Origin of the sequence: Desulfobotulus alkaliphilus (assembly GCF_007830435.1) — a bacterium.
Classification (GTDB): domain Bacteria; phylum Desulfobacterota; class Desulfobacteria; order Desulfobacterales; family ASO4-4; genus Desulfobotulus; species Desulfobotulus alkaliphilus.
Genome location: NZ_VLLC01000004.1, coordinates 1 through 115343 on the forward strand (window position 1 = coordinate 1; position 115343 = coordinate 115343).

General features: G+C 51.8%; 98 protein-coding genes, 1 tRNA gene and 2 pseudogenes (1 of these 101 running past the window's edge). 53 read left to right on the forward strand and 48 right to left on the reverse strand.

The features are described 5' to 3' along the window. Nucleotides 1-381: 381 nt before the first annotated feature. The 6 genes from purF to LZ24_RS03650 all read right to left on the reverse strand — a co-directional run bounded on the left by purF (nt 382) and on the right by LZ24_RS03650 (nt 11927). Entirely contained in the window at nt 382-1788 is a 1407-nt protein-coding gene (purF, locus tag LZ24_RS03625; RefSeq protein ID WP_144682447.1) for an amidophosphoribosyltransferase, read from the reverse strand. 116 nt (nt 1789-1904) lie between these two features. Further along, nucleotides 1905-5132: a carbamoyl-phosphate synthase large subunit gene (carB, locus tag LZ24_RS03630; RefSeq protein ID WP_144682449.1), complete on the reverse strand. Its 3228-nt coding sequence runs from the start codon at nt 5130-5132 to the stop codon at nt 1905-1907. Nucleotides 5133-5162: 30 nt separating this feature from the next. Then, nucleotides 5163-6341, reverse strand: coding sequence for a glutamine-hydrolyzing carbamoyl-phosphate synthase small subunit (gene carA / locus LZ24_RS03635; protein WP_144682451.1), 1179 nt, complete (start codon nt 6339-6341; stop codon nt 5163-5165). 517 nt (nt 6342-6858) lie between these two features. Next, entirely contained in the window at nt 6859-9189 is a 2331-nt protein-coding gene (locus LZ24_RS03640) for an FAD-dependent oxidoreductase (RefSeq protein WP_144682453.1), read from the reverse strand. 9 nt (nt 9190-9198) lie between these two features. Continuing rightward, nucleotides 9199-10833 carry a glutamate synthase-related protein gene (locus LZ24_RS03645; protein WP_144682455.1) on the reverse strand — a complete coding sequence of 545 codons (1635 nt, stop codon included), beginning with the start codon at nt 10831-10833 and terminating at the stop codon, nt 9199-9201. Then, a complete protein-coding gene (locus LZ24_RS03650; RefSeq protein ID WP_144682457.1) occupies nt 10797-11927 on the reverse strand; it encodes a class II glutamine amidotransferase domain-containing protein in 1131 nt (376 codons plus the stop codon). The genes LZ24_RS03645 and LZ24_RS03650 overlap by 37 nt, the downstream gene beginning before the upstream one ends. A 373-nt stretch (nt 11928-12300) precedes the next feature. Here LZ24_RS03650 and LZ24_RS03655 point away from each other — a divergent pair, with 373 nt between their 5' ends. The 5 genes from LZ24_RS03655 (at nt 12301) to LZ24_RS03675 (ending at nt 18494) form a co-directional block, all read left to right on the forward strand. Further along, nucleotides 12301-12648 carry a hypothetical protein gene (locus LZ24_RS03655; RefSeq protein ID WP_144682459.1) on the forward strand — a complete coding sequence of 116 codons (348 nt, stop codon included), beginning with the start codon at nt 12301-12303 and terminating at the stop codon, nt 12646-12648. Between the two features lie 62 nt (nt 12649-12710). Beyond that, nucleotides 12711-14948, forward strand: coding sequence for a LemA family protein (locus LZ24_RS03660; protein WP_144682461.1), 2238 nt, complete (start codon nt 12711-12713; stop codon nt 14946-14948). Nucleotides 14949-14957: 9 nt separating this feature from the next. Then, the gene (purT, locus tag LZ24_RS03665) at nt 14958-16118 is read left to right on the forward strand and encodes a formate-dependent phosphoribosylglycinamide formyltransferase (RefSeq protein ID WP_144682463.1); all 1161 of its coding nucleotides are present in this window, start codon (nt 14958-14960) and stop codon (nt 16116-16118) included. Nucleotides 16119-16176: 58 nt separating this feature from the next. Beyond that, nucleotides 16177-17628: a monomeric [FeFe] hydrogenase gene (locus LZ24_RS03670; protein WP_144682465.1), complete on the forward strand. Its 1452-nt coding sequence runs from the start codon at nt 16177-16179 to the stop codon at nt 17626-17628. Nucleotides 17629-17642: 14 nt separating this feature from the next. Further along, nucleotides 17643-18494: a pirin family protein gene (locus LZ24_RS03675; protein ID WP_144682467.1), complete on the forward strand. Its 852-nt coding sequence runs from the start codon at nt 17643-17645 to the stop codon at nt 18492-18494. Nucleotides 18495-18561: 67 nt separating this feature from the next. On the opposite strand, the gene LZ24_RS03680 is transcribed toward LZ24_RS03675, so the two are convergent. Together LZ24_RS03680 and LZ24_RS03685 are read right to left on the reverse strand one after the other, a co-directional pair. Beyond that, nucleotides 18562-19641: a trypsin-like peptidase domain-containing protein gene (locus LZ24_RS03680; RefSeq protein ID WP_144682469.1), complete on the reverse strand. Its 1080-nt coding sequence runs from the start codon at nt 19639-19641 to the stop codon at nt 18562-18564. 168 nt (nt 19642-19809) lie between these two features. After that, nucleotides 19810-20763, reverse strand: coding sequence for a universal stress protein (locus LZ24_RS03685; protein ID WP_144682471.1), 954 nt, complete (start codon nt 20761-20763; stop codon nt 19810-19812). 544 nt (nt 20764-21307) lie between these two features. Between LZ24_RS03685 and LZ24_RS03690 the strand changes: the two genes are divergently transcribed. Further along, nucleotides 21308-22594, forward strand: coding sequence for an EAL domain-containing protein (locus tag LZ24_RS03690; protein WP_186442909.1), 1287 nt, complete (start codon nt 21308-21310; stop codon nt 22592-22594). A 110-nt stretch (nt 22595-22704) separates the two neighbouring features. On the opposite strand, the gene LZ24_RS03695 is transcribed toward LZ24_RS03690, so the two are convergent. Then, nucleotides 22705-24504: an acyl-CoA dehydrogenase gene (locus tag LZ24_RS03695; protein WP_144682476.1), complete on the reverse strand. Its 1800-nt coding sequence runs from the start codon at nt 24502-24504 to the stop codon at nt 22705-22707. A gap of 489 nt (nt 24505-24993) precedes the next feature. On the opposite strand from LZ24_RS03695, the gene LZ24_RS03700 reads away from it, so the two are divergent. From LZ24_RS03700 to carB (LZ24_RS03715), 4 genes are all read left to right on the forward strand, one after another. After that, a complete protein-coding gene (locus tag LZ24_RS03700) occupies nt 24994-25602 on the forward strand; it encodes a VOC family protein (RefSeq protein ID WP_222427518.1) in 609 nt (202 codons plus the stop codon). 32 nt (nt 25603-25634) lie between these two features. Further along, the gene (locus tag LZ24_RS03705) at nt 25635-27122 is read left to right on the forward strand and encodes a sigma-54-dependent transcriptional regulator (protein WP_144682478.1); all 1488 of its coding nucleotides are present in this window, start codon (nt 25635-25637) and stop codon (nt 27120-27122) included. Nucleotides 27123-27800: 678 nt separating this feature from the next. Beyond that, the gene (locus tag LZ24_RS03710; protein WP_144682480.1) at nt 27801-29507 is read left to right on the forward strand and encodes an acyl-CoA dehydrogenase family protein; all 1707 of its coding nucleotides are present in this window, start codon (nt 27801-27803) and stop codon (nt 29505-29507) included. Nucleotides 29508-29702: 195 nt separating this feature from the next. Further along, nucleotides 29703-32903 carry a carbamoyl-phosphate synthase large subunit gene (gene carB, locus LZ24_RS03715; protein WP_144682483.1) on the forward strand — a complete coding sequence of 1067 codons (3201 nt, stop codon included), beginning with the start codon at nt 29703-29705 and terminating at the stop codon, nt 32901-32903. Between the two features lie 108 nt (nt 32904-33011). On the opposite strand, the gene ahbB is transcribed toward carB (LZ24_RS03715), so the two are convergent. Together ahbB and LZ24_RS03725 are read right to left on the reverse strand one after the other, a co-directional pair. Then, on the reverse strand, nt 33012-33485 hold the full coding sequence (ahbB, locus tag LZ24_RS03720; protein WP_144682485.1) for a siroheme decarboxylase subunit beta: 474 nt from the start codon (nt 33483-33485) through the stop codon (nt 33012-33014). A gap of 28 nt (nt 33486-33513) precedes the next feature. After that, entirely contained in the window at nt 33514-34356 is an 843-nt protein-coding gene (locus LZ24_RS03725; RefSeq protein ID WP_144682487.1) for a class I SAM-dependent methyltransferase, read from the reverse strand. A gap of 249 nt (nt 34357-34605) precedes the next feature. Here LZ24_RS03725 and LZ24_RS03730 point away from each other — a divergent pair, with 249 nt between their 5' ends. After that, nucleotides 34606-36378, forward strand: a complete 1773-nt coding sequence (locus LZ24_RS03730; RefSeq protein ID WP_144682489.1) for a PHA/PHB synthase family protein — start codon at nt 34606-34608, stop codon at nt 36376-36378. 668 nt (nt 36379-37046) lie between these two features. On the opposite strand, the gene LZ24_RS03735 is transcribed toward LZ24_RS03730, so the two are convergent. The 6 genes and pseudogenes from LZ24_RS03735 to LZ24_RS18025 all read right to left on the reverse strand — a co-directional run. After that, nucleotides 37047-37823 (reverse strand): N-acyl homoserine lactonase family protein, encoded by a 777-nt coding sequence (locus LZ24_RS03735; protein WP_144682491.1) that lies wholly within the window; start codon nt 37821-37823, stop codon nt 37047-37049. 55 nt (nt 37824-37878) lie between these two features. Then, the gene (locus LZ24_RS03740; protein WP_222427519.1) at nt 37879-39192 is read right to left on the reverse strand and encodes an acetyl-CoA hydrolase/transferase family protein; all 1314 of its coding nucleotides are present in this window, start codon (nt 39190-39192) and stop codon (nt 37879-37881) included. Nucleotides 39193-39238: 46 nt separating this feature from the next. Beyond that, nucleotides 39239-39520, reverse strand: coding sequence for a hypothetical protein (locus LZ24_RS03745; protein WP_144682495.1), 282 nt, complete (start codon nt 39518-39520; stop codon nt 39239-39241). A 7-nt stretch (nt 39521-39527) separates the two neighbouring features. After that, nucleotides 39528-40970: a 4-hydroxyphenylacetate 3-hydroxylase family protein gene (locus LZ24_RS03750; protein WP_144682497.1), complete on the reverse strand. Its 1443-nt coding sequence runs from the start codon at nt 40968-40970 to the stop codon at nt 39528-39530. A 458-nt stretch (nt 40971-41428) separates the two neighbouring features. After that, nucleotides 41429-43432: a sigma 54-interacting transcriptional regulator gene (locus LZ24_RS03755; RefSeq protein ID WP_144682499.1), complete on the reverse strand. Its 2004-nt coding sequence runs from the start codon at nt 43430-43432 to the stop codon at nt 41429-41431. A gap of 44 nt (nt 43433-43476) precedes the next feature. Beyond that, nucleotides 43477-43644: pseudogene (locus LZ24_RS18025) on the reverse strand (IS630 family transposase); the annotation flags it as partial. 260 nt (nt 43645-43904) lie between these two features. On the opposite strand from LZ24_RS18025, the gene LZ24_RS17120 reads away from it, so the two are divergent. Continuing rightward, nucleotides 43905-44057, forward strand: coding sequence for a hypothetical protein (locus tag LZ24_RS17120; RefSeq protein ID WP_186442910.1), 153 nt, complete (start codon nt 43905-43907; stop codon nt 44055-44057). Between the two features lie 475 nt (nt 44058-44532). Here the strand turns inward: LZ24_RS17120 and mtnA are convergent, their stop codons facing one another. Together mtnA and LZ24_RS03770 are read right to left on the reverse strand one after the other, a co-directional pair. Next, a complete protein-coding gene (gene mtnA, locus LZ24_RS03765) occupies nt 44533-45639 on the reverse strand; it encodes an S-methyl-5-thioribose-1-phosphate isomerase (protein WP_144682504.1) in 1107 nt (368 codons plus the stop codon). Beyond that, nucleotides 45640-46416 (reverse strand): glycerophosphodiester phosphodiesterase, encoded by a 777-nt coding sequence (locus LZ24_RS03770; RefSeq protein ID WP_144682506.1) that lies wholly within the window; start codon nt 46414-46416, stop codon nt 45640-45642. Nucleotides 46417-46654: 238 nt separating this feature from the next. Here LZ24_RS03770 and LZ24_RS03775 point away from each other — a divergent pair, with 238 nt between their 5' ends. After that, entirely contained in the window at nt 46655-46933 is a 279-nt protein-coding gene (locus LZ24_RS03775; RefSeq protein ID WP_144682508.1) for a type II toxin-antitoxin system RelE/ParE family toxin, read from the forward strand. A 3-nt stretch (nt 46934-46936) separates the two neighbouring features. Further along, nucleotides 46937-47197: a helix-turn-helix transcriptional regulator gene (locus LZ24_RS03780; RefSeq protein ID WP_144682510.1), complete on the forward strand. Its 261-nt coding sequence runs from the start codon at nt 46937-46939 to the stop codon at nt 47195-47197. Between the two features lie 139 nt (nt 47198-47336). Here the strand turns inward: LZ24_RS03780 and LZ24_RS03785 are convergent, their stop codons facing one another. Continuing rightward, the gene (locus LZ24_RS03785) at nt 47337-47651 is read right to left on the reverse strand and encodes a methyl-accepting chemotaxis domain-containing protein (protein ID WP_144682512.1); all 315 of its coding nucleotides are present in this window, start codon (nt 47649-47651) and stop codon (nt 47337-47339) included. Continuing rightward, nucleotides 47648-47812: a hypothetical protein gene (locus LZ24_RS17125; RefSeq protein WP_186442911.1), complete on the reverse strand. Its 165-nt coding sequence runs from the start codon at nt 47810-47812 to the stop codon at nt 47648-47650. Before LZ24_RS17125 ends, LZ24_RS03785 begins: the two co-directional genes overlap by 4 nt. Before the next feature lie 173 nt (nt 47813-47985). Here LZ24_RS17125 and LZ24_RS03790 point away from each other — a divergent pair, with 173 nt between their 5' ends. Then, a complete protein-coding gene (locus LZ24_RS03790) occupies nt 47986-49428 on the forward strand; it encodes an aminotransferase-like domain-containing protein (protein WP_144682514.1) in 1443 nt (480 codons plus the stop codon). Nucleotides 49429-49523: 95 nt separating this feature from the next. After that, entirely contained in the window at nt 49524-50468 is a 945-nt protein-coding gene (locus tag LZ24_RS03795) for a DMT family transporter (RefSeq protein ID WP_144682516.1), read from the forward strand. Between the two features lie 320 nt (nt 50469-50788). Here LZ24_RS03795 and LZ24_RS03800 read toward each other — a convergent pair whose 3' ends face one another. From LZ24_RS03800 to LZ24_RS03815, 4 genes are all read right to left on the reverse strand, one after another. Then, a complete protein-coding gene (locus LZ24_RS03800) occupies nt 50789-50977 on the reverse strand; it encodes a hypothetical protein (RefSeq protein WP_144682518.1) in 189 nt (62 codons plus the stop codon). 207 nt (nt 50978-51184) lie between these two features. Then, entirely contained in the window at nt 51185-52138 is a 954-nt protein-coding gene (locus LZ24_RS03805) for an AraC family transcriptional regulator (protein ID WP_186442912.1), read from the reverse strand. A 195-nt stretch (nt 52139-52333) separates the two neighbouring features. Continuing rightward, nucleotides 52334-53098, reverse strand: coding sequence for a DUF3169 family protein (locus tag LZ24_RS03810; RefSeq protein WP_144682522.1), 765 nt, complete (start codon nt 53096-53098; stop codon nt 52334-52336). After that, complete coding sequence (locus tag LZ24_RS03815; RefSeq protein ID WP_144682524.1) at nt 53085-53303, reverse strand: helix-turn-helix transcriptional regulator; 219 nt, start codon at nt 53301-53303, stop codon at nt 53085-53087. The genes LZ24_RS03810 and LZ24_RS03815 overlap by 14 nt, the downstream gene beginning before the upstream one ends. 460 nt (nt 53304-53763) lie before the next feature. On the opposite strand from LZ24_RS03815, the pseudogene LZ24_RS18030 reads away from it, so the two are divergent. The 3 genes and pseudogenes from LZ24_RS18030 to LZ24_RS03825 all read left to right on the forward strand — a co-directional run. Continuing rightward, nucleotides 53764-53850: pseudogene (locus LZ24_RS18030) on the forward strand (zinc-ribbon domain-containing protein); the annotation flags it as partial. A 408-nt stretch (nt 53851-54258) separates the two neighbouring features. Further along, nucleotides 54259-54765, forward strand: a complete 507-nt coding sequence (locus tag LZ24_RS17790) for a HAMP domain-containing protein (RefSeq protein ID WP_246118509.1) — start codon at nt 54259-54261, stop codon at nt 54763-54765. Between the two features lie 29 nt (nt 54766-54794). Beyond that, nucleotides 54795-55613, forward strand: a complete 819-nt coding sequence (locus LZ24_RS03825) for a phosphate/phosphite/phosphonate ABC transporter substrate-binding protein (RefSeq protein WP_144682526.1) — start codon at nt 54795-54797, stop codon at nt 55611-55613. 27 nt (nt 55614-55640) lie between these two features. On the opposite strand, the gene polA is transcribed toward LZ24_RS03825, so the two are convergent. Beyond that, nucleotides 55641-58328 carry a DNA polymerase I gene (gene polA / locus LZ24_RS03830; RefSeq protein ID WP_144682528.1) on the reverse strand — a complete coding sequence of 896 codons (2688 nt, stop codon included), beginning with the start codon at nt 58326-58328 and terminating at the stop codon, nt 55641-55643. Between the two features lie 111 nt (nt 58329-58439). Between polA and LZ24_RS03835 the strand changes: the two genes are divergently transcribed. Together LZ24_RS03835 and LZ24_RS03840 are read left to right on the forward strand one after the other, a co-directional pair. After that, on the forward strand, nt 58440-58865 hold the full coding sequence (locus tag LZ24_RS03835; protein ID WP_144682530.1) for a CoA-binding protein: 426 nt from the start codon (nt 58440-58442) through the stop codon (nt 58863-58865). A gap of 46 nt (nt 58866-58911) precedes the next feature. After that, a complete protein-coding gene (locus LZ24_RS03840; RefSeq protein WP_281282268.1) occupies nt 58912-59082 on the forward strand; it encodes a hypothetical protein in 171 nt (56 codons plus the stop codon). Between the two features lie 433 nt (nt 59083-59515). Here the strand turns inward: LZ24_RS03840 and LZ24_RS03845 are convergent, their stop codons facing one another. Further along, nucleotides 59516-60151 carry an HAD family hydrolase gene (locus LZ24_RS03845; RefSeq protein ID WP_144682534.1) on the reverse strand — a complete coding sequence of 212 codons (636 nt, stop codon included), beginning with the start codon at nt 60149-60151 and terminating at the stop codon, nt 59516-59518. Between the two features lie 183 nt (nt 60152-60334). After that, a complete protein-coding gene (locus LZ24_RS17915; RefSeq protein WP_268815280.1) occupies nt 60335-61024 on the reverse strand; it encodes an OS_HP2 family (seleno)protein in 690 nt (229 codons plus the stop codon). Nucleotides 61025-61778: 754 nt separating this feature from the next. Between LZ24_RS17915 and LZ24_RS03860 the strand changes: the two genes are divergently transcribed. Together LZ24_RS03860 and LZ24_RS03865 are read left to right on the forward strand one after the other, a co-directional pair. After that, nucleotides 61779-62291, forward strand: a complete 513-nt coding sequence (locus LZ24_RS03860) for a universal stress protein (RefSeq protein WP_144682540.1) — start codon at nt 61779-61781, stop codon at nt 62289-62291. A gap of 76 nt (nt 62292-62367) precedes the next feature. Further along, nucleotides 62368-62967 (forward strand): YfaZ family outer membrane protein, encoded by a 600-nt coding sequence (locus LZ24_RS03865; protein WP_144682542.1) that lies wholly within the window; start codon nt 62368-62370, stop codon nt 62965-62967. A gap of 64 nt (nt 62968-63031) precedes the next feature. On the opposite strand, the gene LZ24_RS03870 is transcribed toward LZ24_RS03865, so the two are convergent. Together LZ24_RS03870 and LZ24_RS17130 are read right to left on the reverse strand one after the other, a co-directional pair. Further along, entirely contained in the window at nt 63032-64375 is a 1344-nt protein-coding gene (locus LZ24_RS03870; RefSeq protein WP_144682544.1) for a radical SAM protein, read from the reverse strand. Next, the gene (locus LZ24_RS17130; protein WP_186442913.1) at nt 64335-64562 is read right to left on the reverse strand and encodes a hypothetical protein; all 228 of its coding nucleotides are present in this window, start codon (nt 64560-64562) and stop codon (nt 64335-64337) included. Before LZ24_RS17130 ends, LZ24_RS03870 begins: the two co-directional genes overlap by 41 nt. Here LZ24_RS17130 and LZ24_RS03875 point away from each other — a divergent pair. After that, a complete protein-coding gene (locus LZ24_RS03875) occupies nt 64561-65127 on the forward strand; it encodes an anthranilate synthase component II (protein ID WP_144682546.1) in 567 nt (188 codons plus the stop codon). The two genes, LZ24_RS17130 and LZ24_RS03875, sit on opposite strands and share 2 nt — an antisense overlap. 2 nt (nt 65128-65129) lie before the next feature. Next, nucleotides 65130-67445: an aminodeoxychorismate synthase component I gene (pabB, locus tag LZ24_RS03880; RefSeq protein ID WP_144682548.1), complete on the forward strand. Its 2316-nt coding sequence runs from the start codon at nt 65130-65132 to the stop codon at nt 67443-67445. 155 nt (nt 67446-67600) lie between these two features. Here pabB and LZ24_RS03885 read toward each other — a convergent pair whose 3' ends face one another. Then, nucleotides 67601-68572 carry a pentapeptide repeat-containing protein gene (locus LZ24_RS03885; RefSeq protein ID WP_144682550.1) on the reverse strand — a complete coding sequence of 324 codons (972 nt, stop codon included), beginning with the start codon at nt 68570-68572 and terminating at the stop codon, nt 67601-67603. Between LZ24_RS03885 and LZ24_RS17135 the strand changes: the two genes are divergently transcribed. After that, entirely contained in the window at nt 68559-68732 is a 174-nt protein-coding gene (locus tag LZ24_RS17135; RefSeq protein ID WP_186442914.1) for a hypothetical protein, read from the forward strand. The two genes, LZ24_RS03885 and LZ24_RS17135, sit on opposite strands and share 14 nt — an antisense overlap. A 237-nt stretch (nt 68733-68969) precedes the next feature. Continuing rightward, nucleotides 68970-69302 carry a ribosome assembly RNA-binding protein YhbY gene (yhbY, locus tag LZ24_RS03890; protein ID WP_144682552.1) on the forward strand — a complete coding sequence of 111 codons (333 nt, stop codon included), beginning with the start codon at nt 68970-68972 and terminating at the stop codon, nt 69300-69302. 259 nt (nt 69303-69561) lie between these two features. On the opposite strand, the gene LZ24_RS03895 is transcribed toward yhbY, so the two are convergent. From LZ24_RS03895 to LZ24_RS03935, 9 genes are all read right to left on the reverse strand, one after another. Further along, entirely contained in the window at nt 69562-70143 is a 582-nt protein-coding gene (locus LZ24_RS03895; RefSeq protein WP_144682554.1) for a CBS domain-containing protein, read from the reverse strand. 197 nt (nt 70144-70340) lie between these two features. Further along, a complete protein-coding gene (locus LZ24_RS03900) occupies nt 70341-70748 on the reverse strand; it encodes a hypothetical protein (protein WP_144682556.1) in 408 nt (135 codons plus the stop codon). Nucleotides 70749-70955: 207 nt separating this feature from the next. Beyond that, nucleotides 70956-71465 (reverse strand): MogA/MoaB family molybdenum cofactor biosynthesis protein, encoded by a 510-nt coding sequence (locus LZ24_RS03905; protein WP_246118510.1) that lies wholly within the window; start codon nt 71463-71465, stop codon nt 70956-70958. Next, nucleotides 71462-71992 carry a bifunctional pyr operon transcriptional regulator/uracil phosphoribosyltransferase PyrR gene (gene pyrR, locus LZ24_RS03910; protein ID WP_144682558.1) on the reverse strand — a complete coding sequence of 177 codons (531 nt, stop codon included), beginning with the start codon at nt 71990-71992 and terminating at the stop codon, nt 71462-71464. Before pyrR ends, LZ24_RS03905 begins: the two co-directional genes overlap by 4 nt. 196 nt (nt 71993-72188) lie before the next feature. Continuing rightward, nucleotides 72189-73499, reverse strand: a complete 1311-nt coding sequence (locus LZ24_RS03915) for an amidohydrolase family protein (RefSeq protein ID WP_144682560.1) — start codon at nt 73497-73499, stop codon at nt 72189-72191. Further along, nucleotides 73499-74317 carry a purine-nucleoside phosphorylase gene (locus tag LZ24_RS03920; protein WP_222427520.1) on the reverse strand — a complete coding sequence of 273 codons (819 nt, stop codon included), beginning with the start codon at nt 74315-74317 and terminating at the stop codon, nt 73499-73501. Before LZ24_RS03920 ends, LZ24_RS03915 begins: the two co-directional genes overlap by 1 nt. After that, nucleotides 74301-75179 (reverse strand): diaminopimelate epimerase, encoded by an 879-nt coding sequence (gene dapF / locus LZ24_RS03925; RefSeq protein WP_144682561.1) that lies wholly within the window; start codon nt 75177-75179, stop codon nt 74301-74303. The genes LZ24_RS03920 and dapF overlap by 17 nt, the downstream gene beginning before the upstream one ends. 13 nt (nt 75180-75192) lie before the next feature. Next, nucleotides 75193-76272, reverse strand: coding sequence for a KamA family radical SAM protein (locus LZ24_RS03930; RefSeq protein ID WP_144682563.1), 1080 nt, complete (start codon nt 76270-76272; stop codon nt 75193-75195). A gap of 548 nt (nt 76273-76820) precedes the next feature. Further along, nucleotides 76821-77270, reverse strand: a complete 450-nt coding sequence (locus LZ24_RS03935; protein ID WP_144682565.1) for an Hsp20/alpha crystallin family protein — start codon at nt 77268-77270, stop codon at nt 76821-76823. An 18-nt stretch (nt 77271-77288) separates the two neighbouring features. Here LZ24_RS03935 and LZ24_RS17140 point away from each other — a divergent pair, with 18 nt between their 5' ends. The 5 genes from LZ24_RS17140 to LZ24_RS03955 all read left to right on the forward strand — a co-directional run bounded on the left by LZ24_RS17140 (nt 77289) and on the right by LZ24_RS03955 (nt 82431). Next, nucleotides 77289-77648: a hypothetical protein gene (locus LZ24_RS17140; RefSeq protein WP_222427521.1), complete on the forward strand. Its 360-nt coding sequence runs from the start codon at nt 77289-77291 to the stop codon at nt 77646-77648. Then, nucleotides 77645-78187, forward strand: a complete 543-nt coding sequence (locus LZ24_RS03940) for an isochorismatase family protein (RefSeq protein ID WP_144682567.1) — start codon at nt 77645-77647, stop codon at nt 78185-78187. The genes LZ24_RS17140 and LZ24_RS03940 overlap by 4 nt, the downstream gene beginning before the upstream one ends. 121 nt (nt 78188-78308) lie before the next feature. Continuing rightward, nucleotides 78309-80063, forward strand: coding sequence for a DEAD/DEAH box helicase (locus LZ24_RS03945; RefSeq protein WP_246118511.1), 1755 nt, complete (start codon nt 78309-78311; stop codon nt 80061-80063). A 171-nt stretch (nt 80064-80234) separates the two neighbouring features. Next, the gene (locus LZ24_RS03950; protein ID WP_144682569.1) at nt 80235-81575 is read left to right on the forward strand and encodes an FAD-dependent oxidoreductase; all 1341 of its coding nucleotides are present in this window, start codon (nt 80235-80237) and stop codon (nt 81573-81575) included. A gap of 490 nt (nt 81576-82065) precedes the next feature. After that, nucleotides 82066-82431: a beta barrel domain-containing protein gene (locus LZ24_RS03955; protein ID WP_144682571.1), complete on the forward strand. Its 366-nt coding sequence runs from the start codon at nt 82066-82068 to the stop codon at nt 82429-82431. A 17-nt stretch (nt 82432-82448) separates the two neighbouring features. Here the strand turns inward: LZ24_RS03955 and LZ24_RS03960 are convergent, their stop codons facing one another. Continuing rightward, nucleotides 82449-83054, reverse strand: coding sequence for a 1-acyl-sn-glycerol-3-phosphate acyltransferase (locus LZ24_RS03960; RefSeq protein ID WP_144682573.1), 606 nt, complete (start codon nt 83052-83054; stop codon nt 82449-82451). Between the two features lie 370 nt (nt 83055-83424). On the opposite strand from LZ24_RS03960, the gene LZ24_RS03965 reads away from it, so the two are divergent. Next, nucleotides 83425-85056, forward strand: coding sequence for an ABC-F family ATP-binding cassette domain-containing protein (locus LZ24_RS03965; RefSeq protein ID WP_144682575.1), 1632 nt, complete (start codon nt 83425-83427; stop codon nt 85054-85056). Nucleotides 85057-85071: 15 nt separating this feature from the next. Here LZ24_RS03965 and LZ24_RS03970 read toward each other — a convergent pair whose 3' ends face one another. Next, nucleotides 85072-85665: a nucleoside deaminase gene (locus tag LZ24_RS03970; RefSeq protein WP_144682577.1), complete on the reverse strand. Its 594-nt coding sequence runs from the start codon at nt 85663-85665 to the stop codon at nt 85072-85074. A 255-nt stretch (nt 85666-85920) separates the two neighbouring features. Further along, nucleotides 85921-87474 carry a sigma 54-interacting transcriptional regulator gene (locus LZ24_RS03975; RefSeq protein WP_222427522.1) on the reverse strand — a complete coding sequence of 518 codons (1554 nt, stop codon included), beginning with the start codon at nt 87472-87474 and terminating at the stop codon, nt 85921-85923. Nucleotides 87475-87704: 230 nt separating this feature from the next. On the opposite strand from LZ24_RS03975, the gene LZ24_RS03980 reads away from it, so the two are divergent. The 4 genes from LZ24_RS03980 to LZ24_RS03995 all read left to right on the forward strand — a co-directional run bounded on the left by LZ24_RS03980 (nt 87705) and on the right by LZ24_RS03995 (nt 93701). Beyond that, the gene (locus LZ24_RS03980) at nt 87705-88004 is read left to right on the forward strand and encodes a hypothetical protein (protein WP_144682579.1); all 300 of its coding nucleotides are present in this window, start codon (nt 87705-87707) and stop codon (nt 88002-88004) included. A 107-nt stretch (nt 88005-88111) separates the two neighbouring features. Next, nucleotides 88112-89284, forward strand: a complete 1173-nt coding sequence (locus LZ24_RS03985) for an efflux RND transporter periplasmic adaptor subunit (protein ID WP_144682581.1) — start codon at nt 88112-88114, stop codon at nt 89282-89284. After that, entirely contained in the window at nt 89284-92406 is a 3123-nt protein-coding gene (locus LZ24_RS03990; RefSeq protein ID WP_144682583.1) for an efflux RND transporter permease subunit, read from the forward strand. The genes LZ24_RS03985 and LZ24_RS03990 overlap by 1 nt, the downstream gene beginning before the upstream one ends. Nucleotides 92407-92432: 26 nt before the next feature. Next, complete coding sequence (locus LZ24_RS03995; RefSeq protein WP_186442916.1) at nt 92433-93701, forward strand: TolC family protein; 1269 nt, start codon at nt 92433-92435, stop codon at nt 93699-93701. A gap of 507 nt (nt 93702-94208) precedes the next feature. Here LZ24_RS03995 and LZ24_RS04000 read toward each other — a convergent pair. After that, nucleotides 94209-95858, reverse strand: a complete 1650-nt coding sequence (locus LZ24_RS04000; protein WP_144682587.1) for a hypothetical protein — start codon at nt 95856-95858, stop codon at nt 94209-94211. Between the two features lie 823 nt (nt 95859-96681). On the opposite strand from LZ24_RS04000, the gene LZ24_RS04005 reads away from it, so the two are divergent. The 16 genes from LZ24_RS04005 (at nt 96682) to LZ24_RS04080 (ending at nt 110299) form a co-directional block, all read left to right on the forward strand. Beyond that, nucleotides 96682-97551, forward strand: coding sequence for a glycosyltransferase family 2 protein (locus LZ24_RS04005; protein WP_144682589.1), 870 nt, complete (start codon nt 96682-96684; stop codon nt 97549-97551). Continuing rightward, nucleotides 97491-98441: a GTP cyclohydrolase, FolE2/MptA family gene (locus LZ24_RS04010; RefSeq protein ID WP_144682590.1), complete on the forward strand. Its 951-nt coding sequence runs from the start codon at nt 97491-97493 to the stop codon at nt 98439-98441. Before LZ24_RS04005 ends, LZ24_RS04010 begins: the two co-directional genes overlap by 61 nt. Nucleotides 98442-98808: 367 nt before the next feature. Beyond that, nucleotides 98809-99744, forward strand: coding sequence for a metal ABC transporter solute-binding protein, Zn/Mn family (locus LZ24_RS04015; protein WP_144682592.1), 936 nt, complete (start codon nt 98809-98811; stop codon nt 99742-99744). Nucleotides 99745-99757: 13 nt separating this feature from the next. Then, nucleotides 99758-100240, forward strand: a complete 483-nt coding sequence (locus tag LZ24_RS04020; protein WP_144682594.1) for a hypothetical protein — start codon at nt 99758-99760, stop codon at nt 100238-100240. Then, nucleotides 100233-100994, forward strand: coding sequence for a metal ABC transporter ATP-binding protein (locus LZ24_RS04025; protein ID WP_144682596.1), 762 nt, complete (start codon nt 100233-100235; stop codon nt 100992-100994). Before LZ24_RS04020 ends, LZ24_RS04025 begins: the two co-directional genes overlap by 8 nt. A 19-nt stretch (nt 100995-101013) precedes the next feature. After that, complete coding sequence (locus tag LZ24_RS04030; protein ID WP_186442917.1) at nt 101014-101634, forward strand: Crp/Fnr family transcriptional regulator; 621 nt, start codon at nt 101014-101016, stop codon at nt 101632-101634. Nucleotides 101635-101694: 60 nt separating this feature from the next. Further along, the gene (locus tag LZ24_RS04035) at nt 101695-103230 is read left to right on the forward strand and encodes a metal ABC transporter permease (RefSeq protein ID WP_144682600.1); all 1536 of its coding nucleotides are present in this window, start codon (nt 101695-101697) and stop codon (nt 103228-103230) included. A 514-nt stretch (nt 103231-103744) separates the two neighbouring features. Continuing rightward, a complete protein-coding gene (locus LZ24_RS04040) occupies nt 103745-105100 on the forward strand; it encodes a 4Fe-4S dicluster domain-containing protein (protein ID WP_144682602.1) in 1356 nt (451 codons plus the stop codon). 2 nt (nt 105101-105102) lie between these two features. After that, nucleotides 105103-106275, forward strand: a complete 1173-nt coding sequence (locus tag LZ24_RS04045; RefSeq protein ID WP_144682604.1) for an NADH:ubiquinone reductase (Na(+)-transporting) subunit B — start codon at nt 105103-105105, stop codon at nt 106273-106275. Next, on the forward strand, nt 106268-106972 hold the full coding sequence (locus LZ24_RS04050; protein WP_144682606.1) for an FMN-binding protein: 705 nt from the start codon (nt 106268-106270) through the stop codon (nt 106970-106972). Before LZ24_RS04045 ends, LZ24_RS04050 begins: the two co-directional genes overlap by 8 nt. Next, on the forward strand, nt 106969-107601 hold the full coding sequence (locus LZ24_RS04055) for an NADH:ubiquinone reductase (Na(+)-transporting) subunit D (RefSeq protein WP_144682608.1): 633 nt from the start codon (nt 106969-106971) through the stop codon (nt 107599-107601). The genes LZ24_RS04050 and LZ24_RS04055 overlap by 4 nt, the downstream gene beginning before the upstream one ends. 6 nt (nt 107602-107607) lie before the next feature. Further along, nucleotides 107608-107877 carry a DUF2442 domain-containing protein gene (locus tag LZ24_RS04060; RefSeq protein ID WP_144682610.1) on the forward strand — a complete coding sequence of 90 codons (270 nt, stop codon included), beginning with the start codon at nt 107608-107610 and terminating at the stop codon, nt 107875-107877. Then, nucleotides 107877-108191, forward strand: a complete 315-nt coding sequence (locus LZ24_RS04065; RefSeq protein WP_246118512.1) for a nucleotidyltransferase family protein — start codon at nt 107877-107879, stop codon at nt 108189-108191. Before LZ24_RS04060 ends, LZ24_RS04065 begins: the two co-directional genes overlap by 1 nt. Before the next feature lie 50 nt (nt 108192-108241). Further along, entirely contained in the window at nt 108242-108853 is a 612-nt protein-coding gene (gene nqrE, locus LZ24_RS04070) for an NADH:ubiquinone reductase (Na(+)-transporting) subunit E (RefSeq protein WP_246118513.1), read from the forward strand. Nucleotides 108854-108871: 18 nt separating this feature from the next. Further along, nucleotides 108872-110086, forward strand: a complete 1215-nt coding sequence (gene nqrF / locus LZ24_RS04075) for an NADH:ubiquinone reductase (Na(+)-transporting) subunit F (protein WP_144682612.1) — start codon at nt 108872-108874, stop codon at nt 110084-110086. 136 nt (nt 110087-110222) lie between these two features. Continuing rightward, nucleotides 110223-110299 (forward strand) — tRNA-Met (locus LZ24_RS04080). Nucleotides 110300-110361: 62 nt separating this feature from the next. Here LZ24_RS04080 and LZ24_RS04085 read toward each other — a convergent pair. The 4 genes from LZ24_RS04085 to LZ24_RS04100 form a co-directional block, all read right to left on the reverse strand. Further along, entirely contained in the window at nt 110362-112293 is a 1932-nt protein-coding gene (locus LZ24_RS04085) for an Lcl domain-containing protein (RefSeq protein WP_144682614.1), read from the reverse strand. Nucleotides 112294-112507: 214 nt separating this feature from the next. Next, the gene (locus LZ24_RS04090; RefSeq protein WP_144682616.1) at nt 112508-113059 is read right to left on the reverse strand and encodes an Lcl C-terminal domain-containing protein; all 552 of its coding nucleotides are present in this window, start codon (nt 113057-113059) and stop codon (nt 112508-112510) included. Between the two features lie 288 nt (nt 113060-113347). Next, nucleotides 113348-114114, reverse strand: a protein-coding gene (locus tag LZ24_RS04095; RefSeq protein WP_246118514.1) for an IS5 family transposase whose coding sequence is annotated in 2 segments (ribosomal slippage) — nt 113348-113773 and nt 113776-114114 — 765 coding nt in all. Because the reading frame shifts where the segments join, the coding sequence is not laid out codon by codon here. Between the two features lie 178 nt (nt 114115-114292). Next, nucleotides 114293-115343 carry the 3' end of an Lcl domain-containing protein gene (locus LZ24_RS04100; protein WP_186442918.1) on the reverse strand. It continues 1313 nt past the right edge of the window, so the window shows 1051 of its 2364 coding nt (coding positions 1314-2364); its start codon lies beyond the right edge, outside the window — the gene reads right to left on this strand; its stop codon occupies nt 114293-114295.

Below are 115343 nucleotides of genomic sequence, written 5' to 3' on the forward strand. Positions count from 1 at the left end.
AGGTTTGATTCGCCTGTGTCGTGAACCTATTTTGGGGCTGGTTATAAAAACCATATGGTCTGATAAAAACATCTGGACACGATACAGAACTGAAGATTTTCTGGTCCGCCTTCAGGCGGAGGGGGCTGCTGGTTCTGTACAGCAGAACACGGCAAGCCTGGATCCCGATGGGTGACTGGTGCGGATCATTATTCCGCCATCCCAATAAAATTGAAATTTCAGATGCGAATTCAGACAGACCATCTGCACCATTCTGAGTTAACCATAATCAAGCAAAAAAAGAGGTGACGCTTGAACAGGAGAGGTGTTTTTTTACTTGACAGTTCCTTTAAATGGGTGACCCCTTTTTGTGGTGCTGTTGTGCCATTTTTTGATATTCTCCTACCCCTCCAGACACCCCTTGGTCAGGCTCGCATCAAAACTCACAGGATATTTCCCGTCAAAACAGGCCATACAAAAACCATCCCCCTTCTTCTCAATGCCCGTGGCCTTTACCAGCCCCTCAATGGAAAGATAGTGCAGGGAATCCAGACCCAGATAATCCCTTAATTCTTCAACACTTTTACTGGCTGCGATCAATTCTCCCTTGCTGGAAAAGTCGATGCCATAGACGCAGGGAAAACGGTGGGGCGGGCAGCTGATGCGCATGTGAACCTTCCTCACCCCCAGCTCCCGCAAGGCCTTTACGCGGGTTTTGGCCGTGGTGCCCCGGATGATGGAATCTTCAATAATAATGATGTCCTTTCCCCTTAGCACTTCTTTGACGGGATTAAGCTTCACCCGCACCCCGAAATCCCGCATTTCCTGGGTGGGCTGGATAAAGGTGCGGCCCACGTAGTGGTTGCGGATCATGCCCATTTCAAAGGGAATGCCCGAGGCTTCGGCGTAGCCGATGGCCGCATACATGCCGGAATCGGGAAAGGGCATGACAAGATCGGCCTTGACCGGTGCCTCAAGGGCCAAAGCCCTGCCGTGGGCCTTGCGGGTTTCATAGACATTCTTTTCAAAGATGGTGGAGTCCGGCCGGGCAAAATAAATGTATTCGAAAATGCAGAAATGCCTTTTGGGTGCGGGATGGGGGTTAAAGGAGCGGATACCGTCCTCATGGATGATGACAATCTCGCCGGGGTTAAGCTCCCGGATGAACTCCGCCTGCACAAGATCCAGCGCACAGGTTTCCGAGGCCAGCACATAGCGGCCGTTGAGTTTTCCGAGACATAAGGGCCTGAAGCCGTTGGGGTCTTTCATGCCGATGAGCTCCCCGTGGCTGGTGGCGGCCACAAAGGCGTAGGCTCCTTCCAGCCCCAAGGCCGTGCGGCACAGGGCCTCTTCCAGGGTGGCATTTTTCAGGTTCTTGATGAAAAGATGGATGGCGATTTCTGAATCCATGGTGGTCTGGAAGATGGAGCCCTCATCCTCCAGTTCCCGTTTGAGAATATGGGCATTGACGAGGTTGCCGTTGTGGGCAAGGGCATAGTGTCTGCCCTTGTGCTGGACCACAAAGGGCTGGGCATTGAGGATGTTGGAGCCACCGGTGGTGGAATAGCGTACATGGCCGATGCCTGTGCCACCGCCGAGTTTCACCATATCCTGCTTTTGAAAGATGTCCGGAACCAGCCCCATGCCCTTGTGGCAGAGGATGGTTTTATCCCGGCTGACGGCAATGCCGCCGCTTTCCTGGCCCCTGTGCTGCAGGGCGTAGAGTCCGAAATAACAGAGCTGGGCGGCATCCGGATGCTGATGAACACCGAAGATTCCGCAGGCTTCTCTGGGGCGCTGGCTGGTCATGTTTTTTTTCCTTAGTGGTATCGTGCCTTATTTTTGTTTGAATTTTTCTGAAATGATACCCTCACCCCGGCCCTCTGGCTTCGAGAGCCTCAGCCACCCCCAGAGGGAGAGGGGCATCAGGAATGGTATTCCTGCAGACAGCGAACATCCGGCGCACCCTGCTGCAGAACGGATACGGCGTGGCGGATGGACCTTGCCCCTGCCATGGTGGTGGTATAGGGTACACGGTACTGCAGGGCTGCCCTCCGGATGCGGTAGCCATCCTCCTGAATACGGGTGTCGTTGCTGGCCGTGTTCACAATGAGCTGGATTTCTCCGTTTTTGATGGCATCCACCACATGGGGTCTGCCGATGGAAACCTTTTTGATCATGCGGTTTTCAACGCCATTTTCCTTAAACCAGGTGGATGTGCCTCTGGTTGCGGCAATGGAAAAGCCTAAGGCTTCAAATTCTTTGGCAATACGCAGGGCGGCTGCCTTGTCCGTATCCTTCACACTGATGAAAACACAGCCGGACAGGGGGATTTTCTGGCCCACACCATGCATGGCCTTGGCAAAGGCCATGCCCAGATCCATATCCATGCCCATGACTTCGCCGGTGGATTTCATTTCAGGGCCCAGCAGGGTGTCCGATTCCGGGAAACGGTCAAAGGGCAGGGCCACTTCCTTTACGGAATAGTGGCGGGGCACCACCTCTTCTGCCAGCCCCATACCGGATAGCTTTTCCCCCATCATCACCCGTGTGGCCAGTTTTGCCAGAGGCACCCCCGTGGCCTTGCTCACAAAGGGAATGGTGCGGGACGCTCTGGGGTTTACCTCCAGCACGAAGAGCTCTTCGCCCTGTATGGCGTACTGCACATTCATAAGCCCCACCACCTTCAGCTCCTTTGCCATGGCTTTGGTGGCGGCACTCACCTCTTCCAGCATTTTTTCTCCGATGCTGTAGGGCGGCAGCACACAGGCGGAATCTCCGGAGTGAACACCCGCTTCCTCGATATGCTCCATGATGCCACCGATGATGGTGGTTTCTCCGTCGCTGATGGCATCAACATCCAGCTCCACGGCATCGGAAACAAATTTGTCTATCAGCACAGGATGGCCCGGCGAGGCCTCCATGGCAAGGCGGGTAAAGGAAAACAGGGAATCATCGTCATATACGATCTTCATGGCTCTGCCCCCCAGCACATAGGAAGGCCGTACCACCACGGGATACCCGATTTTGTGTGCCACTTTCAGGGCTCCTTCCACGGAGCTGGCCGTGCCGTTGGCGGGCTGCCGCAGGCCCAGCTTGTGCAGCATGGCCTGAAAAAGTTCCCTGTCTTCGGCCATGTCTATGCTTTCGGGCTGGGTTCCCAGAATGGGAACACCTTCGGCATGAAGGGCTTCGGAGAGGTTGAGGGGGGTCTGTCCGCCAAACTGTACGATGACTCCGTCGGGCTTTTCCTTCTCAATAATATGCAGCACATCTTCTCTGGTCAGAGGTTCAAAGTAGAGTTTATCCGAGGTATCATAATCCGTGGAAACGGTTTCCGGGTTGGAGTTAACCATAATGGATTCAACACCCATCTCCCGCAGGGCAAAGGCCGCGTGGACACAGCAGTAGTCAAATTCAATGCCCTGACCGATGCGGTTGGGTCCGCCGCCCAGAATCATCACCTTTTTTTTATCCGATACCCTGGCCTCGCATTCTTCTTCCCAGGTGGAATAGTAATAGGGTGTGGCTGCCCGGAACTCCGCAGCACAGGTATCCACCAGCTTGAATACCGGAGCAAGGCCGAGTTCCCTGCGTTTTTCCCATATCTTTTTTTCCGTACTTCCCGTAAGCCATGCGATCTGTACATCGGAAAAACCCATCTGCCTGGCCTGCAGAAGAAGGTCTTTGTCCATTTTTTCTCCGGCCCTTCGGATGGTATCCTCAAAGGAAACAAGCACACGGATCTGGTGGAGAAACCATGGGTCGATGGCGGTCAGCTCATGGATGGCCTCCACGCTCATTTTCTGGCGGAAAGCCTCCCTGATATAGAAAAGACGGCGGGAGTTGGGAGTGGAAAGCTTGTGGTAGATTTCCGCCTGACTGGGCTTTTTCCCTTCCAGATCTTCCATGTCCCTTCCGTCGGCACCAAGGCCGAAGCGGCCCGTTTCAAGGCTGCGCAGGGCCTTTTGCAGGGCTTCTTTGAAGGTGCGGCCTATGGCCATGGTTTCCCCAACGCTTTTCATGGCCGTTGTGAGCACATCCGGGCTTTCCGGGAATTTTTCAAAGGTCCAGCGGGGAATCTTCACCACACAGTAATCAAGGCTTGGCTCAAAGGCGGCCAGTGTTTCACCGGTGATGTCGTTTTTCAGCTCATCCAGGGTGAAACCCACGGCCAGCTTGGCGGCGATTTTGGCAATGGGATAGCCCGTGGCCTTGGAAGCCAGGGCCGAGCTGCGGGAAACCCTTGGGTTCATCTCCACGATGATCATGTCCCCGTTTTCCGGATTCACGGCAAACTGGACGTTGGAGCCGCCCGTATCCACGCCGATTTCCCGGATGATGGCAATGGCTGCATCCCGCATCACCTGATATTCCCGGTCGGAAAGGGTCTGGGCCGGGGCAACGGTGATGGAATCTCCCGTATGAATTCCCATGGGATCAATATTTTCTATGGAACAGATGATGACCACATTGTCGGCCCTGTCCCGCACCACTTCCAGCTCGTATTCCTTCCATCCGAGAACGGATTCCTCCAGCATGACCTGGGTGATGTGGCTGGCATCCAGCCCTGCCCTTGCCATGCGCTCCAGTTCTTCCATGTGGTAGGCCACACCGCCGCCCGTACCACCAAGGGTGAAGCTGGGACGCACGATGATGGGAAAACCGATTTCTTCTCCGATGCTCCGGACCTCATCCATGTTGTGGGCAAAACCGCTCTTTGGAATGCGCAGGCCAATTTTGTTCATGGCATCCCGGAAGCGTTCCCTGTCTTCGGCCTTTTCAATGGCATCAAGGGATGCGCCAATCATTTCTACATTATATTTTTCCAGAACGCCCATGCGGGCAAGGCTTACGGCGGTATTGAGTCCGGTCTGGCCACCGAGGGTGGGGAGGATGGCATCCGGCCTTTCCTTTTCAATGATGCGGGCCACGGATTCCGGCGTGACGGGTTCAATGTAGGTGCGGTCTGCGGTTTCCGGGTCCGTCATGATGGTGGCGGGGTTGGAATTGACCAGCACCACTTCATAACCCTCTTCCCGCAGGGCCTTGCAGGCCTGGGTTCCGGAGTAGTCAAATTCGCAGGCCTGACTGATGATGATGGGGCCTGCGCCGATAATCATGATTTTATGGATATCCGTCCGTCTGGGCATGGAAGTGTCTTCTCCGCAAGACAAAAGGGGTCAGACCCCTTTTGTGGGTATAAAAGGGGTCTGACCCCTTTTTTCTTTGTTCTCCGCCACCATTTCAGAAAAATCATTAAAAAGATAATGGGCGTCATGGGGGCCGGGCGAGGCTTCCGGATGGTACTGCACCGTGAATATGGGAAGGGTGTTGTGCCGGAAGCCTTCCAAAGTACCGTCATTGAGATTGACGTGGGTGACGGTGACAAGGGAAGGGTCCAGTGTGCTCAGGTCCACGGCAAAACCATGGTTCTGGCTGGTGATTTCCACACGCTTTGTGGCTTCGTTGCGCACGGCCTGATTGCCGCCCCTGTGCCCGAATTTAAGTTTGAAGGTTTTGCCCCCCATGGCAAGGCCCAGAAGCTGGTTGCCAAGGCAGATACCAAAGATGGGTTTAAAGCCGGTCAGCTCGGCAATGGTTTTTACGGCATAACTTACGGGTTCGGGGTCTCCGGGGCCGTTGGAAAGGAAAATGCCATCGGGATTGAGGGCCTTGACGGTGGCGGCGGATGTGGTGGCGGGCAGAACCAGCACCTCAAAGCCTGCTTTTTCCAGAGACCGGAGAATATTGTATTTTATCCCGAAGTCAAAGGCTGCCACCGTATGATTTCTGTTCTTTTTCCATATTTTTTCATTGAGTTCTGATGAAAGTTCCAGAGGAATGCGTCGTCCGTCCCGCCAGAAGTAGGGTATTTCCGTGGAGACTTCCCTTGCCAGATCCCTTCCCGCCATGGATGGCAGGGCCTTTGCCCTTTCCACAAGGACAGTCGTATCCGCTTCCAGGGTTGAAATGATGGCGCGCATGGCCCCTTTTTCCCGCAGATGCCGGGTGAGGGCACGGGTGTCTAAACCCTCAATGCCCATGACATCCTGGGATTTCAGGTAGGCGGCAAGGGAAGATGTGGCCCTGTGGTTGCTGTAAAAATCCTGATACTCCTTTACAATGAAGGCCGCCACCTGAATGCGGTCGGATTCCACGTCTTCCGGGTTTACCCCGTAGTTTCCAATCATAGGGCAGGTCATGGTGACCATCTGCCCCCTGTAGGATGGATCGGTGAGAACTTCCTGATAACCGGTCATGCTGGTGTTGAACACCACTTCGCCGCCTGCTTCTCCTGCCCCGGTAAAGCTTGTGCAGGGAAAAATGCGGCCGTCTTCCAGGGCCAGAATTGCTTTCATTGAACCCCCTTGCATGGAAAGGGCGCAGTGATTCCCGAAGGAAAAATACGCCATTTTTCACAGAATAAAAATACGGGCAGAGTGATTGGTGTCATAATGAAAAACCTTATCTGCTTAGCACTGTTTTTTTGAGTTCTGGTGTGTTTATGAGCCTTTTTGCCCTCACCCCGGCACTCAGGCCAACAGGCTTCAGCACATTGGACAAATCCAGTTTTTGGCCTGTGTGTCGGGCAAGGCCCCGGCCTCTCTCCCTCTGGGCTGGGGTTTACCCACAATTTTTATCAAGCCTGTTGAGTTGCAAAAATATAGTTTTGAGGGTGTTCAAATGTTCTTTAAAGTCCTTAACGACAATACCCACGATCGGCCTCAACACCATAAAGGAGTAGGTGCACCTCCGAATGAATTGTGCAGCCCCTGTTTTGTAGGGGCAGGCCCCTGTGCCTGCCCTTGGGTGAGGGTTCCATAAAGAACCTTTTTATCCAGAAATGAAAAAAATCTCACTTTCCACTCAAAAATTCTATCCTATGGGTACGGCCGGATGCAGATCCCAGACACCGCAGGGGCAGGCTCCGGCGCAGAATCCGCAGGCAATGCAGAGTTTTGCATCCACTTCATAGGAGAAGCTGTTTTTCCCAAGGTCTTTTCTGGAAATGGCTGCTCCGGGACATACCGCAACACAGATACCGCAGTCCCGGCAGTTGCCGCAGGAGGCACACTGGGAACCGCAGCCGCCCAGATCTTCCTTGGGAGGAATGCGGGGATCAAAATATTCCAGATGTACCCTTTCCAGCTTGAGTATTTCCCTTGTATCCATTTCCGGAAGCCTGCCTTCGGCCATGTCGCAGATGGCCTGTGCCGTTCTGCGTCCCGCACCGATGGCATCGGTGATCAGGCCCTGTCCCACCATGTCGCCGATGGCAAAGATTTTAGCATCCGTGGTCTGTCCGTATTCATTGACCCGGATACGGCCCTTTTCCACCACCACCGTTTCCGGCAGAAAATCCAGAACGGCCATGTCGCCTATGGCGGCAACGATGGTGTCCGCCGGAATCAGCTCATCGTTTTCAAGGAGCACGCCATCTTTCGTGAGGGCTTTGGTGAAGCAGGGCCAGCGGAAGACGGCACCGGCCTTTTCGGCCTCCTCCCTTTCCACGCCAAAGGCGGCGGGTTTTTGGATGTCGATGAGGGTGATGTTCTCTGCGCCCAGACGCTTTGCTTCCGTTGCCACATCGCATCCCACATTGCCCGCGCCGATAATCACCACATTTTTTCCGGGTTTTAGGGCATTGGCCTTGGCCTGTTCCAGAAAATCAAGGGAAGTGATCTGCCGCTCCCCGCCTTCCACGGCAAGGCGTCTGGGGCTGGATGCGCCGGTGGCGATAATGATGTGGTCATGGTCAGTTTTCAGTCGTTCCACATCCTTACGGGTAAGGGACTGCTTGAGGTGGATGTGGGGGATGATTTCCGCAACCCTTTCCAGTTCCTTTGTCAGCACTTCCTGCGGAATACGGGATTCGGGGATCACAGAGCGCATTTTTCCGCCCAGCACCTCGCTCCGGTCCAGAATCACCACATCATGTCCCTGGGAACGGAGCTGCCATGCCACGGAAATACCCGCAGGTCCGCCACCCACAACGGCCACCTTCCTGCCCTTTATGGCAGGGAAGACAGGGGTGAGGGCAGCAAGGGAAGCCTTGCCCAGAGGTTTGATATCCACAGGGGCCATGAAGGCGCTGCTTCGGGTGCAGGCTCCCATGCAGGGGTTGGGGCAGAGGTAGCCGCAGACCGTTGCGGGGAAGGGCGTGTAGCTTAAGGCCATATCCACGGCTTCATCCATGCGGCCTTCCCGTATCAGCTGCCAGCGCTGCTGCACGGGAATGCCCGTGGGGCAGGTGCCTTCACAGGGGGCTTTGTATTTCCGGTTTTCCCATACGGGCACAAAGCGCCGCAGTTCTCCTCTGGTAATCAGGGGGATGGGGCTCATGTCCAGATCCGTCAGATCACCGATGAGTCCGCCCTTTCCCAGCTCTCCTTCCCACATGTTTTTACGGAAATCCGCCATGGAACGGCGCTCCGTCTCCCGTTTTTCCATGGGAGAACGGGCGGTGAGGCATTGCCAGTCTTCCCGTACACAGAGGATGTCGTAGAGTTCGGGCTTTTGAATTTTAAGAAGAAAGTCCGAAAGCCCCTTTTTCAGCCAGATCCAGTCTTCCTCTTCAATGGGAACCATGCGGGCATCGGCCTGACTGAACCCGTCCATGGGCCCCCGGAAAAAGACCTGACCGCCCACCATGCCCACCATAGGGCGATGGCCCAGAACATTGGCAGGGTTCTGGGGCTGCCATCCGCAGATAACAGCTTTTCCGCCTGCCATGAATTCTCCGAAAAAATCACCGGCGGACCCCAGAACCCAGAGTTCGGGGGGTTCAAAGCGGGGGTTGCGCTTGGTCATGGTCATGCTGCGGGAGCCCACGGAACCGGCAACCCAGACCTTGCCCTGGGCCATGCCGTTGCAGGTACCGTTGCCTGCATTGCCATGGATGAGGATGGTAGCTCCGGCATTGAGCCAGCCCGTGTCTTCGGAGGCGGAACCCATGACTTCGATTTCTGTGTTGGGATAGCCGAAACTGCCAAGGCGCTGGCCCGGTGTTCCTTCAATACGGATCTTTACGGGTTCCCCTGCCTGCCAGAGCCTTCCGCCGATGCCATGCTGGCCTGCAGCCCGGATTTCCAGATGGCGGACGCCCCCATTGACGGCCTCCTGAATATGTTCTTCCAGAAGGCGGGATTCCAGACGGATGCCCTCACTGTCCCTGCCTTCTATGATAAGCGGCTTTGTGTTCTGCATGCTTTCCTCCTACACCACATACCGGATGCCAAGGCGTTCAGCGGCATGGTAATCGTTGATTCCCAGAGCATCGGACATGCCGATGGGCAGGGAGGTGGAACGGCCCAGGGGGGCAAGGATTTTTCTCAGCTCCATGTCAAAGGCCAGATAGAGGTCCACCACCCGTTCCGCCACCTTTTCCGCATCCAGCCTGCGGTAGATTCTCGGATCCTGGGAGGCGATGCCCTTGGGACAAAGCCCGATGTTGCAGATGTTGCAGCGGTCCTGCTCGGAGCCGAGGCAGCCCGCTGCGGCCTGCATGATGTATTTGCCCGTCTGCACTCCGGAAGCACCCATCATGATGAGGGCGGCCGCATTGGCTGCAAGGTTGCCGTTTTTACCCACACCGCCCCCTGCAAAAAGGGGAATTTCATTCTGCTTGCCCACCTTCACAAGGTTTAAGTAGCAGTCCCGCAGGTTGGAAGCGATGGGATGGCCCATGTGGTTCATGGACACATTGTAGGCGGCCCCCGTGCCTCCGTCTTCCCCGTCAATGGCAAGTCCTGCGGCGTAGGGGTTGCGGGTAAGGTTGTTGAGCACCGCAAGGCTTGTGGATGTGGCGGATATCTTGGGATAGACCGGAACCCGGAACCCCCAGGCCATGCTCATGCTCTGGATCATCTTGGCCACGGATTCCTCGATGGAATACTGGGTCTGATGGGTGGGGGGGCTGGGCAGGCTGACCCTTTCCGGCACACCCCGGATGGCGGCGATGAGCCTGTTCACCTTGTGCCACATGAGCAGTCCCCCGTCTCCGGGCTTGGCTCCCTGACCGTATTTGATCTCTATGGCGCAGGGATCTTCCTTCATTTCGGGAATGGCGTGGATGATCTCATCCCAGCCAAAGTAGCCGGAGGCGATCTGGAGAATCACATACTTGAGAAAACGGGAGCGCAGAAGCCTTGGCGGGCATCCCCCTTCTCCCGTACAGATCCGTACGGGCATGCCCATTTCCTCATTGAGGTAGGCAACACCCATCTGAAGGCCTTCCCACATGGTTGGCGAAAGGGCACCGAAGCTCATGCCGCCGATAACCAGAGGGTAGATTTCCCGCACAGGCGGCATCCAGCCGTGTTCCCGCTGGTGCTTCAGGGCATCTCTGGGTTCCAGCACCCGGCCCAGCAGGGTATTGACATCAAAGGTGTGGCGACCGGCATCGAGGGCCGGGTCCGTGAGCATGGAAATACGGATGAATTTAATCTGATCCAGAAGCCCTGAGGGATCGTTCCGCCGCCCTCCCCGGCTTCTGGGCTGGCCTCCCTGATTGATGTGATAGCGCAGCTTGTCACTGCCATCATTCCGGACAGGGGAAATGGCATCATTGGGACAGACCATGGAACACATGGCACATCCCACGCAGGCATAGGCCGGACTGGTTCTCTGGCGGATGCCATAGCGGATGCTCTGGGATGAGGAGGGTTTTTCCGCAAGGCCAAGACCTGCTGTGATCTCCCGTTTGCGGAAAACACCCAGTTCTATGGCATTCACCGGGCATACGGCGGTGCAGCTGCCGCAGAGGGTGCATTTGTCCTGATCCCAGCGGATCTGCCATGGCAGATCGCTGATGCTTAAGCTTGACGGGATAATCTGTCCGTTTGCCGACATACTTTAACCTCCTTGCGATCCGGGCCCACCATGGCCATATCGAGGTGCATGGGTTGAAAATCCTTGCTTTTATCCCTGTCCGGGATCACCGTATCCAGTCCGCAGACTTCCGATGAAAAGGCCCATACGCCGGGCTTGCCACCCACAATGCCGGGCCGGAGTTTTTTGCTGTCCTGAGCCATAAAAAGGGTGCCGTCGGGAAGATTGCCGATGATGCAGTTGGGTCCGTCAATGATCAGTCTTCTGCAGCTCTGCTTGAGTATCCTGAGGACGGATGCGTCTGCATGGGAGTTCAGTGCCTCATCCGGAAGGGGGGTGATAATGTGCTTGTAGGCATCCAGGGGGAGGTCGAGAAAGGTGCTGATATAGTGAAGAATATGCACAAAGACCTCGGAGTCGGACTGAAATCCGATGTAGCCGTCAAAGCCCCGGGATTCCAGAAATTCCTTTACGGGAATAAAGGCGGTGTTTTCCCCGTTGGTCATGGTGGCAAAGCCTTCCAGAAAAAAGGGATGGCAGGCATAGAGATTGATGGCATAATTGGTGTTCTGACGACCCTGAGCCATGATGATGCGGGCGGTGATACCATGGCGGTCAAGATCCATGTAGCGACCCACCGTAAGGGGATCTCCAATTTCCTTGATCATGATGACATCCGGCCAGAAGGAAAAGACAATCATATCTCCTTCGGCTTCACCCATTTCACGGAGCTGCAGCCTGACCTTGAGGAGACGGCGGTGTTTTTCCTCTTCTGCCAGATTTTCCCAGGTTCTGGGATAATCGTAGGCCCGGATCAGGTAGATGTCCCTTGGCGGCGTTCCCGCAGGGGGGGTTTCAGGAAGCTGTATGCCCATGCGGTATTTGGTCATGAAGCCGATATCCATCATCAGGGTATCAAGCTTTTTTAAACCCGCATCCGTGAAGATCCCTGAAAGTATGGGCGCTCCCTTGATGGCGGCAAAGGGACCACCCAGATCCCTCATAAACAGCCCCACACCGGAACCGTCATGGCCTTCCCGCATGGCATCCAGCGCTTCCAGTGCCTTCATGGGGGAAAGGGGGGTATCGCTGGTTACTGCAAATAAACGGCACATATATCTGTCTCCTTTAAAAAAGGGCTTTAAAACGCTTTTTTCCAAGGAACTTTCCATGGGCCTTTTTTTCAGGCGGAAGAGTTCCTCTGCAACAAGGGGCTTTCTGCATAAAATATGCCATGTTTTGTTTGTGTCTGGAGATTGTTTTTTGTTTTTTAAATAAAAAGGATATGTTAAATTAATTTATTATTCAATGGCTGTCTTTTATTTTGAATTCACTGGTGTCTGTTTTTTTGCAAAAAAAGATATTTTTGTGGTTTTTGATACAGAATTGTAATTTTTTTGCACCCCATGCCCTGTATCTTCCAGAAGGTGAATATTTTCAGATTTTCTTCCTTTTACCGATAAGAGAATAAAAAGGGAGGAAATCATTATGGAAATTATCATTGGAAAAACTGCCGAAAGCAGCTCTGCCGGTCACCGGGGGCATCCCCGGCTTCAGCAGGGAGATGTACCCGTAAAGGTTCTCAAGGTGCGTCCTGCAAGATCCAGAAGAAGTACCCTGCTGCAGGGGAAGGATCGCAGGGACGAAAATGTGAATACAGATCCCATGAGGGGAAAGGTGCTGGTTCTTATGGTTCCCGACGGCAGCCGCCTGCCCCCTGATCTGGAAACGGGAGAATATCAGCTCAGACTCAGGATTGTTTCTGACAAAACGGTAGAAACACCAAAGGCCACTACAGGGAATAAAGAGGATAGCGGTCTGAACATCAGGGCTTAGGGGGAGAAGGAAGCAAGGCTTTAAATCAACAACAATCTTTTTTGAGGAAGGCGCTTTCCCCTATGAAAAAAAACACAGGTACGCCATCGTTGCTCTCGGTTTTTTTTAAATCCATGGCAAAGATTTTTGTTGCAGTCATCTGTTTTGCTGCGGCTTTTTTTCTTTTCCACTGGGGTTTCGGTGAAATGCGGGAGGCAAGGCAGATTGACCGTTTTCCAATAACACCCGCAGAAGCCCTGATAAAGGGCCCCTATGCCATTCAGGGCATTGTTTTTGCAGAGAATACTCTGGTAAAAGCGCCCTATTCCGGCAGTGAGGTGGTTTATGTCCGGTATCGCCTTGAGGAAGAGTACAAGGACAGTGATGATAAAACCAGAGTCCGGGTACTTGACAGCGGAGAGCGGGGGACGGATTTTTCCCTTGGGGATGAAACCGGAAAGGTGAAGACAGACTGGAGAAACCGTCCCGTTGACATGACCTTTTCCCTTGCCATGAGTACAAGGAGAAAGGAGGGAAATCTCACCTACATGGAATGGACCATCCGGGAAGGACAGGTCCTGACCCTCCTTGGGGAATACGCAGGGGATAAAGGGCGCTTTCATTTTTCCATGGAATCCTCCGGCATTCCACCCATTTTAACGGACAGCTCCCTGCAGGCCGAAGGGGGGCAGAATCTTTTGCTGGCATCCATTCTCACCTCCCTTGCCTCGGGGCTTGTGGCCCTTGCCATTGCCCTTTTGCTTTCTGCTTTGCATGTACACCGCTTCTGGGTTTTTGTTTTCTTTATGTCCCTTGGCGTTGTGTCCATCCTTACGGGTATGGGGATGGGCCAGCTTAAAACGGACTGGAGCGAAGCCGCTTCCCTTTATCAGACGCGTTACAAAAATGTAGAACAGATGCCTTCCCCACCCGCCCGGACAGATCTTTATGCCATGCGTCTTCTCATGGAGAAAAACAGCATGCAGTGGCCGGACCGGGGGCTTTTCCTTGCCATGGCAGACACCATGTTTCCCATGCCAGAGGGTCTTCTTCCCCAAGAGAAAAAAAGGGCCGAAGCCCTTGTGGAGGCCTCGGCCAGCAGCTATCTCCATTCCTTCTGGCTGGTTTCAGGTTTAACGCTTCTGGGTTTTGTTCTGGGCGGGATCTTTTTTTTCACAGGATTTAAATCCATACGCAGAAAGCGTCTGATTGAGCATATTCCTACGGCAAGAACCAAAGGTCTCAGCTACGGCCTTGCGGAACTTAAAGGTCTGATCCGGACGGATGAAGAACTACCCTGCATACAGAGTCATCTGAAAAAGCGGGAATGTGTGGCCTGGAGCTACAGCATTGAAGAAAAAAGAAGGGACAGCAAAAATAAAAGCAGATGGGAAACCGTTGCCAGCGGCAGCGACCGCACGGATTTCTGGCTGGAGGATGATGAAGGACGGGTAAAAATACAGTCAAAGGACGCAGAACTCGAATTCCCGGAAAAAAATACATGGCATGAGGGGAACCGCCGTTATAGTGAAAGCTGGATGCCTGCGGAGACTCCTGTCTATTGTATCGGTTTTGCCGGACTGGATGAAACATGCAGTGACCGCCTTGCCCTGCAGAAGGGGGACAGCAGCAATTTCTTTTTCATCACCCACAGAAAGGAGGAAGCCCTTCTCCTTTCCATGTCTTCACGGAGCTTTCTCATTTCATCCTTAGGCCTTGGCTCTCTTCTCTTTGCATGCACGGTACTGTGGGCAGGTCTGGGCTGGCTGACACCGGGAGCGCTTTTTAAAATCTCCCTCTCGGTTCCCTTAACGCTTCTTGTGTACACCATTATCCTGCATTACAATGACCTCGTTTTTTTGAAAAACCGGGTCAAAAAAACCTGGAGCGACATCGACACCATTCTGCAGAAGCGCTTTGACCTCTGGCCCCAGCTCCAGAGCATTGTTCAGGCAGCATTGCAGCATGAAAGGGAGCTTCTAACGGCAGTTTCCTCCCTGCGGACCCGGCCTGCACCTGCAGAAGGAGATCCGGACAGTGCGGACCGCATCATCAGAGAAGAACAGGCCGTTACCCGGCAGTTCCTTGCCCGTGTGGAAGCATACCCTGAGCTGAAAACCCAGGCGCTGGTGCAGCAGTTCAGTGAGGAAATCCGGAAAACGGAGGACTACCTTGCCCTGCTGCGTCAGGGCTACTCGGACAGTGTGGAAATCTACAATACCCGTATCCAGTCTTTTCCGGACCTTTTTCTGGCAAAGGCTTCAGGTTTTAAACCGGAAAAACCTTTTCAGGCAATCTCCGGTCAATCTGAAAAAATATGAAGGAATCCTATGTTATTCACAAGCCCTTTAAAAAGTAGCAGCATCAGAATCATGCTCCTTGGCAGCGGTGAGCTTGGCAAGGAAGTGGTCATGGAGGCAGCACGCCTTGGCATTGAAACCATTGCCGTGGACAGCTATCCCAATGCTCCGGCCCATCTGGTGGCCAATGTCACCCATGTGGTGAATATGAAGGACAGGGATGCCCTTCTGGAAGTGATCCGCCGGGAGAAGCCTTCCTTTATTCTTCCGGAGATTGAAGCCTTGAGCATTGAAGCCCTTGAGGATGCCGAAAAAGAAGGATTTCATGTCATTCCCAATGCCGAAGCCGTGAAAAAAACCATGAACCGGAAAAATATCCGGGAGTTTGCGGCAAAGGAACTGGGGCTTCTTACCAGTGCCTACCGCTTTGTGAAAAGCTTTGGGGAGCTGCAGGCAGCCGCCGGAGAAATCGGTATCCCCTGCGTGGTCAAACCCGTCATGAGTTCTTCCGGCCACGGGCAGAGTATTATCCGGTCCGAGGCGGAACTGGTCCGGGCATTGGAGCATGCCAAAGAAGCCAGGGGGGATGCCAGTGAGCTGATTGTGGAAGAATTCATTCCCTTTGATTATGAAATCACCCTTCTTACGGCACGTACGGAAAAGGAAACGGTTTTCTGTGAACCCATTGGGCACCATCAGGAAGACGGGGACTATGTGCTCAGCTGGCAGCCCATGGATATGCCGGAAAATGTCCTTGAAAAAGCCCGGATGATGGCCAGAACCATCACAGACGGACTGGGAGGCCGGGGTATTTTTGGTGTGGAATGCTTCATTAAAGGCGAGGATGTTTATTTCAGTGAAGTGAGCCCCCGTCCCCATGATACGGGTATGGTCACCCTGATTACCCAAAGCCAGAGCGAGTTCTCCCTGCACGTAAGGGCCGTTTTAGGTCTGCCCCTTGATTTTGTTTTTTACGGTCCGGGGGCAAGTGCGGCGTTCAAAAGCAGCAGCGAGGCTTCTGTGCCTGTGCTGGACGTACCGGATGGGGCTTTTGACAAAAATGCCTTTATCCGTATCTTCGGTAAACCCGTCAGCCATGTGGGCCGGCGCATGGCCGTGGCTCTGGTTTTTGATGAGGTGGAAAAGGCTAAAGCAAAAGCACAGGAAATAGCCGCTTCCATAAAAGGATAGAAATAAGGTTCCCGGGAAATGGTATATAACCGGAAACAGAACCGGAGGAAATCAGACAGTGCTCAACATCAATAACAGGGCCACAGAAATCAAGCGTGAAATTCTGATCCATATCGCCCGGTATCAGCTTGAGGGGGTACTGGAAAAAAAGCTGTATGCGCTTCCCAGAAAAATGCTTCCCCTCCATGGTACTCCCTTTCGCTGCTGCGTTCACCATGACAGGGAAATACTCAGCCAGCGGATCATTGCCCGGCTGGGGCACAGCATCGAAGACTTTGATGAGGCAAAGCAGCTTTCCGATTATGCGGAGGAAGCCCTGAAAAGGGAAAAACCCACGGAACCCATGCTCACGGTCATTGATGAGGCCTGCAATGCCTGTATCCGCGCCTGCTATATGGTTACCAGTGCCTGCCAGGGCTGCATTGCCCGACCCTGTATGACCAACTGCCCCAAAAAATGCATTCATATCCGAAACGGCCGTGCCCAGATTGATGATACCCAGTGCGTTAACTGCGGTATCTGCCAGAAAAACTGTCCCTTCCATGCCATCATCAAAATTCCCGTTCCCTGTGAGGAAGCCTGCCCGGTCAATGCCATTGCCAAGGATGAAGATGGCAAGGAAATCATTGATTACAATAAGTGTATTTTCTGTGGTGCCTGCATACGGAGCTGCCCCTTTGGTGCCATGGTGGACAAGGGGCAGCTTGTGGATGTGCTCCGGCATATCATGGAAGGAAAAAAAGTGGTGGCCCTCTATGCGCCTGCCATTGCCGCCCAGTTCCGTGCGGCTCCGGGACAGCTGGATGCGGCCTTTATCCGGGCCGGATTTCATCAGGCCTTTGAGGTTGCCCTTGGTGCGGATATCACGGCAGCAAAGGAAGCCCTTGAGTTTGAAGAAAGAATGGAGCGGGGAGATACCCTGATGACCACTTCCTGCTGTCCGGCCTATGTACGCGCCATTGAAATCTATGTGCCGGAACTCCTGCCCTTCATCTCGGAAACCCGGTCGCCCATGCATTATTCAGCTAAACAGGTGAAAGAGGCGTATCCGGACTGTATCAGTGTCTTTGTCGGTCCCTGCCTTGCCAAGCGCAAGGAGGGTTTTGATGATGCCCATGTGGATTATGTGCTTTCCGCCGAGGAAATCGGAGCCCTGTTTGTTGCAAGGGAAATAGACGTTGCCGCATGTGAGCCCCTTCTTTCCAAAAATCAGCCCACCAGCAGTGCGAGATATTTTGCCCGTTCCGGCGGGGTTGCCCAGGCCGTTCAAAGCAGGCTTGCCCATCCGGAAAAACTGAAAGTCAGGGTGATCAACGGGCTGGATAAGAACGGTATGAAAGCCCTTAAATCCTATGGCAGGATTGCTTCGGAGAACAGGGAAACCGATGCCAGCCTTGTGGAGGTAATGGCATGTGCCGGGGGATGCATCAATGGCCCTCTGGTACTGACCAATCCCAAAACCGCAGGCAGCCAGCTCCAGAAATATGCGGAGAGCAGCTCCCAAACCTGAGAAAGGAAAGATGCATGGAAACATATCGCAGGATCAGGGAAGTGGTAAAAGGAGAAGAAACCCGTGACGGTGCAGGTGTAAGGCTGGTGAGGCTTTTCAACTGCCGCACGGCGGAATCCTTTGATCCCTTTCTCATGATGGATGCCTTTGATAACAGCAGACCGGAAGATTATATTAAGGGATTTCCATGGCATCCGCACCGGGGCATAGAAACCATCACCTACCTCATTGAGGGCAAGGTGGAGCATGGCGACAGCCTTGGGAATAAAGGCCAGATTCTGGATGGAGACTGCCAGTGGATGACCGCAGGCAGCGGTATCATTCATCAGGAAATGCCCCAGCCGCCGGGCAGGATGCTGGGTGTACAGATCTGGCTGAATCTGCCAGCAGACAAAAAAATGGCTGCCCCGGCCTATGGCGATATCCGTTCCGATGCCATTCCCTTCATCCGGGAGGAGGGATGTGACATCCGTCTGATAGCGGGTTCTTACCGGGGTGTTCAGGGTGCTTTTGAGGGCCGTTATATCAAGCCCCTTTTCATGGATGTCAGCCTTGCCCCCGATACGGCCTGGGAACTTCCGACAGAGGCCGGTCATACCCTCTATACCTACATTTTTTACGGTGAGGGCCGCTTTGATGATGAGCATCCGGCCATGGGCGAAAAAAATGCCCTGCTGTTTGGCCCCGGCAGCAGAATCCGTGTGGAGGCCGGGGATGCACCTTTGCGTTTCATCCTCCTTTCCGCGCCTCCGCTGAACGAAGATGTCGCCTGTGGCGGTCCCATTGTGATGAATACCAGGGAGGAAGTAACACAGGCATACAAAGAGCTGGATGAAGGCACCTTTATCAGGCATCCGAAGCCGTGATGCCTTCCTGCACGGCAAAGGGCTTTGGACAGGATTCCTCCATGTAAAGGCATGGGGGATTTTTGTTTTAGAAGCTGCCTGCCATGTCCGACAGGGCCACGCCGATATCAAGGGCAAAGCCCAGTCCTTCAAATTTGTGGGTGAGTTCCTTGAAGGTATTGATTCCCACGACCTCACCGTTTTGGGTGATAAGGGGGCCGCCGGAATTACCGGGATATATTTTGGCATTGGTTTTGACCCAGACCCCTTCCATGCCGGAGAGAATACCGTTCACAACGGAGTGGTTGAGTCCTGCGGGATTGCCAATGGCATAGAGGGGGGCACCCCTGGAAAGGCGCTTCGGGCTGGTTGTTTCCATTTTAGGTGTGCGTGAATATCCGCTCAGATGAAGAAGGGCCAGATCGTGCTGCTGGCTGATTCTTATAATGGTGGCCTGTAAGGAGGAGCCATCCGCAAGCCCGATGCGGACCTGCCTCTGGGATCCGGCCAGATTATACTGCCACTCAAAATCCCTCCGGTGCTTGTCCAGTTCTTCCCTTGCCTGCCGGTATTCCTGCCTTATACCCCTGAGGTAGTTTTCCCGTTCCCGCATATTCTGCCGTGCTTCCAGAAGATCTTTTCTGGCCCTGTCCTGCTGGCTGGAGTGCATTCCGGCAATCCTCGCTTCGTAATCCATGGCCCTTTTCCGGGCATCCTCAAGGCGCTGTTCTTCCTGTCGTATCTGCTCTCCATAGCTGCGGAGTCTTTGTTCTGTTTCCCTGTAATGCTGCCGCTGCCTCTGCGCTTCGGCTTTGTCCTGCTGCAGTACATGGCGGTTGGTGAGGATATGGCCCCTTTCACTGATAAAAAATCCCGTACCAATGCCAAGGGTGGATTCCACGCGGACCGTTGCCATGGCCGCTCTCTCCACAGGCGTTTTTGGGTTCATTTTTTTTTCAAGGATTTCCACAAGGTCACTGCCTCTGGGGTGGGAGCTCCCCTGACCAGGGATTTCCCTGTATCCTGTTTCCGGGATTCTCTGGGGGTTGTCCGTAAAATGTATCACCCCCCTCTCGTCGGTGTACTGATAAATTTCTGAAGCTGATGTCATTGTTGAATAAAGGAGGAAAGCAAGGACAAAAAACAACATGAGCTTGAAATTATTCATTTTGTATCCTTGAGATCATGGGGTGGACAGGTGTCTGCTGCCTGAGGCAGGCAGGATCTGCACTGTGATTAGAGCATGCCCCGGGGGCTGAGTCCATAAAAAAAGTCTGACAGCAGGCGGGCATCCCGCAGGTGGGAACAGACTGAAAAGAAAATGCCCTGTCTCAGATCAGTTTACAATCCATATGGCCTGATCTCTTGCCATTTCCACAAGCTTTTCCCCCACCCTTCCCATCAGAAAATCCTGTATTCTTGAAATCCCCCTGCGCCCGACAAAGATGGTTCCCCAGCCTTCTTTCTCTGCGGTATCCAGAAGTCCGAGGGAACGGTTCATATAGCCCGTGACAATCCGGCTTTCCATGTTTGCTTTTTTCACGGAATGCTCTTTCAGGATCAGAAGAGCCTTTTCCATGGCGGGTTCTATTCGCATTCTCCGGTTTTTATCCTGATTATCCAGAGGATATCCGACGGTTACATCCGGCTTGCGGGATTCTCCGTTCTGGAATTCTCCATTAAAGAGATTAAAAGAACGGGCAATGTGTAGAATATGAAACTGCTTGTCTGTATTTGCAAAAAGGGCAGCAGAAAGCCTAAGGCAGTTTCTGGAATCCCGTGAATCATCAAACCCTATGAGGATATGGTTTGTTTCCGCACTTTCCCCCACGATCACAAGGGGAATATGAAGAATGCGGGATACCAGCTTCCGGGCAACATTGCCGATGGGCAGGCGGGCAAGGTTGGAGCACCCCTTGCGCCCGGCGAAAACAGCGGCATATCCATCCATGCTTTCGGAAATAATATCCCGCGTAATACCGGTATTTCTCCTTAACATTTTGATCCTGATATTTTTTGGGGGAAATCCCGCCTCCACGAATATGCTGCGAGCCGCCTCAAGAACACTGGCAAAGCATTTCTTTTGTCTTTCAGCCCACTGTGCCATTTCTTCTTTGTGGATACGATTTTCAGGATCCGGGTAGATATCCCAGAAGGATTCCGGCATGTCCAGCTCCACAAGAAAAAGGACAATTTCTGAACGGTCTCTGGGCAGCATGGCTGCGGCATAATGGGCGACAGCCATGGATGCCGTGGAGCCATCAAGGGCGATCAGATATTTGCGTTCCATAATTTCTCCTTCTCCGTCACAGAGGATCTCTGTTTTTTAATCTTTCCCTTTTTTGTCTTTGCAGGCTGCGTGCCGTAAAGGAGCTCACGGTATTGTTTGCGTAATAAAGATTTGAAAAGGCTGTTTTTTAGGAGGATTTAAAAAATTGGCATGCTTATCCGTCTGACTGAGGAAGGCGCAGACAGGGGCGTTTGGGGCTTGCCCTGTTAAAGATTTTGCCATCTTGTAAAAAGGCGGGAGCAGGATGCCTTTCACAGATTTTCAGAACCCATGAGGTGAGAACCCAGAAAAGCTGCTGCGCTTTATACCTTCCCCTCCCTCCCCTGATGTTGAGCCCCCCTCATCCATAGGAAGCGAAGCTTAAAAAATACAAAAATGCTGTTGTATGGGCCGAAATACAAACATTTTTGTACAAAAAAGAAAGGAGCAGGTTTTTTTAATCAGGGCGAACTGCTTTTATATTAGCATTTTATGCCTTTGTGTCTCCTCTGGCATGATTTGTGTTTTCCCTTTAAAGAAGAATGATATTGAAAGGAGGCACTGCTTGTTTCAGGAAGACAAAGGGCCCGAATCCATGGCCATGACAAACAAAGAATCTGCATGTTCATTTAATAAGGTGGCCTCCCTCATGCATGACTGCGGGGACTGCTGGGAAGGGTACTGGGCAGGCCACGGGCTGGGATCGGTTTTTCAGCCGGTGTACAGCCTTGCCCATAAGAGGATTGTGGGATTTGAAGCCCTGATACGGCCAGTGAGAAACGGCCTTCCCGTAGCCCCACCGGATTTTTTCAAGGGATTTTCCACGGAAAAACGCATGCTGGCAGACCGCCTCTGTCGTGCCCTCCATGTGGCTAATTTTCAGAGGTTTGGCAATAAAGACAGCTGGCTTTTTCTCAATGTGGCCACCGATGTGGCCGTTCATGCAAGGCAATATGGCCCATTTTTTTCTGAGCTTCTGGATTATTACGGACTTTCTCCGGAATCCGTAGTGATTGAGGTGGTGGAGCAGGCCAGTGAAGATCCGGAGCGTATGGACAGGGGTATATCCTTTTTCAGGGATCTGGGCTGCCTCATTGCCATGGATGATTTTGGCGCAGGAAGCTCCAACTTTGAGCGGATCTGGCGCATTTCTCCCCACATTGTGAAGCTGGACCGAACCATCATTGCCCGCGCAGGCCGTGAAGCCCGTACCCGGCGCATGCTTCCCGGTATCATTTCCCTTCTGCACCAGACAGGCGCTCTGGTTCTTGTGGAAGGTATTGAAAGGGAAGAAGAAGCCCGTATTGCCATGGAATCGGATGCCGACATGGTGCAGGGTTATTATTTCGGCAGGCCGGAAAAGAATCCGCCTTCCGTTTTTCCGGATTTTGACGGCCTGATGGAGCGATGCAAGACAGGTCTGGGGGAAAAGGAGCAGCTGTGGCGCAGACAAAACAAGCCGGTTCTCGATCTTTTCTCCCTTGCCCTTGAGAAGCTTTGTTCCGGACTGAAACCGGAGGAAGCCCTCAAAAATATGCTGAAGAATCCGAGAATTCTGCGCTGCTACCTGCTGACGCCCACAGGGCTGCAGGTGGGTGCCACCCTTACGGGTACAGCTTCAGAAAGGAGATCCTGCACCTGCTTTGCCCCTTTACAGGAGGGACGCAGCGGAGACTGGTTCCGCAGGCCCTATTTCAAACGGGCCCTCCGTACTCCCGGCCGGGTCCGGGTCACCCAGCCCTACCGCTCCATTACCGGAGACGGGATGTGCCAGACCCTTTCCTGTTACGTGACTTCAGGATCAGAAAGCTGGATTGTCTGCTGTGATCTCTGTTTTAACGAGGCATGCTGAAAAAACTTTACCGGAAAAATCATTAAAAAAAAGGAGCAGGAGGCCCAAGGCCTCCGTCTCCTTTTTTGCAAATCAAATTAAGGGTTTTTTACAACAAACCCTGCAGAGCATCAGCCCCCGAAACCCGCATCTTCCATATCAATGGCTGCGCCATCCATGACCCGGATGGAGGCAAGTCTGCCTGCGGTGACGGGAAGCTGGGTATTGATGAAGAAACGGGCCGTGGTGATCTGTCCTTTGTAAAAGGCATCGTCCTTTTTCTTCAGGCCAATTTTGGGCTCCGCCACAAGGGCCCGCCACAGAAGCATCCATGCCATGGTCAGATCCCCCGTGGCTTCCAGGAAGGGATGGGTAAAGGCAAAGGCATTGAGTACCTTGTCGCTGGCTGCGGCCTTGCCCAGTACCATGGCCGTTTCCGTATAGCTTCCCAGCAGTTTTTCCAGATTTTCCGCCAGAGGCCGGAGGGATTCAATGTTCCGCGCCTTTTCTATGGTGCTGCGGATTTCCTCCAGATACGCCATGAAGGCGGCCCCTTTTTTCATGCCCATCTTGCGGCCCACAAGGTCCATGGACTGGATGCCGTTGGTGCCTTCGTAGATCTGGAAAACACGGGCATCACGCAGCAGCTGGGCCACGGGATACTCCTCCACATAGCCGTAGCCGCCATATACCTGAACCGCATGGGAGCAGACCTCAAAGGCCTTGTCCGTGATATAGGCCTTGATGATGGGGGTCAGCACCTCTTCTATGTTTTTCAGTCTTTCCTTTTCTTCCGGGCTGTCGGAAAGCTGGCAGCGGTTCTGGATCATGCCATTGTAGTAAATAAGGCTGCGCATACCGTCCACAAAGCTTTTCATGATCATGAGCTGGCGACGTACATCCGGGTGGCGGATAATGGCCGCAGGCCCTGCATCGGCAGGATCGGTCATGTGCTTGGTCTGAATGCGCTGGCGGGCGTAGTCCAGGGCATACATGTAGGCGGTGGTGGCGTTGGCAAAACCCTGAAGGCCTGTCATCTGACGGGCTTCGTTCATCATGTGGAACATGGCGGCCATGCCCTTGTTCTCTTCTCCGATGAGGGTGCCGATGCACCCATCCTTGCCTCCCAGGGTCAGAGAGCAGGTGGCATTGCCGTGCAGTCCCATCTTATGTTCTATGCCCGTGCAGACCACATCATTGAATTCTCCGAGGGAGCCATCTGCCTTGATGCGGTATTTGGGCACCATAAAAAGGGAGATGCCACGGGTGCCTTCGGGAGCGCCTTCGATACGGGCCAGCGTGGGATGGATGATATTTTCCACCATATCCTGCTCACCGCCGGAGATGAAGATCTTGGAACCGGACAGGGAGTAGGTGCCGTCGGGATTGCGTCTGGCCACGGTGCTGAGGGCTCCCACGTCGGAACCTGCGTCCGGCTCGGTGAGGAGCATGGTGCCGGACCATTTACCCGCATACATGTTTTTCAGTACCTGATTTTTCTGCTCCTCCGTACCGAAATTTTCAATGAGCCGGGCCGCTCCGTGGGTGGCCATGTGGAAAAGCATGAAGGAGTTGCAGGCACCGTGGAAATACTCACTGGCCGCAAGGCATACGGGCTTGGGCATTCCCTGCCCTCCCCACTCCGGCGTATCCCCCATGGCCAGCCACTGACCGTCCAGATAGTTTTTGTACACCTTGTGGTAGGCTTCGGGTACCCGTACCGTTCCTGCATCAAACACGCAGCCTTCGTCACTGATTTTCTGCAGGGGAAGAATTTCTTTGATGGCAAGATTTCTGGCTTCATTCACAATAAGATCGATGGTTTTACGGTTGAATTCCGTAAAGGCACTGTTTTTGGCAAGTTCTGCCACTTCAAGCTGTTCATGAAGCACAAAATCCACATCCCGGCGGTCGGCAATCAATTGGGCCATCCTGAAATCTCCTTTTTCATTGGCATTAAAGTCAGTGATTAAAAATCAGACGGGTCAAAAATCAGATTGATTTGAAATCCGGCTGACCTTAAGCTGCTGTCTGTTTTTCTTGTGCCTGTGGCAGGAAAAAATCCTCAGGCTATAATTCAACCCTCAAAACATTTTTTTTGTCATAGTTCAATAATCGCTATTTAAAAAAATGAATAAAGATTCAAAAAAATCGTAAGCCTCATTGATTTTTAAAGATATTTACGCATTCCAAATTGGAACAATAACCGCTTTTCAGAAATGCAGACAGGGTTTATGCTGGTTACCCAACCAAAAACAAGGCTGGGGCTGTTCAGGTGGCTGCCGGGCCCATGAAGTGCGCTTTCACAGGGGCAGGCTTGAAGGCCTGTGCACCTGTCTTGCAGGTTTGGTATTTGGAAATCTGTGCCGAACAGTTACCTGTAATGAAGGTTTGTATGGCTGAAAATCAGTGGTAATCAGATGGATTCTTGTATCGATTCGGAGAAAAAGATGATGCGTCAGCCCCTTACATTCACCGGTATTCACCATCTGGCCCTTGCCACCCGGGATCTGGGAGCCACTATCCGTTTCTGGCGGGATCTGGTGGGGCTGCCCCTTTTTCTGGGGTTTGGCAGAAAAGGATACCGCCAGTATTTTTTTTCCATTTCAGAAAGCTGTGCACTGGCTTTTTTCGAGTGGCCGGAAGTGGAAGCCCTTAGCGAAAAGGACCACGGTGTTCCCGTTAAAGGCCCCTTCGGATTTGACCATGTATCCATTGGCATGGAAAATGACGGGGATCTTGCCCGTATAAAGGCAAGGCTGGAGGCCGCAGGCGTATGGGTTTCCGAGTCTGTGGACCACGGATTCATCCATTCCGTCTACACCTTTGATCCCAACAATATTGCCGTGGAATTTTCTTCTCCTGCAGGCAGCAGGGATCTGCGGTCCAGCCCCGTACTGGCGGAAAAAGATCCTTTGCCGGAAGTTGCCGAAGGCCCTTTTCCCCAAACGCAGCTCTTTCCTGATCCGGAAGAGATTCCTGAGCTGATCCTCTATCCCGGTGAAGGCAGGGATGTTGTGCCCCGTTAAGCTGCCATGATCCTTCAATCCAAGGAGTCTTTATGCCCCCCAGAAAACGCCTCAGTGAGTCCGAGCGCAATTTTTTTGAGCTGGTTTTCAAGGCCGGGATGACCAACCCCTTCAGCGATGACAGAAGCCAGCTGGATGCCGCCATTGCAGGCGTTTTTCCGGAAACGGACAGGCAGGAGCGGATACGGCGCATGGTGGAAGAGGTCTCACGAAAAATAAGCCTGCTGGAAAGGGAGGGACGGGCCAGTCTGGATGCCTATGAAGGAAGGGATAAGGTTCTTCTGCGTACCACCTTTCTTTTTGAACTTTTCTACGCATTCCGGAGAAAGTTTGATGCCCTGATTGAGACACAGATGGAAGCAGGCAATGCACCGGTACGTGTGCCTTTCACAAAAGAGGCCCTTGCCCTGCTCCAGAGGAGGGGACTGAAAACCCGGCATACCTTTGAGCTGGCCTTTCAGCTCAGAAGGGCTTACCACTTCATCGACCGCAGTCTTTCCGGAAGATCGCCTTCCATGAAAAAGTTCCGGGAAAGTCTCTGGAACAATGTCTTTACCAGAAATCTGGATCTTTACGAGCGCTACCTTGTGAACCGGATGGAAGATTTTTCTACCCTTATTCTGGGGGAAACGGGTACGGGAAAGGGAAGTGCCGCTGCGGCCATCGGCAGGTCCGGCTATATTCCCTTTGATCCTGAAAAAGAACGTTTTGTGGAAAGTTTTACCCTTGCCTTTGTTCCCTTAAACCTTTCCCAGTTTCCCGAAAGTCTCATGGAGTCAGAGCTTTTTGGTCATAAAAAGGGCGCATTCACGGGGGCTGTGGAGGATTTTAAGGGGGTTTTTGCCAGATGTTCACCCCACGGGGCAATCTTTCTTGATGAGATCGGTGAGGTTTCCACCCCCGTTCAGATCAAGCTGCTCAATGTTCTGCAGGAAAGAATCTTTTATCCTGTGGGCAGCCATGAGGCCATGCGCTTCCATGGCCGGGTCATTGCTGCCACCAACAAAAGTCTTCAGGAGTTACGGGAAAAGGTTTTCAGGGACGATTTTTATTACCGTCTTTCTTCGGACATCATTGAAGTTCCTCCTTTGCGCCAGCGCATACGGGAAGATCCGGCCGAGCTGGATACCCTGCTGGATCATACGGTGACACGCCTTGTGGGAGTTCCCTCGCCGGAGCTGGTGGAAATGGCAAAAAAGACCCTTGCCCAAAGACCCGGACCCGACTACCCATGGCCGGGAAATGTCCGGGAAGTGGAGCAGGCCGTCCGCCGGATTCTCTTGACATCGGTCTATGAGGGGGAAAAACGATCCCGGCCGGTATCCCTTGATGCCCATATTCTGGAAGGAATTGAGTCCGGAACCCTTACGGCACAGGAGCTGCTCATGGTCTATTGCGCCCGTCGCTATGAGGTTTCCCGCACCTATGAGGAAGTGGCCCGCCAGACCGGTCTGGACAGGCGCACGGTGAAAAAATACATCGACGGATGGCGGGCTGCACAGGGGGGGCAGGGCGGGTAATGCTATACGATGTGGTTATTAGCATATTTTGTAATTATTCAGCAGCTTCGTACTGTTGCAAGGCTCCGTGGCTATTTGCAAGTGACATTGCAATCGTTTCGGATCAGAGCTTCGCAGGCCTGTGCGAAAGAAGCGGCAAACTGTCTGAGCCGCCACAAAGGCAGCGTACAAAAGCCTGACATGGTAATAAAAAAGCTTATCCTGCCTGTGGCGGGGAGTTTTTGCCGCTTCCGCACAGGGCAAGAAGCTCCCGAATAAGATTGCGTCACGGGCAAATAGCCTGGGGCCTGTGCATCTGTCTTGCAGCTATGGTACTTGGAAAACCGTGCTGAACAGTTGCCATATTTTTTTCTTTTATCCCTTGCGCACAAGCTATTTTTTGATAGGATAGAAAAAAAGACTTTGTCCCGGACCCTTTCCTGAAGGATATAGTTAGCACACAAGCATTTCCGGGCCAGAGTGTTTTTGCTTTTGCTGATCTGATCCGGTTCGGCATGTGTAAAGGTTTGCATTGCGGACAAAAAAATCTGTCCGGCCATCCATTCCACAGGCTGAATCTTTACAGAAATTCCGGGTTGACCATGCCCCATCCCCGCAGCAAAGGGGTCTGAGGGGCCTTTGCCAATGGCATTCCCGGAGTTTTGATTCACACACCTCATTTCCAAGGGAGCAAGGCAGATGATACTATTCAATCCCAAACTGCACAACCGCAAGCATGCCGATGAAAAAACCCAGAAAATGATGCAGGCCGTTATTGATTATTTTGAAACCAAGGGCTTGAAAAGCATCAAGAAAGACTGGCATGACAAAACCTGGAATTATGAATTTGTCAAATTCATGAAGGATAATCAGGTCATGGCCACCCTCATGACCCCTGCGGGTTACGGTGCCGAAGACTCCCGCTGGGACACCTACAGAAATTCCGTATTTGCCGAAATATCAGCTTTCTACGGCATCACCTACTGGTACACCTATCAGGTTTCCATGCTGGGCCTTGGCCCCATCTGGATGGGTTCCAATGAGGAAATCAAACATAAAACAGCCAAACTTCTTCAGGATGGAGAGGTCTTTGCCTTTGGTCTTTCGGAAAAAGAGCACGGGGCAGATATCTATTCCTCCGACATGATGCTTTATCCCCAGGAAGATGGCACCTACAAGGCCAACGGCGATAAATACTATATCGGTAATGGCAACGAGTGCGCCATTGCCTCCACCTTCGGAAAGGTTGCGGGCACCGATGACTATGTCTTTTTTGCGGCCAATTCCAAGCATCCCCAGTATGAGTGTGTAAAAAATACGGTTAACGAGCAGAACTATGTGGCTGAGTATGTCCTCCACGATTATCCCATCACCGATGCGGACATTATGGAGCGGGGCCCCAAGGCATGGGACAACATGCTCAATACCATCAACGTGTGCAAATTCAATCTCGGCTGGGGTGCCATTGGCATGGCCACCCACTCCTTCTATGAGGCCATTGACCATGCGGCCAACCGCAACGTCTATGGCAAGTATGTGACGGATTTTCCCCATGTGAAGCGGCTCTTTACGGATTCCTACACCCGTCTTGTGGCCATGAAGGTCTTTTCCGAGCGGGCCATCGACTATATGCGTTCCGCCAAGGCAGATGACCGCCGCTACCTCCTCTACAATCCCATGGTGAAGATGAAGGTCACCACCCAGGGTGAAGAGGTGATCAACATGCTCTGGGACATCATTGCGGCCAAGGGCTTTGAGGCGGAACCCTTCTTTGAAATTGCGGCCCACGAGATCCGCATGCTGCCCAAGCTGGAAGGTACGGTTCATGTGAACATGGCTTTGATTGTCAAGTTCATGAACAACTTCCTCTTCAATCCTGCGGAATTCCCCAAAGTACCCAAGCGGGATGATGTGGCCAATGATGATTTTCTCTTTGATCAGGGACCCACGGCCGGTCTCAGTAAGGTGCAGTTCCACGACTACAACCTTGCCTACAAAAATGTGGATCTGCCCAATGTGAATGTCTTCAAAGAGCAGATAGAAAGCTTCAAAAAATACCTTGTGGAAGCCACACCGGACAAAGCTCAGGCCAGAGACATCGATTATCTGCTGGTTCTGGGAGAGATTTTCTGCCTTGTTCCCTATGGACAGCTCATCCTCGAAGCCCGTGAGTTCTGGCCGGAGCTGGATGACGATCTGATTGAGGAAATTTTTGATTTCATGATCCGGGATTTCAGCAGGCACGCCACCACCCTTTTCACCAAGCCTTCCAATACGGACAAACAGAGGGAAATGGCCCTTGCCATGATCAAGGCACCTGCGGCCAATCCGGAGCGTTTCAACAAAATCTGGACGGAGCAGGTGTACAGCCTGAAAGGTCAGTATAAGATGCGGGATCAGGACTGATTTTTAAGTCCATTAATCTGTGAGTAATCAAAACGCCGGTAAGCCTTTTAAAGGCCTCCGGCGTTTTGCTGCCTTTTTGGAAGTTTTTTCAAAAACCCTGTAAGGGAAGCATTTGCGGATTTTTTTAAAGTCTGCCATATTGCGGCCGAAAAAAATGCGTTTTTTTACCTCTCCCCCTAAAAAAGGAGCATGGCTATGCCCAGGCGGCAAGATATTCATAAGGTGCTCATCATCGGATCCGGCCCCATCATCATTGGTCAGGCCTGCGAGTTTGACTATTCCGGCACCCAGGCATGCAAGGCCCTGCGAGCCCTTGGTTACAGCATTGTTCTGGTCAATTCCAACCCCGCCACCATCATGACAGATCCCGGCATGGCGGATGCCACCTATATTGAGCCCCTCAATGTGGAAAGCTTAAGGGAAATCATTAAAAAGGAAAGGCCCGATGCCCTTCTGCCCAATCTTGGCGGTCAGACGGCACTCAACCTGTCTTCGGCTCTGGCGGAAGCCGGGGTTCTGGAAGAATTCGGCGTAAAGGTCATAGGCGTTAACCTTGATGCCATCAAGCGCGGAGAAGACAGGGATACCTTTAAAAAGACCATGGCGGAGATCGGCATAGAAACGGCCCGCAGTGAAATTGTCACCACCATGGAAGAAGCCATGGCTGCCGTTGAAGGCATGGGGCTTCCCGTGGTGGTAAGGCCTGCCTATACCATGGGCGGCACGGGCGGCGGTTTTGCCTATAACATGGAAGAATTTGAAGATATCGTTGCCAGGGGGCTGGCGGCCAGCCCTGTGCGTCAGGTGCTCATTGAAGAATCCGTGCGCGGCTGGGAAGAGCTGGAGCTGGAAGTGGTAAGGGATGCCACGGGCCAGAAGATTACCATCTGCTTCATCGAAAACGTGGATCCCATGGGTGTGCATACGGGCGATTCCTTCTGCACGGCACCCATGCTCACCATTTCAAAAGAGCTTCAGGAAAGGCTGCAGGACTATGCCTACCGCATTGTGGATGCCATTGAGGTGATCGGCGGTACCAATGTGCAGTTTGCCCATGATCCGGCTTCGGGCAGGGTGGTGGTCATTGAAATCAATCCCAGAACGTCCAGATCTTCGGCCCTTGCATCCAAGGCCACGGGCTTTCCCATTGCCCTTGTGTCCGCAAGGCTGGCGGCAGGGCTTCATTTAAGTGAAATGCCCTACTGGCGGGACGGTACCCTGGACCGCTATACCCCGTCCGGGGACTATGTGGTGGTCAAGTTTGCCAGGTGGGCCTTTGAAAAATTTGAGGGCGTCAATGACCGCTTAGGCACCCAGATGCGGGCCGTGGGTGAGGTCATGAGCATCGGCAGAAATTATAAGGAAGCCATGCAAAAAGCCATCCGCTCCCTGGAAACAGGGCGCTATGGCCTTGGCTTTGCAAAGGATTTCCATGAAAAAAGCCTTGAAGATCTCATGGGACTTCTCACGGAGCCTTCCAGCGAAAGGCACTTCATCCTTTACGAAGCCTTGAGAAAGGGTGCGGATATTGAAACCCTGCATGGTGTTACCCGTGTCAAGGCCTGGTTCCTTGAGCAGATGAAAGAGCTTGTGGATCTTGAGGAAGAGATTCTGAAGCACAAAGGCGGCATGCTTCCCGATGCCCTGCTTGTTCAGGCCAAAAAAGACGGTTTTGCAGACCGCTATCTGGCAAAGCTCCTTGCCATCAGCGAAGGGAGTATCCGGGAAAAACGGAAATCCCTGAACCTAAAGCCCGGATGGGAGCCCGTCCCCGTCAGTGGCGTTGACAATGCGGCCTATTATTATTCCACCTGGCATGGCGGAGATGATGTGGCTGTTTCATCGGGCAAAAAGGTGATGGTGCTGGGCGGTGGTCCCAACCGTATCGGTCAGGGCATTGAGTTTGACTACTGCTGCGTGCACACCGCCTTTGCCCTGAAGGATGCGGGGTATGAAACCATTATGGTGAACTGCAATCCTGAAACCGTTTCCACGGATTATGACACCTCGGATAAGCTGTATTTTGAGCCTCTGACCGTGGAAGACGTACTGGCCATTTATGAGAAGGAAAAATGTGAAGGGGTTGTGGTGCAGTTTGGCGGCCAGACGCCCCTGAACATCGCAAAGGAGCTTGAGGCAGCCGGTGTCCCCATCATGGGCACCAGCCCGGCCACCATAGACATGGCCGAAGACAGGGCCCTTTTCAATGCCATGATGGAACGCCTTGGCATTCCCCAGCCCGAATCCGGTATGGCGGCCACGGAAGAGGAAGCCATCGCCATTGCTTCCCGCATCGGTTATCCCCTGATGGTAAGGCCTTCCTACGTGCTGGGTGGCAGGGCCATGGAGGTGGTACATGATGAGGAAAGCCTGAAAAATTACCTGTCAAGGGCCGTGATTGTTACACCGGACCGTCCCATTCTCATCGACCGCTTTCTCCAGAGCGCCACGGAGGCCGAAGCCGATGCCATTTGTGACGGCAAAGATGCCTTTGTGCCTGCGGTAATGGAGCACATTGAGATGGCAGGGGTGCACTCCGGGGATTCCGCCTGCGTGATTCCACCGGTCACCATTTTGCCTGAGCATGTTGAAACCATAGAGGAATATACCCGGAAAATCGCTGTGGAGATGGGCGTTAAGGGCCTGATGAATATCCAGTACGCCATTTCAGACGGCAGGGTATACATTCTGGAAGCCAACCCCAGAGCCAGCCGCACCGTTCCTCTGGTTTCCAAGGTCTGTGCCATTCCCATGGCCCGTATGGCCGTGCGCATCATGCTGGGGAAAAAACTTGGGGATCTGGGATTGAGGCGACCTGTTTTCAGTCATTTTGGTGTAAAGGAAGCCGTGTTTCCCTTCCCCATGTTTCCTGAGGTGGATCCTGTGCTGGGACCGGAAATGCGCTCCACCGGAGAAGTGCTGGGTATGGCCCATTCTCCGGGGCTGGCCTTTTTCAAAGCTGCCGAAGCAACGGGTTCCCTTTTGCCTCTGGAGGGTACGGTTCTCATTACGGTGGCAGATCCGGACAAGGAAGAAGCCCTGGTGGCCGCAAGGCTTTTCCATGAAATGGGTTTCAGAATCCTTGCCACAGGCGGTACCCATACCTTCCTGGAAAAAAATGGTGTGCCTGCTGAAAATGTGAAAAAGCTTCGGGAGGGACGGCCCAATATCGGGGATGCGGTCAAAAACAATGAGGTAAACCTGCTTCTGAACACGCCTTCGGGTAAGCACAGTATTACGGATGATTCCTATATCCGTAAAGCAGCCATCCGCTTTGGGGTTCCCTATATCACCACCCCTGCGGCAGCCATTGCTGCGGCAAAGGGTATTGCCGCACGCAGGCAGGGCAAGGAAGCGGTGCAGAGTCTGCAGGAATTCCATGGGGAAATGAGCTGAAAAGAAAAGGGATCAGACCTAAGGGAAAAGGGGTCAAAGGAAAAGGGGTCAGCCCCCTTTTTCCTCTTTTTCCTTGCGGGCACCCGTAAAGGGTGCCCCTACAATCAATTATTCTGTTTCAAAGTAGCGCATGGAAGTTTTTTTCAGCTCCCGTATGCTGAAGAGCATGGAATAGTCCGAAAGCCCTGTTTTTTGAGCCATCTGACCCACAATATCCCGGCAGGAATCCTGACTTCTGGCATGGACCATGGTGTAGAGATTGTAGGGCCAGCCGGGCTTGGGATCCCTGCGGTAACAGTGGGAAACCGCCTCAAAGCCAGCCATGGTTTCACCGATTTCCTGAATCTTTTCTTCGGGCGCCTTCCATGCCACCATGGCATTGGCGGAAAAACCGGATTTCTGATGACGCAGGGTGGCACCATAGCGGCGGATCAGCTTTTTTTCATCGAGACTTTTTAAAATCCCAAGGAAAGCTTCTTCTTCCATTCCAAGGCCTTCGGCCAGAATTTCATAGGGATTCGCTTCCAGGGGAATATCTCCCTGAATGGCAGCGATGACCTTTTTTTCAATTTCTGTCAGCATAAAAACTCCACCTGAAAAAATTTTCCGGCTAAGGATTTTTTCCTCGCCTGTCTTCGTCATCCGGCTCTGCCGTAAGGGGTTTGCCCAGCATGTAGCTTTGGGCGGAAAACCCAAATCGTACGGAAGGATACAGGGTCAAAAAATTCAGCCAGCCCATCTGGGGCATCATTTCCCCAAGATAATAATGGCTTTCATGCATCCGGATATCATTCCGCCAGCTTTCCAGCTCGTCCGGCGCATTCATTCCCCATTTAAAACGGGCCCCCGTCAGCATCAGCGTGGGATTAAAGGCACTCATTATCACCTGATAAGGACTTACGGCATCGAAAATTAAAAAAGAAGAAGAAAAATTTCTTAGAATCTGATTGATGAAATTCCGGACACAGGCTTCTTCAAGGTACATGAGAACCCCTTCGACAATGATCAGAAGGGGGCGGTTTGCGCAAAGGATTTGCCGATGCCAGTCCGGATCTTTCAGGGAAGCGTCTACCATATGGTATCTCTGGTCTTCCCCGAAAAACAAACGCCGGATTTTCATCACCTCCGGCAGATCCATCTCATACCAGTCCATCCGGCCCGTGTCCATGCGGAAAAAACGGGTGTCCAGACCTGCGCCCACATTGACAACAACGGCATCGGGATGGCGTTTCAGAAAGTGATCCACCATCCTGTCCACGGCAGCTACGCGCATCAGGGTTGCTGTTTTCATTAATGTATGCTTTTTCAACACATTAAAATCATAGGGAATTTTTTTAACCAACTCCTTTGCCATGGGATCATGGACGATGGGAGATGGGGCATCACATTCTTCAGCCCGGAAATAAAGGGGCAGCAGCAGGGTTCTGGAAACGGCGTCAAGGCAGGAAAACATGGCACCCCCTGATCATATGGCGGGTATGGAACAAAAGGGACGGGACCTTCATGATAAGAGTAAACTTAAACCTAACATAAAGCCGGGAAAAAGTCTGCCCTTAAAAAACGGATTTTTTATCCTTTCAGTGCAATGCACAAACCATCCATTGCTCCTTCCCTACAAACCATGATATAAAAATAAAAATTTTTCTATGCAGTCCCATCCTGTAATGCCTTCCCACCTTTGTTACCTCAGCAAGGAGGATGTATGAAAGCCCAGAAAAAACCCATTATCCGTAAAACAGAACCTGCCAAGGAAATTCCTGTTGTACAGGAAAGTGAAGGAACAGAAGAAGATCCCATTCTGGAAGCTGCCCATATCATCGACAGGAATTTCCGTAAGGATATGGTCCGGTTTACAGGCCCCATTGATGTTCCCGCCTTCAGCCGGGCCTATTTTGATGCTTTGGTCCATCTGGCATGGAGTCCCGGTACCCAGTTCCGCATGATGCTGGAGAGGATGGAATTTTTTACGGATCTTTTTGCCATAAAAACGGGTATGGCCCCACCCGTTGTGGATCGCCGCTTCCGGGATCCCCAGTGGCAAGACTGGCCCTTTTCCCTGTACAAGGATCTGTTTCTTCGCCTTGAAAAACATCTGGAAAGCCGTTTGCAGAATATCCGGGGGGTATCCGAGCATTCCAACCTGCTGATTCAGTTTTTCACCCATCAAATCACCGCCATGATGAACCCCCTGAACTTTCCCGTGACGAATCCGGAGGTTATACGTACCACCATGGAGCAGGGAGGGCAAAATATTGTCAAGGGCATACAGAATCTCATTGATACCCTGACCACCCACGGGGGAGAGCTGGTGGTCCGCCACAGCCGGGACGATTATCACAAGGTAGGCAAGACCCTTGCCACCACACCGGGCAAGGTGGTTTTCCGCAACCGCCTCATTGAACTGATTCAGTATGCACCGGTAACGGACAAGGTTTGCGGAACCCCCATCCTTTTAGTCCCTGCATGGATCAACAAATACTATATTCTGGATCTGAGCCCCCACAACAGCATGGTCCGCTATCTTACGGAGCAGGGCTTCACCGTTTTTATCATCAGCTGGAAAAACGTGGATGGCAGCTTCCGGGATGATGGCGTTGACTCCTATGTCAAAACCGGGCTTGTGGAAGCCATTGCAGAAATCCGTCAGATTACGGGCAGTGACGGGGTACACCTGACGGGCTACTGCATGGGGGCCATTCTCTGTTCCATTGCCACGGCCTATCTGCGGGGCCAGGAAGACACTTCCGTTAAAACCCTTTCCTGTTTTGCCTCCCAGCTGGATTTCAGCGATGCCGGCGACCTTCGCAGCTTCATCGACGAAAGCCAGATCACCTTCCTTAAGGATCTCATGGAAGAAAAGGGTTATCTTCCCAAGTCCAACATGATGCAGACCTACAGCCTTCTGCGGCCAAGGGATCTGTACTGGAACTACCTTATTGACGAATTTTTCCTTGGCAAAGATCCCTTTAATCTGGATTTTCTGTTCTGGAATGACGACGGTACCCGCATGCCCATGCGCCTTCATATTGATATCCTTGAAAGGCTTTATCTGGAAGATCAGCTCACGGAAGGCAAGTTCCGCATGGATGACGGCCGGAGCATCGACCTGAGAAACATCGACATGGATCTTTACTCCGTGGGAACCCTGAAGGATCATATCGCCCCCTGGAAATCCGTATACAGGATTCCCCATTTTGTTACCTCACCCATTAAATTCGTGCTTGCATCCAGCGGCCATATCGCAGGCATTATCATCCCGCCCGGTTCCAAGGGGCATTACCACACCGATGGTATTCTGGGCCATGGACCGGAGCACTGGCTGGCCACGGCCCATATGCACGAAGGAAGCTGGTGGCCGGACTGGACTGCATGGATGAAGGAGCGCAGCCAGCCGGAAACGAACAAACTTCCCTGGCCGCCTGCCAAGGGAAGGGATCTGGGACCCGCTCCCGGAACCTATGTGCTGGAAAAGTAAAAGGATAAAAAAAGGGGCGGTTTTTCCGCCCCTTTTTTCAGATGCTTTTATGAAAGATAACAGTTCAGCACAATTTTCCTTTGACAAATCGGACACCTTCAATCAGGTACACAAGCCATTGACTTACTAAAAAGGCAACCCACGCCGTGTTACGGCGTTTTGTCATAAAGTAACTTTTGAAGTTACTCAGAAGCAGCTCACGCCCTGCTAGGGCGTCTTGTCATAGAGTAACTTGTGCAGGATTCAAACTAATTTCGATCAGTGATGGATAATTGGCCATTTTTTAAGCTTTTGAATTAAAAGAACTCAATTCAAGTTACTCAGAAGTGGGGTCGGTCGTCAATAGCGCACACCAAAATATTTAAGCCGCCTGCTTTGCCGGTGGTCTATGACTTCATTGGGTTTTCAGAAAAAAATGACAAACGTGGGCTAGCGTAAAAAGATATTTTACAAATAAAAAAAGTCTCTTCAATAAAAAGCTTGCAGGCAAGAATGGAATAGGTTGTAACCCAAGTTCGCCAAAGTAGTGACCATACTTCTGAAGGCTTAATTTAAATGGCAGAAAAATGGATGTGTGGTAACCACAAAATACCAATTCGTTTGATTTTATTGGGTTTGTTAAAAAAATGACGAACTTGGGTTGATTTTTTAAAAAATAAAAAAACCGGTCAACAATAAAACTCAGGAGCCTTTTTGAATCCACTCCATGCAACAGGATCATGGCCCGTAACAACGGTAACACTCCTGTCTCTCAGCATGCGGATACGCTGCATGGTCCTTACCGTTGATCTGGGGTCTGCCACAAGCCCTGGAAGAACATCCTCATTAAGATTCTCCGTTGTATAACAGGAGTCTCCCGTGAGAAGAAACGATCCTTCTTCATCCAGATTTACGAGAACCGACTGGTGACCAGGAGTATGTCCTGGTGTAAACAGAACTTTTATTCTATTGTCTCCAAACACATCAAAACCGTCATCTTGCCATCCTTCAAGAATAAACCAGTCAACCGGCTTATCAAAATCCTTCCGTATATACGCACCTTTCATATAAAAATCAGGTACATATGCAAAACAAAGCTCCTCTCGCTGTACCACATATTTTGCATTAGGAAAATGTCCCACACCGCCTGCGTGATCCAGATGCAGGTGGGAAAGAATCACATATTTCACTTCTTCAGGGTGCACACCAATCTTACGTATGGCAGCAACGACCCATTCATCTTCTGTCATAACAGGGTCATAGGCGGCAACCACATCTCCCCAGTGCTTTTCCTTTTGATCAACCACTTCACGGGCATTACCCGTATCAAAAAGAACATAGCCTTCCGGATGGTCCATGAGAAAAAAAGGTACAGGAACATCAAAAGGCTCTCCCACCCCTCTGCCTGCCGTAAAGTACTGTTTCTGGCTTCTTAAAATTCCGGCTTGAAAAAAATAGAGTTTCATCAAATTACCTCCTGAATTTATAAATTATACGAAGACCAACCCTGTCCTTATCAACTCAGAAACGGCTTATTTCCTTCCATGGATCAATCCGGTATATCTCAACAAACGATCTTCGCAGATCTTCCCTGAAATTCGGGTGCGCTATGGAAATCAGCGCCCTTGCCCTTTCCGGCACGGATTTACCTCGCAGATCCGCAACCCCGTACTCCGTAACGATGAAGTGGGTATCGGCCCGTGGAGTGGTCACACTGGCACCCTCATCAATGTGCGCCACAATTCTGGAAATCTTTCCCTTGGACGCCGTTGAATGAAACGCCAGAATGGAACGCCCGTTTTTCGAGCTGGCAGCACCCCGGATAAAATCCAGCTGCCCTCCGGTTCCGCTGTACTGCCTGTATCCCAAGGTGTCGGCCACAACCTGCCCCGTAAGATCTGCCTGCAGCGCAGAATTCACAGAAACCATATTGTCGTTTTTAGCTATGACTGCAGGGTCATTTGTATAGTTAACGGGATGCATCTCAATAGATGGATTGTTACTGATAAAATCATAAAGTTTTTCTGTACCCATCAGAAAGGTGACAACCATCCGACCTCTGTGGCAATTCTTCATGGCCCCGTTAATGACACCACAGTTCACAAGATCCACCACTCCGTCAGAAATCATCTCGCTATGAATGCCAAGATTTTTTTTGTCTTTCAGAAAACCGAGAATAGCATCGGGAACGGCCCCGATTCCCAGCTGCAAGCAATCCCCATCCTGAATCAGACCAGCAATATACTTTCCAATTTTCTCATCTTTATCCGTCAGCACGGGGGGCTTGAGCAGAATGGGTCCCTCATCACTTTCCACACAAAAATCAATGTCGGATATATGAATAAAGGAATCTCCCAAGGTCCTCGGCATGCGGGATGACACCTCGGCAATCACCGTTTTTGCATTTTCTGCCGCGGCCTTGGTATAATCAACAGAAACCCCGAACGAACAGAATCCATGCTCATCCGGAACAGAAACCTTGATGAGGGCAACATCTACCGGTAGGATCTCTTTGGAAAAGAGATCCGGGATTCTGCTAAAATGACAGGGGGTAAACACGGCCCTCCCCTCATGAATGGCCGGTCTCGTATTGCCTCCCGCAAACAGGGAGTTATGCCTGAATACACCCTCATATTGCGGAAGACAGTACGCACCTTTTCCCAGGGCAACCATGTGCACAACTTCCACATTCTCAAAAGCCCCTGCATTCCGGACCATGGCATCCACAAGCAAGCAGGGTTCTCCAGCGGCATGCCCCAGCACGACCCGATTGCCGGAGCCAATATGCCGCACGGCTTCTTCCGCGGTGCAGAGTTTTTTTTGATATTCATTCATCCATTGTTGCATAGAACACACCTTCTTTCCCATGAAAGCGCAGCATTCAGCGGCCTGATTCCGGATCAGGGGACAAGTTTTTCATTGCACGCAAAAAAAGATCCGCATCTTCGTAGCTACCTATATACCGTAGTTTTTCATCAGCAATGCCCCTCACATCCGGGCATGCCGCTGGGCATCCTACAAAAACAAGAACCAGATCTGCTTCTGCATCCCCGTACGGAACAATGGCTGCCAGAGGTTCCAGAACTTTGATCACTTCTGCTGCTATGGCGACTCTGTCCACAACGGGATGGCAACCGCCACAGAACTTGACTCCAATTCTCACAGTCTCTTTACTCCACGATACCGCAAAGATGTTTAGCTGTTTTCTTCTTTTCGTCCATGTTGACCTGTCTGGCGATCATGATTCTTTGTGCCTGGGGAGAACCCGCCCCATGCATGGATTCCGTGAGATATCCAACAGCCGCCGTTCCCAGGGTAATATTTTCAATCAGCCTCAGAATCCTCATGCGATTCTCTACACTTGCGGAAGAACTTGCTGCATAGTATTTACGGAGCCAATGTCCTACATCCGGAGAATTGAAATCATCTTCCGCCGGCATGGTCACCATGAGACCTCCGGCAATATCCTGAGCAAGTCTTGCAATTTCATATGGAAATCGAGTCACATTCTGCTTACAGACATTGGCGAGCAAAGTATTGACCAGATAGGTTCCTGAAGGCTGACGGCTCCCTTCACAGGCACAGGCCAGAGATCCGCAGAACAGAGTTTCATTCAGATGATTCATTTCAATAATTTTATCTTTGATATGAGAGACCTTATGCACTCCATTATATTCAGCAGCTACCTGGGAGGCCCCGATGAGAACATCCCCTACTCCCACCTTGCAGGCATAGCTCTGCCTGTGATAGGAGGCAAAGTTCTCCACAAGCTCACCGGCAAACTCAAATTCTTTGAAAAGAAAAACCCTGTCCCACGGCACAAACACATCATCAAAAACTACCAGCGCCTCATGTCCGCCATAACACTGGTTGCCTCTGTCAATGGTACCCTTTTCCAGTTTTCTGGTATCGCAGGACTGGCGGCCGTAAATATAGGTAATTCCCTGTGCATCTGATGGCAGAGCAAAGGATACGGCATAGTCCTTGTCTTTCTCTCCCATGGAAATGGTAGGCATAACAATGATCTCGTGGGAATTGAGGGCACCGGTCTGATGCGCCTTGGCCCCCCTCACAACCATACCGTCTTCCCTTTCTTCCACAACACGCAGAAACAGGTCCGGATCTGCCTGCTGGTGGGGGGGAAGGCTTCTGTCTCCCTTAGGATCGGTCATGGCACCATCGCAGACAAGATCCTCTTCCTGTACATACTCAAGGTATCGGAGAAAGCGGCTGTTATAATCCGAGCCATATTTTTTATCGATATTGTACGTGGTGATAGACAGCGCATTCAGGGCATCCATACCCACACAACGCTGAAAACAGCACCCGGATTTAGCGCCCAGAAGCCTTTCCATCTTGGTTTTTTTCACCAGATCTTCTGTCGTCTGGTGGATATGGGTAAAACGATTGATTTTTTTCCCGGTCAGATGGGATGTCACGGTCATGAGATCTTCATATTCCGGCTTTTCTGCAAGCTCATAGGTAAGCTTTACAGCGTTCATGGACGGCCGGATAATGGGATCATCCACAACATTGGCAACCTTTTTTCCAAAAAGAAACACCTGAAGGTTGAGCTTTCTCAAACTGTCTTCATATTCTATTCCGGTTTTCATTCCTAACCTCCTTAGCTGGGGTGGGTGACAGAGTACTTCTCTGTCTGTTTTGCCTGATTACAATCATAAATTGCACTGAACGTGCCACCATCATTCAATGAAAAACCAGGCAAAGCACCACCGGCGGCGCAAGAGATAAAACATTGAAACTAAAGCAATAAGAAACACAACAACCACACCTGCAGGTTTCTTCATCGGTCTTCTGATAAAAAAAGTCCTGTTTCAAAAAAGAAACAGGACCGGTACAACGCAAAAAAAAATCCCCATCCAGCCAATGGATAAGGACAACAAAAAACAGGTATGCAAAGCAGCACGGCTTATTGAGGTATAAATGCTACCACATTCTATCCGCCCGTTGCAAAAACGAAACATGTTGCAAAAACGAAACACATTTTAAAAACAAAACAAACATTCCTCCTGGAGAACCCCGCCAAAGGTCGAAGCCACACTCAGGCCACTCATTTTTTTCTGATCCCGTATTTTGCAGCCTTACGCACTACGGAAGCCGCACTTATCCGTAAGTATTCTGCCATATCACGGGTAGTGGCAAAATTATCATAGGCCATTCGTATCAACTGCTTTTCCACTGACTCCAGAGCGTCCTTAAGGGGCATCAGGCCTTTTACGGCAATATCGGCGGACGCAGCCCCACAAGGTTCAGAGAAGCAACAGGGCAGATCTTTTGCTGTAATCAGATCGTCCGGTGCAATCACAACCAGTCTCTCAATAAGATTCTGGAGTTCCCGAATATTACCGGGCCAGGAATAACGCTCAAAATGATCCAGCACATCCGGAGAAAGTCGCTTCTGCGTTCCATAGTTTTTATTGAAAAAACGCAAAAAATGGGCCGCCAGAAACTGTATGTCATCGGGTCTTTCCTGCAGGGCTGGAATGTGCAGAGGAAAAACATTGATTCTGTAATAAAGATCTTCCCGAAAACTTTTTTCCGCAACCATGGCTTCCAGATTTTTATTGGTGGCAGCGATAATGCGCACATCGACTGGACTGGATTTTCGGCCCCCTATGCGCATCAGCTCCCTGCTCTGCAGAATCCTCAAAAGTTTTGCCTGCAGGTCATAGGGCAGCTCACCAATCTCATCCAGAAAAAGGGTTCCTCCCTCAGCCATGGAAAAATATCCGGCCCTCCCGCCTTTCCGTGCTCCCGTAAAAGCTCCTTCTTCATATCCGAAGAATTCTGACTCCATGAGATCTTTGGGTATGGCCCCACAGTTTACCTTAATGCAGGGTCTGTCTGCCCTTTCACTATGCTTATGAATGATATCGGCAACCATTTCCTTGCCCGTTCCCGACTCACCGGTTATGAGCACCGTTGCGTTGATGCCCGCAAATCGCATGGCCATTTCCACCACTTTTTCCATTTCATCTGAACCGATGACCATGCCCTCCACATTTCTCACCCTTTTTACACGCAGATTCTGCAGCTCTTTCATGTATTGTTCTGAAATTCTACGGGTTTCCTCAAGGCGAAGCTGGAGAGAGTACAATTCCGTGATATCTCTCACGCTGGTCACAACGCGAAAAACACTTCCATCATCATTAAAAATGGGATTACCCGTTGCGAGCAGAGATTTTCCCGTACTTGTTTTCTGAACTATGCTCACGGGTGTACTGTTTTCCAAAACTTTCAGAGTCACAGACTCTGAGTAGATACCTTCTTTGACCAGATCTCTCATATTTCTACCATAGAAATCGGAAGTATCCAGTTCCGTTATTTCCCGGTAAGCCCTGTTGATTCTGAGAACATTGGCCTCACCGTCACAAACGTAAATCCCATCCGAAGAAGACTCGATAATTGCATGCAGTTCCCTGTTCAACTCCTTTGCCGACGCCAGTTCACCAGCCACTGGCTCCGGACGAAGAATTTCCTTAAACCGAATCAAAAAACCCAGAATACGCCCCTCGTGCTCTATGGCGCAACGCATCGAAATATAAGATCTTTCACCTACATCTATTTTGTGTGTACAACCCTTGTCCCCGGCGGAACAATCTCCAGAGATATCGGCTTGATTCAGGAAAACTGACAGCTTCTGTCCAAGCAGGATTTGACTTTCTGTTTTGAGAGCTGTTGTTACAGATCTGCTGACAAATCGAATGGTCAGGTCTGGATCCGTGACAATCACCATACTGCCCGAAGCATTTACTATGGCATCCATAAGTCCAAACGGAGAAGTACCACCCGAAATATCATGGGGTGAGCCATCACCGTTTTTCAACCCCTTGTTCCATGTAATGATTTTTCCAATCTCTGTATCAAAAGAAATGTCATACCGGATGGCCCGCACTATATCTTCTCTGGAAAAAAAACCTGAAAGACTTTGGGCTTCATCCACAACAGGAGCCATTTCTATTCCATGGGCATGGAGGAAAACCGCTGCCGCTTTCAGGGTCTCTGTATCACTTAAAGCACGGGCCTCATACCTTAACACCGTTTCGATACCCATTTCTTCCCCCTCTGTCTGAAAACGATCTTGTCGGAATCCATTTTTCCGTCAATCGTCATGAATCGGAGTTGCCCCGAGGTACCGATGGTCGAAATCATGTTGATACCGAAGCGAGCCCCTGTTTTTTCAACGATTGGAATGACTCCTGTGGGCCCCCTGGTCGTCCCGCTGTGGTAGTCTGATCTTATGGCTGATTCATCGGCAAAAAAGATTTTTACTTTCTCTTTTTCAGCCTGAAAATTAACGGGCAGACCTAGAATCGGTTTCGTGTTGAAAGCCTCAAGTCCGTATTTACGGTATTTGGCTATCCATTGGTTCATGGCCAATACCCATTAAAAAACACTGCCGAATGGAAGTTTACAGACAACCTAACAGTATCATCCATTTTGCCGGAAGCAACAAATTCTTTAACGATGGAAGCTTCCCAGATGAAGCCCTGACACAAAAATATGCATCCACGGTGTAAATTAATTTGACAAGCCAGTCGATGCCCTTGGGTTTCCACTGGACGTTATTCTCACTGGAGGCCGCAGACATCACCCAAGCCTATGTCCTTGTTGAGGGTGTGCAGGCCAGATATGCGCTGATGGACAAGACCTATGATTCCGATAAGCTGATTGAATAATTGAAATCTCAAGGAATCATCCCGGTAATTCCAACCAAATATCATCGGAAAGAGCCGCGTGAAAATGACAAGCATATTTACAGGGGACGACACCTGATTGAATGTTTTATTGGTAAATCAAACAATTCCGCCGTATTTTCTCACGACTTGATACATGGGCAAAAAATTACAAGTCTTTCTTTGCATTTTGCAGCAGCTTTGATATGGCTACGCTAAATGTCAACAGAGCCTAGAAGGTGAGCCTAGGCACGCTGCCTTTGTGGCGGCTCAGACAGTTTGCCGCTTTTATTTGCACTCCGGCACTCAAGCTTGCAAAAACCCATTGTTTGCATTGCAGGCTTTGGGTTTATGGCTTGAGTGCCGGAATCCGAAACGATTGCAATGTCACTCACAAACAGCCCGATCGTCTTTTGCAGGAACGAGGATTAAGATAAAATGTGGTGGAATAATTAATCTGAAAGATCAATACGATACCTTATTCCCCAGCCTTTCCCAGAGGAAAGAGTGCGGCAATACCTTCCTTTGTGGCAGGACATACGCCCTTTTCCGTAATCAGTCCCGTCACCAGACGGGCAGGTGTCACATCAAAGGCAAAATCCATGGCCGGGCTGTTTTCCGGTGGCACCAGCACCCTCCTTGTTTCCCCGGCATCATCCTTTCCCTGCACATAGCGCACTTCATCGGGATTCCTTGTTTCTATGGGAATCTCCCTTCCCTTTTCCAGTGTCCAGTCTATGGTGGAGGAGGGCAGGGCCACGTAAAAGGGAACGCCGTTGTCCTTTGCCGCCAGAGCCTTCAGGTAGGTGCCGATCTTGTTGGCCACATCCCCTGTGTATGTGGTGCGGTCCGTTCCCACAATCACCATGTCCACCATCCCCTGCTGCATGAGGTGGCCACCTGTGTTATCCGCAATGATGGTGTGCTCAACGCCCGCCTGCCCCAGCTCCCATGCCGTAAGCCGTGAGCCCTGATTGAGGGGGCGGGTTTCATCCACCCACACATGCACGGCAATCCCTTCCCTGTGGGCTGCGTAGACAGGAGCCGTAGCTGTGCCGTACTCCACGCAGGCCAGCCATCCGGCATTGCAGTGGGTGAGGATGTTTACGGGTTTTCCATTTTTTTCTTCAGCAATTTTCCGGATCAGGGGAAGGCCGTATTCACCGATGAACCTGCACCGCTCAGCTTCGGCATCGGTGATGGTGGCAGCCGCTGCATACATTGCGGAAATCCGTGTTTCATCTTCTGGGAGATGCCGTACCCTTTCCATGAGAAGATCCGCAGCCCAGGCCAGATTCACCGCCGTTGGACGGGCTGCCTTGATTTTTTCGCAGGATTCTTCCATCCATTCGTTGCTTATCCTTCCACCGGGAGCCGTGCATGCGGCAAGGTACATGCCCCAGGCCGCAGAAGCACCAATGAGGGGGGCTCCCCGAACGGTGAGGGTATAAATGGCCTCTATGGCATCTTCAACGCTGTGGAGGTCCAGAATTTTTAAGGTATGGGGAAGAAGACGCTGATCAATTACCTGAACCACACCCGCCTTTTCAGGATGGGGCCAGATTGGACGTGTAAGGGCTTGCATTCATTTTCCTTGTCTGAATGTTGAGGCAAGGATGCGGACATGATCGGAAAAAAAACCGTCCACACCCATGGCGAGCAGTTCTTCTGCCCGTTTCTTATCGTTCACCGTGTAGGGATATACAGAAAAGCCTTCGGATTTCATACGCTGTACCGCTTTTTTTTCCAGGGTTCTGTGGTCTGGATGCCAGGAAAAGGCCTCTGTTTTTATGCAGAGTTCCAGTATTTCCTCATCCTTCTGCCACTTCTGGCTGAGCACCCCGATAAGGGGCGGGCGGGGCAGCCGTGACAGGTGCTGAAGAAAAAGATGGTTAAAACTGGATACAATCAGGCGGCCTTTCAGGGGAGCGCAGGCGGAAATAAGGGAGGCCACCATTTTTGCCATGTGCCGGGAATCCGGAACCGCCTCGGGCTTGACCTCCACATTGAGCCAGCACCCTTCCGGAACCGTAGCCACCACTTCCCGGAGAAAGGGAATGGAAATGCCTGTAAATTTTTCCGAAAACCATGAGCCCGCATCCAGCGTTCTGAGCACCTCCGCATCATGGTCTTTCAGCAGGCCCTTTCCGTTGCTGCAGCGATCCAGGGTGGTGTCATGGTGTACCATAAGGCGGCCGTCCCGGCTCCACTGCACATCCAGTTCCGCCATCCGGGCACCTGCCTGCCATGCCGCCTGAAAAGCCGGAAGGGTGTTTTCAGGAAATACAGCCCTGTAACCCCTGTGGGCGATGACAAGGGGGGAATCGGGAATGGGTACTGCCGATGAATGAAACGAAGACACAGCTCACCTCCCTGTTGGACAATTATTCGGAGCAGGGCCTTTATAAAGGGAATCCTTGCAAAGGCCTTGTTTCTGGACCATGAACTTCCCATCTTCTTTTTTTATAGCATAGTCTTATGCTGCCTGTGCTGCAAAAAATTTACAGACAGAGCATTCTTTTCGTGAAGAACCGGTCTTGCCAGCGGTTGAATTGTCTGTTCATTGACACGGACTAAAATGTATATATACTAAATTTGATATGTGGAATATATTCGAACATAAAAGTGTTGATAAGTGCTTGGCTTCAGCGCCAGTTGAAGTTCTTCAACGTTATGAAAAATGGAAAGATATTGTCAGGATTTCTGGCCCTCAGGGATTGAGGCTTATCCGGGGATTTCATGATGAGGCCTTAAACGGTAACTGGAAGGGTTTCCGGTCTTCCCGTTTGAATATCAAGTACAGGGTGATCTATAAGGTGGAGAAGGACCACTTGCTGGTACAGGTAGAACGGGTAACGCCCCATGATTATCGGAGGTAAAAAATGAGTGAATATCGAAAAGCTGTCAAAAAAATGGATGTATCGGCCGGAGACTCTGTCCGTATCTTGCGGGAGCTGCAGGAAATGAGCCAGAATGATCTGGCAGCGGCTACCGGAATTGCCCAGTCAACCATATCTGCCATCGAAAATAACCGCGTTCGCCTCGGTGTTGAGCGGGCGAAGGTTTTGGCAAGGGCATTGCGGTGTCATCCTGCCGTACTTGTTTTTCCCGGTTGGGATCTTGAAGAAGAAACCGCCGCATAGGAGGAACCAGAAAATTTCTGTATGCGTCTCCGGAGCAAGCCCCGGCCCTTGGCATCCGCCGTGCCTGTAATTTCTGCAGTAAAGAAAGGCGTTGCTATCTGAGCGAGGCCAAGGGAAAGGGCCTGCAGAACCTGCCTTGCTATAGAGAAAAACGCCCGATCAGCACCTGCAGGCCTTCGGCCATATCGGAAACTTCTTTGGCTCTGGCGTTCACATCCGAGCTGACCGTATGCATGCTTCTGCTGATTTCATCCACACCTTCAATATCTTCCCGTATGCTCTGGACAAAGCCGTTCATGCCCGCCATGTTTCTGTTGACCTCTTCTATCCCCTCTGCGGCCTGAAGAACATTGGCGGATATTTCCTGTGTTGCTGCGGACTGTTCCTCCACGGCCGTGGCAATGATGCTGACCACATCACTGGTGGCCTGTATGGCCCTTGCAACTTCCTTCACCTCTCCCGTGGCCTCATTGATGCAATGTTGCTGATGGTCTGGCTCATTTCTCCTGCGGCACGGGCCACAGCTCCAGCCCTCCGGGCCGATGTTCTGGAGTCTTCGGACATTTTATCTGAAATATCAAGAAGGCATCCCCCCTGGCCCATGGTGACTGTCATGGAAATCCTCATTCCTTTGCCTCGAACCCCGGACAGGACCTGAACCCGGTGCTTCAGATTCCGCAGCCTTCTTTTTTCTGTACCCCATGTCTATTTTATGAAAAAAACTGTACCCATAAAAAATGCAAACAACTGTATCTGTTTTTTTTCTGCCAAAGGCATAGGGTGGGGCTATGAAAAGGGAAACGCAGGACAAAAAATACCGTTACGAAGAAGTGCAGCACCGCATGATGCGAATGGTGGCAAGGGCCGTTTACCGCCCCGGAGAGCGGGTGCCTTCCATACGGGAGCTGAGCCGAAGCATGGGTGTCAGTCTGAATACGGTGAAGCAGGCCTACCTGCTTCTGGAAGACCAGCGCATCATTGAATCCCGGCCCCAGTCCGGATACTATGTCCGGCCACGGGGCTTTGACCTTCCCCGGCAACCCGCCTTTTCCGGGTCAGAACTCTCACCGGCGCTGGTGCCTTCGGCCCGCATATGCTCCCAGATCCTCAGCCACGCAGGAGATCCCGGCATGGTGCCCTTTGGTGCTGCCATTCCTGCAGAAGAGTGCATTCCCTCGGCAAAGCTTTCCGCAATCATGTCCGGTCAGTGCCGGCGGCTGCTCCATGAAAGCACGGCCTATGCCATGCCTCCGGGCCATGCCCGCCTGCGGGTTCAGATTGCCCGCAGGCTGACCCTTGCAGGATGTGACATGGACCCCGATGAAATCCTCATAACATCCGGAGCCTGTGAAGCTGTTTTCCTTGCCCTGAGAATTCTCTGCCGTCCGGGGGATACACTGGCCATCGGCTCTCCGGTCTATTTCAATTTTCTGGATATGTTCCGGGAGCTTTCCTTAAAAATCCTTGAAATTCCCTCTTCTCCTGAAACGGGCATCTGCCTTGATACCCTTGAAAAGACACTGGTCAGCCAGAAACCTTCTGCCTGCCTTGTGATATCCAACTTCAACAATCCTCTGGGCGTCAGTCTTTCCGATGAAAAAAAAGAAAAAATGGTGCGTATCCTTGCCCGCCACGGAGTTCCCCTGGTGGAGGACGACATCAACGGGGATCTGTCCTTCAGCAATGTCCGGCCATCGGTGGCAAGGGCCTGGGACAAAAAGGGCGAGGTCCTGCTCTGCGGCTCCTTTTCCAAAACCCTGGCTCCGGGCTACAGGGTTGGATGGCTGGCTGCCGGACGTTTCCGGGAGCAGGCCTTCCGGCTCAAAATGATGGTATCCCTGGCCTCGGCCAGCCCCACCCAGCTTGCCGTGGCAGAATTTCTTCACTCCGGAGGCTATGAGCATCACCTCCGCCATATCCGCAGAATTTATGCAAAAAAAACAGCGGCCATGGCCGATGCCATCCACCGCCATTTTCCTGCAGAAACCCGTATCACGAAGCCCGAAGGAGGATTCACCCTCTGGGTGGAAATGCCGGAATCCCTTGATTCCATTCTGCTTTATGAAAAAGCCATGGCTGAAGGTATCAGCATTGCGCCCGGCTTCCTTTTTTCCACCACCCCCCATTTCCGCCACTATGTGCGCCTCAATGCGGCGGCATGGTCGGACCGGAACGCATGGGCCGTGGAAACCCTCGGAAAGATGGCCCGTACCCTGATGGACAGTTCCTGAAGAAGTTTCCGGCAAAAAGCCCTTTTAATACGGATATCATACACGGCACCTTTGCTGACGGATTTTCCGTCAGATTCTCACAGGGAGTATCATCCATGCGCAATCTTCTTTTTTACACCTTCACGGTTCTCATCTGGGGCTCCACCTGGATCGCCATCACCTTTCAGCTGGGAGATATGGACCCCATGGCTTCCGTGGCCCTGCGCTTCTGTCTGGCATCTTTTCTTCTGCTGATTTTCTGCTTTATTACCCGGATCAGGATGCGTTTTTCACCAAAAGAGCATATGGCCATGGCCCTGCAGGGCTTCTTTCTCTTTGGCCTGAACTACTGGTTCATCTACCTTTCTGAACTCCACATCACCAGTGGTCTGGCTGCGGTTCTTTTTTCCACCATTGTGCTCATGAATGTTATCAATGCCGCCCTTTTCCTTGGCAACAGAATCCGGATGGAAGCCATCTGGGCTGCGGTTCTGGGACTGACGGGCATTGTTCTTGTCTTCCGGCCGGAGCTTGAGGGATTTCACCTTTCCGACAGCGGGCTCAAGGGGGCCTTGTTCTGTCTGGCCGGGACATGGCTGGCTTCCATAGGCAACATCCTTTCCGCCAGAAATCAGAAAAAAAGCCTGCCCATCATCCAGACCAATGCCTTTGGCATGGGCTATGGTGGTATCGTTATGGTTGTTTTCTCCATCGCCCTTGGAAAGAGCCTGATCCCTCCCTTTACCTTCAGCTATATGGGTTCCCTCTTTTACCTTGCCGTCTTCGGCTCCATTCTGGCCTTCGGCTGTTACCTCAGCCTTGTGGGCAGCATCGGACCAGAAAAGGCAGCCTACGCCACCCTTCTTTTTCCCATTGTGGCCCTTGGTTTTTCAACATTTTTAGAAGATTATCAGTGGAGTCTTTCCGCAGCAAGCGGTGTGGGACTGATCCTTGCGGGCAATTTCCTCATGATGAGAAAAAAGAAAAATCCTGAGAAAGAAAGTAAGATCCTTCTGCTTCCTGAGGCGGATACGGCTCCCGTGGAAAAACAGGCGGCATGAAACTGAAGAAAATCCATTCCATACAAATTCTGTCATTGTTCAGCACAATTTTTTCCTAAATTCAGAGGCTTTAATTTCACGGAATCAGATCTGTTGCAAGGCACACTGGCTATTTGCAAGTGACGTTTCGGATTCCGGCACTCAAGATCCATAGGCACTTTTGCTCCCGTAAAGGGCTTGGGTTTTTCAGCTTGCGTGCCGGATTGTGTCACAATCAAATGGCTCGGTTGTCTATGCATCTGATTGAAGGTAAAGGATAAAAAAGGGCGCTTTTTCCGATCCTTTTTTCAGATGTTTTTCTTAAAGATCAATACGATACCTTATTCTCCAGCCTTTCCCAGAGGAAAGAGTGCGGCAATCCCTTCCCTGCGGGCTGCGTAGACAGGAGCCGTGCATGTGGCAATGAAACGAAGACACAGCTCACCTCGCTGTTGGACAATTATTCGGAGCAGGGCTTTTATAAAGGGAATCCTTGCAAAGGCCTTGTTGCTGGACCATGAACTTCCCATCTTCTTATTTTAATAGAACAATCCTGAAATCATGGCGTATTTTTTGATAGGCTATGGGGTGTATTTTAGTCAGATAACCGCGCTGGCTGGTCAGTACCCACAATGAAATCCTGTTAAAAAATCCGATAAAACCGGGCCGCCATGTTACGGGCTTCCCGGCTCTATATTTACGGACGGGCCTTCCACCCATTGTCATGTCAGGGGTTTTCAGGCGGGTTTCAGCGGGATGCAGATGTCCACAACCCATTTACCTTCGGGGTGTTCTTCGGAGTTGTTGTGGTAGCGTTCAAAGCAGGGACTGTCGTCACAGGCGTATCCCTTTTCCATGAACCATCTGAAGGCCTCATCCCAGGCTTTGGGAAAATCAGCGTCTGAAACTTCAAAATGACAGACAGCATAGGGGCCACCGCGAAGTTTCTGTACGCTCACACCCTCTTCGGCTTCTGTTCCTTCGGGCAAAGTAATGCAGGCATCCATGCGGCATTTTTCAGGAGGAGTGACTTCGGGATTGTCCCAGTACACACCCAAAACCGTTTCTGAACCAGGGTAGCCCTTCGGACCTGCCCATGCCATGAGTTCGCCAAAGGCTTTTTCACAGGTTTCATGGCCGTAGGCACCGAGTTTGCGGATATAGGCCACCCTGTATGCGGGGATTTGCTGTATGCTTCCTTCCATATTTAACTCCCTTCTTTTTTTAAGATTTTGAAAAAATGGACTGCTTGGGAGCACCATGCCCGCAGAATAGGCGAATTCCGGATGAAAGACGTTTCCCGCTTTGCTGCCAGTGTTTCCTGTCTTGCTTTTTCTGTAGTCCGTGGGACTCATGGAAAAAAACTGACGAAAGGCTTTGGCAAAATTCTGGGAACTGGAAAAACCGCAGTCCATAGCAATGGTCGTGATGCTTTCACCGGGTTTTTGCAAAAGCTGGTTTGCTGCCCGCTCCAGACGTAAGCGCCGGGTGAAGGCAGCCACGCTTTCTCCCGTGAGGGTGGTAAAGATCCGGTGAAAATGGAAGGGAGAAAAAGCTGCAGATTTTGCGATTTCATCCAGTGAAAGCTCACGGCCCAGATGTCGGTTGATATAGTTCATGGCTTCGCAGATACGTTTTCGGTAATCCATCAGTGTTACCGGAGCTGTGGAAAGGGAGGATTTTTGTTCCATGGACTGATCCTTAAAGGGGGCTGGTATGGAGGTCATTCCTGTGATAGTGCCGCATGGCGTTGCCTGAATGCCAAGCTGCCCGAAACATCAATATTTTTCAAGTCTGCACAGGCCCTTTACGAACGGGGGCTTTGCCTCTCCGTTGCACTGAAGGTCGTACAGCCTGAGGTGAAAGACCTGTTTTAATAAAAAAAATCAACATATTCCTGGGACACCAGCTTTTTTCGGTTTTTCAGAGTTGGCAAAAAAGACCATATTTTGAAGAAGCCAGATACTGCCAACAAACACTATTGGCAAATTTCCACCATCAAATGCAAATTTTGCATATAAAGTCAGGATGAATATGATGAGCAGAGCTGTTTTCATGAATGAAAAGGTTTTGTAAGCAGCTTTGTATATTGTAATCTGTTCTGCCTCGTCGCAGCTTTCTATCCAGTTTCGGTTGAAATCAAAAGACATCGGGTCTCCCTTTTTTACAGGATCCTGTTTCTGAATGAGAAAGATGGCACCCAGTTCCATCAGTGCGAAGACCGGGCAGGTCAGTATAAAGAGAACAATCGACTGCTGAATCATTGGGTTCAAAGGGTCAACAGATAAACCAAAGAGGATAAAATTAAGTATAAATCCAAATGTTGTTAGCAAGAGTGCACCCGCTGAGTACCTGTGAAAGAACATCTCAAAGGCTTCCCCTTCTTCATCTGTATGCGCAGAGTAGTTTTTGAGCAGGTTCCGGGCTTTGAACAGCATGTACAGCGCTGAACTGCCCAGCAGGAGTGGACAGGCAATCTGGAACCAAAATACATGGCCCAGAAATCCCTGTCGTAATCCGTCCAGAGAAGCCATAACCGGACTTTCTATGAAACGCAGCAATCCCAGCATGGCAGCCATACCCAGTGCAGCCCCAAAAATCATAGCTGTGGCCAGTTTCCCAATTGCACCTGTCATTTTACTGCTTTTCATTATCGTCCTCCCTGTACTGAAATATGTCCTCTACATTTGATTCGCATATGCTGGCAATTTTTAGTGCCAGACTTACCGACGGAGAATAATCGCCACGTTCGATCAGGCTGATGGTCTGACGGGATACTCCGACTGCTTTTCCAAATTCAGCCTGGTTCATGCCAAGTCTGGCCCTGAATACTTTCAGGCTGTTGTATAAAGGCATTGTGTTCCTCCTTAAGAGATCTATGACAACTAAATTATGCCAAATGACAACTTTAATTGTCATCTGTTTTTACATGCCTGGCTGTTTTTTTGTCAAGTCTAAAGTAACCAGCCTTGCCAATGGTTTAAAAAAAAGAAGCCGTTAAAAGATAAAATAGCGGAGTTAACATGAATTACATCACAAAAAGGCTCACTTAACCCAGGCAACCATATCAAACCAAACGGAATAGGAAACACTGTTCATTTAGACCAAGCATGACTCCGTTTTTTTAACACTATGATAATTTAATGGACATGCTGAAGAAGATTTCTGTTTTCAATGAGATGGGTGAGTCATATGGAATGAATAAAAACAGACTGTTGGAATACTTTTGAGATGGCCTCTATTTTGCAAATACTGCTCCTGTATTTCAGTCCCTGAGAGTCTGTTGGAATTGGATCAGAAAAAAAGGAGTTGTAAAATGCTGATATCATGTGACGGGTGTGGAAAAAAATACACTGTGGATGACAGCAGAATCCCTCGGAATGCTGTCCGATTGCGATGTCCTTATTGTGAAGCTTCCGTGCCTTTACCGCCATCGCCCTTGCCGGAAAAAAAACAAGCAGAATCTGACCTTGTCCGAAGTCACGCAAAAAATGAAGCTGCGCCCGGCCAGCCTGTTTTAAATAAAAGGATTTTTTTCAGCAGGAGTCTTGTCTTTCACTTATACTTACCTTTTATCCTTGTTGTTATTGTTGTTACATCATGTATCGCATACTCGTATTTCCGCTCCGTACCTCTGCTCATAGAGGACCAGATCAATCAGCGGGCCTTTGTCCTCTCAAGAACCCTGAGTTCTGCCATATCTCAACCCCTCGTGCTGCGGAACTATCTGGCTGTCAATCAGTCTGCCGCACTTTATGCTGAACTGCCCGGAGTGGCATATGTTTCGGTACAAGACAGGAATGGCAGCCTTGTGACCGGCCTTTTCGGCAGTCTGGACCGTTTTGATCAGGATTTTGCAAGGACTGTCCTTGCAAACGGCTTCCCTCCGGAAATTATCCATATTAATCCCATGCCTGAAAACGAAACCGTATCTGCCCGCAACATTCATATCGGTGGTCGCAAAATACACGATATTGGCGTTACAGTCCGGGGAAATTCAGGTGCGGTGCATGTAGGCCTGTTCATGGATGATATTGACGGGGCAGTTATGCGCAGCCTCAGGCCTTTAATGGCAGCCATTGTATTTGTTTTTATAGCAGGAGTTGCAGCCCTGTGGTGGATCAGCAATGGTGTTTTAAGGCCTCTGAGAAAACTGACCCGAACCACAGAAGCCATAGCCCTTGGTGACTTTGACAGACCTGTCCAGGTTCATGGACAGGGGGAGATTATGGATCTGGCCCTTGCCGTTGAGTCCATGCGCACCGCGATCCAGTCTGCCATTACCCGGTTGAAAAATCGTCAGGGAGTCAGCCGGTAAGTCCTTAACAGATTTTTTCGGGAGGATATATGAGATCAGCCTTTATTTTCACTTCAATATTCTTTTTACTCAGTGTTACTGTAGCGGCAGCCGGTACAGTCTACCGCTTTTCCATGCTTCCACTCCACAGCCCCGATGAAGTGATGGAAAGAATTGCGCCCATGGCACTGTATCTGAGCCTGAGGACAGGGGAAAACATCATACCTGTCGTGTATCGGGATTATGCGGAATATGAAAGCAGGGTTTTATCAGGAGAACTTGCAATCGGTTATCAGAACCCTTCTGTTTATATTAAGATATCTGATATCCATGAACCCCTTTTTCTTGCGGAAGACGGTCTTGGCGGAAGCCGGTTCAGAGGACTTGTCATTGTAAGATCTGACAGCCCTGTCCAGTCTTTATCCGATCTCAGGGGAAAAAGAATCGGTATTGTCGGTAAGACTTCCACCGGAGGCTTTCTCTCGCCAAGGCTGACTCTCCAGAAGGCCGGGCTTGAAGCAGGCAGGGATTACCGGGTTATTGAGGCAACGGACAATACCCAGGAAAATGTTATTTTTTCCGTTCATCTGAATGAGGTTGATGCCGGATTTATCAGGGAGTCAGCCCTGCATATGGCAGATACCTATCTCCCTCCGGGCCGTATCCGTGTGCTTGCGGAAGGTGAATGGATTCCCAATTATTGCATTTCTGTCAACAGGAATCTTCCTGAAAAGCTCAAAAATGCCATCCGCAAGGCGCTCTCGGAAATAAGGCCGGGAGATCCGGTTTTCAGAAATCTGCATATTACAGGCCTGCATCCTGTGGATGATACGGTTTTTGATGGAATAAGAGAGGCTGCAAGCAGGTAAAATGCATGTATGCTGGCAAAGGTCTGCTCAGTGGGCCTCAGACCAGTTGCTTCCAAAGGCAAGGTTGACCAAAAGAGGCACCTTGAGGGGAGCTACGTTTTCCATGATCTGCATGACCATCCCGGCGGCTTTTTCCTTTTCCTCCTCCGGCACCTCAAAGACCAGTTCATCATGGACGGTGAGCAGCATGCGGGTCTGCATGGAATGATCCCTTAAAGCCGCATCCATCTGAACCATGGCCATTTTGATGAGATCCGCAGCGGAACCCTGTATGGGTGTATTCACGGCAATGCGTTCGGCCATCTGCCTCAGGTTGTGGTTGGGGCTGTCTATGTCGGGCAGGGGGCGGATGCGGCCAAAAAGGGTGGTGGTGAAGCCCTTTTCCCTGGCCTCTTCCACGGTCTTTTCCATAAAGGCCTTTACCCCTGCATAGCGGGCAAAATAGTGGGTGATATAGGTTTTGGCCATTTTCTGGCTGATGCCCAGTTCCCCGGCCAGCCGGTAAGGACCCATGCCATACATGATGCCGAAGTTGATGGTTTTGGCCTGTCGCCTGAGTTCTTCTGTGATGAATTCCGGGAAAACCTGAAAAATCTCCGCAGCGGTTCTTGTGTGAATGTCTTCGTTTTCCCTGAAGGATTCCATGAGAATCCTGTCTTCGGAATAATGGGCCAGAAGGCGCAGCTCAATCTGCGAATAATCCGCAGCCATCATCTGCCATCCTTTCTGGGGGATGAAAACCTTGCGGATTTCGCGGCCTTCTTCCGTGCGGATGGGAATGTTCTGCAGGTTGGGGCTGGAGCTTGAAAGGCGGCCCGTGGCCGTTACTCCCTGATTGAAGCTCGTGTGAATACGGCCACTTGCAGGATGTATCAGCTCCTGCAGGGCATCGGCATAGGTGTTTTTCAGTTTGGCAAGGGTTCTGTGCCGCAGGACCTTTGCCGGAAGGGGATGTTTGTCCGCAAGGCTTTCCAGCACGGAAACATCCGTGGAATAGCCCGTCTTTTTTTTGGTTTTTTTCTGTACGGGCAGCCCGAGCACTTCAAAGAGAATGTGACCCATCTGCTGGGGAGAATTGATGTTGAATTCCGAGCCTGCCAGCTCATGAATTTCTCCGGTAATGGAAGAAAGCTCCTTTTCCATGGCTGCCGAAAGGCTGCGGAGCTTTTCCCTGTCCACAGCTATTCCCCTTTCTTCCATGCGCATGAGCACCGGAACAAGGGGCATTTCAAGGGTTTCAAAGAGGGTTGTGAGCTTTTTTTCTTCCAGCTCAGGTTGAAGTTTTTTCCAGAGGGCAAGGGTGATGTCCGCATCCTCACAGGCATAGGGCAGGGCCTTTTCCAGAGAGGCATGCTCAAAACCCATTCCTTTTTTAGGCACAACATCTTTATATTGAAGGGTTCTGTGACCCAGCATGTCCATGGCCAGTGCATCCAGGCTGTGGCTGCTGCGGGTGGGATCAATGAGATAGCTTGCAATGAGGGTGTCCTTTAAAGGGCCTTCAAGCCGGATTCCCTGACGGGAGAGCACTGTCCAGTCATATTTGAGATTTTGGGCAACTTTGATGATATCCGGATCGGAAAAAAGGACTTCAAGTTCTTCTCTTATATCATTAAAGGAAAGCTGGGCCGGGAAATCTTCACCCAGATGAGCTATGGGAATATAAACCCCCTGATCCTCTTTCCAGCTAAAAGAGATACCCACAAGACCTGCGGACAGGGCATCAAGGCCCGTTGTTTCCGTATCAAAGGCCATGATGCCTGCTTTTTTTATGGCTTCTATGGCTTTTTTTAAATCGTTGGCAGTGAAAATGGCCTGATAATCCTTCACGAGCTCTGGTTTTTCCGGGGCCGTGCTGCCTTCTGCGCTAAAGCTTTCCTGGAGCTGGCGGAAATCAAGCTCCCGGAAAAGGGATACCAGCAAAGCCTTGTCGCTATCCTTTTTCCGCCATTCTTCGGGATTGAAATCTATGGGCGCATGGCAGTCGATGGCGGCCAGTTTCCGGCTTAAAAAGGCCTTTTCCCTGTTGTTTATGAGATTTTCCACCATCTTTTTTTTACCCATGGACGGGATGGCATCATAGATCTTTTCAAGGCTTCCGTACTCTTTGATCAGGGCGGTGGCGGTTTTGGGGCCGATGCCGGGTACACCGGGAATGTTGTCGGAGCTGTCTCCGGTCAGGGCCATCATGTCCACAACGCCCCTTGCGTCAAAGCCGAATTTTTCCTTTAAAAGGGCCACATCGCTCCAGACATCCTTCATGGGGTCAAAGATTTTCGTGTTCTCATCTACAAGCTGAAGAAAATCCTTGTCCCCTGTCACCAGCACCACATGGAAGCCTGCATTTTTTGCCTGAAGCGCAAGGGTGCCCGCAAGGTCATCGGCTTCCCAGCCTTCCATGCGGAGAATGGGAAGGCCAAGGGCTTTGGTGATGGCATGGATGCGGTCAATCTGGCATACAAGGTCTTCGGGCATGGGTGGACGGTTGGCTTTGTATTCGGGGTATATTTCATGGCGGAAGGTGGGGCCTTTGGCATCAAAGAGCACACCTGCATATTCGGGACGATAGCTTTCCAGGAGCTTGATGATGGTTCGGGTGAAACCAAAGGTGGCATTGGTGGGTTCACCTTTAGAGCTGGAAAGGTTGCGGATGGCGTGATAGCTTCGGTAGATATAGGCGGAGCCGTCTATGAGATAAAGGGTGGGTGCTGTCATGGCCCTGTTTTCCTCGGAAAAGAAGTTGGTGTTTGCCCGTCAAGGGGAATACACAGTAAAATAAAGATCTGTACCATGGGCTTTTTTAAAGGACAAGAAAAGGAGAAAATCATGGGTAAAGGACGCATACTGAAATCAGACGGGGATATTCAATTGGCCCTTAAAAATGCAAAAACCATTGCTGTTTTGGGGATGAGCCCCAAAGAAGAGCGGGATTCCAACAGGGTGGGCAAATATATGATGGCTGCCGGTTATGATCTGATTCCCGTGAATCCCGCTAAGGGAGAAATCCTTGGTCTGGCCGTGCAGGAAAAGATTGAGGATCTGGAGCCGGGTTCCGTGGATATTCTGGATGTGTTCCGGAAGTCGGAGGATGTGGCAGGTCATGTGGATGGGGCCATTGCCCTGAAGCCGAAGCTTGTCTGGATGCAGCTGGGCGTGGAGAACATGGAAGCTGCGGAAAGGCTCATGGAAGCGGGTATTGATGTGATCATGGATAAATGTATCAAGGTGGAACATGCAAGACTTGTTGTCTGAGAAGAAAAGGGCTGGGGGATACAGGCAACGAAGAAAGCAGGCCCGCATGGAGCCTTGCCACTGGTGCCGCAATACGGCTCCCTTTGTCTGGCAGTGCCGCTGCGGTCTGCGGATATGCCAGACCTGCATGGATGAAAATTTCTGGGGGCTGTCCTGCAACGGTATCACCTGGGTCTGCCCGGACTGCGGTGAGCAGAACGGTTTTGGCAATCAATAGTATTTCTGATTACTACCCTGACTCAGCCACAGCTTGCTGGTCAGGTTGTTGCCAGGCCTATGGTTGCTGGCTTTAATAGGGGCAGGCTTGAAGGCCTGCCCCTACGAATGATTTTTACGGCCCTGTTTTGTGTAGGAGCACCCTTTACGGATGCCCGCTAACATGTGTAAAATCTGGTCATATTTTTCCATAATTAAGGTTTGTAGGGCTGAAAAAGACAGTGGTAATCAGCATAGTATTTGGAAAAAGGAAAGGGGGAGATGTTTCGGGGCATCTCCTCTGTCAGTTCCAGAAAAGCAGCTCACGCCCTGTTAGGGCGTCTTGTCATAGAGTACCTGTGCAGGATTCAAACTCATTTCGATCAGTGATGGATAATTGGCCACTTTTTAAGCTTTTGAATTAAAAGAACTAAATGCAAGTTACTCCGAAGGTGTCAAGCGCATCCTTTCATCACGAGTTCCGGCAATCCGGCAAGGCTTGTGATCTGGACTTCTGCCCCCAGATCTTCAGGGCCATAGCCGATAAAATGGCAGCCTGCTGCCAAGGCCGATTGCGCATCCAGAGGTGAATCCCCGATATAGAGAAGGTTTTCCGGGTTTATGCCAAAGTGACCGATAAGTCTTTCCAGCATGTCGGGCCAGGGTTTGGCCCTGACCACATCCATGGATGTGATCAGCATGTCAAAATGCTTTGTGAGATCAAAGTGATCCAGAAGGGGGCGCAGGGTATTGGATCGGTTGGTGGCAACGGCGGTCTTAAAATCTGTCTGAAGGATTTTCAGCACCTTTCTCAGGTGCGGCTCTTCAATCATAAGGGGAAAAAGATCCGGGTAATGGAAGTTTTTCTGCTTTCCCCTGACCTTTTCCAGATCAACCCTGCCTTTAAAAAGATAGTCAATGGCTGCTGCGGCGGTATGCATATGCACATAATGGAAGTCCTTTTCATCCATGGGCGGCAGGTCAAAATATTTGAGCAGGGTATTGTAATAGGTCTGGTTGGCTCTGGTGGAGTCAAACATCACACCGTCGCAGTCAAAAGCAACAAGCCGGATATTTTTAAAAATCTGCATAACACGTCCTTTTTTGATGCCTTACCCGACTCCGCCACACCTGAGCGGGAGACTTTGATGCAGGCAGGCCAAATGCTGTATTTACGAAAGTTTTTCACGGCTCTGTCTGCAAGAATCCCTTTAGCGGTTCCCACAGCCAGACGCAAATCCTGCCCCTTATCTTGGCAGGGTTCAGTGGCGCTTTTATTCCGGAGGCCGGATATCCCCAAGTACCCGTATACGGATGTCTTTTCTTACGGGACTTTCAATATCAAGGATCAGGGTATCATAGTAGCGCCCTGCCTTTTTGGTTATATTGGAAACGGAGATAAGATAGCTGCCGTTTTCATCGGGTTCTGAGAGGCTGAAATCGAAATCCCCCCCCCTTGTGGCACGGATATCTTTAACCATAAAAGGATATTCGGGGTCGGGCTTCAGAACAATCTCCTGCTCAATGGTCTCTCCGGCAATCCCATACAGGGTTATGATGGCAGGTTCCACCATGGCAAAGGGTTTGATGAATCCTCTGATTTCAAACCGGATCTCCGGGCTGTTGGCTGCATTGCTGCTTAGGGCTATGGTCTGAACCAGGGTTCGCCCTGCATAGCCTGCGGTATTGACCTTTACATCCAGATGTCCCTCGCCGCCGGGAGGGATGCGCCCCGTAAAGGAGGTCGCAGAGCAGCCTCAGCCGGGATTCACCCTCAGGATGCGCAGCTCACTGTCTCCGGTATTGTGCAGAGTGAAGCGATGGGTGAGAATGCTGCCTTCGGGCAGGGTGTCAAAGGTGTATACCCTCTCTGGAGCATGGAGGAACGGTTTTGCCCAGAGGGGCAAGGCAGTCAGACAGACCAACATAAAAATATAAAAAAAAGGTACGGGTTTCATCGACATAGGGCTTCCAATTTATTTATTTAATATAATTACTGGTACTCACAAAAAGTCAAAAACGACAGTAATTATTCAGAACGGTTTATTCCGAACTGTCAATGCTGTAGTTGCAGCAGCTTCGTACTGTTGTAAGGCACTTTGGCTATTTGCAAGTGACATTGCAATCGTTTCGGATCAGAGCTTTGCAGGCCTGTGCGAAAGAAGCGGCAAACTGTCTGAGCCGCCACAAAGGCAGCGTACCAAGGCCTGCTATGGTAATCAAAAAGCTTATCCTGCCTGTGGCGGGGAGTTTTTGCCGCTTCCGTACAGGCCAAGAAGCTCCCGAATAAGATTGCGTCACGGGCAAATAGCCTGGGGCCTGTGCATCTGTCTTTGAGGTTTGGTACTTGGAAAACTGTGATGAACAGTTACAAACGACAGGAAAGCTCCGCTTATTCTTCCTGGCTCCATACTCCACCATTTGAATCCGGATGAAATGCTATGGGGATACCTGGAACAGCTGCCTTTACAGAGAATACGGATCTTGATTTTTAATGTACATATTTTCTACAATGACAGAAGAAGAAGTTTTCAATATTTCCAGAACCCGCTAATCAATAAGACTCAGAGCGGCCATCTGTAACAACAGTCAAAACTTTCTTTTCGTTTTTTTAAAACAAAGCCCTTTGTAACCGCTGGTCTTTTTGTATTCTGTCCCTGCCCTGCCGGAGGCAGTACGGGTGACGAGGTAACGACACATTTTAATAAGGAGTTTGCCATGTACCAGTCCATAAAAAAAATTCTTTATGCCACAGACCTTTCTGAAACCGCAAGGGATGCCATGCGCTATGCCGTCAGCCTCACGGGCCGTTATGGGGCAGAAATGACAAGTCTCCATGTTGTTCCGGATATTTATGAGGAAATGACCCTGTCCACGGGCATTGACATGGATCTTTATTTTGGCATAGACCGGTGGCGTTCCCTGACAGATGAACGCCTTGGCAGCGCCAAGGAAGCCGTTCTTGAGCGTATCAGGGCAACCTGTGAAGAACTGAAGGAAGAGGTAGGGGACTGCCTTGCATCCTGCGAACATGTTCTGGTCAAAGTGGGACATCCCGTTAAAACCATCATTGATACGGCAACGGAAGACGGTTATGATCTCGTGGTGATGGGAACCCGGGGGCACAGCAAGTTTGAGGATCTGCTTCTGGGCAGTACGGCCAATGGGGTTATCCGCCGCTGCCCCGTACCTGTCATGGTGGTAAGACTGGAAGCACCGAAAACTTCCTGACGGCTGGCAGCCCTTACCGTCTACAAATCATGGATTGTTATATTTTTTAATTTTTTTTGCAGGAAAAGGGAGAAGCATGAAACGCTTTGGGATCTTTTTTTTATTGATGACGGCCCTGGCATGGGTCCCCGCCCATGCGGGAATGGGGGTTGGTCTCTATGTGAACCAGTCCAGCGTAGCAGGATCACTGATGGTGGACATGGATACGGGCCACGGATTCATGGCCTTGGGCGGCGAAGGTATTTATAAGGATGATGACTATAAAATGGCAGCTGCCACCCTTGCCGTTAAAAATGATCAGTTCATGCCGGGTATCCGTTACATTGTTGGCTTCAAAGGATATTATATTGATGCGGAGCACGGAAAGTTCAAAGGAAGCAGTACCGCCACAGGGCTGGCTTTTCTTTTTGGCATGGGATATGAGCTGGATGCCGCCATCAATCCCCTTCCCATTCCCGTAAGTATTGATGGGCAACTCATGGGGTCTCCAAAGCCCCTGACATGGAAGGACGGAGATTACTACTGGGAAGCCAGAGGCGGCCTGGGTTTCCATGTTCTGAAAAACGCCACCATCCGTGTGGATCTTCGCAGAATAACCGCAAGCTTTGAAGATAAGGGGTACAAGTGGAGCAAGGATGATTATAACATTCTCCTTGGTTATGAAATCCGCTTCTGATTTGCCATTCCCGAAGGAATAAAAATAGCCCCGACCCTTAATAAGGTCAGGGCTTTTTTTGTTTTTATTTTTTTGAAGATGCCTTTGCAAATTTTGAAACTGGCGGGTTGAAATATCCATGCTTCATTTCAGGAAATGTTTTTTGAAAATAACGGATCAGGGTCACCATTCCCATGGCCGTTCCCGGTGATGCCGCATCGTTCACCAGTCTGTAATAGCGCAGGGGGTCAAAGTTGAGGTTGCGCCACTGGATCAGGTGGACAGCGTGGTTTTTTAAAAAATCTTCCATGGCAGCCGCTTCTTCGGCACCGTCACTGACACCCGGGGCATTGAGGTAATTGAGGGCCACATGGGCTCCCCGCTTTTCAGCCACATCCACACTTTTCAGCACATCGGAAAAGGTATAGCCCTTTGGCTGGAAATAGGCATTGTAAACCGCTTCCCTTCCGCTGTTCATGCTGACCCGCATGGAATCCAGCCCTGCCTCAAAAAGCCGGTCCAGCACGGCGGGAAGGCTGGCATTGGTATTCATGTTCAGGGTGCCTTTGTCCGTTTTTTCCCGGATCAGCCGCAGGGCGGGTTCAATGACATGGGCCGCCAGCAGGGGATCGCCCTCACAGCCCTGCCCGAAACTCACCACCGCATCCGGCACCCTTTCGATGTGAAGCAGGGCAATTTCCGCAATCTCCCTTGGGCTGGGGGTAAAGGCAATGCGGTTCTGGCAGCTCTGAAGCTCAGGGTTATCCTGAAGGGAGATGCAGCCAAGGCAGCGGGCATTGCAAGTGCGGGAGGTGGGCAGGGGAGCCTCGTAACGGCCCAGAAAAAAGTTTTTTGCCGCAGGACAGCCATAGATCAGGGCACAGTTTTTAATGTGCAGGAGCAGCCGGTTTTTCGGCAGAAGGGAGCGGATGTCAAGAACACCTGTCTGCACCTTTTCCACGGGCATGCAGCGCAGATCCTGCCGGTCTTCCCTGTCCACCTGAAACACGGCGGAGGCAAATCCCTTTTTAGACCATCCCACGGCTCCATAGGCAAAAAGGGGCAGAATTTTCGCATTTCCCCGCTCCCTGTAGGCCGGAAGCCGGGTAATGACATAGCCCGGAGAATTAAAGGCAGCCACGGGAAAGAGGGGTTCTCCCGGTTCCCAGGGGTTTTCGTCCATTACTTCCACCCGCTGTTTTCTGATATTCCACAGAAGGGGCATGCGATCCGGCAGCAGCATGGTTTCACTGCCATGGGGCAGAGGAACCATGTCCTTTTCCCTTAAGGGCAGCAGGCTTTCGCCACACATGCCAAGGGCCGCATAGCCTTCAAGATCAAAAATTTCTCCTGCGGCATTGGCCACAAGCCCCGGAACATAGGGGGATTCATTTTTTTTTTTTCCCTTGTAAGTTTTTTTTCCAGCCATGCCAGTCACTTCTTTCCATATGCGGACGCCTTTTCCTTGACAGCAAAAAGCGGCTCAGGTTATCGCTTCCAGTCAGAATATATTGGAGTCTTTCAAGCGTAATGCCAGGCGCACAGCCATCCAGACGCTTCTGGGTAGTGTGCGCCTTTTGCATACCGGAAAAAAGCCAAAGCGGAAAGTCTTTCATGAAACCCCTGATCCTTATAGATAATTTTGATTCCTTCACCTTCAACCTTGCCCAGCTTTTTGCCATGGCAGGTAAAAAGCCTCGGGTTTTGCGCAGCAATACGGCCCTCTCTCTTATCTCAGAAATGGATCCTGCGGGTATCATCATCGGTCCCGGTCCCGATGATCCAGAAAGATCCGGAGTATCCATGGAGGTGCTGGAATATTTTTCAGATAAAATTCCCATCCTTGGCATCTGCCTTGGGATGCAGTGCATTGCGGAACACTTTGGCGGAAAAACCATTCCCTCACCAGAGCCGGTACACGGAAAAACAAGCATGATTACCCATGAAGGCCGGGGGATTCTTAAAAATATCCCCAGCCCCTTCAGGGCCTGCCGTTACCATTCCCTGTGCGTGGACATTCCTGCAAAAAGCCCCCTTTGCATCTGCGGCCGCAGTGAAGATGGCACTCCCATGGCCCTTTTTCACAGAGATCTTCCCCTTTTCGGCCTGCAGTTTCATCCGGAAAGTTTTTTAACGGAGCACGGCCATCAAATGGCCCTTCATTTTCTGGGGGTGCTTTGACCATGGATTTTTCCTTTGTTTCCAGACCTGCGGGCTTTTTTAGCCGGAGTTTTGATTTTGAAGAAGACTTTCAGGAGCTCGCCGCCCTGTTTCAGGATCAGAGGGGCAGCATGGTTTTTCTTTCCGGCGGAGAGCATCCGGAAGCCCGCATCCACGGTTTTGTCTGCCAGCCCTTTCTGGAGCTTTCATGGGAAAAGGATAGGGCTGTACTCCTTTCAGAACAGGGAAAAACAGAAAGCCCTCTGCCCTTGGAGCTTCTGGACAGGGTGATGGCGGCCTGTGCCTTTGGGCGAGATGAGGAAGAAGGTCTTCCCTTTGGTCTCTTTGGCTTTTTTTCCTATGACCTTAAAAACCATATGGAAAATCTCCCGGATACGGTGCTGGATGATCTTTTTTTGCCCGGATACAGACTTTTTGCCCCAAGGCTTGTGGTCTGGAAGCACAGGGATGAGAAGAAGATCCGGTTGAAAGCTCTGTATCTTGAGAATGAAAAACCGGAAAAGGCCCTCCGTACGCTGGATGATTTTGAAGGCATCCTCCATGCTTTCACCACCTTTTCCGACAAATCCCGTAAAAAAAATTTGATGCCTCACCCCGGCACCCTTTCTTCCACCTTCACAGCCCGGATGTACCGGAATGCCGTGGACCGTATCCGTGATCATATCGGCAAGGGGGAGGTGTATCAGGTGAATCTCTCCCAGCGGTTTTCCCTTGCCTTTAAAGGCAAGGCCTTTACCCTTTTTCTGAAAATGCAGGAAGCCGCACCCCAGCCCTTTTCCGTATTTCTGCAGGCCGGAGATTTTCAGCTGGCATCCCTTTCGCCGGAACGTTTTTTAAGGATGAAGAACCAGAGGATAGAAAGCCACCCCATCAAGGGCACAAGGCCCAGGGGAAAAACCGCAGAAGAAGATGCCCTCCTGAAAAAGGAGCTGGAAGAAAGCATCAAGGACGGGGCTGAGCTGGCCATGATTGTGGATCTGGTGCGCAATGATCTGGGCCGCATTGCCGTAACCGGCAGCGTTCGGGTGGATGTTGCCGCACGTACGGAAGTCTGGCCCCATCTTTTCCACAGGGTGGCCGTGGTTTCTGCGCAGGTGGAAAAGGGGACCGGGCCGGGGGATATTCTCAAGGCCACCTTTCCACCGGGTTCTGTCACGGGCTGTCCCAAGATACGGGCCATGGAGCTCATTGATGAACTGGAGCCCCGACGCCGCCACGCCTATACGGGGGCCATGGGCTACCTTGGTTTTAATGGCAGCATGGATCTCAATGTGGCCATCCGTACGGTGATCTGTAAGGACGGAAAGGCCCATTATTCCACGGGCGGCGGTGTTGTCTGGGATTCGGACCCGGAAGAGGAATATAAAGAGACCCTGCACAAGGCAGCTCCTTTTTTTAAGGCTTTTGATCTGGAACCGGGATTTCCGGAAAAGGGAAAAGAGGCTGAGCTGTGGCAGGACGGACGATTTCTTCCCCTTTCCGAAGCGAAGATTATGCCGGATACTCCGGCCCTGCGCCATGGCAGGGGGGTCTTTGAAACCATTGCCCTGATACGGGGGAAAGCCCTGCATCTTCAGGAGCATACAGAACGGCTGAGGGCATCGGCACCGGAGGTGACAGGGAGGGGCCTGCCTTCGGTGAACTGGGAAGGGATAATCCGCATGCTTTGTCGTAAAAATCCGGAAGCTGCGGAAAGGGGGCAGGTGCATCTGATGGCCATGGATACGGGAAACGATCTTCTTTCCCTCACGGCCATGCTGAGGCCCCTTGATCTTCCCCAAAGCCGGGACGGACGCATCCTCTGTCTTCATCCGGAACCCTTTTATTCGCCCATGGCAAGACATAAGAGCATGGCCTATGTTTTCTTTGCCAGAGCAAGGGAGAAGGCCGTGGCTGCGGGGGCGGATGAAGCCCTGATTCAGGCTCCGGACGGAAGCCTTCTGGAAGGCTCCTTCAGCAGTTTGCTGCTGGTTTCCGGAAAAAATATCTTCATCCCCACAGGGCCCGCACTTCCGGGCATTACCCGCCAGAAGGCCATGGAATATTTCAGATCCATGGGGTTTGAAATTCATGAAAAAAAGATTTTTTTTAAAGACCTTGAAAAGGCGGAACACCTTTTTTGTTTTTCAAGCCTTAGGGGGCCCATGTGGGTGAAAGAAGTGAGAACCATGGCCGGGTTCTCCTGCTCTGGGTCTGGGATGGGCTTACAAGGGGAAGGGGCAAAAGAGAGTGGGGATATGAAGGGGATCGTTTCTTTTTCAGCACCGGATAAGGAGGCATTCGCTGCCCTGCGTATTTTTTTAGGTTATGATCTCTGAGGGGTTTCTGTGGCCTTTTCCCCTCACCTTACTTAAGGACTTTAAAGTCCTTAGCGACCTTAAAATCCTTAACAACAATACCCACGCCCAGTTGAAGCAGGTAGGGCAGGCACGGGGGCCTGCCCCACAAAAAAACTCCCCAGTCCCCTCTTCCCCTACCAGTCCTCCGTATCTTCAGGGGGCAGGAAAACATCCGGAAGGCGTTCCCGGACTTCCGTTTCCAGATCCCTGTCCATCATGGCTCCCTGCAGGCTGCGGATGCGCAGGAAGGAATCCACGCTGAGGCCCGTGGCATTTTCAAGATTGGCACCCCGGAGGTCTGCCCCGTCCAGACAAATCTGTTCCAGACAGGCATGGCGCAGATCCGTCCCCATGAGGTTGGCATCTTCCAGATTCACCCCCGTAAGATCCGCATGCATGAGGCTGGCACCGGCAAGGTCGGCCTTTGCAAGGCGGGACTCCCTGAGCATGGCGTAATCCATGAAAGCATGCTGGAGATCCACACTTTCAAGGTTGGTTTTCCATAAATAGGCCCGGTGCAGATTGGCACCCGTCAGATTGGCAGCCTCAAGGTTCACATTTTCAAGGTTGGCATCCTCAAAGCTGCTTTTACGCAGATCCGTCCAGCTCAGATCCGCACTCCAGAGATAACTTCCCGTAAAATCAACCCCCTGCAGATCCATACTCCTCAGGTAACAGTTGCTCAGGTCCATACGGGTGACACCATACTTGTTCAGTCTTCTGATATTGCCTCTGGTTTTTCTGGCAGCCTCTTCACTCTCCCAGTTTCTGAAATCATCGATTTCATCCCTGTAATGGCGTTTTTCCATCAGGTTTCTTCCCTTCTGCTGAAACCAGAAAAGCACCACGCCAATGAGCAGAATATCCATCAGAACCCCATGGGCCTCAGCCATCACTTCCTCCCGGAAGGAATCAGAATAATAATCCCAGTGCAGGGTGAGGCCTATGACAAGAAAACTGGTACCAAAAAAAACAATAATGGTCATAATGATGGGGCTGGCAATGATGTAATCATAGAACTGGCGGATCAAGCCGGTTTTTTTACCGCTTTTTTGTTTTTCTACCCTGGGAGTCCAGGGAGGTGGTGGTGGGATGGGGGAAGCCATGGCTGGTTTTCCTTGGAAAGGTTCCCTTGAGAGAAAGTTCCTTGCAGACCCGATGCAGGTACTGTCGGACGATTGTTTTTCTTATAACAAAAACCCTTGTCATTTAAAAGGGATTGGTGCAAAAGGTCTGATGGGGAAAAAATGGCATTCTCTTTTCTGACTACGCCCCTGACTCAGCCACAGCTTGCTGGTCAGATTGATAAAAGGCCCATGATATTTTATAAGGGCAGACGCAAAGCCTCCCCTTCGAATGGTGTCTACGGTCCCTGTTTTATAGGGGCTCCCTTGCGGGTCGTCCGCTATCAAACGTAAAATCCGGCCATATAATTCCAGGGGTAATCAGATTCTTTTTTTTACAGAACCAACTGCCGTAATATTTTTACATAAGGAAAGAATCATGACAGAGCTTAAAGGATTTCAGAAACAGTATCTTAAAGGCCTTGCCCATTCCATGAAACCGGTGGTCATTATCGGTCAGCATGGTGTAACACCGCCTTTACTGGCTTCCATTGAAGAAGCCCTGCATGCCCATGAACTCATTAAGGTACGGTTCAATGATTTCAAGGAAAAGGAAGTGAAGGATACCCTGACCCTTGAAATTGTGGAAAAAAGTAAAGCTGTTCTGGTCAGCAGTGTAGGTCATACCATTACCCTCTACCGACCCTGTAAAATTACGGAAAAAAGAAAGATTCGTATTCCCAAAAATCCCGTGAAAGCACCTCCGGCATAAGGGAGCATCGGCAGGGGCACCCTTTAGGGGTGGACCGCAGGCCTGTTTTTCTCCCCTTGGATGAGAATATTTTTTATGGAAACCTCATCCCAGGGCAGGCACAGAGGCCTGCCCCTACAAAACATGGGCTGCATAATTTATTTACAGGTACAGATTGTGTCTGCCCTACCTGCTCCTTTATGGCGTTGAGGCCGGTCTTGGGTATTGTCGTTAAGGTCTTTAAGGAAAGTAATGGAAAAAATCCTAAAAGTTACCTTTTTCAGTCTTCCTTTTCTTCCTTGATCAACTCAACTGCCTTTATAAAAACATCACCGAGGCGGAGAATGCCAACAACGGTAGTGTGTTCCTGCCCGCGAGTTACCAGAAGGGACTGGTGCTGCCCTAAAAGAAGCTGATGAATCCCTTCATCAAGGGTGGCCTCTTCATCCACATACTCACCGGCAGAGGGAGTGTACATGACATCCTTGACCTTGATCTTTGAGGTTTTTCTGGCGATGTCCTGCAGGGGCTTGTCCCAGAGCCGGAACTGATCCAGCAGGCCCTTCATGAACTTGGGACTCAGACCAAAACGGGAAAGGCCTAAGGACATGGGACTGCCATCACCGACTTCAAAGTATTTGGGTTCCAGAGCCCGCAGTACGTCCAGATGACTGAGCTTACCTTTAATTTCATTATTTTCATCATAAACGAGAACGGCTCTGTGGCCTTCGCCACAGGTAGCCTTCATGCGTTTCAGGGCGTCTTCCAGCACCAGCATGGCATCATAGAGGGTCTGTTCTCCGGAGATGGTGCTGTATTCACTTAAGGGAATCATTACTTCTTTTACCATGGTTTTTTTCATTGAATTTTCTCCTTTGGAATGGATTGTGGAAGAGACGGCTGACAAAAACATATCCTGACTGTCAGCAGGTTGTGGGAAGAAGAAAACGGGAAGGCTCCGGGCAGATCTTGCGTCTGCCCGCATAAAATATCTGTTCTGTTATTGCCCGACTACAACCGGATCAGCAGCCTGCGGCTGCAAGCCTGGGAGTAATCAGATTATCCTTTGGCTGCACTGCTGCAGGCTTCTTCCAGTCTGGCCTGAAGATAGGCTGCCCCTTCGGCATCTTCCAGGTCAAAGCAGTGCCCGTCCTCGCCAAGGAGACCGCCCGGAACCAGATCGCCCAGCCCATCGGGATCTGTCACCATGTCACCGTAAAAACATACGGAAAGCCAGCGGTTTTCAGGGTCGTCGTCGATAATATCCACCATGGCAAAAAGACTGCGGGTTTTCTGGTTTACGTGCCTGGCCCGGAGAGAGTAGCTGACTCCGGGGCGTTCGTTGAAATCCAGTTCAACGCCGCCTTTTTCCGTAAGAAGTTTCAGATAACTTTCAAATACGGGTTTGATGCCTGCACCGTCCACAGTCCAGTCTGCTAAAAACTTCCCAATGGATGCCATAATCATATCTTAAAAATCTCCCTCGGTAAAAATAAATCTGTTCATAGTTGTTCAGCAGGTCACCCCTGACTTTGACAGCATTTTAAAAACTCTTTCCCTCACCCCGGCACTCAGGCCAACAAACTTCAGCCCATGGGGCAGATCCGGTCTGTAGCCTGTGTGCCACGGCCGCTGGCTTCGAGGGCCTCAGCCGCATTCCGGAGGGAGCCGCTCCTATCCGTTTCTCAGATGGGCAACCAGATGCCCCACTTCCATGAAAATCAGCTCCCTGCAGGCCAGCTTGCAGGCCTTCAGGCTTCCGGGAATGCAGAAAACCACACTTTCACCGATACTTCCCGCAGAAGCTCTGGACAACATGGCAGCCGCTCCGATTTCCTCATAGGAAAGACGGGCAAAAAGGGGGCCAAAGGCCGTCAGTTCCTTATGAAAGAGGGGGCGACAGGCTTCTATGGTAAGGTCCGTCCGGGTCAGTCCCGTGCCACCGCTGACAATGACGGCATCTGCCTGATCCATACGAACCGCATCCAGCACAGCACCGCCGATGGCCAGAAAATCATCCGGAATAATTCTACGGGTAACCAGTGCATGCCCTTCCCGTTTAATTTCCTTTGCCATCCAGTTGCCGCTTTTATCGTTTTCAGGAGTACGTGTGCTGGATACAATCAGAATGGCCATCTTCAGATCTTTTAAAGCCTGATGTCCTTTTTTTCCAAGAAGCTTCACAATACCTCCACCAAAACCAGATCTTCTCCGTCTTCTTCGGCAACGCGCACATTCACTGTCTGATCTTTTTCCGTTTCCACACGCCGCCCCACAAAATCCGCATGGATGGGAAGTTCCCGGTGTCCCCGGTCCACCAGCACGGCAAGGCCGACATGACGGGGTCTGCCAAAGTCAATGAGGGCGTCCATGCCAGCCCTTGTGGTCCGCCCCGTATAGAGAACATCATCCACCAGAACCACATCCATGCCGTCCACATCAAAGGGAATATTGGTGGAACGCAGTACGGGGTGATGGGAAATACGGGTCCAGTCATCCCTGTAGAGGGTAATGTCCAGAGTTCCCTGTTTTACGGGAAGATCGGCAATCTCGTAGATATAACGGGCCAGTCTTTCCGCCAGAAAAACCCCGCGGGTATGGATACCCACCAGAGCCAGCCGGTCCGTATCCGGATAGCGTTCCAGAATTTCATAGGCCATGCGGGTCAGGATACGACTCATATCCGGTGCTTCAAGAATCTTTTTTTCCATTTCTGCCTCCTGAAATTACGCCATTAATAAAGAGTAGCGGATTCACTGCGATCTTACAAGGGGCAGCAAATAGGCCGGATTGCACAAAATATTATCGTACGGACCCGAGTCAGACAAATAGCCGGGGATGCCTTGCAATGGTACAAAGCTGCTTCAATTATAATGCCTGATTTACAAAATAAATTATGCTGAGAAATTACACTTTTTTATGAAATCCAGCAACCGCCTCCCGCACCCTGTGACAGATGTCATTCGCATCCAGCGTGGTGTGACAGCGATTTCTGTAAATCCCCTTCCCTGCCACAAAGATATCCCGGATGTCATTGCGGCCTGCCGCATAGACCACCTGGGAAAAGGGATTGTGAAGGGGTGTCATGTGGGGCTTTCCCGTATCCATCAGAATAACATCCGCCTGCTTTCCCCTTTCAAGGGAGCCCGTTATGCCGTCAAGGCCCAGACATTTTGCCCCGTCTATGGTGGCCATGCGCAGAATGGTCCGGGCATCCAGCACCGTGGGATCTTCCATATTCACCTTGTGCAACAGGGCGGCACTGCGCATTTCCGAAAGTATGTTCAGATCATTGTTGGATGCAGCCCCGTCCGTGCCAAGGCCCACCGTAATTCCTGCCTTCAGGAAGGCAGGCACAGGGGCAATGCCCGAAGCCAGCTTCATGTTGCTCTGGGGATTGTGGGCCACAGCGCTTCCCTTCGTGGCAAAAAGCGCAATATCTGCCTCATCCATCTTCACGCAATGGGCCGCAAGGGTTCTTTTGGACAACACTCCAAGGTCTGCCAGATGGGCAAGGGGACTGCGGCCATACCTTTTTTTGATGGTTTCTGTCTCCGCTGCGGTTTCAGCCAGATGAATGACAAAGGGCAGATTGTGGGCTTCGGCCATGTCAAAGGCACGGCAAAGCAGCTCCGGCGCACAAAGGTAGGGAGAGTGGGGTTTGAGGGCAATGGTAATACGGGGGTGGTCCTTCCATCTGTCTGCCATTTCCTCCACGTGGAGAAAACCCTTTTCTATGGGACCATAGCAGGGAGAGGGAAAATCGTAGAGCACCTCACCCACCACGGCACGCATACCTGCTGCGTCCGCAGCCTCTGCCACGGAATTTTCAAAGAGATACATATCGCAGAAGGTGGTGGTGCCGGAAGCCATCATTTCAAGGCAGGCCAGCTCAGCCCCCAGCCGGACAAGCTCAGGGGTCAGTCTGGCCTCGGCAGGAAAAATATGATCCTCCAGCCAGCGCATCAGGGGAAGATCATCGGCCAGCCCCCTGAAAAGGGTCATGGAAGCATGGGTATGCACATTGACAAGGCCCGGCAGAACAATGCATCCCCCGGCATCCACTTTTTCCCTTGCCCGTATATGGGAAAGGTCTTCTGCCCTTCCGATGGCAGAGATGCTTTCTCCGGTAATGGCAAGGGAACCTTTTTCAAAAACCGTATTTTCCGGATCCATGGTGAGAATCCAGCCGTTCTCTATGAGTATGTCCGCCTGCATCAGAGGGCCTCCACCAGAAGGGTCAGGAGTTTTTCCAGACGTAAGGACGCTTTGTCCGCTTCTTCCACAATGGATTCAAGGGTGGCGATCTGGGGCCTGTCCGGATCATTGATGTTGGTAATGGTGGAAATACCGGCAACACGCATGCCCAGATGCCGGGCAGCAATGACTTCCATCACGGTGGACATGCCCACGGCATGGCCGCCGATGGTTTTTAAGAAACGGATTTCAGCAGGGGTCTCAAAGCTCGGCCCCTTCAGGCCCACATACACCCCTTCCCTCAGGGCAACTCCCGAAGCCGCGGCAAGCTTTTTTACAAGCTCTGCCAGAGCAGGATCATAGGCTGCGGACATATCCGGAAAACGGGGGCCCCAGGCATTGTTGTTTTCACCCACAAGGGGATTTTCTCCGGTGAGATTGATATGATCCCGGATGCCCATGAGATCCCCCACCTCAAAATCCGGGCCGATTCCTCCGGCGGCATTGGTGAGAATGAGGGTTTTGACCCCCATTTCATGGAATACCCGTATGGGAAAGGCGATGTCCCCGGGGCTGTACCCCTCATACAGATGAAAGCGCCCCCGCATCACCGCCACATTTTTTCCCCCAAGGCGTCCAAGAACCAGCTCTCCGGCATGGCCGCTGACCGTGGATATGGGAAATTCCGGAATATACCCATAGGGAATCCGGGTTTCATCTTCAAGGGTTCCCGTACTTTTTCCAAGACCCGTGCCTGTCATGACAAGAATTTCAGGCCGGATATTGCAGCGGTCTTTAATATACAGGACTGCCCGATCAATTTTATCGTAAAAACCCACAATGACCTGCCTTTATTTTCATTCTGGTTTCAAAAACCCATTCCGCAGGGCCCCGTTTATAGACATGGCCGGAGCGCTCATCCCACTCCACGGCAAGACTGCCTCCGGGAAGGAGAATCTCCGCCCTCCTCCCGCTTCTGCCCGTAAGAACCCCTGCCACAAGAACGGCGCAGGCTCCCGTACCGCAGGCCAGAGTGACGCCGGCTCCCCGCTCCCATACCCGCACCCGCATTTTTTCCTTCGAAAGCACCTCCACAAATTCCACATTGGTTTTTTCAGGAAAAGCCGGGTGTTTTTCCACCAGAGGCCCCCAGACCTCCAGAGGAATACCCTCTATTTTATCCAAAAAAATAACGGCATGGGGATTTCCCATGGACACAGGTGTTACCTGAAAAGCCTGATCCAGCACCTTGAGGGGTACTTCAATGGTTTTGTCTGCCGGGCAGATAAAGGGAATTTCCTCAGGAAGCAGCCTTGGAGGCCCCATGTCCACACGAACACCTGTGACCAGATCTTCCCCGTCATTTTCCAGAAGACAGATCACAGGACCGGAAGCCGTTTCTATGGTCATGATCTTCTGACGGAGAATGTTTTTTTCATAAACATAGCGTGCAAAGCAGCGGATGCCATTGCCACACATCCCCGCCTCGGACCCGTCGGAATTCCAGATGGCAAACCCCAGATCACAGGAAGTGGAGGGAAGTATCAGGATCAGGCCGTCGGCACCAATGCCAAAATGCCGGTCACAGACCTGTGCTGCCAGTTCTCCGTAGGAAATATTTGCGGCAACAAAGCCTTTTCTGTCGTCTGCCAGAAGAAAATCATTTCCCAGACCATGCATTTTGGTAAGGGTTATCTCCATAATTTCTCCTTATTTACCGGGATAATGGGGGACCGGTGGGCCGGGCCAAAGCCGGATAATCATAAATTTTTCCTTCAAAACTGGCCACCCGTATCCATCCGTTTCCATCCATAGCACAGAAAATATCCGGATGCAGCCCAACTTTGCCCCCGCCTCCGGGCAGATCAATCATATAGGGCGGCACAGCCATGCCCGAAACATGCCCCCGGATGCTGCGATAGATTTCAAGGCCCTTTTGCACATCCATACGGAAGGGAAGAATACCTGCCACGGGATCGGGATGGTGGAGATAATAGGGCCGCACCCGGATGGACATGAGTTTTCTGAAAAGGGAAGTCAGAATATTTTTATCATCATTAACGCCTTTAAGCAAAACGGACTGGCAGCCCACGGGGATACCGGCATCCACAAGGAGGCCGCAGGCCTTTATGCTTTCTTCTGTAATCTCAGAAGGATGATTAAAGTGGGTATTAACAAAAAGGGGCGCATGGGATCGCAGCATTTTTACCAGCTCAGGCGTGATGCGGTAAGGCAGGGTACAGGGCATACGGGTATGGATACGCAGGGTTTCCACATGGGGGATGCGCCGAAGTGCTGAGAGAAGATCATCAAGCCCTGCATCGGAAAGCATGAGGGGATCTCCCCCCGAAAGGATCACATCTTTAATTTCAGGATGTTTTTCCAGATAGGCAAGGGCTGCTTTTTTATCAAAAATATTCTTTTTCCCCAGATCCCGTTTGCGCATGCAGTGTCTGCAGAAAAGGGCACATTCCGAAGATACGGCCAGAATCACCCGGTCCGGGTAACGATGAAAAAGGCCGGGGACAGGAGACTGGATTTCTTCGCAAAGCCCGTCGGGTAGCAGCCAGGGCAGATCCTCCAGCTCCTCTTTTCGGGGAACGGCCTGCAGAAAAAGCGGAAGACCATGTTTTTTAATCAGATCCATATAATAGGGATTGATGCGTGCAGGATAACGGCTTGTCACCGATTCAAGGGCTTCTGCATCCAGATTCAGGGCAGAGGCAATTTCCTCCGGTGTTTCTGCGCTGTTCCTGAGGATGGTTTTCCAGTCTGTATGGGAAAAGGAGGTCACTGATTTCTGCCTGAAATGAAAGATGATTTGTAATTATTCAGCAGCTTAGTACTGTTGCAAGGCTCCGTGGCTATTTGCAAGTGACATTGCAATCGTTTCGGATCAGAGTTTCGCAGGCCTGTGCGAAAGAAGCGGCAAACTGTCTGAGCCGCCACAAAGGCAGCGCACCAAGGCCTGCTATGGTAATCAAAAAGCTTATTCTGCCTGTGGCGGGGAGTTTTTGCCGCTTCCGCACAGGGCAAGAAGCTCCCGAATAAGATTGCGTCACGGGCAAATAGCCCGGGGCCTGTGCATCTGCCTTGCAACTATGGTACTTGGAAAACTGTGCTGAACAGTTACGGTGATTTTAAATATGTACCATAAAAATCCGGTTCCGGGGCTTTCCCGAAGTACATGGCTGTTGTAGCCATTTGCGGGCAAAAAGAAAAGGCCCTGTTCTTCAGGGCCTTTTCATATGGGCAGATTTTTATGGGGGAGATATCTGCCTTTTTAAGGAATAAAAAACTGATTTCTGCCGGAGTGGAGGGCGGCTCCGGCAGAAGGGGGCATCAGTTTTCTACCTGAATGGCAATCTTTTTGGGTTTTTTCTCCTCAGGCTTGGGTACCTCAAGGCGGAGAATGCCATTCTGGAAATTTGCCTTGATCTGCTCATGGTTCACATCCACGGGAAGGGTGAAGGCCCTGTGGAAACGGCCCACAATCCTTTCTCTGCGATAGTAGCGCTCTTCTTCCACTTCCCGGATTTCCCTGCGCTCCCCCTTGAGGGAGAGTACATTGTTTTCCACTTCCACAGTAATGTCATCACGGGTCACACCGGGGAGTTCCGCCTCAAGAACAATGGCGGTTTCCGTTTCAAAGATGTCCACGGAAGGACGCCATGCACCCATGGCATTTTCATCGATATCCCTTGCCTTGTTAAAGGCATCGTCAAACATACGGTTAATACGATCCTGCAGAGAAGCCACATTACGGAAGGGTTCCCATCTTACCAGTGTCATAATGCCACCTCCTTTAAGATGTTGTTTGATAATTATATTGTCTTAATAATTTTAAGTCATGAGAAAATAATTTTTTTTATGCCTTGCACTTTTTTTGAGCTTAATGATTTTAATTCCGGAATTTTTTGTCAAGACATCTGCAATATTTTTTTCATCACTTCCTTTTTATATGCTTACATGAAAGAGCCGTTATTCTGCCATGGCAAGCTCTTTTTATGGCTCAAATTTAAGCACAGTGAAAAGGGTGTCAAGGGGACTTTTTTGCAAAATTTTCTTCAAAGGCCTATGGTGAAGGCAGGAAAGAGGCAGGCACCTGCAGGACGGGCAGCTGCCTTAACAGACAAAGCGGCACTGATTTCAGGACAGGAACCGACATGAACACCTTTCTTGCATCCCCCTGCCTTGTGGTGGTGGATGTACAGCAGCGCCTCCTTACTGCCATGGAGGATGCCCAAAGCCTTGTGGATCGGTGCGCAAGGGTCATCCGTGGGGCAAAGCTTCTGAACATCCCCCTTTGCTTTTTTGACCAGAACCCCCATGGGCTGGGGCCTGTGCTACCGGAGCTGCGCTTTCTGGCCAGCGAGGCCCCCCTGTTCACCAAGCAGCATTTCGGCGGGCACAGGCATGGATTTTTCCGGAACTGGCTTGCGGAAAATCATGCAGGAGATATCCTCATCTGTGGTATTGAAGCCCACGTCTGTGTGGCCCAGACCGCCATGGGACTTGCGGGGGACGGATTTCGGGTACATGTGGCCATGGATGCCGTTGCTTCCCGGAAATCTGCCGACAAAGAAGCCGGACTGCTGCGCATGCAGGCCTTCGGGGTTTTTCCGGCCTGCGTGGAAGGCCTTCTTTTTGAAGCCATGGGCCGTGCGGATGTGCCGGAATTTAAAGATTTCCTTGAGATTGTGAAGTGAAATTTATAAGATATGATATTTTTGTTTCAAAGGGGCGTTTTTAAATTTCATCCCGCTTAGGGTACGGATACTTTCAAAAACGCATAATCCACTGTATCCATTTGCAAAAAAAGGTAAGCATTTGATCCGAGCCATCTTCGTAAAACTGACAGACCGTATTTTTGGAAAGGGTAAAGCCAAGGGCCGCCCGGAAACCGCAGCCGAGCCGCAGACATCCTTATCCCCGGACAAGGCGGCCAGAGACCGCCTGCCTTCTGAACCCGTCAGGGAAAAATCAAAAAAAAGCAGAAACCCTGAGGATGCGAGGCAGAACCGGGATGAGACTGCCGCAGGCAAGGGGAAAAAGCCCCGGAAACCAGAAGGCAGCCTGGCGGAGGAAAGCCCTGAGTGGCTCCCTGAAAATTTTGATATTCCCCCAATGGAAGGCAAAACCCGTTTCCATGACCTCGGCCTTCCCGCCAAACTGATGCGGGGCATCCATGAGCTTGGGTTTCAGTACTGCACCCCCATTCAGGCAGACATCCTTCCCGGAACCCTGGAAGGCAGGGACGCCACAGGCAAAGCCCAGACCGGCACAGGCAAAAGTGCGGCCTTTCTTCTGGCCATCTATACAAGGCTCATGAAAAACCCCAGGGATAACCGCAGACCCGGCGTGCCCAGAGCCCTCATACTGGCCCCCACCCGGGAGCTGGCCCTTCAGATAGAACAGGATGCAAAGGATCTGGGAAAATACACACCCATGAAAATTGCCGCCATCTTCGGTGGCATGGGGTACGAGCATCAGAAACGCATTCTTGCGGAAAAGGTTATTGATATTGTTGTGGCAACGCCGGGCCGTCTGCTGGACTTTAAAAAACAGGGCCTGATCCGCCTTTATAAGGTGGAAATCCTTGTCATTGACGAGGCGGACCGTATGCTGGACATGGGGTTCATTCCCGATGTGAAGCAGATTGTCTATGAAACCCCCCGCAAGGAACAGCGGCAAACCCTGTTTTTCAGCGCCACCCTTTCCGATGATGTCATGCGCCTTTCCCGTCAGTGGACCCTTGATCCGGTGAATGTGGAAATCGAACCCGATGTCATTGCCACGGAAAATGTGGATCGTAAAAACTACATTGTTACCGCAGATCAGAAATTTGCCCTTCTCTGGAACATCATTACCCGCCAGAATCTGGAAAGGGTCATGGTTTTCACCAACAGAAAAAGCGAAGCCCGCACCCTGAGCGAACGCCTGCAGCGCTACAACATTTCCTGCTCCATGATCACAGGGGACGTTCCCCAGAACAAACGTATCCGTGCCCTGGACAACTTTAAAAAGGGTGCTTTCCGGGTACTGGTGGCTACGGATGTGGCGGCAAGGGGAATTCACATAGACGGCATCAGCCATGTGGTCAACTACAACCTCTCCCATGACCCGGAACAGTTTGTCCACCGCATCGGCCGGACGGGACGTGCCGGAGCCTCGGGCATATCCATCAGCTTTGCCGATGAGGATGATTCCTTTTATATCCCTGCCATAGAAGAATACATCGGCGAGCCCTTTGAATGCCACTATCCCGAGGATGCGGACCTTGAGCTGCCTCCGCCGCCTCCCAAAAAAACAGCCCCCCGAAGGGAGCCGGAGGCAGAGGGCAGGGAGCCGTCTGCCAGACCTCCCAGAAAGCGCCGTCCCAGACCCAGAAAACCGGCCACATCAGGAGAAAAAGGCCCTTCGTCGCCAAAGCCTGCGGAAGCCACAAAGGCAGAGCCTTCCGATAATACAGGGGCTCCTGCACCGAAAAAAAGGCGCAGACGCCGGAGAAAACCTGCGGGTTCCCGTCCTGAAGGGAGTCTATCCGAAGGCCGCAATGCCAGAGGCCCGGAAAACACAGAATAAAAGAATCTGACTATAATGATTTTTCAGCCATACGAAGTTTATAGACTGACAAGAACCGCAACAGCAGACTGTGGCTGAGTCAGGGTATAAATCAGGTAAAAAAACGTCATTCACCGGGCCGGAATCCAGATGGGCTCCGGCCCTTTTGTTTCTGCAAGGAAAGGAGATGCCATGCATTTTGTCATCATAGGGGGCGATGCCGCAGGCATGAGTGCTGCCAGCCGTGCCCGCCGCAATGCACCGGACATGAAGATCACCGTACTGGAAATGACGCAGGACATCTCCTACAGCGCCTGTTCCATGCCCTATGTCCTTGCCGATGAAGAGGGGGACATGGATGCCCTCATCATGAGGACCCCTGCCGTATTCCGGGAAAAACACGGCATTGATCTGCGTCTGGGCCACAAAGTGGAAGACATTGACCCCGAAGCCCGCAGGGTTTCAGGAAGGGATTCCGAAGGCAAAAATTTTGAAGTTTTTTTTGATAAACTCCTCATTGCCACGGGATCTGCGGCCAGCATGCCCCTCATCCCCGGTCATGATCTGCCCCATGTTTTTGTGCTGAAGAGTCTGGATGACGGACGCAGGGTAAAGGCCTTTATAGAGGAAAAAAGGGTCAAAAAGGCCGCCATCATCGGAGCAGGATACATAGGCCTTGAAATGTGCGAGGCCCTTACGGAAAGGGGAATCACCGTACAGCTGATCCGCAATGCTCCGGAAATACTGCCATGGCTGGCACCGGAACTTTCCCTTGTTGTGGAAAAGGCCCTCGGAGAAAAAGGCATTCTCATCAACCATGGCTGCACCACGGAACGCATCGAAGCCCATGGCAGCAGGCTGGATATCTGCTGTACCGAGGCCTGTTTTGATGCGGAGATGGTGCTCATGGCCATTGGTGTACGCCCCTCAGGCTTCCTTGCAAAAAATGCCGGTCTGGAGCTGGGGGCTGCCGGTGCCATTGCCGTGAACCGCAGTCTGCAGACCAGCCATCCGGACATTTACGCAGCCGGAGACTGTGCCGACGCCTATCATGTGGTAACCGGAGAAAAGGTGTGGATACCCATGGCCCTGACCGCCAACCGGGCCGGATGGGCCGTGGCAGACCACATCACCGGAAAACCCGTACGCATGGAAGGGGTGGCCGGAACCGGTGTTTTCAAAATTTTTGATGTGGAAGTGGCCCGCACGGGCCTGACGGTTCAGGATGCGCGTAAAGCCGGATTCGACCCCGTGGAAGTCGTTGTCAAATCCTATTCCAGAGCCAAAACCGTTGCCGGTTCCAGGCCCGTATGGGTTCAGATGGTGGGCGACAGGCAGAGCGGCAGGCTCCTTGGGGTTTCCATGGTGGGCAAAGACAATGAGGCCCGCCGCATCAATGCGGCGGCCGTGGCCCTCCATGCCCGGATGCGGGTGGCGGATTTCAGCACAGCCGACCTTGCCTATGCCCCCCCCTTCAGTCCGGTATGGGATCCTTTGCTGGTGGCGGCCAATCAGCTGCTGAAAAAACTGTAGGTGCTGAATAAAATACGACGGTAATTATTCAGCACAGTCTTCCAGGTACCATACCTTTAAGACAGATGCACAGGCCCCAGGCTATTTGCTCGTGACGCAATCTTATTCGGGAGCTTCTTGCCCTGTGCGGAAGCGGCAAAAACTCCCCGCCACAGGCAGGATAAGCTTTTTGATTACCATGGCAGGCTTGGGCACGCTGCCTTTGTGGCGGCTCAGACAGTTTGCCGCTTTTATTGCACTCCGGCACTCAAGCCTGAAAAGGCTGCATCGTTTACATTATATGCTTTAGGTTTTTGGCTTGAGTGCCGGACAAAGCTCTGATCCGAAACGATTGCAATGTCACTTGCAAATAGCCACGGAGCCTTGCAACAGTAACGAAGCTGCTGCAATTACAGCATTGGCAGTTCAGATTAAACTGTGATGAACAGCTACATACGACGCCTTGTAACTACTCAGAACGTACAAAACCATATAAAAAAGCAGGAGGAACATGTTCAGGGAAGGTCAGGAAGTTTTCTGGGTAAAAAGCCTCAATGCCATGCGCAATGCCGCTAAAACAGGGCCGACAGTCATCATAAAAATTGAGGATCGCTGGCTGTATCTGGAAAACGGTCACAGGGTAAGCATGGAAACGGGAGAGGCCGAGTACAAAAGGGGGCTGACTCCGGGCCGCTGCTACCTTTCCGAGGAAAGCTACAGAAAGGAGCAGCAGACACTGGATGCCTGGAATAAACTCAAAAAAGATTTGCAGGCCAGCGGACTCGTTCCCATGGGTGTCACCCCGGAAGACATTGAAAGGGCAAGGGATCTTCTGGGGCTTGGAGCAAAGTCTTCATGGACAGATGACTCTCCCTAAGTCCTGCTTAAAACAGACTACTCCTTTTCATCAACAAAGGCTTTTTCCGGATATTTCCCCGTTACGCCGCTGTAGAAGGCCCGGATGGTTTCCATATCCGCAGCCATATCCCCGGTAGGATGCAACAGCATACCCATACCGCCTTTTTTTGTGGCATAATCCAGATATCCAAGGCCAATGGGAACCTTTGCCCCCGTTGCAATATGATAAAATCCGGTTTTCCACTGGGATACCCTGCTGCGGGTACCGGAGGGCGGGATAATCAGAACCATTTTTTCCGCTTTTTCAAAAATTTCCACAGCCAGCTCCACGGTATTCCCCCTCTGGCTGCGGTCCACGGGAACCAGCCCCGTCCACTTCAGAAGAAAGCCCATGGGTTTTTCCGTCAACTCCTTTTTACCCATCATATACACCTTCAGCCGCAGCTTCAGGGCCAGCAGCAGGGTCCAGAAAAAATCCCAGTTGGAGGTATGGGGGGCGGCAATCATCACCAGTTTTTTTTCTTCTTCGGGTACATCCCCCTCCATTTTCCAGCCAAAAACCCAGAGGATAAAGCTTGCCATAAGCCATAGAAGCGTATTCAGAACAGGCATATCAAAGATGGTTGTTTTCTGTACTTTCATGTTTTTAACGACTTTCATTGCGGGTCATAAATGAGTGGAAAAAAGGTTTCCTGCTAAAAGATCAGGCCTGTTTTCCTTATCCGGGCTGCCACAACATAGAAAAAGGAAGACGGGAAAACAAGTCGCATGCAAGGGATTATGGCCGGGAGCAAAACCAAAAAAATAACCTGCGTCTCCCTATTGCAAGGTATCTTATCTGTTTGAATTCCATTCCCTTCCATGCTATCCCATGCAGGCTTTTTCATTTGGTGCGTATTCTCTGCGCCCTGTTTATGGGCAGGGTATTTCTTTCAGGCCGCCTGTTCCCTTGTACCCATGCCATCACAATTCAGTTCCGGCCTCTGCCACAGGATTTTCCAAGGAGTTTTTCATGATCCATCTGAATCGGATTTCACGCCATCACGGCAACCAGATATTGTTTGACAATGCCAGCCTGCAGATTCTTCCCGGAACCCGCACCGGCCTTGTGGGACCCAACGGTGCGGGAAAAACCACCATCTTCCGCCTGATCGTGGGGGAAGAAATGCCCGATGGCGGTGACATTTCCCGCAGCCCCAAAATCCGCATCGGCTATTTTTCTCAGGATGTGGGCGACATGGCAGGACGCAGTGCTCTGGAAGAAGTCATGGCAGCGGTGGGGGACGTACTGGCTCTGGGAGAGGACATCAGAAAAATGGAAGCATCCATGGCCGAACCCATGGATGAGGATGCACTGACCCAACTTCTGGAACGCTACGGTGAGGCTGTGGAAAGCTTTGAGCATCAGGGAGGCTATGAACTGGAATCCCGTGCCCAGAGTGTACTCACGGGCCTTGGCATCGGACCGGATGCCTATCACCGGCCCGTGGAAGCCTTCAGCGGCGGATGGAAAATGCGCATAGCCTTAGCAAAAATACTCACCACCAACCCGGATGTGCTGCTTCTGGACGAACCCACCAACCATCTGGATCTGGAATCCATTCTCTGGCTTGAAAACTGGCTGGTTTCCACCTTTAAGGGGGCTCTGCTCATGACCTGCCATGATCAGGAGTTCATGAACCGCATTGTCTCCCGCATCATTGAAATCGGCAATGGTGCCGCCACCACCTACACGGGCAATTATGATTTTTATATCAGGGAAAGGGAGATCCGGCGGGAGCAGCTGGAGGCCAGTTTTAAACGGCAGCAGGACATGCTGGCCAAGGAAGAGGAATTCATAGCCAAGTTTGCGGCCAGAGCCTCCCATGCGGCACAGGTGCAGTCCCGGGTCAAAAAACTGGAAAAAATCGAACGCATTGTGCTGCCGCCGGACCAGAAAAGAATCCGCTTTACCTTTGACACACCGCCCCGGTCCGGAGACGATGTGGTTTCCATGGAAAACCTTGGCAAAACCTGGCAGACGCCCGAAGGAGGCCTGCACTCGGTTTTCGGCGGCATCTCCGGCATGATCCGCAGGGGAGACAAGGTGGCTGTGGTGGGGGTGAACGGTGCGGGCAAATCCACCTTTTTACAGGTACTGGCAAAGAGAACCGAGCCCAGCACGGGAAAGGTTACCATAGGAGCCAATGTGCACACAGGCTATTTCAGCCAGCATGCCATGGACATTCTCCACCCGGAAAAAAGCGTGCTGGATACGGTTCAGGATGCCCTGCCCACGGCAGGACTGGGCGTCATCCGCAACCTCTGCGCCGCCTTTCTCTTTCAGGGGGATGATGTTTACAAAAGGATAGACAAGCTCTCCGGCGGAGAAAAAAGCCGGGTGGTACTGGCCACCCTGCTGGCCCGGCCCTTAAATTTCCTCATCCTCGATGAGCCCACCAACCATCTGGATATTCAGTCACGGGAAGTGCTGCTGGAAGCCCTGCAGGCCTTTGAGGGAACCGTGCTCATTGTCAGCCATGACCGTCATTTTCTCCGTTCCCTTGTGGGCCGGGTTTTTGAAATCGACCATGGCCGCATGATTCCCTACGAAGGCAGCTACGATTATTATCTGAGAAAGCAGATGGCGCTGCAGACGGGTTGAACACCTGAGCGGAAATCAGTCTCTGGCATTATAGATAACCCCACCTTTGCTGCTGTAGCTTTCCAGCACCTCCCGGCCTTCTTTTGCCATGAAATGGCGGATCACCCGGATACCGGCATTCTCCAGATAGGCATAGGAAGCATCAAAAACCGGGCCTTCATCAAAACCGATGGCCCGGGCATCTTCCGCAGCCGCCGCACAGACCACGCGGCTGACACCGCTCCAGAGGATGGCACCCAGACACATGGCGCAGGGCTCACAGGAAGTGAAAAGCTCCCTTGTTTTTCCCGGCCCATGGAGGGTGAAGGAAGAAAGGGCTTTCTGGGCCATCATGATGGCCACCATCTCGCCATGCAGGGTGGCATTGTTCAAAGGGAAAACCCTGTTGACACCCACCCCCAGCAGCCTGCCGCTTTCCTGATCAAAAATGGCCGATCCAAAGGGCCCGCCCGTATCCTGACGCACATTTTCTGCGGCAAGCCAGAGGGCAAGGGCCATTTTCTCTTCATCGGAATCATATCTTTTTTTGGCATCCACCGCCGCTTCCACCCATGGGGGAAGCTCCACAACAACCTGTTGCACAGGGCCTTTTTTCCCCTCGGTCTGCATAGAATTTTCCTTTATTTTTCAAGACATTTTTTTTTCTGATTACCACTGTCTTTCAGCCATAGAAACTTGAAACCATGGAAATTACATGATCAGATTTTACGATTGTTTACGGGCACCCGTAAAGGGTGCCCCTACAAAACGAGGGTCGTAAAAATTATTCGTAGGGGCAGGCCTTGCGCCTGCCCGTATGAAAGCTCTCGCCATGGGTTTGACAACAATCTGACCAGCAAGGCTCTGGCTGATTCAGGGTAGTAATCAGATTTCTTTTTTTAAAATCCCAAGCTTACGCATCTTCCCCCTCAGGGTGCTGGGATGGAGACCCAAAAGGGCGGCAGCTCCGTCTTCGCCCATGATTTTACCATGGGTTTTTTCCAGTGCCTTACGGATATGCCTGCCTGCGGCATCATCAAAGGAAAGAAAGGGCGCATCGCTGGTGTTCAGGTGTTTCTCTGCCTTTGTCAGGGAGGGAATCCGGGGCATATCCAGCACAAGAAGGCCGGAGTGAAAACCCCTGGTCTGACTCTGAATGAGACCCCGCTCCACAAGGTTCTGCAACTCACGGATATTGCCCGGCCAGCTGTGCTGACGGAGAAATTCCATGGTGCCCGCAGGGATGTGCACCTTTCTTGTAATTTTCATCTCCTTGCATTTCCTTGCCACCAGATACTCCAGAAGGGCCGGAATGTCCTGACTTCTCTGCCGCAGAGGCGGAATCATGATGGGAAAGACATTGAGACGGAACCAGAGATCTTCCCTGAAACTGCCCTCTTTGACCATCTGTTCCAGATTTCTGTGGGTGGCGCTGATGATGCGCACATTGACAGCGATGGTTTCCGTACCGCCCACCCGTTCAATCTCCCTGTTCTGCAGCACCCTGAGCAGCCGTACCTGGGCACTGAGGGGAAGTTCTGCCACTTCATCCAGAAAAAGGGTGCCGCCGTCGGCCCTTTCAAAACGGCCCCTTTTCAGGGCAAGGGCACCGGTAAAGGCTCCCTTTTCATGGCCGAAAAGCTCACTGTCAATGAGCCCTTCGGGAAGCCCCCCGCAGTTCACCTTCACAAAGGGGCCGCCGTTTCGGGGAGAAGCCGCATGCAGGGCGTTGGCCAGAAGCTCCTTGCCCGTACCCGTTTCCCCCAGAAGAAGGACGGGGCTTTCCAGAGGGGCCACCTGACGCACCATCTGCATCACCTCTTTAAGGCCAAAGTCGGCACCGATGATCCTGTCTCCGGAAATGTGCCTCAGTTCCTTATGGAGATAGCGGTTGTCCTCTTCCAGCATTTCCTTCAGACGGACGATTTCCTCATACTGCAGGGCATTGGTGAGGGCAATGGAAAAGGGTTCATTGAGCATGCCCATCAGCTCCGCATGGCTTTCGTCATAGCGGTTGCAGCCTTCGGCAGCCAAAAGCAGCATACCGATCATGCGGGATTCCATAATCAGTCTGGTGCGCAGCACCGAGACATTCTCGGGCCAGAAAATCCGTATCAGCTCCTGTATGCAGGCCTCCTCTTCCTTCGCATCATTGAGAATCCCAAAGGAAAAATCCGGCCGCCATTCTTCCGCAACTCTGGGAACGGCAGCCTCGGGTATGGGGAAGGACCGGGGAACCTTTGGCCAGTGATCGGGGCAGATGCGCACGATGGTGCGGCTCATGGAGGTTGCCGGATCAAAAAGCCCGATGTGGAGGGCATCCGCAGGGATGACCTTTTTTATATAGGCAAGGGTATTTTCCATGGCCTTTTTGAGATCCAGCCTCCCGCAGATTCTCAAGGTGGCCTCCCGGAAAAAAATATTTTTATTCACTGCCACGCGACGTCCCTTTCCAAAGGTGTCAAATATGAAACATTTGCCCAAAAGCGCCAAATATGACACACGCAAAGGTCATATATGGCAGATTGCTAAATAACCATTGCATATTTTCCCCGCATTTTCTGCATATTTCTTTTGGCATACAATATGCTTAACACAAAAAGGTCTTGTGTTACAGACCCGAAAAACCCGTTTTTCAGATGTAAAAAAATTCGGGGATGGAGAAAATCATGCAGAATATAGAGATCATACGCATATGCGCCTTTAATGAAGCCTCCAGAGAGGAGGCCGTCATGAAAGGAAGGGAGATCATGGAAACCTGTCGCAATGGCGGCGAAGGTATTGCCATATGGACCAGCACGGATCAGAATACGGATATGCTGATTCTGCTGAAACGCAAAGGAGATCTCCCCATAAAATCCTACTCCATGGAAGGTCTTCAGATAGCCGATTATTTTTCCCGCTTCGGCTGGATCAGCCACTCCCTGTGGCAGGATATCGCTCCCATGGAAAAAAAATGCAGCGGATAAGGAGTGCCTGCCAAAGGGACTCCCGCTGTTTGCAAGTGCCCCTGTAATCGTTATGGAAGCCCCCTTTTTCCACGTCCCGTATCACCTATGTTTTTCTGGAGGGAAACATGCCTGTTTTCAAAAACCTGCAAAATCTGCGGGGCCACATCGTCCTTTTCAGCATCCTTCTTCTGATCCTTGCGGCCTGCAGCCAGCCTGCGGAATCGCCACAGGAACCTAAAAGCGCATTTCGCCCTCCCCCCCCCGCAGTCACCACACTGACGGTAAAGGAGCGGGATGCCAAGGTCTTCAATGATTATCCCGCCCGTATTCACGGTGCCCGTCAGGTACAGGTCAGGGCCCGGGTGGAAGGCATTCTTCAAAAACGCCTTTACGTGGAAGGACAGCCCGTGCGGGAGGGTGATGTTCTTTTTCAGATAGATCCGGAACGCTATGACATTGCCCTGCGCCGTGCGGAAGCGGATCTGGCCAATGCCGAAGCCAGCCATGCCGATGCCCGCCGTGAATGGCAGCGGTCCATCACCCTTTATGAAGCAGATGCGGTGAGTGAGCGCACAAGGGATCAGGCCAGAACAGCACTGGATCTGGCCGTTGCCCGGCTGGATCTGGCAAAGACAGCGGTGGAAGAAGCCCGCCGCAACCTGCGTTACACGGAAGTACGGGCCCCCCTGTGCGGCATCACGGGCATGGAGACCCTTTCCGAAGGCAATCTTCTGGAGTGGGGTGCCCTGCTCACCACCATCACCCAGCAGGACCCGGTCCATGTGCGTTTCTCCCTTCCCGAAGACGACGCCGCCATTCAGGGTGCCGCCCGCAGGGCCATGGGAAAGGCTGAAAACGGGGATCACCGCTACGAAGCCACCCTCATTTTTTCCGATGGTGCAGCATATGACCGGAAAGGAGAGCTGGATTTTACGGCCAGCACCATAGACCCGAGAACCGGAACCGTCACGGCAAGGGCCGTTTTCCCCAACCCGGACAACCAGCTCATGCCCGGCCAGTTTGTCCGCATCCGGGTACATCTTCAGAGTTTCAAAGATATTTTCATGATACCCGAAGGGGCCGTCACCCAGGGGCCGGCAGGACCACGGGTTTTTGTGGTCACGGATGAAAACAGGGCCGTTTCCCGCAATGTGACCCTGGGGTCTGCGGTAAATGGCGAACAGATTATCCTGAAAGGCCTTGAAAGGGGAGACCGTGTTGTGATTATGGGCCATGTCTCCGTCAGGGACGGTATGGAAGTATCCCCCACGGAAAAAAGATCTGAGGAGGCATCCTGATGTTCCGATTCTTCATTGACAGACCGATTTTTGCATCGGTTATATCCATTATTATTGTTCTGTCCGGTGCCGTTGCCTTAAGCATGCTGCCCGTGGAACAGTATCCCGATGTGGTCCCGCCCCAGGTAGTGGTCACGGCCATCTATCCCGGTGCCAGTGCGGAGGTCATGGCGGAATCCGTGGCGGCTCCCTTAGAGCAGGAGATCAACGGCGTTGACAGCATGATCTACATGGAGTCAACGGCCATGGATGACGGGTATCTTCGCATCGTCATCTCCTTTGAATTTGGCACGGATCCGGATCAGGCCACCATCAACGTCAACAACCGGGTTCAGGCCGGTCTTGCCAAGCTGCCCCAGCAGGTGAGAAATCAGGGTGTGCGGGTGGAAGCCCAGTCCACCAACATTCTCATGGTGCCCGTTCTCTATTCTCCGGACAAAAGCCTGAACACCCTGTTCATGGCCAACTATGCCCTGCTCAATGTACTGGATGAGCTGGTCCGCCTGCCCGGTGTGGGGGATGCCTCCCTCTTCGGGCGGGATGACTATTCCATGCGCATCTGGCTGAGGCCGGACAGGCTGGCCCAGTTTGAACTGACCCCTTCGGATGTTGCGGCCAGCATCCGGGAACAGAATGCCCAGTTTGCCGCAGGCCGTCTCGGTGCAGAGCCTTCCCCCGCAGGTCAGGCCTTCACCTTTACGGTGAGCACCCGGGGCCAGCTGGCAACACCCGAGGAATTTTCCAGAATCATTCTCAGGGCCGATGAAGACGGCGGCACCCTGCGCCTTGGGGATGTGGCCCGTGTGGAGCTGGGTGCCCAGAGCTATGCGGCCTCTGCTTCCTTCAACGGAGATCCCGCCGTGCCCATGGGGGTTTACCTCCAGCCCGGTGCCAATGCCCTGGATACGGCAAAGGCCGTGCATGATACACTGGAAAGACTTTCCGGGTCTTTCCCCCAGGGACTTTCCTATGTGGTCCCCTATGACACCACGGAATTTGTTGAAATCTCCATAAAGGAAGTTTTCATCACCCTGATTGTGGCGGTTCTGCTGGTCATTCTTGTTACCTTTCTTTTTCTGCAGCGGCTGCGTGCCACCCTCATTCCCGTGGTGGCCATCCCCGTATCCCTCATCGGCACCTTTACGGGTATGCTGCTGCTGGGCTTTTCCGTCAATCTTCTCACCCTCTTCGGTCTGGTTCTGGCCATAGGCATTGTGGTGGACAACGCCATCATCGTCCTTGAAAACGTGGACCGCCTCATCCGTGTGGAGCGCATGAACGCAAGGGATGCCTCCGTGGAAACCATGAAGCAGGTGGCAGGTGCCGTTGTCTCCTCCACACTGGTTCTTGTGGCTGTTTTTGCCCCAGTCGCTTTCCTTGGAGGCATGACCGGTGAGCTGTACCGGCAGTTTGCCGTTACCATTGCGGTTTCCGTTGTGGTTTCCGGTGTGGTGGCCCTTACCCTGACCCCTGCCATGTGTGCCATTCTTCTGGACAGACCGGCACGCAGGGTTTCCCTTCCCTTCGTCCTTTTCAACAGGGCCTTTGACCGGATCACCCTGGGCTTTACCCGGATGGTGGCCCTTGTGCTGCGCAATACTGTCATTGGCGTATTTCTCTTTGCGGGCATCATTGCCGCCACCCTTTATTATCTCGACCGCATGCCCTCGGGCCTTGTACCCCAGGAGGATCAAGGGGTTGCCATGCTGGCCTATTTTCTGCCCCCTGCATCGGCGCTGCCCAAAACCGTCGCCGTCAGGGAGGATCTCTCCCACAGGATTAAAGGCCTTGAGGAGGTAAAGGAGATTACGGCCATTGCCGGCTTTGATTTGTTCGCAGGCTCCCTGCGCACCAATGCGGGCATTGCCTTTGCCAACCTGACGGACTGGCGGGAAAGGGAAGAACCGGGTCAACATGCCCAGGCCGTGGCAGGTAAAATCATGGGCATCGGCATGGGTGTTCCCGAAGCAAACGTCTTTGCCTTTACCCCGCCCCCCATACAGGGGCTTTCCCTCACGGGCGGCGTGGAAGGTTACCTTGCCGTGCGGGGGGATATTACACCAGGGGAAATTGAGGCACTGGGACAAAAACTCATGGCTGCGGCCAATGCCCGGCCCGAACTGATGAATGCCCGTATCACCCTTGATACCGGGATTCCCCGTTTCCATGCGGAAGTAGACAGGGAAAAGGCCCGTGCCATGGGTGTGCCCATCAACCACATTTTTGAAACCATGCAGAGCACCTTTGGCTCCCTTTATGTAAATGACTTCATCTTTGCAGGCCGAAACTGGCAGGTGAACATGCAGTCGGAAAAGGATTTCCGTAGCCAGCCCGAAGACCTAAACAAAGTTTTTGTCCGCTCCAGCCATGGAGAAATGCTGCCCTTAAGCTCCCTGGTGACACTGGAGCGCACCTCAGGCGCAGACATCATCAACCGTTTCAACCTCAATACCGCAGCCCGTTTCATGGCAGATCCCTCCCCCGGATACACCTCGGGTCAGGCCAAGGAAACCATGGAAGAGCTGCTGTCTGAACTGTTCAATGACGGAAATATCCTCATCGGATGGATCGGTGAAGCCTATCAGCTGGATGCCGCCGCCGGTGCAGGAAGTTTGGCCTTTGCCATGGGCATTCTCATGGTATTTCTGATTCTGGCTGCCCAATATGAACGCTGGAGCCTTCCCATAGGCGTTCTTTCTGCCGTTCCCTTTGCCGTTCTGGGTGCCGCACTGGCTTCCCTGCTCAGAGGTTTTCCCAATGACATCTACTTTCAGGTGGGACTTCTGGTTCTCATAGGCCTTGCTGCCAAAAACGCCATCCTCATTGTGGAATTTGCCGCCCAGAACAGAAAGGCCGGCATGTCTTCCATGGAGGCTGCCGTTGCAGCGGCCCAGCAGCGTTTCCGGGCCATCATCATGACAGCCCTGACCTTTATCATCGGAACCCTGCCTCTGGTTTTTGCAAGCGGTGCCGGTGCTGCCAGCCGTCAGGAAATCGGAACCGTTGTTGTGGGCGGTATGGTTCTGGCCAGCTCCCTGGCCCTGATCTTTGTACCTCTGGTTTACAAGCTGGTGGACGACTGTGCGGGCTGGTTCAAAAAAGAAAAAGGGCAGAAAGTATGAAAGCAAAGACCCTGAAAGGAAATGGAATGAAAACCATACCATCAATCATACGGTTGCTTTTTATGGTGATGATTCTGCCGGTGGCGGCTTCTGCCAGTCCCTACTGCCTTGAGCGCCTCATGGATGAAGCCCTCAACAACCGGGATATTCTCCGCATGTACGAAATTTCCCGCAAACAGGCAGAAAAGGGTGTTCAGGAACGCCGCGCCGCCTTTATGCCCGGTGTGGATGCCAGTTACACCGCCCATCGCTTAGAAGACAGCACCCTCTTTGAAAACGATGAAAACGCTTCCTGGAAGATTGCCGCACGATTAAACCTCTTTGCCGGTTTCGGAGACCGGAGTGCGCTGGATACGGCCAGACGCCGGGTGGAAGTGCAGGAAGCCCTCATGGACGGCCTGCGCCAGGACATCCGCCTTGAAACGGCCCTTGCCTTTCTTGGTGTGCATCAGGCTTTGGCCGAAAGGGAAGTGGCGGACAGCACCCGCAGGCTTTACAGCAAGGAGTATGAGCAGGCCGGAACCCGCCATGAAGTGGGTGTAATCCGCAGGGCCGACTATCTTAAAATCAAAGTGGTTCTGGATGATGCGCAGCAGGCATGGACACGGGCGAATGCCGCCGTAAACCAGGCCGTGAACCAGCTTTCCCGCACAACGGGCATGGCCCTCAGCCCTTCGGATCTGGATTTTTCCGACTTTCAGGAGCTTCCCCTGCTGAAGGATTATGTCCTTCTTTCAGAAAAAATGCAGGAAAGGCGGAGTGAGCTGAAAATTCTGGATCTCTCCAGCGCCATGGCAGAAGACAGTGTCGCCATGGCAAAAAGCGCCTATATGCCCAGAGCGGACCTCTCCCTCTCCCATGGTCAGTCCGCCGACAACTACAGCATTTCCGACAATGTTAAGGATGAAACCCGGCTGACCCTTTCTTTATCCGTGAACCTCTTTGACGGTATGAAAAAACCGGCTGTGCTTCAGAAAAGCCGCCTTGAAATCCGCCGCATTGCGCATGAAAGAAAGGAAACCCTGGACAGCCTGAACGTTCAGCTTAAAAATCTTCTGCTGGATGCAGACGTTGCCGGAAAAAATCTTCAGGTGGCGGAAGCGGGTATGGATGAAGCCAGAGAGCACCTCAGGGTAACGGAATACAGCTACAGGGAAGGGGTGGCCACCACCACGGATCTGCTGGATGCCATTGCCTATCTTTCCAGAGCCTCGGCAAACCGCATCACCGCCCGCAGCACCTATCTGCAGACCTCCTTCAGAATCCGCCATCTGGTGGCGGGGCTTGGTGAATAAGTGCAGGGGAGATGACATAAAAAAACCCGGCAAAAGGAAAGGCCTTTGCCGGGCTCCCAATTATTTCGAAAAAAACATTCAGTACCGAGGCTATCTGTATGTGACAAAACAACAGAACACAAACAACACAAGGAAACTCGAGTTCCACAGAAATTTTACGATACGCTTTGACTAAGAAAAGCTTCTCATCTTAAATACGCAATCCTCCAGATATTTTTTTGAAATTTGAAATCTGATTACCACTGTCTTTCAGCCATACGAACCTTAATCATGAAAATTATATGACCAGATTTTACGGATGTTCGAGGGCAAGCTTAAAGGGTGCCCCTACATAAAACAAGGTCATATAAACCATTCGTAGGGGCATGACTTACGCCTGCCCTTATTAAAATGGACCTGACAACAACCGGACCAGCAAACTGGGGCTGAATCAGGATAGTAATCAGATTTGGAAATACTCAATTTCGTCAAAAAACGAACCAACCCTTTAAAACCACCCACTTCCAATCAGGGTTTACCTACAAAGGTATAAGTAAAAGAACGGCTGTACCCGGTCCGCAGAACAGTTGCTGTAATCGTATCACGGACACCGGAATCAGCACCTGGAATAAAAATACGGGCCTGGCCATTGCTGTCTGTTTTTACGGTTTCGGAATCAGTATAACCATCCGTACCCACAACACTGAAGCCGATCTCCACACCTTCATGGGCAGGAGAAATACTTGCCGTTACAGTAACACTCACGCCCTCAGGGGGAGATGCAGGGGCTGCACTGAGGTTGAGTGCATAAGTTTCAAGGGTTTCTCCGGGAAGACTGATAAGAAGCGACTCATTCATGTCAGACCGGCTCACCCTTGCATAACCGCCATCGGATGTAACCCTCACCTCAAAAGTCAAGGAACCCGGACCCGCCAGTGTTTTACTCTCTGCACCTGTCACGCCCTGTACGGGACTGACCCTTACCTGCAAGGGAAATTCGCCACTAGTGACCTGCACAATCACCTGCCAGGTCAGAATCCCCTGGCTTGAGCCAACAAGACTCCTGCTTACCTTCCATCCCTGCCCGTCAATTGCAGTGCCATCATCTTTTTCACTTGAAGTATCCACAGCCAGAATGGTTTCCATACCCGACTGAACCGCAGCAATAACACTGTCTATCACTCCCTGAATATTCACTGCATCCACAATCCAGCTTCCTTCCGGAAGGGTCATGGTCACGCCTTCTTCTCCGCCTGCACCCGTCTTCTTCTTATCACTGACATAAATCAGAGGATTTCCTTCCTCATCCTTCCCTTCAGCAATTATAATGGATGCACTGTCTTTTTCTGCTGTCGCATCCATCACAGTCATCTGGGCACTATCGGCATCATCACTTATGACTGCATCATGGAGCCGCTTAAGACTTTGTTTAATTTTATTTTTTTCCTCATCACCCAGAACTCCGGGAAGCCGGTCATCAATGGACTGAACAAATTCATCCGCTGCCTTTTCAGGATCATTGCCATAATTATTCTCAAGATGGTCCTTTTGCTTTGCCGCATACTCATGCAACTGCTTTTCCATCTCAGAAGCAACCATGTCCTCAATCTCATCCATGAGAATATTTCCATCAATGGACGGATTGAAATTCCTGCCTTTCTCCGTCAGGTCAGCCCCCTCCTTCAAAAAAGAGTCAATGTCCGCCCTGCCGTTAACAGATCCCCTTTCAGCAACATCGGCAAACTCAATTCCGTCAACTATGGTTGCACTGGGAGATGTCAGATCATTAAAAAGGACATTGGCCTGATTATCATACTTGCCTTCACGGAAACTCTGCCAGAAGGCCTCGGCGTTGTCTTCCACATCCTTACGGTTCATGATCCCCCTGCTCTTCAGGGCATACTCATAGGCCTCCTGTTTTCCCTGATCAGAAATCTGATCAAGAACATTCAGGACCCTCTCTCTTCCCCTTTGTGCACTGAAGCCAAGACCGTTTACCAAAAAATCCCATGCTGCACGAAGGGACTTGGATTCCCTGCTCCCATCCTGTCTCCCAGCCGGAAGCCTGACACCCATGGGATCGCGTGCAAAAGCATAGGACTTTTTAACGGCCGACTTTGCCTCGTCAATTCTCAGCACAGCCTTTTCCACCTCATCAAGTGAATCCAAAATCTGCATCTGCAGCTCCAGCCACCGCTCAACAGATGCCGGATCAGGGTCTTCTTCTCCGTAAGGCTTGTTGAAATCACTGCTCATAGCCGCCATAAATGCTAATCTGGCAAGGCCGACTGTCTTGCTGAACTCAGAAATTGTATTGTAGTCCTGATAAGTTTGTGAAGCAGATACCGGAGGTCCCGGAGGAGGAGGCGTCTGAGGTGTTGAGCCTGAGCCCGAACTGCTGCTGTTGCATCCGGTTAAAAAAATAAGAAGCATTGCTGCAGCCACTGAAAAAAGAATCCTTTGCATAAGCATATCGAACCCCCTTCTTAACAGTATTATGCGATATAACACACAGAACAGGGGCTACACACAACCCCCGCCCCCAAAACCGCGTTCACCCCATCCCTCAAAGCCATCTGGTTGAAAACCTACCTGACATCCCCCAAAAAATGCTCGCTGGCGGAAGTGACCGTGCCTGTTTTCATTAAGCCTGATCAAGCATTCAAGTGGTGCCAGCCGATCTCCCATACTTCTGATCAGGGCTGCTGTCCAAATTAAAGACTCTGGTACTTTTAAGGATGACAATCATTATATTAAATTATTGATTATATTTATCACAGTCAAATCAAAATGGAAATAAATTTTCTTTCTGATTTTTTTTCGTTAAGATCTTCACATGGTTCATCCACGGCATAAATCATACCGGTACCCGCATGACTCAGAATAAGACCCGTATCCCTGCCCCATACCCCGGGTCTGCCCCAAAAAAAATGGCTGCATTTTTTGAACAGGCCCGTAAAAAAGCATCGTTTTCTGCCCTATATTATTAAGGACACAAGCAATGAGCCAGCAGAAAACCAAAAAGCCTGTATTGGCTGAAAGCACAAAAATCTCATGCATCATCCCCTCGAAAAACAGAAAAAACCTGCTGGCAGGGGCCCTGAAAAGCATCCTTGCCCAGCATCCGGTACCCGCTTTTTTCCATCCCCCTGAAATTCTTGTGGTGGATGACGGCTCCTCCGACGGGACAGACGCCATGCTGAGGGCAGATTTCCCGGAAGTCATCAGAATCCGCACCCAGGGCATCGGTCCGGGCCCTGCCAGAAATGCCGGGGCAAAGGCCGCCGGAGGGGATATTCTCTTTTTTCTGGACTCCGATGACATCTGGAGACCCACACACCTGCAAAGCCTGATCCCCTGTTTTGTAAAGGGCGCATCCTTTGCCTGCAGCAGGGCCTTCAACCATAACCTTGTGGACGGAAAAGACTTCACCATTCCTGATACGGATGTGGATCTTTCCCGAAACGCTTTTTCCCGTATGCTGCGCTGGTGTGATATGGTACCCTCTGCCTTTGCCGTCCGCAGGGATGTCTTTTTTCTGGCAGGGGGATTTCCGGATACCCAATGGGGCGAGGACTGGCTTTTTTTCCTTGAACTCTGCGCAAGGCAAAAGCTATGCTTTGTCCCTGAGATTACCGTTGAACGAACCCTGCACGCCGAAAGCCTCTGTGCAGATGAAAAACTTAAGCAGCGTATTCTCACCATGCTGGACAGACTCAAGGCTGCCGTATCCACCCTGCCGGGCACAGGCCCGGAAAATCAGGAACACTTTCTGTCCTTAAAAAAACTTGTATTGGAAAAAGGAGACGCATGGAGAAGCATTCAGGACTTTTATACTGCTGCCAGAGAAGCGGGTCTGACGGCCCCATGATTTCCGATGAGGATCATACCCGGGTGCTGGCCACCTGCACGGACATTCCCGAAGAAGTGCCGGATTTCCGCCTTCCCATTGACGGGGTTGGTATTGGCAACAAAACCGTATGGATAAAGCTTCCCAGCGGCCTCACGCCCTTTGCCGCCGACATCCGGGTAAACCTGCCGGGCCACATCAAGGGCATCCATATGTCCCGCATTGAAGCCGTGATCAGTGAACTGCTGGAAAAGGAGTTTGCCGATATAGGGCTGTATGCCGCAGCCCTTGCCGAAGGCATTCTAAAAACCCAGGAAGGCGACAGGGCCGATGTCCGCATCAAGGGCAAACTTCCCATACTGCAGAAGACCCCCGCCAGTCAGAGGATTTCGCTGGATACCCTTGAGGTCTCCGCAAGGGCCCTTGTCTTTTCTTCCGCAGGCCACAGAAGCAGCCGGGTGACCATATCCGCAGGGGTCCACCACATCACCGCCTGCCCCTGTACCCAGGCATACAACCGGGTCCTCTTTGAAACGGACACGGAGCTGCCCCTGATCACCCACTCCCAGCGCTCCTTCACAAGGCTTTCCATGGAAAGGCATGGGGATCTGCCCGGCTTTTCCGATCTATTTGACTGCCTCAACGCAGGTCTCCATGTAACCTCCGATCTTCTGAAACGCACCGACGAGGCGGAAGTGGTACTCAAAGCCCACACCAGCCCCCAGTTTGCAGAGGACACCACAAGGGAAACAGCCAGACAGGCAGGACTTCGTTTCGGAAAAATTCTTCCGGCCAGTACCCTCATCAGTATCCGTTCCGACAGCCTGGAAAGCATCCATACCCATGACGTGATCGCCAGCATCCATACCACTCTGGGGGATATTCTTTCCGTGTTGGAAGAAAACAACTGATTAGCAGTAATTGCAGTAGCTTCGTACTGTTGCAAGGCACCCTGGCTATTTGCAAGTGACATTGCAATCGTTTCGGATCAGAGCTTCGCAGACCTGTGCGAAAGAAGCGGCAAACTGTCTGAGCCGCCACAAAGGCAGCGTGCTTAAAGCCTGCCATGGCAATCATAAAGCTTATCCTGCCTGTGGCGGGGAGTTTTTGCCGCTTCCGCACAGGACAAGAAGCTCCCGAATAAGATTGCGTCACGGGCAAATAGTCTGGGTGGCTGTGCATCTATCTGGCAGGTATGGCACCTGAAAAATTGTGCAGAACTGTTACGATTACAGCAAAAGACTGAAAAAACCGCCCATAAAAAAGGAAGACAGAACCATGACGCCCTGTACCGGAACCCGTCGTTTTGTGAGCTTTTTTCTTGCCCTCCTGATTTCAGCAGCCCTCATGCCAGCGGCCCATGGAGAAACTCCCCGCCGCATTGTGGCCTCCACCACACAGATAGCGGATTTTGCGAGAAACATTACCGGTGACCGCTGGGAGGTCCACAGCATTCTGGCGGCCGGTGCCGACCCCCATACCTACACGCCCACACCCCGGGATGCGGAAAGGGTGGCCAATGCCCATCTTGTGCTCCAGAACGGACTGATGCTGGAAGGCAAAAACTGGATGGAAACCCTTGCCCGGGCCAGCGGCAAACCCCTTGTGACCTGCACCGATGGCATAACACCCCTTGAGGTGGAAGAAAACGGTGAAACCATCCTTGATCCCCATGCCTGGTTTTCTCCCAAAAATGCCGCCGTTTATGTACGCAATATTCTGAAAGCCGTTTCCGATATGGACCCTGAAGGCAAAGCGCTTTTTGAGGCCAGAGCCGAACTCTATCTCCAGCAGCTCCGGGTTCTGGACACATGGATACGGGCAAGCGTTGCCACCATTCCTCCCGAAAGGCGGCTCCTTGTCACCAGCCATGATGCCTTCAACTATTTCTGCCGGGAATACCGCTTCAACCCCCAGAACAACTACCTCAGCCTTGCGCCTGTGGGCTGGTCAACGGGAGGCGAGGTCGGAGCCGGTTCCACACCGGCAAGACTGCGTCAGGTCATGGAAAGCATCCGGGAAATGGGGGCTCCGGCCATTTTTGTGGAAACCAGTGTGAATCCGCGGCAGATACGGGAAATCGCCACACAGGCGGGTATCCGCGTTGGCGGTGCCCTCTATTCCGATGCCATGGGGCCTCCGGGCAGCGCCGGTGAAACCTACATCGGCATGATGCGGGAAAATACCCTGACCATAGTGGAAGCTCTCCGCTAAGAAAGGAAAGGAAGTGAACCGTTTTTCCCTTATCTTTCTTGTATGGATTTTCTGTGCTGCTGCGGCATGGCCGGTTCTGTCCGGATCAGGAAGGCCCCAGCCCCCGGAGCCGGTGCGCAGCCCCCATGGGGAGCTGTCCCGCAGCAGCCTTTTCATGGAAATCAGCACCACCTTTGATCTGTCCGAAGACCCCTTTGCTCTGGATGCTTCATCCCCTTCCGGCCTGCTTGTCCACGAAAACGGCAGGCAGATTCACAGCATCAGGGATCTTGCTTCGGAAAAGACACCGCTCATGCTTGCCATTCACCCCGGTACCGGAGAAACGGAATACAGGATTCAGGCATCGGGGGATACGGACATGCACAGACCTGCAGCCTTACGGGTGCGCATCCTTGAGAGAGAAACCGTCATCGGAGACCGGACGGCATGGAGCAGCGATGGTCCGCTCCAGCTCTTTCTCACCCTCCCTCCCTCCGGCGGGGGCAGCCATGGATAATCTTCTTCCAGCCATCCGCACCCGTCACCTCACGGTAAGCTACGGTCTGCGCCCGGCCCTTCTGGATGTGAACCTCGATATTCCCAAAGGGACACTTGTGGGTATTCTCGGTCCCAATGGTGCGGGCAAGTCCACCCTGATCAAAGCCCTCATGGGTTTTGTAAAAAAGGACGTGGGCCGCGTGGAAATCATGGGAGAGCCAGCGGAAAAAGCAAAGGGCCGCATGGCCTATGTACCCCAGCGCAGCTCCGTTGACTGGGATTTTCCCATCACCGTGGAAGAGGTCGCCCTCATGGGCCGCTATGGCCGGATTCCCTGGTACCGGAATCCGGGAAAAAAGGACAGGGAAGCCGCCCTTAAAGCACTCCGGGCTGTCCGCATGGAAGACTTCGGCCAGAGGCAGATCGGTGCCCTTTCCGGCGGTCAGCAGCAACGGGTTTTCATGGCAAGGGCCCTTTGTCAGGGGGCCGACATCCTCCTTCTGGACGAACCCTTTGCCGGTGTGGATGCGGTAACGGAAAAGGCCATCCTGACCGTACTGAAGGAAGCGCGGGAACAGGGCCTTACCCTCGTGGTGGTCCACCACGACCTTGCCACGGCTGCCAGCTATTTTGACAGGATTGCCCTGATCAAAAGGGGCCTTGTGGCCTTTGGAAGGCCGGAAGATGTACTGCAAAAGGAACTGCTTTCGGAAGTTTATGGAGGGCAGATGCAGAATTTTTTCACCCTGCCATCCATCAATCCAAAACCCTGATACGGGATGCAGGCCGCATATGATAAAAGATAAGGTCGTAGACATACTGGCAGGACTGGATGTCCTGAAAAATTTTACGGCAGCCCAGATCAACGATCATTTTTTCAAAAAAGGCTACGCCAGAATCGTTGAGTATCAGGCCGGTGAAAGAATTCTCATGGAAGGACAGTATGACAACTGGGTATACTGGCTTATCGAGGGTAAAGTCGCTGTTATCAAAGGGGATGTAATGATCGCATCCTTCCAGCGAACCGGAGACATGTTTGGAGAAATGAGCATACTGGAAGGAAACGCCCGCTCAGCCAATGTGGATGCCCTCTGCCCCACCCTCTGCTTTAAGCTGGATATGTCGGTGCTGGATCATCCGGTTCTCAAAAACAGAATCAGCCGGGAAACCTTCTGCAACAGCCTCGCCCAGCTGGCCAGAGAACGGCTGGCAAAGACCACATGCAGGCTTTCGGAAACAGAAAAAGAGCTGCTTAAAATCAAACAGCTTCTCCAGCAGAAAGAAAAAGAGCTGGAAGAAGCCGGAATATTGATCACACAGCTGACGGAGTTGAATGCCACACAGAACCTGCATATTCTGGAACTGACGGCAAGGCTTGAAAATGCTGAAAAAACCAGGGCAAAAAAGCCCTGACTCTTCCGTCGGATTTCCTGCCTTATGGGCCTGAAATCCATACTGAAAAAAGGAAAAATCATGCTGGCAGATCTTGCAGGCCTCCTCCCCGGCCCCCTGTCCCATCTTTTTTTCATCAAAGCCCTCATGGCCGCCATCCTTGTGGGACTGGTCTGCGGGGTTACGGGCTGCCTTGTCATATTACGGAAAATGAGCTTTCTCGGCGACGCCATCTCCCATGCCATGATCGCAGGGGTGGCCGCAGGCTATCTCATCATGAAGCTTCTTTTCGGAATGGAAGCCCATGCCCCTGCCATGCTCTTTGGCGCACTCATCGCCGCCGTGATCACCGTGGGCCTCATCCACTTTGTATCCAGCGTTTCCCGCATCAAGGAAGATACGGCCATCGGCATCATGTACACGGGCATTTTTGCCTTAGGCGTTGTCATGGTCTCCCTTTTCAGGGAACATATTCATATTGATCTCATGCATTTTATCATGGGCGATGTACTGGCTGTTTCCGACGGGGACATCCTCCTTGCCGCCTTTGTCTGCGGCATGGTGCTCACCCTGATCCTGCTCTTCTTCCGCCACTTTCAGGCTTCGGCCTTTGACCCGGTCATGGCGGCTGCCATCGGCATTCCTGCAGGTCTTTTCCACGGCCTCTTAACCCTTTGTGTCAGCCTTGTGGTGGTGGTAGGCGTGGGCATGGTGGGGGTCATTCTTGTGGTGGGCCTTCTCATCACACCTGCGGCCACGGCCTACCTGCTCACCAACCGGCTGGACCGCATGATGATACTGGCCGCCCTTTTCGCCATAAACGGAGCCGTCTGCGGCCTTTTTCTGGCCTATGCCATGGATGTGGCAGGCGGCGGAGCCATCATGCTTTTTCTCACCCTTCAATTTACAGCCGTCCTCATGATCGCTCCGGAGCACGGCATCCTCACCCGCTACATCCGTAAAATCCGACATATTCCCGCTGAAATCACCGAAGACATACTGGCCGGACTTCTCCGCAAAGATCCCATGGGCCTTTCACCCGCCGCCCTTATTGAAACCGCAGGAACGGGAGTCCGGCTGGGCCGCGCCCTTGCCCGTCTTGAGAAGGAAGGGCAGATCACAAGGCAGACAGATCTTGTGCGCCTCAGCCCCAAGGGCAGGGAAAAGGCCCTGACCCTCCGGAGATCCCACAGAATATGGGAATCCTATCTGGCCCATGCCGGTGTGGATGAAGAGAAAATCCATGAAAAAGCCCATGAACTGGAGCATATCCATGATCCGGACCTGCTGAAAAACCTTGATGATCTGCTGGGGCATCCCATGACCGATCCCCATGGCAGCGAAATCCCACAGGATCCCTGCCTGCACAAAAAAGGCGTCCTGTTCAGCGCAAGCCTCCTCAGGCCGGGCCAGCAGGCCATCATCCGCAGGGTTCCTGAATTTCTAAGGGAAAAACTAAAGGAAAACATGCCGCTTTTTCTTAAGGCAAGGGATCGTGCTGGAGAGCAATGGGAATGCATACTTCCCTCCGGAGAAAGGCTCATACTGGATCATGCGGCTGCGGATGCCCTTGTGGTGGAAATGGACGAAAAAAGCTGTCAGACGGAATTTTCCTGAACAGAGCAGGCTTGAATTGCACAAAAACCAATGCTAGTATGTTTATAATTGTTCAGCATAATTTTCTTTTGGTAAATTGAATACCTTTAATCAGATGCATAGACAACCGGACCATTTGTTCGTGACGCAATCTTATTCGGGATCTTCTTGCCCTGTGCGGAAGCGGCAAAAACTCGCCGCCACAGGCAGGATAAGCTTTTTTATTACCATGGCAGGCTTAAGCACGCTGCCTTTGTGGCGGCTCAGACAGTTTGCCGCTTCTTTCGCACAGGCCTGCAAAGCTCTGATCCGAAACGATTGCAATGTCACTCACAAACAGCCCGATTGTCTACTGCCGGAACTAAGGTCATGGAATTAACACACAATCTTTCAGAGTAAAATGTGCTGAATAATTACCTATGTTTTAAACCTTATCCTCTCCACCCTGAACCACCGGCCCCCCTGCCCCCCTCCATTAACGGAAAGGCATCAGGGGTTCAGAAGTGGCAACCATCTTCAGAAAACAGGGTTTTTCATGAAAACGCTCTTTATTCCCAACGGCCATACCCCTGATCTCCGGGGCAGTCCTGAGCTCCGTATCATCCAGCTGCCCAGACCTTCCTCTCTGGCGGTGGTGCCTTCGGCTTTTCCCTTTGTAAAGCCCCGGCTACAGGTCAGGGAAGGGGACAGGGTTTCCCTCGGCAGCCCCCTTTTTGAAGACAAAAGAAGACCGGAGCTCCGCTTCCTCTCCCCCGGCGGAGGTGTCATTGAAACCATCACCTTTGGGCCCAGACGCATCGTGACGGCCATCGTCATCCGCCTCGATGAAAAGGAAGAAAGGGAATTCTTCCCCCCCCTTGAGGATAAAGACCTTGAAACCCTGACAAGGGAAGAACTGGTTGAGCACCTGGTAAAGGGCGGACTCTGGCCCCTGTTCCGCAGCCTCCCCTTCCGGGCCATTGCAGACACCAAAGAGCTTCCGGACACCCTCTATGTACGCATGGATTCCCACCAGCCCTTTTCCCCTATGCCCGAAGCCTACCTTCAGGGCCATCTGGAAGCTTTCCGCTTCGGTATCCGGGTTCTAAAAAAACTGGCAGGCCAGCTTGTGGCCTATACCTGTGCGGAACAGCACAGCTTTGTGCTCAATGAATGTCAGGGCATGGTCAACCATACGGTCTTTGGCCGTTATCCGGCCCAGGATCCGGGAGTGGTTCACTACCATCTCCGAAAAAAAGGAAATACCGGAAAAGGCTGGTTCATCGCCGGGGAAGACATACTGCTCATTGCCCATCTTCTGGAAACGGGCACCTATCCGGGCGAACGCACCTATGCCATGGGCGGAACGGGCCTGGCTGCTCCCTGCCATGTGCGCACCCGCTTCGGCGCTCCCATCTCCCACCTCCTTGGGGCCTGTGATCCCCTGAAAGGCACTTTCAGAAACATTGCAGGCGGCCTCTTCACGGGCAGAAATGCCGGTCAGGAAGGCTTCATGGGCATGTATGAAACCGGCCTTACCCGCATACCCGAAGGAAAGGAAAAGGAATACTTTGGTTTTCTCAGGCCGGGCCTGACCAAAAATACGGTTTCCCGTACCTTCCTTTCCGCCCTGTTCAACGGCCCATCATCCGTGGACTGCAACACCCACGGGGAAGAAAGGGCCTGTATCAACTGCGGTACCTGCACAAGACTCTGCCCGGTGGAAATGCTGCCCCAGTTCACCATGAAGGCCCTCCACGCCGATGCCATTGAAGAAGCCCTGGCCCATGGCCTGCTGGACTGCGTTCAGTGCGGACTCTGTGCCTATGCCTGCCCTTCCAAAATTGATCTTTCCGGAATTTTTCGCAGCGCGCGGGAAAAACTGTATCAGGAACAGCAGAAAGGGGCCTGACCATGCAGCGTTGGATAAGAAACTTCTTTGATACCCACAGGCCGAAATTTGAAAAAGAGGGCCGATTCCACCGCTATCACGGCCTCTTTGAAGCCTTTGAGACCATTTTTTTTCTCCCGGACAGCACCACATCCCAAAGTCCCCACATAAGGGACAGTCTGGATCTCAAACGCTTCATGAGTATTGTGATTCTGGCCATCGTACCCGTTGCCCTGTTCGGCATTTACAATACGGGCTTCTACGCCTGTCTCGCCGCCGGAAAATCCACGGCCTTTCTACCCTCTTTCATGCAGGGACTTTTGATCTTCATCCCCCTTCTGGTGGTCAGTTATGGCGTGGGCTTTTTCTGGGAAGCCCTCTTCGCCGTACGAAGGGGCCATGGTATCAGCGAAGGCTTTCTGGTCTCCGGCCTGCTCTACCCCCTGATCCTGCCACCGGATCTGCCCCTGTGGCAGGCCGCCATCGGCATCAGCTTCGGTGTGGTCATCGGCAAGGAAATTTTCGGCGGCACGGGCCGCAACCTCCTCAACCCCGCCCTCACGGCCAGAGCCTTTGTCTTTTTCGCCTATCCCGGTCAGATGTCCGGGGATGCCGTGTGGATTTCCGGCGGTGCCACGGATGCGGTTTCCGGTGCCACGGCCCTCGCCATCAGCGCCCAGGCCGAACCCGGCTCCCAGATTCCCGCCATGCTGGATCAGGCAGGGCTGGGGCTTTTTGAACTTTTTGTGGGGAGAACCCCCGGCAGCATCGGCGAAACCTCGGCCCTGCTCTGCCTTGTGGGTGCCCTCATCCTGATCATAACGGGCGTTGCCAACTGGCGGATCATGGTGGGAGGCGTGCTGGGCGTTCTGGGAACGGGCATGCTCCTCAATCAGCTGGCCACAGGCTCCTTAGCGGCGGCCATGGGTCTGCCCGCTTACTACCACCTTGTCATGGGGGGCTTTGCCTTTGGTATCGTATTCATGGCAACGGACCCCGTCACCGCACCGGGGACGGATGCGGCCCGGTGGCTCTATGGTTTTCTCATCGGTGCCCTGACCGTACTGATACGGGTTTTCAATCCTGCCTATCCCGAAGGCACCATGCTGGCCATTCTCTTTATGAACCTGTTTGCTCCGCTTCTGGACCACTTTGTCATCCAGATCCGGCTGAGAAAGAGGATATCCCATGTCTGAAAGCCGATCCATCCGCTTTACCTTATACCTCTGCCTTGTGTGCAGCATTCTCCTCACCGCAGCGGCCACGGGACTGAAACCCAGACAGGAGGCCAATGCAAGGCTGGATCGCCAGAAAAATGTACTGAAGGCCGCAGGACTTCTTCCGGAAGACCGGAAACTGAACGCTGGCGAAGTGGAGGCCCTTTTCTCAACACGCATACGGGCCGTAACAGCAGACGGTGAGGGTCGGCCCATGGAGGCAGAAAACGGGACAACACTGCATTTTTTCTTACAAACGGACAGCAGCGGCACTATCAGCGAAGGCTATGTTCTCCCCCTTGAATCCAGAGGGCTCTGGGGAAAGATATACGGATACCTCGCCATGGAAGCAGACGGCATCCACATATCCGGTTTTACGGTGTACGCCCATCAGGAAACACCGGGCCTTGGGGGAGACATTGAAAGCCGGAGCTTTCAGCAGAGCTTTACCGGCAAGGCGATTCTGGATGAAAAAATGAATTTCCGGGGCCTTCGGGTGGCCAAGGGAAAGGCCCCTTCCGATGATCCCCACAGCGTGGACGGCATTTCCGGTGCCACCCTGACGGGCAATTATCTTTCCGAGGGCATCCTGGATGTATTGAAAAAATTTGAACCCGTATCCGCCCGGTTCCGGGCCGGTGAGGGAGATGCCTATCTGATGAAGGAGACCCCATGAGCCTGCAAAGCAGTCCCTACTATAAGGCCCTCACGGAACCCATACTGGGCAACAACCCCATTAACATTCAGATGCTGGGCATATGCTCCGCCCTTGCCGTGACCGTACAGCTGAACACGGCCATTGTCATGGGCCTTTCCATGACCTTTGTCACGGCATTCTCAAGCCTCATCGTTTCTTCCATGCGTCGCCATATTCCCCGCAACATCCGCATTATTGTGGAGCTTTTTGTCATATCCAGCCTTGTCATCCTAACGGATCAGGTGTTGAAAGCCTTTCTCTATGATATCAGCAAACAGCTTTCCGTTTTTGTGGGGCTGATCATCACCAACTGCGCCGTCATGGGCCGTGCCGAAACCTACGCTTTGGGCAACCCCCCCGGTCTTTCCTTCTGCGACGGACTGGGCAACGGTCTTGGCTATTCCCTGGTACTGGTGGGCGTTGCCTTTATTCGGGAACTTTTCGGCTCCGGCTCCCTTTTCGGACTGCAGATCGTTCCGGAGACCCTGTATCAGGCAGGGTACAGGGACATGGGTTTCATGCTGCTGGCTCCTGCGGCCTTTATCATCATTGGGCTTTTTGTCTGGTTCCAGAAGGCTGTGCTGCAGAAAGACGAAGGGAAAGGATAAAAGCTGATGCCTACCCTACTCCAAAAAGCCGGTAAAAAAGTCCATTTTGATGATCATTATCTTCATGTGGATCTTAGGGATGGCCGCAGGATATCAACGCCCCTTAAGTGGTATCCCGAACTGGAAACAGCGCCTTTACGATCCATCAGAAATTATCAGTTCATATGCGATGCTACGGGTATTGAGTGGCCGGATCTTGATTACCACCTGAGCATTGAGGCTATGCTGGCACTGCCTTACATTTTCACAGGTATTAAGAAAAAAGGACCGGAATAATGAAAGACCTGCAGAGGAATATCATGCAGCAGGAAGATATACTGAACTGCATGCGGGATTTCAAAAACCGCAGACAAGATGAATATTTCATACTGAAAATAGGCGTTTTTGGTTCCGTTGCCCGCAATGATATCAAAGAAGAAAGCGACATTGATGTGGTGGTGGAACTGAAAAAACCGGATCTTTTCTCCCTCATAGGCATCAAACAGGAACTGGAGGAGCACCTGCACAGAAAGGTGGATGTGGTCCGGTACAGACAAGGCATGAACGCCTTCCTGAAAACAAGGATAGACAGGGAAGCCCTGTATGTATGACAGTGTGATCACCGGCATGGAAAAGACAGGTTTTTTATGAAAAGGAGTCCATGGTGGAAAATCTGATGGGTATTTTTCTCAATTCTGTTTTTGTGGGCAACATTCTTCTGGCCTACTTCCTTGGCATGTGCTCCTTTGTGGCCGTTTCCGGCAACCTGAAAACCGCAACCGGGCTTGGATTTGCCGTTATTTTCGTGCTGGCCATCACCACGCCGGTGAACTGGTTCATCCATCATTATCTGCTGGCACCGGGTGCTCTGGCCTGGGCAGGGCTGCCGGACGTGGATCTGAATTTTTTACGTTTCATCACCTTCATCGCCTCCATTGCCGCCATGGTGCAGATTGTGGAAATGGTCATAGAGCGCATATCCCAGGCCCTTTATACGGCGCTTGGTGTCTTTCTGCCGCTGATCGCCGTTAACTGCGCCATTCTCGGTACATCCCTTTTCATGGTGGAAAGAAACTATAATTTCAGTGAATCCCTTGTTTTTGGTTTGGGATCTGGCACCGGATGGTTTCTGGCCATTGTGGCCATGGCCTCCCTCCGCCAGAAACTCCGCTACGCCGACCTCCCCTACGGGCTTGAAGGCTACGGTATTACCATGATTGTCACAGGACTCATGGCCATGGGCTTCATGATCTTTTCCGGCATCGCCCTGTAAACAATAAGGAGAAAGGCCATGATCTTTCTTATCAGTTTTCTGGTATTCACGGGTGTCACCCTTTCTCTGGTGCTGCTGCTTCTTTTTGTGGAATCACGGCTGGTCAAAAAAGAGGACAGCCGTATTCTCATTAATGGGGATGAAGACAAAAGCATTACGGTGTCCACCGGCAGCACCCTCCTCAGCAGCCTCGTGGGTCAGGGTATCCTCCTGCCCTCGGCCTGTGGCGGTGGCGGTACCTGTGCCATGTGCAAATGCAAGGTTCTGGAGGGCGGCGGAGACGTCCTGCCCACGGAACTTTCCCACCTGAGCCGTAAGGAAAAGGCCGAAGGCATCCGCCTTGCCTGCCAGCTCAAGGTTCGCAACAACCTGTCCATCGCCATTCCGGAAGAGATTTTCAGCATCAGAAAATACCATGCCACCGTGGTATCCAACCGAAGTGTTGGCACCTACATCAAAGAACTTCTTCTAAAAGTGGATCCCGATGAAGACTTCTCCTTTGAGGCAGGCCAGTACATACAGATTGACATTCCCGAATATAAGCTTTCTTTTTCAGATTTTTCCATTCCCACAACCTATGTGGATGACTGGGACAAATACCAGTTATGGAACATCAAAGCCCGCTCCGAGGAACGGGTTTTCCGTGCCTACTCCCTTGCCAATCCTCCCTATGAGGACCAGCCGCGCCTAACCGTCCGCATTGCCACACCACCCGAGGACCAGCCCGATGCACCTCCTGGCGTGGGGTCTTCTTTCATATTCAACCTCAAAGAAAGCGACAAAATCACCTTCAGCGGCCCCTACGGCGATTTTCTCGTAAAGGATTCCGAAAAAGAAATCTGCTTTGTGGGAGGCGGTGCTGGCATGGCACCCATGCGCAGTCATATTCTGCATCAGCTCAATACCCTGCATACAAAACGAAAAATCACCTTCTGGTACGGAGCAAGGTCCAGAAGGGAAATGTTCTATGATGATGATTTCAGATCCCTTACGGAAAAATATCCCAACTTCAGCTATCAGGTGGCACTGTCGGAACCCCTGCCCGAAGATCAATGGGATGGACCCACAGGCTTTATCCATCAGGTGCTGTATGAAACCTACCTGAAAAACCACGAAGATCCTTCTGAAATTGAGTATTATCTCTGCGGCCCCCCTGTAATGGTGGATGCGGTGGTGGATATTCTATGGAATCTTGGGGTTGAAGAAGAAATGATCGCCTATGACAAATTTTAGCCAAAGGCACCTGAAAAATACTGAAATAAGAACTTATTCTCTGACTTGAAAACGACAAAGGAGAAACAGAATCCGGACAGGGATAAAAAAAGCATTGACTTCCATGTTTTTGGAGCGTATTGTCCGGACTCGTTGCTGCGGGGTGGAGCAGTCTGGTAGCTCGTCGGGCTCATAACCCGAAGGTCGTTGGTTCAAATCCAGCCCCCGCTACCAAAAAAAATTTAAAGGCCTGTGGTTTTTCCACAGGCCTTTTTTTATCCATAAGAAGCCATCATTCAGAACGACCCGGCAAAGCCCGCAGAAAAACTCGCATTTCTTTCTTCCTTTTCTTCACCATCAAAACTGGTGGCCACCGGGAACATGGCTCCGAGCTGGATGGCTGTTCCTTCCATGAACGGAAGAAAATAGCGGATCTCAGGCCCTGCATCAAAGGTGGTAAAACTATCGGTCTGGCCCTTTCCCTCTATCTTTGTTTCTGCGGCGGCAAGACCGCTTCCCTTAATCCCCACCCACAGCCTGTTTCCTATCAGGGCATACTCCAGAGCAGCCATGAATGCGATCCTGTCACCGTAATCCACATTAAAGCCCATAATATCGGCTTCCATGCGGTGGGTATAACCCATCATGCCCGTAAAACGGAAATCCCAGAGCCTTAAAATAAACTTCTGGGTAAGGGAAATATCATAGCTGCCCGATCCAAGGGATTTTTCCTCATCTCCCGTCGGCAGTTTCACGGACAGGTAGGTATTGGACAGAAGACGGCTGCTGCCAAGCTGCATGCGCAGGGTTGTGCTGATATCCCCCAGACCACTTTCCTTTTTCCCGTCAGGAGGTTCAGACTCATACCATGGGATATCAGCCTTCAAAGAAAAATATCTATGAATCTGATAGGAAAGGGGCAGGCCTACCACCTTGGTGTTTTTTCCAAAAAGGGTTGTTACCCCAACCCCTTTGGCACCGCTTTCCGGGGGTGCGCCTGAGGGGGTATCAAGGTCTGTACGGGTCTGGGTAGTGATGAAGGTGGTGTCCTGATAAACACGGTTGTCCAGCAGACGGGGTTCCTCCAGAAGAAATCCTCTGGCCGTGAAAGGTACATGGGTGGTACCTGCAAGGCTCTCTCCCGCAGAAAGGGTCAGAATGCCTGCCACGCATAAAATAAAAAAGGATTTCAAGGGAATTTTTCTAAAAAATAGCAGAAAAAGCAGCGGTGCAAGAAACCACAGGCCCCCAGAAAAACCCTTTAGAGAAAAAGATCCTGCACCATATGCGGAGGTGTCAATGAAGCAGCCAAGGGCACTCTGGGGTGTGGATGCACCTGCAGGAGCAAGGCCTGAGGCATCGGGTTTTCCAGCCATCTGTATGCTGCGGACTGGCGTACCGGGATCATTGGATTCAATTTCCAGCGTGGCATTTTTTACGCCCGGAGTTTCCGGAGCAAAAAGAATGGAAACGGAGCAGGATGCCCCGGCCGTAAGGGGCTGGGTACAGGCCTGTTCCTGCAGGGTGAAAAGTTTTGCATCATTGCCTGAAATACGAATGCCGGACACAAGAAGGCTGCCCGTTCCAAGGTTTTTCACGGTAAATGCCATGCTGCCCTTTTCTCCCACAGCAACGGAGGGAATATCCCCACTGCCTTCCCGGAAAACCGAAATCCTCGGGCCTTCTCCACTGCTGCGTACAAGGCGGACACTGCCCGTATCTCCTTCATGGATGAAAGAATCCCCACCATTGAAATGGATGTAGGCCGCAGGTCTGTCATCTGCGTTGTTAAGGGGTGTGGAAGACCAGAAAACAGAAGCAGGGGCACCGGGAAAAAGCAGGGCATTCATGGCAGGGCCTGTACACCTTTCCTCAACAATGGAGGCCAGCTCCTTGTAGTTGGGAAGCCGCCAGTCCGAAAAGCCGCCAAAACCGCCCTCCCGATTGAGCTGCTCTGCTTCCATAAGGGCATCCTGCCAGATGTGCATACTGGCATCTCCCGTACAGGTGCCCCCCTCCCAGCTCTGCCCCAGAGCGCAGCGCATCCAGGTGAGTCCCGTTTTTTTATGGGTGAGGCTTGCATTGGCATGGATTTCAAAATCCGATGAGGGGGTGGTGGACAATACCCCCGTATTGGCTGTACCACTGCACTGGGTCTGGGCTGACAGGGAAAGGGGTAAAATCAGGGCACTGAGCAGTGCCAGATAAAAAAAAACAGATATTTTCATGAGTAAGACTCCTTACTTAAAATAGACGATCTTGTTAAACCCTTCTTCCTCTGTGGGAGGCTTGGGGGTTCTTCTAAAAACCCCACGGCCAGAGGGATAAGCAAGAAAATATTATTAATCTTAAAACTTGCATCAACCCTTAACAATTTCTTCTCACTTCTCACTTCCCACTCTACTTATCCCCAGAGCGAGAAGAGGAAAAAAGCAAAAATCATTATCCACCACGCACGAGGCGCACCTGGCTACGGTTGAGCTTGCTGAAATAGGTAACACCTCCACTGCTAAAATAGAGGCTCCACGCAGAGTTATTACTGACGGCAAAAGGCGAGGAAGACCAAAAGGAGGGGGAGGATAACCCTGACTGCGGAAAAACATCACCATGGATGGCAGGTTCATAGCACCGTCTTTCCACAATGGATTCCATTTCATTGATATTGGGAAGCCGCCAGTCCGTATGGCCTGCAAAACCACCAGCTGCATTAAAATCCTGCGTCTCCTGCAATGCCCCCTGCCAACTGTATCTACTGGCATCTCCCATGCAGGTACTGCCATCCCAGACCTGCCCCAGGGAACAACGCATCCACATAAGACCCGTAGGCTTATGGGTTACGGTGCCATTAAGATGGATGTCAAAATCAACCGTTGGAGTGGTGGAAATAATGGCTGTATTTTCCGATCCGCTGCATACGGTTTCGGCCACAAGAGACGAAGAAAACAACAGGGTTGCTATAAGAGAAAGATAAATGAACAGATAGCAAGGTTTCATGGAGAACACTCCTTATTTTAAAGATGCCAAAAAATATTTACTAAACCCTCCGACACTCAAACGGGAAGGAACTATCAGCTTAAAACAAATTCAGTACGCGATTTGCATGCCGGACAGACAACCCTCTGACTTCGAGAGCCTCTGGCACCACCCAGATGACTTAGCTTTACCCACATTTTTATCAAACCCGTTGTGGTGTAAAAATATAGTTTTGAAGATGTCAAAATACTCTTTTTTTTGTCAACCCGGCACTCAGATCAACAGACTTCAACACATTAGGCCGTGTCATCAGTTAAGCCATATGACAGAAGCTGCTAGGTGTATGGCACCTAAAAAAGCGATGGCCCGTTTATCGTATCGTGTAGCAATGGCGCGATATTGCTTGAGTTTGGCAAAAAAGTTTTCAATCAAGGCGCGTTCCTTGTACAATTCCTTGTCATATACGCGTTTATCCGTGCGACTTCGTTTAGGAGGAATCACGGCTTCCACATGCGCCTTCTCGAGTACATCCAGGACTCGCCGGGCCGCGTCATATGCTTTGTCGGCCAGAAAAGCCTTGATCCGGTCGATCAATCCGGGAAGCAGGGTATCCGCTCCCTGTAAATCATGCGCCTGTCCGGGAGTCAGGTGAAAGCCCGTTGGGTTGCCCAGAGCATCACATGTCGCATGAATTTTGGTTGTCAAACCGCCCTTCGACCGTCCGATACATTCCGTTACGCGGTCCCCCCTTTTGCGCCAGCGCTGTGCTGGTGAGCCCTTACAATGGTACTGTCTATCATGGCGTATTCGTTGTCCGCATCCTTGGCCAGATGCTCGAAAACCTTTTTCCATACTCCGCTTCGGCTCCAGCGCATATGACGGGTATGAATTACGCGGAAGTCACCGAACCGCTCCGGAAGATCCCGCCACGGGATGCCCGCGCGGTACCGGTAAAGAACCGCCTCCACAAACAAACGATTATCCCTGGCCGTACACCCGACATGGCCTTCCCGACCCGGAAGCAAATCCTTGATCCGATCCCACTGATCATCTCTCAATCCATAACGTCTTGTCATTGAAGGGTCCTCCCACAGCCCATCAATAGAAAACCACAAAACGACCTCGTTGTGAATCCGGAACATTATCAGTCGTACAATTGATGACACGCCCTAGACAAATTCAATTTTTGGCCTGTATGCCGGGCAAAGCCCCGGCCCTTCTCCCAGTAGGGGAAGTGAGAAAACAAGACAAATATCACTGTCCGCTGAGCACAAGACGCACAGGGCGTTTGCCAAGCTTACTAACGAAATTGTTAGCAATGCCATCGTCGAAAGAGAGGCTCCAAGCATCTACATTACGGCTGGCACTGGGCGAGGAAGACCAAAAGTTACTTGCCCCTGTATTGGGAAAAAAATCTATATCTATGCTTGGATTTCCCCGACCCCTATGAACAATGGAATTCAATTCACTGATAGTAGGCATCCGCCAGTCCGACGCTCCGCAAAGCCCCACCGCATTCACATCCTGCACAAAGGCGAAGGTATCACAGCCAGAGCCGGTACAGGTGCCGCCATTCTGGGTGCCTGCATACCCGCCGTTGGTGTTGGAATCGGGGTTGTACCAGGAATATGTATGTCCCATATGCCTGAGATGATCAGGATCATTCACCTTCACCTCCCAGATGAGTCCTGTGTGATTGTCTTTCACGCAGGACCATTTTGTGCCTGAAGCTTCGTTGCCTGCCTCATCCCAAGAGCCATTCTGGATAGCAAGAGGCTGGCCATCTGCACCCAGTTTGGTGAAGTCAAAGCCCGCCGCACCGGAGCCAATTTTAGCAAGCGCCCCATCACGGGCCATGGCATCCCTTCCAAAATCAGCATCCTGTCCGGGATGGGTAGCAACGGGATCTGTAAGGTTATTGGTATCCTCATCTGCCCACCAGTCGATACCCGTATCATTGAGGGGACGCCGGGTAATTGTGACCGCAACCGGCCTGCTGGTGATTTCCTCACTTTTTTGATCCGCCTCCTGCCCGGAAGCAGAGGGCCGCAATACAAAATAATAGTCCGTATCATTAGACAGACCTGTGAGGGCATAAATACTGACATTACCCAGTTCAAGGCGTTCTCCGTAACTAAGGAAGGTATCCGGATCAATGCCGGGGTTTGTGCCGTAATACAGCACATACCCATCCGCACCGGGTACCGCATCCCAGGAAAGCAGAACCTGCCCGTCTCCGGGCTGTACCCTCAGAACCGGAGCTGTCAGAAGAGGAGAGCGTATTTCCGGTGCTTCACTGTCATAA

Bases quoted from the DNA above. Each gene is read 5' to 3' on its own strand.
- purF (WP_144682447.1), bottom strand. From the start codon at position 1,788: ATGACCAGCCAGCGCCCCAGAGAAGCCTGCGGAATCTTCGGTGTTCAT.
- carB (WP_144682449.1), bottom strand. From the start codon at position 5,132: ATGCCCAGACGGACGGATATCCATAAAATCATGATTATCGGCGCAGGC.
- carA (WP_144682451.1), bottom strand. From the start codon at position 6,341: ATGAAAGCAATTCTGGCCCTGGAAGACGGCCGCATTTTTCCCTGCACA.
- LZ24_RS03640 (WP_144682453.1), bottom strand. From the start codon at position 9,189: ATGCAGAACACAAAGCCGCTTATCATAGAAGGCAGGGACAGTGAGGGC.
- LZ24_RS03645 (WP_144682455.1), bottom strand. From the start codon at position 10,833: ATGTCGGCAAACGGACAGATTATCCCGTCAAGCTTAAGCATCAGCGAT.
- LZ24_RS03650 (WP_144682457.1), bottom strand. From the start codon at position 11,927: ATGTGCCGTTTATTTGCAGTAACCAGCGATACCCCCCTTTCCCCCATG.
- LZ24_RS03655 (WP_144682459.1), top strand. From the start codon at position 12,301: ATGGAAATTATCATTGGAAAAACTGCCGAAAGCAGCTCTGCCGGTCAC.
- LZ24_RS03660 (WP_144682461.1), top strand. From the start codon at position 12,711: ATGAAAAAAAACACAGGTACGCCATCGTTGCTCTCGGTTTTTTTTAAA.
- purT (WP_144682463.1), top strand. From the start codon at position 14,958: ATGTTATTCACAAGCCCTTTAAAAAGTAGCAGCATCAGAATCATGCTC.
- LZ24_RS03675 (WP_144682467.1), top strand. From the start codon at position 17,643: ATGGAAACATATCGCAGGATCAGGGAAGTGGTAAAAGGAGAAGAAACC.
- LZ24_RS03680 (WP_144682469.1), bottom strand. From the start codon at position 19,641: ATGAATAATTTCAAGCTCATGTTGTTTTTTGTCCTTGCTTTCCTCCTT.
- LZ24_RS03685 (WP_144682471.1), bottom strand. From the start codon at position 20,763: ATGGAACGCAAATATCTGATCGCCCTTGATGGCTCCACGGCATCCATG.
- LZ24_RS03695 (WP_144682476.1), bottom strand. From the start codon at position 24,504: ATGGCCCAATTGATTGCCGACCGCCGGGATGTGGATTTTGTGCTTCAT.
- LZ24_RS03700 (WP_222427518.1), top strand. From the start codon at position 24,994: ATGGATTCTTGTATCGATTCGGAGAAAAAGATGATGCGTCAGCCCCTT.
- LZ24_RS03705 (WP_144682478.1), top strand. From the start codon at position 25,635: ATGCCCCCCAGAAAACGCCTCAGTGAGTCCGAGCGCAATTTTTTTGAG.
- LZ24_RS03710 (WP_144682480.1), top strand. From the start codon at position 27,801: ATGATACTATTCAATCCCAAACTGCACAACCGCAAGCATGCCGATGAA.
- carB (WP_144682483.1), top strand. From the start codon at position 29,703: ATGCCCAGGCGGCAAGATATTCATAAGGTGCTCATCATCGGATCCGGC.
- ahbB (WP_144682485.1), bottom strand. From the start codon at position 33,485: ATGCTGACAGAAATTGAAAAAAAGGTCATCGCTGCCATTCAGGGAGAT.
- LZ24_RS03725 (WP_144682487.1), bottom strand. From the start codon at position 34,356: ATGTTTTCCTGCCTTGACGCCGTTTCCAGAACCCTGCTGCTGCCCCTT.
- LZ24_RS03730 (WP_144682489.1), top strand. From the start codon at position 34,606: ATGAAAGCCCAGAAAAAACCCATTATCCGTAAAACAGAACCTGCCAAG.
- LZ24_RS03735 (WP_144682491.1), bottom strand. From the start codon at position 37,823: ATGAAACTCTATTTTTTTCAAGCCGGAATTTTAAGAAGCCAGAAACAG.
- LZ24_RS03740 (WP_222427519.1), bottom strand. From the start codon at position 39,192: ATGAATGAATATCAAAAAAAACTCTGCACCGCGGAAGAAGCCGTGCGG.
- LZ24_RS03750 (WP_144682497.1), bottom strand. From the start codon at position 40,970: ATGAAAACCGGAATAGAATATGAAGACAGTTTGAGAAAGCTCAACCTT.
- LZ24_RS03755 (WP_144682499.1), bottom strand. From the start codon at position 43,432: ATGGGTATCGAAACGGTGTTAAGGTATGAGGCCCGTGCTTTAAGTGAT.
- mtnA (WP_144682504.1), bottom strand. From the start codon at position 45,639: ATGCAAGCCCTTACACGTCCAATCTGGCCCCATCCTGAAAAGGCGGGT.
- LZ24_RS03775 (WP_144682508.1), top strand. From the start codon at position 46,655: ATGTGGAATATATTCGAACATAAAAGTGTTGATAAGTGCTTGGCTTCA.
- LZ24_RS03780 (WP_144682510.1), top strand. From the start codon at position 46,937: ATGAGTGAATATCGAAAAGCTGTCAAAAAAATGGATGTATCGGCCGGA.
- LZ24_RS17125 (WP_186442911.1), bottom strand. From the start codon at position 47,812: ATGACAGTCACCATGGGCCAGGGGGGATGCCTTCTTGATATTTCAGAT.
- LZ24_RS03790 (WP_144682514.1), top strand. From the start codon at position 47,986: ATGAAAAGGGAAACGCAGGACAAAAAATACCGTTACGAAGAAGTGCAG.
- LZ24_RS03795 (WP_144682516.1), top strand. From the start codon at position 49,524: ATGCGCAATCTTCTTTTTTACACCTTCACGGTTCTCATCTGGGGCTCC.
- LZ24_RS03800 (WP_144682518.1), bottom strand. From the start codon at position 50,977: ATGGGAAGTTCATGGTCCAGCAACAAGGCCTTTGCAAGGATTCCCTTT.
- LZ24_RS03805 (WP_186442912.1), bottom strand. From the start codon at position 52,138: ATGGAACAAAAATCCTCCCTTTCCACAGCTCCGGTAACACTGATGGAT.
- LZ24_RS03810 (WP_144682522.1), bottom strand. From the start codon at position 53,098: ATGAAAAGCAGTAAAATGACAGGTGCAATTGGGAAACTGGCCACAGCT.
- LZ24_RS03815 (WP_144682524.1), bottom strand. From the start codon at position 53,303: ATGCCTTTATACAACAGCCTGAAAGTATTCAGGGCCAGACTTGGCATG.
- LZ24_RS03825 (WP_144682526.1), top strand. From the start codon at position 54,795: ATGAGATCAGCCTTTATTTTCACTTCAATATTCTTTTTACTCAGTGTT.
- polA (WP_144682528.1), bottom strand. From the start codon at position 58,328: ATGACAGCACCCACCCTTTATCTCATAGACGGCTCCGCCTATATCTAC.
- LZ24_RS03835 (WP_144682530.1), top strand. From the start codon at position 58,440: ATGGGTAAAGGACGCATACTGAAATCAGACGGGGATATTCAATTGGCC.
- LZ24_RS03840 (WP_281282268.1), top strand. From the start codon at position 58,912: ATGGAGCCTTGCCACTGGTGCCGCAATACGGCTCCCTTTGTCTGGCAG.
- LZ24_RS03845 (WP_144682534.1), bottom strand. From the start codon at position 60,151: ATGCAGATTTTTAAAAATATCCGGCTTGTTGCTTTTGACTGCGACGGT.
- LZ24_RS03860 (WP_144682540.1), top strand. From the start codon at position 61,779: ATGTACCAGTCCATAAAAAAAATTCTTTATGCCACAGACCTTTCTGAA.
- LZ24_RS03865 (WP_144682542.1), top strand. From the start codon at position 62,368: ATGAAACGCTTTGGGATCTTTTTTTTATTGATGACGGCCCTGGCATGG.
- LZ24_RS03870 (WP_144682544.1), bottom strand. From the start codon at position 64,375: ATGGCTGGAAAAAAAACTTACAAGGGAAAAAAAAAAAATGAATCCCCC.
- LZ24_RS03875 (WP_144682546.1), top strand. From the start codon at position 64,561: ATGAAACCCCTGATCCTTATAGATAATTTTGATTCCTTCACCTTCAAC.
- LZ24_RS17130 (WP_186442913.1), bottom strand. From the start codon at position 64,562: ATGAAAGACTTTCCGCTTTGGCTTTTTTCCGGTATGCAAAAGGCGCAC.
- pabB (WP_144682548.1), top strand. From the start codon at position 65,130: ATGGATTTTTCCTTTGTTTCCAGACCTGCGGGCTTTTTTAGCCGGAGT.
- LZ24_RS17135 (WP_186442914.1), top strand. From the start codon at position 68,559: ATGGGGGAAGCCATGGCTGGTTTTCCTTGGAAAGGTTCCCTTGAGAGA.
- LZ24_RS03885 (WP_144682550.1), bottom strand. From the start codon at position 68,572: ATGGCTTCCCCCATCCCACCACCACCTCCCTGGACTCCCAGGGTAGAA.
- yhbY (WP_144682552.1), top strand. From the start codon at position 68,970: ATGACAGAGCTTAAAGGATTTCAGAAACAGTATCTTAAAGGCCTTGCC.
- LZ24_RS03895 (WP_144682554.1), bottom strand. From the start codon at position 70,143: ATGAAAAAAACCATGGTAAAAGAAGTAATGATTCCCTTAAGTGAATAC.
- LZ24_RS03900 (WP_144682556.1), bottom strand. From the start codon at position 70,748: ATGATTATGGCATCCATTGGGAAGTTTTTAGCAGACTGGACTGTGGAC.
- pyrR (WP_144682558.1), bottom strand. From the start codon at position 71,992: ATGGAAAAAAAGATTCTTGAAGCACCGGATATGAGTCGTATCCTGACC.
- LZ24_RS03915 (WP_144682560.1), bottom strand. From the start codon at position 73,499: ATGCAGGCGGACATACTCATAGAGAACGGCTGGATTCTCACCATGGAT.
- dapF (WP_144682561.1), bottom strand. From the start codon at position 75,179: ATGGAGATAACCCTTACCAAAATGCATGGTCTGGGAAATGATTTTCTT.
- LZ24_RS03935 (WP_144682565.1), bottom strand. From the start codon at position 77,270: ATGACACTGGTAAGATGGGAACCCTTCCGTAATGTGGCTTCTCTGCAG.
- LZ24_RS17140 (WP_222427521.1), top strand. From the start codon at position 77,289: ATGTTGTTTGATAATTATATTGTCTTAATAATTTTAAGTCATGAGAAA.
- LZ24_RS03940 (WP_144682567.1), top strand. From the start codon at position 77,645: ATGAACACCTTTCTTGCATCCCCCTGCCTTGTGGTGGTGGATGTACAG.
- LZ24_RS03950 (WP_144682569.1), top strand. From the start codon at position 80,235: ATGCATTTTGTCATCATAGGGGGCGATGCCGCAGGCATGAGTGCTGCC.
- LZ24_RS03955 (WP_144682571.1), top strand. From the start codon at position 82,066: ATGTTCAGGGAAGGTCAGGAAGTTTTCTGGGTAAAAAGCCTCAATGCC.
- LZ24_RS03960 (WP_144682573.1), bottom strand. From the start codon at position 83,054: ATGAAAGTACAGAAAACAACCATCTTTGATATGCCTGTTCTGAATACG.
- LZ24_RS03965 (WP_144682575.1), top strand. From the start codon at position 83,425: ATGATCCATCTGAATCGGATTTCACGCCATCACGGCAACCAGATATTG.
- LZ24_RS03970 (WP_144682577.1), bottom strand. From the start codon at position 85,665: ATGCAGACCGAGGGGAAAAAAGGCCCTGTGCAACAGGTTGTTGTGGAG.
- LZ24_RS03980 (WP_144682579.1), top strand. From the start codon at position 87,705: ATGCAGAATATAGAGATCATACGCATATGCGCCTTTAATGAAGCCTCC.
- LZ24_RS03985 (WP_144682581.1), top strand. From the start codon at position 88,112: ATGCCTGTTTTCAAAAACCTGCAAAATCTGCGGGGCCACATCGTCCTT.
- LZ24_RS03990 (WP_144682583.1), top strand. From the start codon at position 89,284: ATGTTCCGATTCTTCATTGACAGACCGATTTTTGCATCGGTTATATCC.
- LZ24_RS03995 (WP_186442916.1), top strand. From the start codon at position 92,433: ATGAAAACCATACCATCAATCATACGGTTGCTTTTTATGGTGATGATT.
- LZ24_RS04000 (WP_144682587.1), bottom strand. From the start codon at position 95,858: ATGCAGATTTTGGATTCACTTGATGAGGTGGAAAAGGCTGTGCTGAGA.
- LZ24_RS04005 (WP_144682589.1), top strand. From the start codon at position 96,682: ATGAGCCAGCAGAAAACCAAAAAGCCTGTATTGGCTGAAAGCACAAAA.
- LZ24_RS04010 (WP_144682590.1), top strand. From the start codon at position 97,491: ATGGAGAAGCATTCAGGACTTTTATACTGCTGCCAGAGAAGCGGGTCT.
- LZ24_RS04015 (WP_144682592.1), top strand. From the start codon at position 98,809: ATGACGCCCTGTACCGGAACCCGTCGTTTTGTGAGCTTTTTTCTTGCC.
- LZ24_RS04025 (WP_144682596.1), top strand. From the start codon at position 100,233: ATGGATAATCTTCTTCCAGCCATCCGCACCCGTCACCTCACGGTAAGC.
- LZ24_RS04030 (WP_186442917.1), top strand. From the start codon at position 101,014: ATGATAAAAGATAAGGTCGTAGACATACTGGCAGGACTGGATGTCCTG.
- LZ24_RS04035 (WP_144682600.1), top strand. From the start codon at position 101,695: ATGCTGGCAGATCTTGCAGGCCTCCTCCCCGGCCCCCTGTCCCATCTT.
- LZ24_RS04040 (WP_144682602.1), top strand. From the start codon at position 103,745: ATGAAAACGCTCTTTATTCCCAACGGCCATACCCCTGATCTCCGGGGC.
- LZ24_RS04045 (WP_144682604.1), top strand. From the start codon at position 105,103: ATGCAGCGTTGGATAAGAAACTTCTTTGATACCCACAGGCCGAAATTT.
- LZ24_RS04050 (WP_144682606.1), top strand. From the start codon at position 106,268: ATGTCTGAAAGCCGATCCATCCGCTTTACCTTATACCTCTGCCTTGTG.
- LZ24_RS04055 (WP_144682608.1), top strand. From the start codon at position 106,969: ATGAGCCTGCAAAGCAGTCCCTACTATAAGGCCCTCACGGAACCCATA.
- LZ24_RS04060 (WP_144682610.1), top strand. From the start codon at position 107,608: ATGCCTACCCTACTCCAAAAAGCCGGTAAAAAAGTCCATTTTGATGAT.
- LZ24_RS04065 (WP_246118512.1), top strand. From the start codon at position 107,877: ATGAAAGACCTGCAGAGGAATATCATGCAGCAGGAAGATATACTGAAC.
- nqrE (WP_246118513.1), top strand. From the start codon at position 108,242: ATGGTGGAAAATCTGATGGGTATTTTTCTCAATTCTGTTTTTGTGGGC.
- nqrF (WP_144682612.1), top strand. From the start codon at position 108,872: ATGATCTTTCTTATCAGTTTTCTGGTATTCACGGGTGTCACCCTTTCT.
- LZ24_RS04085 (WP_144682614.1), bottom strand. From the start codon at position 112,293: ATGAAAATATCTGTTTTTTTTTATCTGGCACTGCTCAGTGCCCTGATT.
- LZ24_RS04090 (WP_144682616.1), bottom strand. From the start codon at position 113,059: ATGAAACCTTGCTATCTGTTCATTTATCTTTCTCTTATAGCAACCCTG.